Here is a 98,847-nt window from a genome sequence, read left to right as displayed (position 1 = left end):
CATCGAGGCTGGTTCGAATATAATCCCGAAAACCTTCGGCCGTAAGGCTTTGTGTTTGACTGGTTTCTGCCCGTTCGTTCTTCTTCATCTGGAACCCTCCGTAAGGGAATGTGGTGTTCGGCCCACTTTGGGCCAGGGTTCCGCCTTTTCAAACTCTAACTAAATTCGGGACATAATCCCTATCGTTACTGGATGGATCCGCAGCGGCTGAATAACCCGGAGAAGCCTGCGTGAACCCGGACGGTGACAGCTCCGCAGACCGCACGTCTCTCGAATTGCCCTACAGCTTCGCCTGGAGACATACGTGGTGCAAGATATCTCCAGGGCTTGAGCATCTGCTTCTGGGTGAAGGCAGTGCAGACGGAGTGGTTCTGGCCTTCGATGAGAAGCACGGGCCCTTTCGACTCACATATCGCCTGAGGTGGAATGCCGCCTGGCGCATTCAAGAAGCTCGCCTGCAGAGCAGAACACAGTCTGCGACTCACACGATGCATCTTTACTCTGATGGCCACGGGCAGTGGACGGATAACGATGGCAGAGGCCTCGCCGATCTTGACGGATGCACCGTCATCGATATCTGGCCGACACCTTTCACGAATACATTCCCGATACTGCAGATGGGCCCCGCTCTCAATGAGCGGCGGCCCGTTCAGGTCGCATGGATTCTCGCACCGGAATTGACTCTGAGCTCGCAGATGCAGGCCTATACAGGGCTTGACGAAGGCCGCTATCTTTTCGAGAGTCTCGACGAAAATGGAAGTAGTAGCTTCAGAGCAGAATTGTCCGTTGACGAACATGGTGTCGTGTTGGATTATCCGAATCTGTTCTATCGTATTTGAGTCGAAGCCCTCTTAAAACTGGCCTCAACTCGCTAAAGGAGCTTATTTATGAAAGGAAATGTCCAGCATCTCAATCCGGCGGGGCTACACAGGAATCCTGCCTTCACACAGGCTGTCGTCACAAGCGGGACCGTAAAGACGATCTATGTCGGCGGACAGAACGCCGTCGATGCTTCAGGCAATATCGTCGGCAAAGGCGACGTTCGAGCACAGACGAAGAAGGCATTACAGAATCTGGAGATCGCCCTTCGCGCCGGCGGAGGCGAGCTGCATCATGTCGTAAAGTGGAATGTGTATATTGTACACGGTCAGTCCGTACGCGAGGGCTTCGAAGCCTTTCAAGAGATATGGGGCGAGCGTAGTAACCCTCCGGCCATCACGGCCGTCTTTGTGCCTGCTCTTGCGCATCCCGATTTCTTTGTAGAGATCGATGCGATCGCCGTTGTGCCGAAAGAGTAAGAGTTATTAGAGTCATCTAAAGAAGGAGGCCTTCCATGCATCCCGATACTGTAAGGTATAACGCCGGTCGACCTGGAGGCCGTAAAGAGGTCTGCGATGTGCTGGCGGCCGAGATCGACAGACATCTATCCGGAGCCGAGAATAAGATCTGGCACGGACATCCTGTATGGTTTCTTGACGGGAATCCGACGGTCGGCTACAGCGAACAGAAACCGGGTATACGACTGATGTTCTGGAGCGGCGCGGATTTCGAAGAGCCCGGCCTGAACGTCGTGGGCCAGAAGTTCAAGGATGCATCGGTTTTTTATAACGACGTTAAAGAGATCCGGAAATCCGACCTACAACGCTGGCTGAAGAAGGCGAAGGTCATTCAATACAATTATCGAGACATCAGGCGCAACCGAGGACTTCAGCCGCTCAAACAAAAAGCCGGCGTCCGACAGACCCGAGCAAAAGAAGAGCGCCATTAGTCGAAAGAGCCCTTCATGAGAAAGCTGATCGTTCTTGAGTTCATCACACTTGACGGCGTTATCCAGGCGCCAGGCGGCGCCGGAGAAGATCCAAGCGGCGGCTTCCGTTTTGGCGGATGGATCGGCCCTTACTCCGACTCGGTCTCGCAAGAAATCATGCGAAGGCAGATGAATCTGCCCTTTGATCTACTGCTCGGTCGAAAGACGTTCGAAATATGGGCCCCCTACTGGCCGGAGCATGATGACATCTGGCCGGCCGTCAACAGAGCAACGAAGTATGTCGCCTCGCATACGATCAGTTCCAGCGAATGGCAGCCCACCGTTTTTCTGAACGGGGACGTGGCGAAAGAGGTCGCCGACCTCAAAGGTTCTCGAGGGCCTGATCTGCATCTGTATGGAAGCGCCGGTCTTGTTCAAACCCTTCTCAGCCATGACTTAGTGGATGAGCTCTGGCTGAAAATTCATCCGATCACGTTAGGCGCCGGCAAACGACTGTTCGTCGAAGGCACGATTCCGGCGGCCTTCACGCTAAAAGAGAGCACCGTAACGCCGGGCGGCGTGATTTTCGCGAACTATGAGCGAGCGGGAGCCGTCAGAACGGAGGACGTTTAGCGACAGTAGCGGCCGTGTAGCCGATAGATGAGAGGCCCTGACAGATGGTTCCCTTTGATACTACAACCCGGTTTAAGGTCCTGAATGACGGGCTGCTTTATGCATCCAGCGGAGTGCAGACAAACTGTGGTGGAATCGCTGCCATCCTTGCCCGGATTGAAGAAAGCGATTCCGATGCTATTGAATTTATCGCTGCTGAAAAAGAAGGCTGGCAGGGTAATCCAGATGCCGACTGCGATGTGCCCGGCGGCCGAGTGCCTGAATTATTCCGTAGCGCCGTATTCAAGGGCGCACTCTCTGCATTTCAGCAACACGGGATAACGCGCGGCGTTTGCTTTATTCTGATCGAGGCGCTTGTGCATGAGATTGATGCCAGGGAGAGCAAATTCTTCGAAGCTGGCAGCTGCCTTGCTGAAGGGTGGCTTTCTCTCAGGAGAGAAAACTGAGGCGGGAAAGGTGCGCCAGATGCATTGGAAACGAGGCCCAATCACAGTAGAAATGATCAACGAACCTCAGTATTCCTTCGGTTCGGCGGATAATACTCGGACTTATCACCAAGAATAACTGCTCGAAGAAAACTATCGCCCATCTTCAATGCATGGGCTCGAAGTCTATCTGAATGGCGCGCTCTGTAGTTCGGCCATTCTGGGGTCTTCTGGCGGCGGGACAGGAGTGCATCAACGCTCCTGTATCATCACTGAGACGCAATGCATCGTTGCCGTTGGAGACCGGATCGTAGCCCTCTCTTTACCGGGTTTGCTAATTCGCTGGCAAACCAAAGCCGACGAGGCAACTTGTTTTGGACTGCATCTCTCTCCTGACGGTTTGCACGTTATTGTGCATGGCGAGCTGGCGATCAGCATGTTCACATTGGATGGGGAGTTGCTGTGGGCCTTTTGCGGGAAAGATATCTTTACGGGGGCATGTGAAGTCGGCGGAGACACTATTACCGTGTGGGATTTCAATGGAGACAAATACTGTATTGATATCAAAACGGGCCGAAGAGCTTTTTGATGTCACGAAGATCACCGCGAGTGAATCTCCTTGACATCACTTTTCCTCTGCCTTATTACAAGTATGCCTCAGATATCGCTGTACATAGACGATGAGACCTTGCGCAAGGTTGAGCTGGCGGCAAGCAAGAACAACGTGTCCGTGTCGAAATGGATGACCGAACAGATACAGCTGAACATCGTAGCGGGCTATCCCGAGGGCTTTGAGTCTCTATTCGGGTCGGTAAAAGAAGGCGAGCTGGTACGGCCTGAACAGGACGATATCTCCCCGAGTTTCACCACTTGACAAAAAGGCCCCGGTCCCCTATATTTGCTTCATGAAAACGCTGCCCGCCGGAGAGCTGAAGGCACAATTTTCCAAAGTCCTTGAAGAAGTTCAGAAAGGCGAATCGTTCACAATCCTCCAGGGAAAGGATAAGAAACCCGTAGCGATGATCGTTCCCTTTCGTACGCCAGCAAAAGGTAGTCCTCGGCAAATCGGAATCCTTGAAGGCAAGGTAAAGCTCAAATTTGCCCCTGATTTCAAGATGACCGAAGAAGAACTGCTGGGTCTGAAGTGAAGTATCTGCTTGATACGCACACTTTCCTGTGGACTGTTTACAATACAGAGGCCCTGTCAAAACCAGCGCGAGAAGCCATCATACATCCAGAGAACGAAATCTACGTCAGTGCCGTTACTCTCTGGGAAATCTCAATTAAAACAAGGGTCAACAAACTCTCTCTGGCGCCTTTTGAAACGGAGGATCTAATCCCTGCCGCCGAACAGATGCAATTTGAACTGATTGAGTTGACGCCCGCTGAGGCTATATCATATCACCGCCTTGCCGAAACGGATCACAGCGATCCCTTCGACAGAATGCTGATCTGGCAAGCAATATCGAGAGGTATGGGTCTGATCAGCAAGGATCGTGCGTTTAAGAAGTTCGTTCCGACAGGGCTAAACCTTCTCTGGTAGCCCCCTACTTCTTCGGATACAGGAACCTCTTAATACTCTGCTTCGGCGTCTTTTCAAACGGCTCCTTCTGATGCTCGATATGCGACAGGCGCGAGAAGCCGGCTAACCGCGTATTCGTCTCTTTTCTGATGCTCTCAAGCAGATGAGCAATATGATGCTCGGCCGAGTGCAGGCTGACGGCAGCTTCCTGCGCCAGATGTCCGGCGGCGATTTCGGCCTGTTCGATTCCGTCTTTGATGCGTGACGTGATCTGCTCAAGCGCCTCGGGCTTCAGATGCACAAGAGCGGTGACGCCTTTCTCGCCGCCATACACAAGGGACTCAAGCACATAGGGCGATGCGTTTAAAAGCGCCTCGATCTCTTCGGGGTAGATGTTCTCGCCCGATGGTCCGAGGATCATCGTCTTCAGGCGTCCGCGCACCGTTACCCGACCGTCACGATCTATCGTGCCGAGATCGCCGGTGCGGAACCAGCCGTCTTCGGTGAAGGACTCGGCCGTGCGCTCCGCATCTTTATAATATCCAGGAAAGACGTTCGGTCCGCGGGCCTGGATCTCGCCTTCTCCCGTATCGAGCCTCTGATCGGCGATGCGCAGCTCGACTCCATGCGGAGGAACGCCCGTCGTATGAAGACGCACCTTACCGGCAACGTTGCCGGCAATCAGCGGAGCGGTTTCGGTTAAACCGTATCCGATCGAATACGGGAAGCGAGCGTTATGCAAGAAGCTCTCGACGTCGGCGGCAAGCGGAGCTCCTCCGATGCCGAAAAAACGCAGGTGTCCGCCGAAAACCTTCTTCAGCTTGCGTCCGGCCAGCCAGTCGAGCGCCGGGCGAACGGCCTTATATTTATACAGCGACATCTTCTCAAGCGCCGGCTTCACGCTGGAACGCACGACCTTCTCGATGATGAGCGGCACGGCAAGCATGATGGTCGGGCGGATGGCTGCAAGCGCCGGAAGCAGCGCCGTCGCCGACGGAGGTTTATCCAGATAATAGACGGCCGAGCCCTGCATCATCGGGATCAAGAATCCGATCGTGAATTCATAGGCATGGGCCAGAGGCAGCACGGAAAGCAGGCGATCGGTGCGGCGCAGAACGATGAACTTTCGCGCGGCGATGGCGTTAGAGACGAGATTACGATGTGTGAGCATCACACCCTTTGAGTTCCCCATCGTACCCGACGTATAAAGAATAGAAGCGAGATCGTCGCCGGCAACGGCAGGCGTGGCGAAATCGGCGACGGCCTTAGCATGCGCCTCGGGCGAAACGTCTGCGTAGATGCCGCGCTCCAGATCGTCGACGATCAACAATCGCACCGACGAGCCGGCCGGAGCCTTAGAGGCCAGTTTCTTTGAAGCAATCATAACGACGCTGCCTGAATGCTCGAGGATCGAGGCAATCTGTTCGTCGGTGAAGGCCGTCATGATCGGAACGGCGACCGCTCCGGCACGGGAGATGGCGAAATAACAGAGCCCCCAGCCGGGGCGATTCTCTGATAGAAGGGCGACACGATCCCCCTGCTTCACGCCAAGCAGCACAAGCAGGGCGGCGATGCCTCGCGAACGCTCTTCAAGCTGTCTGTAGCTCAGGCTCTCTTCGGTGTTGCGCAGATCGCTCGGTGCAAGGGCGGTTAAATCACCGTAATGGGCGGCGCTTTTCTCGATGACTTCAGGAATAGTAAAACGATCGACGTTATACACGATGGGACTCCTCTTTTATAGGGCACTTCTCAAAACCCGCCGTGGGTTCTGAGAGCGGCTCTTAACTGCCGGCGCTCTATATATGAAACGCCTTATTCCATCCGCAAAAACACTCTCCAAGCTATCTCAAAAACGGCTTCTACTACCGTTTTTTGAACGGTCGTTCCAAGGAAAAGCTGAAAAACTCATGCCCCTGCAGGCGGCCCCCAGGGCACAAGGCAAGGTAAACCACCGAAGCGAGCCGTATACGATGTCGCTTCTCGTTGACCGAATCTTCGCTGCCATTGCTTATGGTCGAATACCATGAATCAGGATGAACTCAGAGAGGTCTTCGATCGCCAGGCCTCGAGCTACGACGCACAGTGGGCAAGGATGTCGGCAATGAGCGGCGCCCTGCATTTTTTACTCGAATCCGTCTTTGCTGATCTACCAGCAGAGGCTCAGATCCTCTGTGTCGGCGCCGGAACAGGCGAAGAGCTTTTAGCCCTATCCCGGATTTCACCGCGCTGTCGATTCACCGTCGTCGAGCCCTCGGGCGCCATGCTGCAGGTCTGCCGCAAACGGGCGGACGAAGCAGGCCTGACGTCGCGATGCACGTTTCACGAAGGCTATGTCGATTCGCTTCCGGCCGTTCAGGTGTATAACGCGGCGACCTGCTTTCTTGTTTCGCAGTTTATACTCGAGATAGAGGCGCGCACGTCTTTCTTTAAAGAGATCGCCCTGCGGCTTCTGCCTTCGGGCATCCTTACAAGCTCCGATCTGTCATCTGATCCGGATCATTTTGACGCCCTGCTTGCGCTCTGGCAGAGGGTGATGTCGCCGGGTGATCACTCGCCCGAGAGTATCGCCCGCATGAAGGCGGCCTACGCGAAAGACGTGGCCATCCTTCCACCACAGGCGTTGGCCACGATTATAGAGTCCGCCGGTTTTAAGCGGCCCGTGCCGTTTTTCCAGGCCGGCTTGATCCACGCCTGGTATGCCAGGCGCATGTAAGGATCGTTACCTGAATAGCGGGAGGCGCGCCGTCTTTCTTTCAGTGATGTCCGCAGCAATCGCCTGCGATGGCATTGTCATGATTCGGATCCACCGCAACGCGTGTGATGCGAATCTGAAAATTACCGGGAGCCTTCTCGACGTAATCCCAGGTAAAGGCTCCGGGAAAGTTGATCTGAAACTGATGATGCAGCGGCTTCGGATCATGATCGTTTCTCAAAATAAACGATTCGTCTTCTTTAAGAGCCTTGAAACGATCAAAGATGATCGCATGTCTTTGAAAAGGGACGATCTGCGTTACGTCCAGAACTTCACTCATTGTATGTCTCCTCATGTTTGACCGAGATAGATCGGTCTCTGATTCACATTAATGAATGGAGGCGCAGGCGGCACGCAATTTTTTACTTCAGAGTATTAAATCGAGAAGGGCTGCACATCGACGCTTTTCTGATTCCGCTCGACCGAAGCGCCCTACTCTCCTGCGGCACACGGACAGGGGCCGTTACACTCGATCTTCGCGCCGACGCAGATGGCCAGACAGCTGTTCCGCATCGTTCCTCGCACGGTACAGACCTCGCCCGTCGGCAGCTCCAGGCATTCGCCGCATTGTGGCGGGATGTCGGCGCCTTCTTTCTGGCAGCCCCGACATCCGCCGGCGAAGGTCAGCGCCACAATCAGACCGACAACGGCAAGAACGGCAAGCCGCTTCATTTCATAGCCTCGGCCATTACGCCGTCCATAAACGGGCGGAAGCAGCCCGAAGCCATGTGACTGGCATCGAAGAAGAAGTCGCAATGCGGATCAAAGGCCGGGTCATAATTAAAGTCCATCCAGCTGGCGTCGGTATCTTCAGTTAACCTTTTCATGGCCGGCTCCCAGGCTGCGCGCACCGTGGTCGGCTCATGCGTAACGGGGTCGATCGCCACCTTCTCGGTATCTTTCAGATGTCGCAGTGGAGCGCTGACTCTCGGCCAGACAAGGCCCGTCTTCGCGCCGAGCTCTTTTGCTATTTTCAGCGATTCTTCGGTAAAATGCACCTGCCCTTCATGCAGCCGGAACGGTGTGAAGGCATCTTTCCAGATAGAGATGGCATTGGCCTGAATGGCCGCTTCATCCTGCGCCGGCTTCACGTCGAGATCGTAAGGTACCGATCCGCGATGTTTTGCGAGAGCCAGCTCGGTATTTTCAAGCATCTTGCGAAAGGCGTCGACAGGGCGGTCTTTCGTCTGCTCGTTATACGACATGCGCCACTCGATCGTCTTCAGTTTCGGACGGTATCTGTAAACAAGGAAGGCCTTCTTGGCAATGTAATTCGTAAGCTCGTCGAGACTGTAATAACGGAACTCCGTAGCAAGGAACGACGGCGGCAGCCCGAAAACCATCACCTCATCAAGAGCGACGGCCGGCGTTGCATTCATGCCCTGAGGAGTAACGGCGAAATAGATGGCCTCGGGTCGTATGTCGCGACGTCGGAATTCTTTCATGAAGTAATAGAAGTAGTCCGTCGTCCCGCCCGGCACCGAGAAGTTAAAAAGCGTCCATCCCGGATAACGCTCTTCGATATACTCGCGACTGAACGACATGGTGCGTGAGTTGCCGAAAAGCACAAGGGCCTTCAGATGATCGGGCTTTTTCAGATGGTCTTCAAGCTCGTCGAGCATCGCCTCTTTATGATCGAAGTTCAAGAAGGAGGCCGTCGTCAGGAAGTAGTCTTCGATTCTACCGATAAAGAAGGCCTTATCGACAAGAAAGGCCAGGGCAAAGACGAGAACCGGAAAAAGGAACAGCCTGAGCGGAGGGCGTTTACCCGAAGAAGATTCGTGTGCCTGTTCCTGGTTCTTCACAGATCCGGAATGCGCCCGTCAGAGCAGCGCACAACCATTTTTACGGCAGCACAAAGGTCACCGGGCCGTCGTTGATCAGAGCGACCTTCATATCGGCGCCAAAGCGCCCGGCGGCGACAGGGCCGTGTTTCGCTGCGGCCCGATCGAGCATACGCTCGTAAAGATGCCTGGCGATTTCGGGAGAGGCTGCCGGACCGAAAGACGGCCGGTTGCCTTTAGCCAGATCGGCAAGCAGGGTGAACTGCGAAACAAGAAGCAGGCCGCCGGCGACGTCGGCAAGGCTGCGATTCATACGTCCGGCCTCGTCTTCGAAGATGCGCAGCTTGAGAAGACGATCGAGAAAGGGATCGATGCCGGCCTCGGTATCGTCATGACCGAAACCGACGAAAACAAGCAGGCCCCGCCCGATAGAACCGACCGTCTCGCCGTCCACCTGCACGGACGCCGAGAGCACACGCTGCACGACGGCCTTCACGCGTCGGCCCGGTTCTGTAAAAGGCGATTCGCCTCGGGGTCGTCGACGCCTAACTCTTTTGCCGCTCGCAGCTCGGTGAGGGCGTCGTCCTTGCGGCCGAGACGCAGATAGAGCATGCCCAGATCAAAGAGCGCCTTGCCCAGATACGTGCGCGCACGCTGCAGCTGCTCGACCTCACGCCTTATGCGCACGACGAGCATCTCGCTCGTCAAACCCTCGGATCGTATGACGGCGTTCACCCTGTCGCGAATCTTATCAAGGGCCTGTTCGAGATGCTTGACATGGCTCTGATTCTCGAGCCGATTCGACAGCTCGATATTCTTGCTCACAAGCATATCGTACTTCTGCGAAAGAAGCTGATAATCGCGACGCAGGCTTTCGAGCTCATGCAGCTGTTCATTGCGCACGGACGGCGACGGGCCTTCTATGATCTGCTCGGTCAGGCGATGCACCTCGCTTTCGAGAAGATCGCTGCGCTTGCGCTCCCGGCGAAACTCTCTCTGCAGATCGTCAAACTCCTGCTGCTGCCTTTCGATGATGGCGCGATGCTCGGGATGAATGTAGTCGGGATTACGATAGCGCTCCAGTTCAAGAAGAAGCAGCGATCGATCGCTTTCGTCGACGACGAAGCGGCTCGACAGATCGTTCAGCTGCCTGGCCATCTCAAGCTGTAGCTGTTCGGGCGGAGCGGTACGCAGCTTCGGCGGAATATCAAGCTTCGCCTTGAACGACTGAATCATGCGATGCATCGCCTTCATCTCGCGCTGACGGTTCTCATGCTCCTTTTTAAGAGCGGTCTCGCGATCGATCAGCCAGTCGTCATCCGACACCTTCTTCGCGATGCTTCCTGTCGATTTCTTCGCCTTCTTCTTCGAGGCCTTCAGCCGGCTTTTCTTCGCCGCCCTTGCCTTCTTCTGTTCAATGACAAGGCGAGCCGCCTTCTCAACAGGCGAATCGACGATCTCTTCGTGAAGAAAGCGGGCCTGGAATCGGGCAAGATGATAGCAGATGGAAAGCGGATGCTCGTACGGACCGGCATCGTTCTGAATGCGGGCCTCAAGCCGCTCTCGCACTGCCTCCAGTCGGGCCTTCAGATCGGCCGGCGACGGCGCCTCGGGCTTTTTCGAGCGCGCACGATCGCCCGACGCCTCAGGAAACAGAAGCAGCTCGACGGGCGTGATGCGCGGGTCCAGCGACGGATCAGACAGTATTTCGGGCAGATCGCTCGTTTTCATCGGATTGCTTTCACTGTACAGGCCACTTTATCGAAGTCCGCAGCGGCCTGTTCCGTTTCTATATCGGCATGAGCGCCACAGGAGGCTGGATTTTTCTTGCCCGGCCGGGCCTCTGCTCTGCACTGCACCCGATGGCCGTTCTGCTCGTAATCCTGCTCAACCTTGTCGTAACCCTGCTCTTCTTCCAGAGAGAGGACAAGCATAATTTTCTTTTTTCCCCGTATGCAATTTCGCAGAACGAGGGCTATCGCGGATGGATCTACGCCCACTTCTCGCATGCGAACTGGATGCATCTGCTCTTTAACATGATCACGTTCTACTTCTTCGCTCCCGTTATCGTCGAGCAGATGGGACCGATCTTCATGCTGGCCCTCTACGGCGTCGCCGGACTTGCCTCAGACCTTGCCGTCTATGCCATGCGTCATAAAGATCCGCGCTACGCCTGCCTTGGCGCAAGCGGATCGGTGAGCGGCATCCTCTTCGCATCGATCATCCTCTATCCGCAGATGGAGTTGTATCTGATGTTTATTCCAATTGGCATACCCGGGCCCGTCTTTGCCATCGCCTACCTTGCCCTGTCGTTCTACATGGCCCGCCGCGGCGGCGACGGCGTCAGCCATGAGGCCCATATCGGCGGCGCCCTGGCCGGCCTGGCCGTAACTGCTGTCATGGCGCCGGCCGGATTGCAGCCGCTTTTTGCCGAGATCCAGCGACTGCTTACTTTTTAACAGCGACGGCCTCTGCGAGACAGAAAAGCGGTCGATCGGGATCGCAGACTGTAGCCAGATGAGCCGGGAAACGAATAGAAATAAGGCAACGCCCGCGGGTCTCGTGGGATGCCGTTCAGAATAAAGGATTTACGAATGTCAGGAATCAGAATCATCTCTCTACTCTCCACACTGCTTGCTGCGGTTTCGTGCAGCCGCTCTCAAGGCGTGCCCGAGCCGTCGCTTTCCGCTGCAATCGCAAACGGCAAGCTGAACGTCACCGTAACCGTGCCCGATCGCCATCATGCGTATCTCGACGGCGGACGCGAGGGCAACCTGATCCCCGTCACCTTCGACTGGAAGGCCTGGACGGCCGACGGCCTTGCCGAGCCGAAGCCTGCCGCTCAGCCCGAAGGCGTTATCGACGAGGAGTCGGGCGCACGGATTCTTCGCGGACAGGGCGTATTCGCCTTCGAGCTTCCTGCCGATGCAGCAGAGACGAAAAAGGCCGGGGATGCGAACTTTCGCGTGCGCGTGCAGATCTGCGACGAGGTGAAAGGCATCTGCTACCGGCCGGCATGGCATGACGTTTCTCCCGAGAGTTAACCATGCTTGAAACGATCACCGCCTCTCTTGACGGGCTGCTTTCCTCGCTTATGGATCAGCCCTCGGCCAGTCCGATCACATCGCTTGCCATCTATGTCGCCGCCGGGCTTGCCTCTTCGCTCTTTCCGTGCTATTATCCGCTGATTCCGATTACGGCGGGCTTCTTACGTCGTCGCGCACAGCCGGCCACCGGCCAGGGCAGCACGGCCTTCGCCACGGCGCAGAAGAACGATCCGCTCTGGCTGCATCCGCTTCTTTACTGGCTGGGCACCGTGCTGCTGTACCTGCTTTTCGGTCTTGTGGCCGCATCGGGCGGGCAGGCCCTTTCGCGCATCATGCAGAGCGGATGGGTGATCCTCGCCTTCGGTGTCGTCTTTCTGTATCTGACGCTGGCCATGCTTGATCTTGTGCCGCTCGGCCTCGATCGCGCCCGCACGCTCGTTGATAAGGCGGCGTCCCGGCGGGGGCTTTTCTTCACGCTTCTGATGGGCATGGCGGCGGGGTTAGCCGCCTCGGCCTGCGTCTCGCCGGCGCTCGTTACGATCCTGCTTTTTATCGCGAAGCAGAGCTCGTCGGGCGGCTCGGTGGGCTTCGGCATGGCCCTGGCAGTCGCTTATGGCGCCGGTCTCGGTATTCCGCTTTTTCTCTCGGGCGTGCTTGGAGCAAAACTACCGCAGTCGGGCCGATGGATGAATCCGGTGAAGTACGCCTTCGCCGCCGTCATCTATCTTGCCGCCTTTTTACAGCTTGAGAAGGGCTTTGTCGTGCTTGGCGTTCCTCCCGCACATGCCCTTTTGCTTCTCTCGTATTTTACGGGCTTCTCGTTGCTTTTTCTGTTCGCATTGCCGCGCATCTTTCGAAAGAAGATGCAGGCCGGACAGGTCGATCCCATGCGCTTTCGAACGCTACAGGCAGGCGCTATCTTCGTATTGCTCCTTGTATTCTCGCTGCCCTTTCTTCTTGTTAGAGAGGAGCGCAATCTCGACGATGCGGCGCTTGCCGGCGTAACCGAGCAGGTCGGCTCGGTCGTCTTTCACCGACATCCTAACGAGGCCTTTGCCCGCGCGGCGCAAGAAGGCCGGCCGGTTTTCATCGACTTCTATGCCGACTGGTGTACGAACTGCAAGGACTTCAGTCGCCTGATCGAAACCGATGAGACGCTTGCCTCGGGCATAAACGAGGCGGTGCCGCTCAAGATCTACGATACCGATGCGGCCTTTGAGCGCTTCGCAGAAAGTTATCCGGAGCTGAACGTCGGACTGCCCTTCTTTCTCGTTCTGCGTGCCGACCAGACGCTGATCTTCAAGACGACGAACTACAGAGACGGCGCCGGTATGATCCAGGCCATCCGTTCGCATGCAGAGTGACTTTCCCGTCCAATCCCTGATCGAACCGTTGCGGCGCCAGTTAACCGAGCGCCGCTTCGCCGTCTTGCAGGCTCCGCCCGGAGCGGGTAAGACGACGGTGCTACCGCAATCGCTTCTGCCTCTTTTATCGGCCGGTCAGTCCATCGTTATGCTGCAACCACGGCGCATCGCCGCCGTCCAGGCCGCCTCGCGCATCGCCTCGCTTCTCGGGGAGCAGGTGGGGCAGACCGTCGGCTACAGCATCCGCTTTGAGCGTCGCGTCAGCGCAAAAACGCGCATTGAGATCGTTACCGAGGGAATGCTCACGGCGCGACTGCAGCGTGATCCCGAGTTAACGGGAGTCGGCCTCGTCATCTTCGACGAGTTCCATGAACGATCGCTGCAATCAGACCTGGGCCTGGCCTTTGTGCTTGAGGCGGCGACGTTGCGCGACGATCTGCGTATCCTTGTCATGTCGGCGACGCTGGACGGAACGGCCGTTTCCAGACTTCTGGATAACGCCCCTGTTCTCAAAGTCGATGTGCGGCGCTTCGAGGTGCAGATCGAATACGAGGACGCCTGCCGTCTGTATCGCAGCCAGGGCCTTCGCGGTGCGGCGGACTTTATCGAGCGAGGCCAGTATCTGTCACAGGCCTTTTATAAGGCGCTTCTTTCGGCCGTGCGTCATACGCTCCAGAGAACGACGAAAGACATTCTCGTCTTTTTACCGGGTCAGGGAGAGATTCGCCGCGCCGCCACGATACTCGGCGAATCTCTGACCGATCTGCCCGTCGTGCCGCTTTACGGAGAGCTATCGCGCAAAGAGCAGGATGAGGCGCTGCGTTATGATCCGGGTCGCCGACGCCTGATTCTGGCCACAAACGTCGCTCAGACCAGTCTTACGATCGAAGGCGTGGACGCCGTCATCGATTCAGGCTTCGAACGGCGACAGCGTTATGATGCCGGCAGCGGCATGAGTCGTCTTGAGTTGATGCGTATTGCAAAAGATGCAGCGGAACAGCGCGCCGGTCGCGCCGGCCGACTTGCCGACGGGTATTGCCTGCGCATGTGCAGTCGCTCTGAGTTTGATGCACTCACAGAGCGAACGCCGCCAGAGATCGCCGAGGCCGATCTGGCCGGCTTTCTTCTTGAACTGCGCGAACGCGGCGCATCGCCCGACGAACTCTGCCTTCTCGATCGCCCTCCGGCTGCGGCCCTATCGAGAGCCAGCAAACTACTTCATGAACTCGGCGCATTAACGGATGACCGCATTACAGCAACTGGCCGCCAGATGGCAAGATTGCCTCTACATCCACGGCTCAGCCGCATGCTTGTCGCCTCGCTCGAAGCACCGAGAGGGCCGAGAGGACAGAAAGAATCGTCAGACTCTCAAAACGGTCTTCACGAAGCGGCCGACCTGGCCGCCCTTCTCTCGGAGCGTGATCCACTGCGCTTTCGCCCCGACGAGCCCTTCACGGCCGATCTGCAGAGACGGATTGACTGGATAACCTCACAGCGTGAGCGCAACGCAAGCGAAAGGCTTGTGCGCATCGCCGATTCGTTAGTCAGATCAGTGCGTGAAAGCGGGCGGACGACACGTGAACAGGCTGAGATACAGGTCGCCACTCCTGAAACTCCCGCCGGCATCGCCGCGCTACTTGCACTCGCCTTTCCCGATCGCATCGCGAAACGACGGACGTCACAGTCGTCGGAGTACCTGCTTGCAAACGGCACCGGTGCCATTTTGAACGAAGCCGATCCGCTGCGCGAAAGCGAATGGCTCGTCGTCGCCGATCTCGATACGCAGGCAAAGGCTCGCATCCGTCTGGCCCTGGCTGCCGATGCCACAGATGTCGTGCGCGAGGGCTCCGTCAGCATCCGGCGCGTTATGCGCCCGGTCGCTGCAGGCTTTCAGATCGTCGAAGAAGAGAGGATCGGAGCGATCACGCTTCGCAGCCGAGTACTGCGTAGTGACGAGGCCGATGCATCAATGATCATCGACGCTACTCTGAGTCGCATCTGCGAAGGCGAAGAATGGACGAACGACGCGAAGGCCCTGTCTCTGATTCAAAGGGTCGAATGCCTGCGCGAGGCCGGATTCGATGATCTGCCCGCCTGCGATACGACCACACTCATCGCCGAAGCCGATCGCTGGCTGCGTCCTTTTATTGGACCGACGGGCACGATCAGCGAATACAGCACGCCTCTATTCAGTCGCTTCAGCACGGAGCAACGTCGCCTCATCGAACGCCTTGCTCCGGAATCGATCGCCGTGCCTTCCGGATCGCTCATTCGCATCGACTACGCAATCAGGCCCCCCGTCCTCGCTGTGAAGCTTCAGGAGCTTTTCGGGTTGATCGAAACGCCTCGCATCGGCGACGGACGCATTCCTCTGACGCTGCATATGCTCTCGCCGGCAGGCCGACCGGTGCAGATCACAAACGACCTGCGCAGCTTCTGGACGAGTACCTATGCCGATGTGCGTAAAGAGCTGCGCGGGCGTTATCCGAAGCATCCGTGGCCAGAAGATCCGCTCAGCGCTGCTCCGACGAGGAAGACGAAGCGGCATACTGGATGATGCTTTCGAGCAACTTGCGCCGGCGCAGAGGCTTGACGACGACGCCGTCGCAACCCGCCTCGGTCGCATTTTCGGCGGCATCACTCATCGCATGCGCCGTGAAGGCCAGCACGGGCGTACGACGCCGATGATCGGCCTCTTCGATCTGTCGTATGCGACGGGTCGCCGTATAACCATCGACGCCCGGCATCTGTAAGTCCATGAGTACGAGATCGAAGGCCTGCTCTTCAAAACAGCGTACCGCCGCCTCTCCATCACAGGCAAAGGTCAGAAGTACGGGTTGATCTTTCAAGAAAGCGGCGACGATCTGGCGGTTCTCGGGCGAATCCTCGGCGACAAGCAGACGAATCGCAGGAAGCGTCAACGGCTGTTCTTCTGAGAGAGCCTTTACAGATGCTTCGAGAATGACAACGGGAATAGAAACCTCGAAGCGCGTGAAAAGTCCCGGCTCGCTTTTCAGTCGCATCGTGCCATCCATGCGGTCGACAAGCTCGCGAACGATAGCAAGGCCAAGGCCTGCTCTGCCGAAGCGTCGGGTAATAGAAGAGTCGCCCTGCATGAACGGCTGAAAGATACGCTCCATCTGCTCGGGCTCGATGCCGATGCCCGTATCCTGCACAACCATTACAAGTGCCGGTCTTCCGCCCTGATCGTTAACCTCAAACCGCAGAAGTACCTGTCCGTTCTCCGTGAATTTGAGGGCGTTGCCGCCCAGATTGAGCAGAATCTGACGCAGGCTTTTTTCGTCGCCTTCGAGAAGTGCAGGCACATCCGCCTCTTCAAGCAGAAGCAGAATGCCTTTACGCTCCGCCTCGGCCTTGAGGATACGACAGACGTCTTCGGCAAGATCATGCGGCGAAAACGGAGCCTTCGAAATCTCAAAGCGACCGGCCTCCATACGCGAGAGGTCGAGCAGATTGTCGATGAGTCCGAGCAGGCTTTCGCCGGCCCTTCGCGAAAAATCCAGATACTCACGCTGTGTGGCGTTCAGATCGGTGTCGGCAAGCAGCTCACCGGCGCCGAGAATGGCGTTCATCGGCGTGCGTATCTCGTGGCTGATGCGCGTCAGGAAATCCGTTCTTGCCCTTGTGGCGCGCTTCAGTTCGATCATCGCATCTTCAAGCTTCTCCTGAACGTGACGGCGCTCGTTGATCTCTTCACGAAGCTGCTTGATATTTCGGATGTCTCGAATGGCAAGAGAGCATCCCATATAATCGCCGGCGACGTTATGAAAGGCCGCCCCTTCCACTCTCACGGGGATGGGCCGATCGAGCTTGAGCGTCGACTCGAACTGAAATTGCTCGCCAACCGAGAGCGTCTCTTCAAGTACAGAAGGAGGCTCGATAAAAAGATCGCGCACATGACGGCCCGCTTCGATGGAAGACCCTACAAGATTACGAGCGCTTCGGTTAAAGCTCAGGATACGCCCATCTTCGTCAAAAAGCACGATGGCGTCGCTGATCTTTTCCAGGATCGTATCGGCGGCCATACCGGGCGTGAGCGCAAGCGTATCGTATTTGTGAAATGCCCACCAGATAATGCCGGCCGGTATCAGGTTGAGAACGATGGCGATCGACGGAAACGGACGCACGTGCAGGGCGGGCAGAACGACATTCACAAGATAGATCATCAAGGCCGACAGGGCGATCGTAATCGAAATGATCCAGGCCTGCCTTTTCTCCACACGGCGTTGAGACCTTCGCGCACGACGGAAGTGCAGCCAGGCTCCGAGAACGATCGTCCAGAACGAATTGAAGAGAAGCAGCCAGAACCACGGATCGGGGCTGATAATCACCTCTTCCCAGTAATAGTCGCGTTTGATAAAGTCAGCCGCCATAATCGGAGCGAACTGCATGCGCACGATCAGAGCGACGGCGACAATATAACCGCCTGCAAGGATGAGAAAGCGAAGAGGCCCCGACGGTGATTTCGCCAGCACCATATAAAAATGCAGATAGAACATCGGACTGAAAATCCAGCCAAGCGCCGATATGCGATACCAGAGCTTCACGCTTTCAACGTCATCGGCGGCGTACATCCACGTATAACAGAAGGCCCAGACGGACAGGCTGAAAAGAGCAAGCGCAAAAAGCCAGTTACGCGCCGAACGCGGGTTGCTGCGAATCGCACCTGCAGAAAAGAGCAGGTAGACGACGGCGGCAAAGAAGGTGAGTAAGAGGTATCCGATCATGCTCTTTCGCTTTATACTCTGCTTTTCTATTGACGGAATTCGTCTCTCTTCTCATACTCTTCATACTGCGCGAGCGTCGCAAAGTCTTTTTCTTTTTCAAATCGGACCTCATGCATCCCTCTGAACTCATAGAAATCGTTAATGGCCAGGACCGAAAGGTTCTGTCCGTCGTCGTTGCCGACATGCATGGCACCATCTTGCAGCGCTGCGGGCAAGCCGCATACCTCAAACAGGGTATACCGTCCCTTTTCTCGACGGAGCCCCCGAGTATCGGCGAACTATGGAAGAGAGCGATTGCTGACGGAAACGAACAGATGTCGCTTTTCTGGGCCATGTCGGGAGATATGCGACATGAGCTGCATCTGTGCCGCATCGCCGATTCCTGGGCAGTGATTGAAACACCCGCAACGTCGGCTGATACGGAACGCCTGTTAAAAGAGAGCGAGCAGCGATTGCAGCTGGTCGTACAGCAAACCGGCCAGATGGTCTATGACTACGATCTGCGAACGGGGACGATCACCTGGGCCGGCGCCACCTCAGAGATCACCGGCTACTGCGCCGAAGAGCTGGCCGCCATGAACATCAAGGAATGGGCGGAACATATTCACCCCGAGGATCGCGAAGAAGCGCTGAGCCTGCTCGATCAGGCTCGGAAATCCCGCGGGCGCTACAGCGTCGACTACCGCTTTCGCAGAAAAAACAATAGTTATATTCACATACGGGATAACGGCGCCTTTCTGCTCGATGAAGAGCAGATCCCCTTCCGCATGATCGGCAGTATGGCCGACATCACGGAACAGAAGATCGCCGAAGATATCATAAGACATCAGGCGCATCATGACGGACTGACCGGCCTGCCGAACCGGACGCTCGTTCTTGATCGCATCGATCTCGCCCTTGCTCATGCCCGTCGCGTCGGCGAGGGTTTCGCCGTGCTCTTCCTCGATCTCGACCGCTTCAAGCCCATCAACGACACTCTCGGCCATGCCGTCGGCGACGGATTGCTCATCGCCGTAGCGCAGCGTCTTGTCGGCGCTCTGCGTCCCGATGATACGGTTTCGCGGAACGGAGGCGACGAATTTATCGTTCTTTTACCTGGCGTTCCCGACGCTCCGGCAGCCGGCATCGTCGCTGAAAAGATCATCCATGAGTTAGGCAAACCCTTCTTTATCGACGGCTTCGAATTACACATCTCGGCCTCAATCGGTATCGCCGTTTTCCCGACCGACGGAAAAAACGCCGAAGAGATCATCCGCAACGCCGATGTTGCTCTCTACCGCAGCAAGGAGGCCGGACGTGATCGGTACGCCTTCTATTCCGACACACGCGGGTCGTTCGGTCGCGAGCGCATCACGCTGCAGCAGGAACTCAAAGCGGCCATTCCAGACGACCAGTTACGCCTCGTTTTTCTACCGACAATATCGTTAACCAGCAGCGCCGTGAGCAGCTATGAAGCCCTGCTTCGATGGCAACATCCCCGATTGGGCCTGCTGCTGCCCGAGGCCTTTCTGCCTATCGCCGAAGAGACGGGGCTCATGCTCGCCATCGGCGACTGGGTCATCGACGAAGGCCTGGCGAATTTGAAGCGCTGGTCGCTACGGGGAGATCCATCCCTGCTCCGTCTGAACATCTCGGCGCAGCAGTTCTTCCAGCCGCAGTTCGTGCGCCGGCTTGCCGACCGCGTCATCGCCTTTGACCTGCCGGCACAGAAGGTCCGGCTTGAGATCCATGAAGCCATCGCCCTTCAGCGCGGCGGCCATACCGAACAGATCCTGCGCGAACTCGACGCCATGGGCTTCTCTCTTTCCATCGACAATTTCGGAACGGGCTACGGTGCCCTGCGTTCGCTACAGGATTATCCGATTCGCGAAGTCAAGATCGACCGTTCGCTGATTCGTGATATGGGGGAGCGACGCAGCCAGTGGCTCATACAGGGTATGGTGCAGATGGCCAGAGCCCTCGGGCTTTCGACCGTCGCCGGCGGCGTCGAGCATGAAGGCCAGAAGACGCTTCTGCGCCAGTACGGATGCGATGAAGCACAGGGATGGCTTTTCGGCACGGCGCTGCAACCGATCGGCCGGAATCCGGCTCAATAACATTTTTCGCTTCCATCTGCATGGGAGCGGGCACAATCGTCCGCAATGGAAATGAAAACGGTACTCACATGGCATGAAGAGATGCATATGAGCGCATCAACCGATGTCGCGCGCGTCGAGATGGATGCAAAGCCAGATCATGGCGGCCAGGGAAAAGGACAGTCGCCTAAAGAGCTCGTCCTTTCGGGCCTGGCCGGTTGCACGGGCATGGACGTCATCGCCATCTTGAAAAAGATGCGCGCCCTTCCCGCCACCTTAAAAATCGAGGTCGAAGCCGATCAGACGACGGAACATCCCAGGGTTTTCTCGCGCATTCATCTGAGATATATCGCCACAGGCGCCGACCGGGAGAAACTCGAGAAGGCGGTGAACCTTTCGCAGAATCAGTACTGCGGAGTTTCTGCAATGCTTGCAAAGACGGCCGAGATCACGCACGAGATCATCGTCGATTGATGTGAACGACGCATCCGTTCTACCCGTTCTCGCCGCGCTTAACGATTTTGTCTGGGGATGGTTCCTGGTCGTTCTTCTTCTGGGAACGCACCTCTTCCTGACGTTTCGCCTCGGCTTTATTCAGCGTCGGTTGTTTCAGGGCATACGACTGAGCTTTTCGCGCGACGGCGGGCGTGGCCAGATCAGTCCTTTTGGAGCCTTCGCCACCGCTCTTGGAGGCACGGTCGGCACCGGCAACATCTCGGGCGTGGCGACGGCGCTTGTGGCAGGCGGACCCGGCGCCATCTTCTGGATGTGGATCGGCGGTTTTTTCGGCATCGCCTCGCGATATGCAGAGGCCGTGCTTGCCGTCCGCTACCGGCATGTAGACGAAGCAGGCGAACGAATCGGCGGTCCGATGTTCGTCTTGCGCAAAGGCCTGCACAGCCCCTTCCTTGCCATCGCCTTCGCCTTCTTCACCGTTCTCTCGGCCCTCGGAAGCGGTAACGCCGTCCAGGCTAACTCCATCGCCCTTCTTGCCGACGATACATTCGGTATACCGACCTATATCAGCGGACTCGTCGTTGCCGGCCTGACGGCAATCGTCATCTTTCGCGGCATCCGCGGAATTGCCGTCGTTTCGGAGCTCATTGTGCCGCTTATGTCTGCGGTGTATATCGCCGGCTGTCTTTATCTGCTGTGGATACTGCGCGATCATGTACCCGATGCCATACTGCGTATCGTGCAATCGGCCTTTCAGGGAGAGGCGGCGGCCGGCTGCTTTGCCGGCGCCGGAGTAAAAGAGGCGCTCCGGTACGGCTCAGCCCGGGGTCTTTTTTCAAACGAAGCCGGCCAGGGCAGCGCTCCGATGGCGGCGGCAGCGGCACGAACGCCTAACGCCGTTCATCAGGGACTCGTGCAGGCATCGACCGTTTTCTGGGATACGATCATTCTCTGCGCTCTGACCGGCATCGTCCTTGTCGCCGCCGGCGACTGGCTCAATCAATCCGACGGCATGCTGCTCAGCATGACAGCGTTCAAAAGAATCCCGCATTTCGGGCCCGAGCTGCTAAATCTCTGTCTGTATCCTTTTGCTTTTACGACGATCCTCGGCTGGAGTTATTACGGAGAGGTGGCCGCCGAGTTCCTCTGGGGCCGCGGCTCCATCTTCTGGTATCGCGTCGCCGCCGTGGCAACGGCCTGGATCGGCGCCGTCGTCACGCTTGATGCCGTCTGGATTGTTTCGGATCTTACGACGGGACTGATGGCCCTTCCCAATCTGCTGGCCATGCTCTTGCTTTCGAATCAGGTAAAAAGAGAAACCGATCGGTTCATCGACAGAGTGGAAGAAAGCGATGAAACGCTTCCGTGACGATCAATCCCGGCCACCGTTATTCTCAATCCCCGCTCATGGAAAGAGCGAGCAATGCCGGCGGAAGATCGATCTGTTTGATGAATTCGATGCCTGCAAAGCTTGCAGCTCCATCATCGCGAATCCAGAGGATACGACCGTCAAAACGAAGAGCATCATCGAGCACCGGTCCGTTCAGCATACCGGGTAACACGGCGCCAATCAGAGAATCAGACAGAGGCTCTTCTGTAGAGTCCGAACGATCGGCCGTCATCCACTGGAACTGTAGACCGGTTTCAGAGATATCGACAAGACGGCCTTCAAGGGGTTCTTCATTGTCGAGAAAGACCACGAAGTCGGCCATACCCTGCCCACGGATCCTTCCTTTTATCCGGCGTTCCATTCCCTCATTCAGTCCAGGCAGGAAGAACTGTCAATGGAAAACTGCAAAGAAAACCGCGAGAGAAGTCGCGACGTAAGCCGCGAAGACAACCGTCGGCGCATATCAGTAGAACACGTCATCGGGCACGGTCGCCTGGAACGCTCCGTAAAAAAGGCGGATGGCCCTTTCCCGCGCCGGCCTCCAGTGCGGCGGTTCATAGGGAACAAAGACGGTGACGACCTCTTTATGCCGTTTACCGGCGCAGAAGCCCGACATCCATGCCGATCCTCCCCAGGCGCCGCTTTTTGCATGAATACGACCGATCTCCCGGTCGCTCTTTGCGGCGATCAGACAACTGCCCGGCCACAGAAGAAAGTTATGCAGCTCTTCAGGTTTAGCCAGGTCGGCTTCCCCCGCCACCCGCGTCATAAAGCGATGAATGGAAAGCGGATCGGTCTTTTCATCCTCACCGCGATAGATCGAGTCGGAACGGCCGAATGACGCCGGCGGCGGTGCACGGAAGAATCGCATACGTATGGCTTCTTCTCTCAGAAGCCGTGCATCAAGGCGACGCGCCAGTTCCAGAAAGGCCTTGTTAGACGACCTGTAGGTCGCCTGCCGTATATCGACCGGAGACGTTGAGATATGATCTTCTACTTCAAAACGCTCCGCGCTATCCAGCTTTCCCTCACGTAGAAGGGCAACCAGGATAACTATTTTGAATAGAGACGCCGGATGGGCCCGTCGGTTCAGAAGAGTCGCATCGCCGATGATCTGATCGGGCCCGACATGACTGCCTGAAATGAGACTGCGCTGAAGGACATAGCCGCTCTCAGCCTGCGCTGTCGCCACAAACAGGCAATACATCATCGCAAAAATCGCCGCCTTACCGGTCCTGAAGCCGCAGATCCGTTTTACGACAGAATTCAGGTTTTTCATATTTACGAAAAACAGGCTTATCAAAGTTCTGTCCCTGTCGAAGATAAAAAGAGATCACCGAGGAGGTTGTATGAGTATGCATACACCGGTTCTTGATCCTGTCGTCACCGCACCCTATGGATTCCGCTCGGACAGCGGACAGAAGACCTTTCACAACGGTATCAATTTCATCAGCCGCAGCGGAGATACGCGAGTGTTCTCTATCGCCCGTGGCAGAGTCATCCAGGATATTGATCAATGCACTCCCGTAATGAGCCATGTTCAGCGTTCCCCCTGGTCGGGTAACGTCGTCGCCATCGAACATGAGATCGACGAGCGTCGCTACTACGCCCTGTATATCCACCTGCTTTCCACCGATATTCCCGACAATCTGACGGTGCAGCCCGGCTTCGAGCTCGGTCGTTATGCTGAGCAGTCGGCGGGTATGGTCGGGCCGCATCTGCATCTGACCATCTTGAACGAGCAAGGAGATGTCATCGACCCGACTCCGCTGCTTGTAAAAAGCGGCATACCGGCTCATCCGGCCGTTGCTTGATTGGAAGTGGCGCAGCGTTACGTTTGCGCCATGTCGGGCCCATCATAACGGCACCTCTATCAGTAGCAGGTGGCTGTTCTCTTCTACCTGAATAGATAGATCCCCTGCAATGCCTGCACCGTCGCGTCTGCGCAATACTTCGTCACCAAGAGCGACACTACCCTCGATCACGAAAAGATAAAAGCCATGACGCTCATCGGCTCTTGCAAGTGTAAGCTGGTGACCGCCGTCGAATTCACCCAGCAAGAATCGAGCACTCTGATTTATTGATAGAGGCTTTCCTGTCGCACCATCTGCATCATCGCCATCCGGTGAAACTACAACAGTCCATTCGTTCTTTTTGAAAGAAAAAGCACGCTGTGCATAACGCGGCGTAACATTCTGCTTCTCGGGCATGACCCAGATTTGAAGAAAAGATGCCTCTTCGGTCTGAGAGGCATTGTATTCGGAATGTGTGATGCCCGTTCCGGCCGACATCGCCTGAACCTCGCCGACCTTCAGGGTTTGCTCATGACCCATGCTATCTTTATGAGCGAGCGCTCCGCGCAGAGGGATGCTAACGATCTCCATGTTCTCATGCGGATGCGTTCCAAAGCCGGTACCCGGTTGAATCGTGTCGTCATTGAGCACACGCAGCGCTCCGAAATGAATGCGCTGCGGATCGAAATAGTGGCCGAAGCTGAACGTATGATACGTTTTGAGCCACCCGAAATCGAATCCGCCGCGCGTATCGGCTCTATAAATGATCCTTTCTCCTGTTTCTCTTTGCATGGCAGCCCTCCTGAGAGAAGACATGTAAGCAAAGAATCAGGAAAACGTCCGCCCTTTTTCTATTCTATTCCTGCAGCGCCTCTACCAGCTATCTCAAAAACCAACATACGTGTCGGTTTTTGAGAGGCGAGGCTACGTCAATAGAAGCCATTTTTGCGATGGCTTCTATTGAGAGAAACGGAAGCGCTGGTTATCCACTCCGGCGCACAACCACTGCACAATGGACGCGCCGTCTGCCATGGAGGCGCCGGACACATCGACGCAGCGATCGCTGTGTTGCGCCCGTATCTCGAAGAAACCGCCTCCCTGATCGACGAGTTGATAGCGCTGATTTGCTCCGCCTCCGCATGCGTATTGAATGAGAGCGGCGCCATCGGCCGTCGATGCACCTGATACGTCGAGACATCGACCGCTGTGACGCGCAACGATACGAAAAGAGCCATCGGGCATACGTTCAAAACCAAATGCCTGGTTATCACCGCCCGTATAACCGTACTGCTGAATCGCCACTCCGTTGCCCGTTCCGCCTCCGGTAACGTCAAGCAGCCGGGCGCTGTGCTTCGCCAGAATCGTCGAATACTCCGATCCGGCCGGATCATTGAGGAAAGGCATATTCGCTACAAGAGACGACTTATCGCATCCGTCCTTGCCGCATCCGCCAAGAGACGGCATCGAACCCGTCTGTTCGATCGGATGCCCGATGCCATCAAAACAGCTCGAACCCGTGCAATTCATCCAGTCCGGATAGGAGCTACCGCGGCCGAGCCTCACCAGATTGTTCCAGGCATCCATGCGATAATCGTTGCTGCCCGGATTGCGAAAATCCTCGAAATAAAGACATCCTCCTGATCCGCCGTCGTCATGATAGGTGCCATGAGCGTTCTTGCCGACGTAACCTATCGGATGTGTCCCGGTCGTCTCGAAAGAGCCGCGTTCTTTTGTGTACCATCCGCCATGCTGAAAATAGGCGACGCGCATCAGCTGCCCGTCGACGACGAGCACGGCCATCGACTCCCAGTCCGCCGCATGCGAACCGGCGCTGAGAAAACACGTGCTCTGCCAGGCATAAAAGTACCAGTAGCGGATCATGACGGCGTTTGTCCCGACGCGCTCCGCCATATAATAGACGGGAACTTCGTTATTCGCTATCGTCGAGTAATCCTGATTGCAGAGCGACTGCGGCGTATAACCCTGCGCCCGCAGAGCGTAATAGGCGCCCGCATCGGACGGAAAACACTTTCGCCCGTCGCCCGAGCCCGTTCCGAACTCCTGATCGAATCGCAGACGGGGTGCGAACTCTGCCGCCATCGCATCAAGATCGAACGAAGGCCCGCCCGAATCTGCCTGACAGATGTAGAGTCGTTTATTGTCGCAGTTGCTTCCAGAGCAGCTGATGCCGGCCACATACATCGATTGCGGGGCGATGAATTTACCTCCGCCTTCTTCGCTTAACGCCGCCGTCCAATAACAGCCCGTTCGCACTGCGTTATCAACCTGAGAGCAGCGCAGCGAGATATTGTCGCAGTAGCTACCCGAACAGCGGATGCCCGTTACAAACCCGTTATTCTCACAGATGCGAGAGTTGTTCCCTTCTTCTGAGAAATAATCCGTCCACCAGCTATTCGTTTCAGCATGGCCGGATTCCGAGGCGAACAGACTGACGTCGTCGCAATAGCGACCGCTGCAACGCACCCCGCGCGTCAGGAAGGTCGGGCCCATCGAAATAGCGGTCGCTCCGTCTGTCGTCCAGGGAAGCCAATGCCCCGGGAAGGCCTCGTCGTGAAAGTAGCTGCCCGGAGTGGTCAGATACGACAGCTCTGGGATCGAGCTGACGTTATCGGCAAGTGATGTGAGAGAGAGAAGCGCACTCTCATCCGTCTTTGATCGGTTACAGGCGCATAGAAGCACCATCAGCGGTAGAAACGCCCACCGCATGCATTTTTGATACAGTTTTCGCACAAAACACCTTCTTTCTGTTTTTTTCGGCTTGCAATCCGGCTACCGGAATTGCAAACTTTTGTCGATCAATAGACGAACAGCAGAATCTGTCAAGAAGGAGTTTTCAGGAGTCTGGCCGCACCTGCTCGCCAGGGTGCAGGCACCTGGCCGGATCTGTGGTCGGGGCATGTAGATCGGAGCACAATCAGAGACAGCGAGTCAACGATATTTCTCCCCTCTACTTCAACCATCCCTTGTAGCGCAGCCACAGGAACATACTGAGGCTGACCGATCCCATGGCCAGAAGCGTCGCCGGGTAGCCCCACTGAAGACGCAGCTCGGGCATGTAATCGAAGTTCATGCCATAGACGCCGACGATAAAGGTCAGAGGCAGAAAGAAGACCGAGAAGATCGTGAGAAGGCGCATCACCTCGTTCGTGCGATGCGATGCTATAGAAAGATGAAGCGAAATCAGCCCCGTCACGCTTTCGTGCAGGTCTTCGGCCTGGAAAAGCAGACCGGCAGCGTTATCCATCGTATCTTCAAGATGCGGATCATCCTTTGAATTGATATGCAGCTTTTCGAGGATCTCGCGGTGCAGCCAGATCATGCGCTTCAGAATATAGGCACGACGCTTGATGGCATACAGGGCCGGCATCAGATCTTTCTCGCTTCTCGACTTGAAGATGTTCTCTTCATAGCGATCCAGCTCGTCGATCAACGATTCGAGCGGCTCTCTGTATGTCGACAGAGCGGCGTTGATGATGTCGGCGAGCAGCCCGGTGCGCGGATCGCGCGCATCGGGCTGCCAGTGCTCGCGCAGAGCGGCGATGACACGCAGATCCTTCCGATGGATGCTCAATAAAAATTCGTCTGACACAAAGACGGCGACCTTCCGCGTAAGCGCCGTCACCGTATCGGCGCCCTCGGCAGCATGGCGATCCCAGGCTCGTAGAATAATGAACGTTTTATCGCCGAGACGCTCGAACTTCGGCAGATGCGCCGGATCCAGACAGTCTTCGACGGCCCGGCGATGCAGGCCGTACTGCTTTGCAAGGGCCGTCAGATCGGCATGCGCCGGACCGACCACGTCTTTCCAGTGGAAGGCCGGCGCCTCAAGCGTGCGCACGAATTCGCTCATACTTCAGTATCGGCCAGTCATCGCATGCAGACCGACGCTTATAGAATCGGCGATAGCCAGCGGGCGGCTTCTTCGATCGTCATGCCCTTGCGCTTCGCGTAATCTTCGAGCTGATCTTCGCCGATACGCCCGAGATGAAAGTAGGCGGCTTCAGGATGAGCGAAATAAAGCCCGCTTACAGACGCCGCCGGATACATGGCCAGCGATTCCGTGAGCTGCACATGCGCCCTCTGCGTCGCATCCAACAACCTGAAAAGCTCACGCTTCTCAGTATGATCGGGCTGCGACGGATAACCGGGCGCCGGCCGGATGCCGCTGTATTTCTCGCGAATCAGCTCTTCGTTACTCAGACGATCGCCGGTCTCATATCCCCAGAATTCACGGCGCACCTTATCATGCAGCCACTCGGCAAAGGCCTCGGCAAGGCGATCGGCAAGCGCCTTCGCCATAATCGAACGGTAGTCGTCATGATCGGCCTCAAACTTAGAGACAAGCTTCTCAAGACCGATGCCGGCCGTCACGACAAAGGCGCCCATCCAGTCGGGCACACCCGACGAGGCCGGAGCGATCAGATCAGAGAGGCTGCGATTCGGCTCGCCTTCGCGCTTCTTGCCCTGCTGACGCAGCCCCTCAAAGCGACCGGCGACCTCTTTGCGGCTTTCATCTTTATAGATGAGGATCGAATCGCCATCGGTCGATGCAGGAAAGAGTCCGTAGACGCCGCGCGCCTCGATCAACTTGCCCGTGATAATTTCATCAAGAAGGGTATTTGCATCGGCGAAGAGTTTCTTTGCTTCCTCTCCGAGATTGGGATCATCAAAGATAGCGGGGTATTTGCCGCGCATCTCCCACGTTAAGAAGAACGGAGTCCAGTCGATGAACGGACGCAGCTCTTCGAGAGACGGCCGGATGTCGAAAACGCCGGGCGACTTCGGAGCGACGGGACGATTTGCTCCGTCGAACGAAAGCTTCAGGGCGTTTTTGCGCGCCTCTTCAAGCGAGAGCAGCTCCTTCTCTTCATGACGGGAGGCATGTCGCTCTCGTAGCATGTCGTACTGTTCGCGAATCTTCGCCATATAACCCTCGCGCGTATCGGGCGAGATGAGCTGACCGGCGACCGGCACGCTGCGCGAGGCATCAAGCACGTGTACGACGGGACCGGAGTACTCGCGGTCGATTTTGACGGCCGTATGCATCTCGCTTGTCGTCGCCCCGCCGATAAGCAGCGGCACCTTCATGCCGCGTCGCTCCATCTCGCGCGCCACCTCGGCCATCTCTTCGAGAGACGGCGTGATCAGACCCGAAAGACCGATGACGTCGGCGTTTTCGCGCACGGCCTCATCGAGAATCTTTTCACGCGGAACCATCACGCCGAGATCGACGACGTCGTAGTTGTTACAGGCAAGGACGACACCGACGATATTCTTGCCGATGTCGTGAACGTCTCCCTTCACGGTCGCAAGCAGGATCTTCGCATTCCTGCGTCCGTCCTGATTGCGACGCTTCTCTTCTTCGAGATACGGAATCAGATAGGCTACGGATTTTTTCATGACGCGGGCCGATTTCACCACCTGGGGTAGAAACATCTTTCCGCTCCCGAAAAGGTCGCCGACGACGTTCATGCCGTCCATGAGCGGCCCTTCAATAACGGTTAAAGGCGATCCGTATTTCTGCCGCGCCTCTTCGGTATCTTCGTCTATAAAATCGACGATCCCGCGCACAAGGGCATGCTTCAGGCGTTCTTCAACCGGAGCCGATCTCCATGCCTGCTCCTCTTTTGCCGAGACCTCACCGCCCTGCCCTTTCAGCGATTCCGCTTTTGTGATCAGACGCTCCGTCGCATCGGGGCGCCGGTTCAGGATCACATCCTCGCACAGCTCGCGAAGCTCGGGCTCGATCTCGTCATAGACGTCGAGCTGACCGGCGTTTACGATACCCATATCCATGCCGGCCTTGATCGCATGATAGAGAAAGACGGAATGCATCGCCCGGCGCACCGGCTCGTTGCCGCGAAAAGAAAACGATATGTTCGAAACGCCGCCGCTCACCTTTGCATGTGGCAGGTTCTTCTTGATCCACTCCGTCGCCTGGATAAAATCAAGGGCATAGTTATTGTGTTCTTCAATGCCGGTCGCTATGGCGAAGATATTCGGATCAAAGATGACGTCTTCAGGAGGGAAGCCGACCTCGTTCACAAGCAGATCATAGGCCTGCTTGCAGATATTGATGCGCCGCTCATAGGTATCGGCCTGACCCTTCTCGTCGAAGGCCATAACGACGGCAGCCGCTCCATAGGCACGCACGCGACGGGCCTGTTCAAGAAAAGCATCGACGCCTTCTTTCATCGAGATGGAGTTCACGATGCATTTACCCTGCACGCATTTAAGCCCGGTCTCGATGACGTCGAATTTCGACGAATCGATCATGATCGGAACCTTTGAGATGTCGGGCTCGGCCGCGATCAGCTTCAGGAAGCGATCCATCGCCGCCTTTGAATCGAGCATACCCTCGTCCATATTCACGTCGATAACCTGGGCTCCGCTCTCCACCTGTTCGGCGGCGACGCTTAACGCCTCGTCGTAGTTGCCCTCAAGAATAAGCCGCGCGAATTTTTTCGAGCCCGTTACGTTTGTGCGTTCGCCGACGTTCAGGAAGTTTGTTTCGGCCGTAACGACAAGAGGCTCAAGGCCTGAAAGTTTCAGCAGATGATCGTCCACGGCGGGCTTTCGCGGCGTGATATCGCTCACAAGCTCGGCCATCGAGCGAATGTGGTCGGGCGTCGTTCCGCAGCATCCGCCGACGATGTTCAGCCATCCGTGCGCCGCATAGTCGCGAATCACCTCGGCCATCATACGCGGCGTCTCGTCGTAGCCGCCGAAGGCGTTCGGCAGGCCGGCATTGGGGTACAGGCTGATCGCACAGGTGGCGATACGCGCCATCTCGCTCACAAACGGACGCATCTGCTCCGATCCGAGAGCGCAGTTCAATCCTACCGACATGAGCAGCGGAACATGCGATACCGAAATCCAGAAGGCCGAAACCGTCTGTCCGGATAACGTGCGCCCGGACTGGTCGACGACGGTGCCTGAGATCATCACGGGACGATAGTTACCCGTCGCATCGAAGTACTTCTGGATGGCGAACAGGGCGGCCTTGCAGTTCAGCGTATCAAAGATCGTCTCAACAAGCAGGATGTCGGCTCCGCCGTCGACAAGGCCGGTGATCTGCTCATAATAGGCGTCGACCACCTCGTCAAAGCTGACGGCGCGATAGCCAGGATCGTTCACGTCGGGCGATAACGAAAGCGTCCGGTTCGTCGGACCGATCGCACCGGCAACAAAGCGAGGACGATCCGGCGTACTGTATTTATCGGCTGCCTCGCGGGCAAGGCGGGCCGAGGCGACGTTCAGTTCGTAGGCAAGCGGCTCCAATCCGTAATCCGCTTGAGCGATCGTCGTCGAGCTGAATGTATTCGTTTCAACAATATCAGATCCGGCCGCATAATAGGCCTCATGGATTCCGCGAATGATATCGGGTTGCGTTATGGAGAGCAGGTCGTTATTGCCCTTCAGCTCCTGCGTCGTATCTTTAAAACGCTCGCCGCGAAAATCGGCCTCGGTCAGCGTATGACGCTGGATCATCGTTCCCATAGCCCCGTCAAGAACGAGGATGCGCTTCTGCAGCTCTTTATAGACGGTAAAGTCTTCCAATCGGGGACGTTTTGTATATGTGACAGTCATAATGCGGTGCTCCAAACTCTACTACAGACAACATATCAAGATATCCTGATATGTCAATGTTTTTCGCCACCAGACTCCCCTGCCCTGTAGATTCTATTAAGAAAGAAACCCCGAACCGGTAAACCACGGCGACACGGAGAGAAGACCGGGAGACTGGACTGCAAGGGGCTTTCTCTCGCGGCCTTCTCGATTTTCTCGGTAAAACAAATCTCTCTGTCCACGAAATACACAAAAAGCGCGAAAACGATCCAAACCAGAATCGCCGACGTCAAAGAGCCCTTCTCTTCTTTTCCTCCTGGCTTCCCTCTGCGCGCTCAGGGGCCTCCGCGGTTCATCCCCCTTTTTGTGCTCAACCTTGCCGTCTTTCCAGGCCTCCTCCTGGTTTTCCTCCGCGTGCTCTGCGATCTCAGTGGTTCCCTTCCGCTGCGGCCCTACAGGGTGAGAGAAAGCTCCAGGCCGCGATTCAAAAAGCTCTGGCATCGAGCACCAGGCCAGAAAGATCGACGGATGCCCGAGAAACCCCTGCTCGACCGTCTTGCCGAGCTTTACCCGGAATCGAACCGCACCCGCTTCCGGCAGTGGATCAAGGCCGGACGTATCACCGTCGATGGCGCCATCATAACCGATCCGCGAAGCCCCGTTACCGAGAAAAGCGACGTCCGCCTGGGTAACGCTCAGGCAGCGGGGCGCGAGGCGATCCGCGGAGGTCGTATCGTCTATGAAGATAAAGACCTTATCGTCATAGACAAAGAGGCGGGTATTCTCACGGTTCCCGCTCCTGGCGTTCGTAAAGAACAATCGCTTCTTGGATCGCTGGAGCGTTACCTGCGCCGTCCGCCCTTCATCGTTCACCGTCTGGATCGCGATACGTCGGGGCTTGTCGTCTTTGCAAAGACGGAGCAGGCACAGCAAACGCTGCAGAAGGACTGGAATACAAACGTAGAAGAGCGCATCTATCTCGCTCTGGTAGAGGGGGAGCTTTCAGAGAGCCGCGGCACGCTACGCTCGTATCTCAAAGAGAACAGAGCGCAGAAGGTCTATGTTACCGAAGACGCAGACGGAGCGCTGGCCATCCTGCATTATACGGTTCTGCGATCTGGTCGGTTCAGTCTTGTGCAAATCGAACTTGAAACGGGCCGCAAGAATCAGATCCGCGCTCAGTTTGAGGATCTGGGGCATCCGGTGGCCGGCGACGCGAAATATGGAGCCACGACCGATCCTCTGCGACGCCTGGCCCTTCATGCACACACGATTCGGTTCCGTCATCCGATCACGGGCGCCACACTTGCGTTTGAGTCGCCCACTCCGCGTGGCTTCGAGACCGCCGAATGATTTAGAGGACATCTGTGCCGGGTTATCCCCCGCCGGGCCCTACCTCGCATACTTCTATTCAGACAGGGCCTTTTCGATCTCGTTCTTTCGACTCTCATCGACGAAGGCAGCGGAAACGGCGTTGCGCAGCAGCTGGCGTATCTCATCGCCGGTGCCGCGGAATTCCGAGACGAAGGCGCCGAATTCCTCTCTCAGATCGGTGCGAAACATCGTCGGATCATCGGAGTTCAGGGACACATTCAATCCCGCCTGCATGAGCTTGCGTATGGGATGATCGCCCAGATCGTCGATGACGCCGGTGGCCTCGTTCGACGTCATGCAGACCTCAAGGGCGGTACGGCGCCGCACGAGCTCCTCGACGAGACTCATCTCTTCAAAGCAACGGATGCCGTGCCCGATGCGCTCCGCCTGAAGATCGACTAACGCTCCGCGTATCGAATCGGCGCCGGCCGTTTCGCCTGCATGGGCGACGGTGCGAAATCCGCGCTTCCTTGCATGTGCGAAGGCTCTGGTGAATAACTCCGGTGGGAACTTTGCCTCATTGCCTCCAAGGCCGATAGCGACGAGCTCATCGCCCAGAAACGGAGCGATAGAATCGATGCGCTCGATTGCCGTCTCAGGCGGATGATTGCGCACGATGTCGGCGATCATGGCGCCGCTCATGCCAAACGCAGTCTTTGCACGCTTCATGCCGCTGCAGACTGCTTCGGCGATGGCCGGAGCCTTCAGGCGGCCGTCCACGTAGTCAAAGGGCGAAAAATGCAGCTCCGCATGCACGACGCCGATCTCATGAAGCGATTTCATCACGGCGAAAACGAGGCCTTCATAGTCCTCTTCGGTCTCGATCAGGGAGATGGTCCAGAGCCATTTCTGTATAAACTCGTAAAAATTGCGGTATCTCAAGAATCCGATCAGGTCGGCCTCTGATCTCAGGCGATCGGCCTGCTCTCCTCCGCGCTTCTCAACCAGCGTCAGCAGATGCGAAAGCGGAATCGATCCTTCCGTATGCAGATGCAGCTCCACAAGAGGAAGGCGACGGATCAACGAATAGGTATCTTCGCCGCACGGCAACACCTCGCCCTTCGACTGCGGCCTTCCGTCGAAATAAAAGATGGCAGCCTGGCCGAAGCGACGACCGATGGCGGCGGCCTGCTCCCGGCTCATTCGAAACAGAGCAAAGGACGGCTCGCTATGTGAACCGTCGACGGCATAGCCGACGGCATCATAATACTCGATGCCGCGACTCTGCAGATATTCTTCCAGTCGTCGCTGTGCTCGGCCATTTTCTTCGTCTGAAAGAAGGATCGGATGTTCAGAGCCGGCCGATGGGTTATACGATGTGATAATGGCGACGGGTTGTTCAAACAGAAGGGAAACGTTTCCCGATAGAACGCCTTCGGTTGATAGGGTGATGCGCTCCGCTCCGAGAATGATGTCGTAGCGTGCGTTTTCGTATAAAGCTTGTAACGATTGAGTGAGAGACATGATCTACCTCGGGTAAACTCGGCCCAACTCGCTCCAATTACCGTCGATCCTGAAGCCGGTCAGTCTGATTCCTTTTTTGATGCAAAACGGCAACAATCTCGATTTCATTGTCCTTTAATCGAAAGTAAACAGAGGACAGCAATCGAACCCCGAGACCGGGTATTCTGGATTCGTACCATCTGTAAGCCTCTACAAGGTCTTCTTCTGCCTGCCTCCGGAAGCGAACCAGGTAGGTCACTGATTGAGAATCCCCTTTTTGACGGATGCCCAGGGTTTGCCCGATGTCGCCTCTGAGGTATCGTCTGCAAGCCGACGACGAATCTCTTCAACATGCCAGTCAGGTACGGGCACAGCATCGCTCCGCACAAGCTCATCCCAGACATCAGAGACCAGTTCAAGTTGCTCGGAACTGCTAAGTCTGCGAATCTCAGAAAAAAGTTCAGCTGCTCCCATATCCATTGTTAGACCATCGGACGCAACCGGGTCAAGTCATTTCCCGATTCCGGCAAGATCCGCTGCAGGCCGGAATACCGGCCTGCAACGAGAGTCTATCAATAGCGATAGTGCTCGGGCTTGTAAGGGCCTTCGACAGGCACGCCGATATAGTCGGCCTGATCTTTCGAAAGGCTTGTGAGACGAACGCCGATCTTTTCGAGATGCAGACGGGCCACCTTTTCGTCCAGGTGCTTCGGAAGCATATACACTCCAAGAGGATAGTTCTTGTAGTTGTTATACAGCTCGATCTGAGCAAGCACCTGATTCGTGAAGCTATTCGACATCACGAACGAGGGGTGACCCGTGGCGCAGCCGAGATTCACCAGGCGACCTTCGGCAAGCAGAACGATGCTGCGTCCGTCGGGGAAGGTGAACTTGTCGACCTGCGGCTTGATCTCCGTGCGCTTGATGCCCGGGAATTTCTTCAGAGCATCGACCTGGATCTCTACGTCGAAGTGACCGATGTTACAGACGATCGAACCGTCTTTCATACGATTCATGTGATCGATGGTGATGATGTCGCGGTTACCCGTCGTCGTCACGAAGATGTCGGCTTTATCGGCCCATTCGTCCATCGTATCTACCTGATAGCCTTCCATGGCCGCCTGCAGAGCGCAGATCGGATCAATCTCGGTAACGATGACGCGGCAGCCATACGAGCGAAGGCTCTGAGCCGAACCTTTACCCACGTCTCCGTATCCGGCGACGACGGCGACCTTACCGGCCAGCATGATGTCGGTGGCGCGCTTGATGCCGTCGACGAGCGACTCGCGGCAACCGTAGAGGTTGTCAAACTTCGACTTCGTCACGGAGTCGTTCACGTTAATCGCCGAAACCTTCAGCGTGCCTTCTTTCAGGCGCTTCATCAGATAATGTACGCCTGTGGTCGTTTCTTCTGAGATGCCGCGAATCTCGGGAAGCATCTCAGGATGTTTGTCATGCACGTAGGCCGTCAGGTCATGGCCGTCGTCCAGGATCATGTTCGGGCCTTTGTCTCCGAAATGAAGCGTCTGCTCGATGCACCACCAGTATTCTTCTTCGGTCATACCCTTCCACGCGAAAACGGGAACTCCGGTTTCGGCGACGGCAGCGGCGGCATGGTCCTGTGTCGAGAAGATGTTGCAGCTCGACCAGCGCACTTCGGCGCCGAGATCGATCAACGTTTCGATCAGAACGGCCGTTTGAATCGTCATATGCAGCGATCCGGCGACGCGAGCGCCGGCAAGCGGTTTCTTGCCTGCGAATTCTTCGCGAATCGACATCAGACCCGGCATCTCTTTTTCTGCAAGGATGATCTCTTCACGACCCCAGCGAGCCAGAGAGATATCCTTTACTTTGTAGTCCTGCTTCAGTGTTGCAGTCATGTGTTCCTCCAGAAACTTTTCAGCTACAGGCTCGTGGCCTGCTAAATGATTACGTTACAGGTTATACGGCGGAGCTTTCTCCCGCTCTCACCCTGAGTATACGACTCCGACCTCGCGCTGGCTTTCGCGCCGAAACGAACAGACAATCGAGACGACCGTTTCCACGGCCTTCGCTCACGTCATGTCCTTCAAAGCCCGCTCGCTCTATCTCGCCGAGCAGAACGCCTTCGTCAAAGCCCAGCCAGAAATCCTCGAACAGGCGCCGCATATTCTCCTCTCCGTGCTGCTTGAGCTCGGCCACCACAAGCAGCCCGCCCGGACGCAATACGCGAAAGGCCTCTTTTAAAACGCTGCCAGGCTCGGCGCTGTGATGCAGAGCCATCGACAGGATCACCGTATCGACCTCTTCGTCGGCAAGTGGAAGATGTTCCATATAACCGACGCGGTATTCCGTCTTAACGTCCGATCCGACGGCGGCGATACGCTCGCGGGCCACGTCAAGCATCGTGCGACTCTGATCGACGAGAATGAGATGCGAGGCGCGGTCGGCAAGCATCGAGGCCAGCGCTCCGGCTCCGCAGCCTGGCTCAAGAACCTGCCCTGCATTGCCGGGCAGAAGCTCGATAATCTTCGAGCGATAGTAAGCGGCATCGACGTATTCGCGCTGATCTTCGTCCTGGCGCGCTCCGAAATCTTCGAAGTGCACAAGGCTTCGCTCTTTGCGCGATTCAAGGATACCCTGGAGTCGCTGCCGATCCTCTTCAAGAATACGCTGTAGGCTGCTATTCCAGGAAGCTGCCTCGTCGCCGAGCACCGACCAGAGAGAATGCGTGCGCAGCTCGGGATGTATGCCGTAGTAGATGCGAGATCCATCCCGTCGCCAGAGCAGCACGGCGGCATCGGAAAGGATGCGAAGATGCCTGGAGACGCGACTCTGGCCCATATCAAGCACTTCGAGCAATTCGCTAACATGCAGCGGCTCGCGCGATAGGGCCCTGATGATGCGAATTCGGCTTGGATCCGCCAGGGCCTTGAGCTGTTTCAGCAGATCGGGCATCCGCCACCAACATATCAAGATATCTTGATATGTCAATAGAAAAACCAATCCCCGACCCTGCTTCGTCTGACGACATCGCAAGATAAGCGCCCGGGCTCACCGCAGAGACTGGCTGCGCCCGATCGGCCAACCTGTAAGGCCCTTTTCTTCTCGTCGGTCAGGCCCGGTCAGGAAAACTGCCGCTCAAGATGAAGTTTGATGAATCTTCGCCTCGCGTCAGAGAAGCGATGGAGACCATTGACCGCACCATAGCGGAAGGGCGCACGATCAGCCTGGTAACCTGGATTCTGACCGACTACGGTGAATTTCTGCTTCATCATATCGCCGCCGGTATCTTACAGCGTTCCGGCCGATCAGAGCTGCTCGACATCGTCTACCCGGCCGTCAAGGAGCTTGTCATCAACGCCACAAAGGCGAATATGAAGCGCGTCTTCTTTGCCGAGCAGGGCATCGATGCGATGAACTCCGCCGACTACGATAAAGGCATGACGCTTTTTAAAGACAAGCTGACCGAGACGATGATCATGCATCATCGCAAAGACTTCAAAGACCGCGATTATAAAATCACGATCACCTTTTATTACACCGATAAGGTGATGAACATCAAGGTGAAGAATAACTTCCCTCTTCTGCCTCGAGAAGAAGAACGCATTCGCGAGAAGTTCGAGCGAGCGCAATCGTTCACCTCGCTGCTCGACTTCTACATGGCTCATGGCGACGATACGGAGGGAGCGGGCCTCGGCATCACGATGGTGGGCATCCTTCTTGACCAGAGCGGCATCGATCGTCATGCCTTCACCGTTTTCGAGAAGCCTGGATACTCTGAAACGGCGGCCCGCCTTGAGATCCCGCTACATGCGGAGTATATTCCAAGACGCCGACAGTTCGAACTCGAACTACAGCGAAGCGGGAAAACAATCGAAGACCTGAGACGAACGTTCCGCCCCTCCGTGCGCTGATTCAATGTCCGTGCCGTACGATCTCGGCGGCGATCGCCGAAAGCGGCAGGACCCTGTCGGCGGCGCCAAGGGCGATGGCCTCTTTAGGCATACCAAAGACGACGCAGCTTGATTCGTCCTGGGCAAGCGTGAAGGCGCCGGCCTTCTTCATATCAAGCAGGCCTCTGGCGCCGTCATCACCCATGCCCGTCATAATGATGCCTACGGCGTTAGGCCCCACCCTCTCGGCGACGGAGCGGAAGAGCACATCCACGGACGGCCGATGATGGTTAACAGGAGGTCCGTCTTTTATCTCGGCATAGAATCGGGCGCCGCTCATACGCACCTGCATATGCCGGTTCCCCGGAGCGATGACGGCAAGCCCCGGGCGAATCTCTTCGCCGTTCACCGCTTCTTTTACCTCGATCTGGCTGAGCGAATTCAGTCTCTGCGCGAACTGCGCCGTGAAGCGCTCGGGCATATGCTGCACGATAGCGATGGGCGGCGAAAGCGGCGGAAGATCCGTCAGAATCATCTCAAGGGCATTTGTTCCGCCTGTGGACGTTCCGATGGCCACAAGCTTGTAGGTCGTACCTGCAAGAGCGGGTCCGCGCGATACGATGTCGGGCGCAGAAGGCCGCTCCCTGCGCTTCGCCAGACGTGATACGTTCGAGATGGAGGCGGCGCGCACCGCATGCAAGAAACGATCGGCCGACTCTTCAAGAAAACCGCCTACGTTCAGCTTCGGCTTTGTGATGATATCGACGGCTCCGCTTGCCACCGCCTCCATCGTAAGAGCGGCGCCTTCTTCAGTTAAAGAAGAACAGATGATTACAGGCGTCGGGCGCTCCGCCATGATCTGCTTGAGAAAGGAGATGCCGTCCATACGCGGCATCTCCACATCAAGGATGATAACGTCGGGCCAGGCCACCGCCATCTTCTGCTGCGCGAAAACAGGATCTGATGCCGTCATGATCTCGCGCACCATCGGATCCTTTGAAAGGATGTTCGTGAGGTTCCGGCGCACGACAGCGGAGTCGTCGACAACAAGGACGGTGAATTGTTTCATCATACTCTGTCCGGATCGGGGTCGACCCAGTCCGGAGCCTTCTCCTGCTTCTGTAAATAAACGTGCCCGCTCCAGAGATCGAAGATGAGCTTGCGGTATCGGTATCCGCCCGTATCGGTGGCGACGATGCGAAAGCCGGCTGCATTCAGCAGGGTAAAAGCGGCATCGACGTTAGCCTGCCCCACATGTCCGGCCCGCTTGAACTTTTCGTCGATGCGCGAGAACATATGTCCTCCGCCGAATACCTTCGCGTGATACTCGGACGGACGCCCCGTCCCCTTTGAAATCTCATCAAGCATCATCTCGACGACGCTATCGGCATACTTCGGATGCCTCTGGCCTTTTCCCCCGGGCAGCATGAAGTGACACATGCCTCCTGTATGATGTACGGGATGCCATAACGCTACCGATACGCAGCTTCCAAGAAGCGTCCGGATGCGCGTATTCTCTCGCCCCCAGTAAAACTCTCCTGGATGCAAGAAAACGTCAAGAATCGAATCAGGCGGATCGATCGGTTTATATTCGCTCATACGATTTTCAAGAGATCCTTTCATACACTGCGGTCTGTACCAGTTTGAATCGTGTTTTCAACCCGTTCAGCGATTCGGAATGCCCGATCATGAGAATGCCCCCTTCGGGCATCACAGAGGCGACACGATCGACGACGCTCTGCTTCTCCTCCTGTCCAAAGTAGATCATGACGTTACGCAGAAAGACGATATCAGGCCGGAACCCTCCGGGAAGAGAAGAGAAATCCATGAGATTCATCGTATCCAGCTTCACCTGATCCCGTATCTCGCGGCTCAGCGTGAAGTAGCCTTCCATCGAATCCCTCCCCTTTAAGAGGAATCGAGATCGATAGTATTCGGGTATCTGGTCGATTCCCGTCATCGGATAAAGCGCCGTCCTCGCGCGGGCGACGCTCTCGGCGCTGATATCGGTGCCGAGCACCTGCCAGCGCGACGATCCGAGTCTGTCTTGCAGAACGAGGCCGATGCTGTAGGCCTCTTCGCCCGTAGAAACGGCGGCGCTCCAGACGTTAAGCGGATAGCGTTGCAGCGAATTCAGATGCCGGGCCAGGAACTTGAAATGCTCGGGTTCACGGAAGAAATGAGTCACATGCGTCGTTATCAAATCTACGAATATCTCGCGCTCTTCGCCCGACGAATCGGCGGTCAGATAGTCGATGTATTCGCTGTAGCTTGACAGACGTAACAGGCGCAACCGTCGCGCAAGGCGTCCGGCCATAAGCGGCACCTTGCGATCATCCATCTTGATGCCCGTGTACTGAAATACGAGATCGGCGAGCGTTTTGAACTCCTTCGCCGTCAACGCAGCATCGACGATGTTATTCGGCCTGTTCAGCGGCGCCTCCGTCTTCGTGCGATCTTGCCCCCGCAAGAGCCACCTCTTTCAGCTTTTCAGGATCGATCTCTTTCGCAAGCGCCGCTATCTCGTCAAAATCCAGCATGGACGCCGGATTGAGCAGAATAACGATGCGATCGTCAAAGCGACCCATGCCTCTGATAAAATCCGTTCGAATGCGCGCCCCGAAACTCGGCGGCGGATCGATATTCTCAGGCGGGATGGCGACGACCTCGTTCACCGTATCGACGAGAATACCGGCGACGAGATCTTCATCTTCGCGAGGTACCTCAAGAATCAGGATGCAGGTACGCCGCGTGATATCGATGGCGCGGCCCTGAAAGAGCCGGGCCAGATCGACGACGGGAATGACGTTGCCGCGCAAATTGATCACACCGGCGATGAAGCGCGAGGTGCGCGGCACGCGCGTCGGCTCACGATGCTCAAGAATCTCACGCACTTTTAGAATCTCGATTCCGAACTCGTCGCTACCGAGACGGAAGGTCAGATACTGATTCGCGTTTACTCGAAGTACAGCCATACATCCTCCTAACAGGCAGCTGAAAAAGTCCATCCGTGGACTTTTTCAGCTGACGGATTTTTGAGCTAAGCCCAAAAATCCTTACAAAATGGCCTTTTCCCAAAAAGGCCATTTTGGCAAAACATCCTATTTTGCCTTAGCAGGCTGCTTTTTCAGCAGCCTGCTAAAAACGATCGAATTTCGATTCGTCGATGGGTTCGGGTTTACCGGAGCGTCCCTCTTCATTCTTCATGCGCGCCACCTTCACGCCACGATGGGACGATTGGGCTGCCTGCTCGCCCTTTCGAACGACGGATTCCATGTTCTTCACGCGAAAGAACTGCACGAGCTTCTGCAGATCCTGCGCCTGCCCGGTCAGCTCTTCGGCCATGCTCGACAGCTCCTCAGAGGCCGATGCATTCTGCTGGGTAACGCGATCGAGCTGCCCCATCGCCGAGTTGATCTGATCGACGCCTTGCTTCTGTTCTTCGCTTGCCGCCGAGATCTCACGAATCAGATCAGAGATCTTTAAGATGCTCGGTATGATCTCAGAGATCAGCGTCCCGGCACGCTCGGCGACGTTTACCGAATTCTTCGCGAAGTTACTGATCTCACCGGCATACGACTGCGAACGCTCTGCAAGTTTACGCACCTCATTGGCCACAACGGCAAAGCCCATTCCGTGCTCGCCGGCCCGTGCGGCCTCGATTGCAGCATTCAGAGCCAGCAGATTCGTCTGGTAGGCGATATCTTCGACTGTGGCGATGCGCTCGGCAATATCCTTCATGGCCTGCACGGCCTGCTTCACGGCATCTCCGCCTTCGTTTGCATCCTTAACCATCTTGGTGGCCAGTTGCTCGGTCTGGCGCGAGTTGTCGGCGTTCTGCGTGATCGTGCCCGACATCTCTTCAAGCGACGAGCTTGTCTCTTCGACGCTGGCCGCCTGCTCGTTCGCACCCTGACTGAGCGTCTGCGATGTGGAGCTGACCTGCTCCGAGGCGCTGGCGATATTAGCCGTTCCCGAGAGCACGCCCGAGATCACCTCGCCGACGCGCGCCACCATATCAGAAAGCGAATGACCGAGAGCGTCCTTTTCAGAACGCACGAGCACATCGATCGTCATATCGCCCGCGGCCATTTTCTCGGCGTCATTTACAATACTGCGAGTCGCATCGATCATCTTTTTCATGGCCCGGGCCAGCATACCCGTCTCGTCGCGAGCACGATCCTCCAGCTCAATGTTCACATCACCGAGCGCCACCTGCTCGGCTGCCTTGACGACCATGCCTAACGGTCGCGTGATGCTGAACGTGAGCATCAGGCCGAGGCCCAGGCCAAGCGCGAGTGCCACACCGGCCGTCAAAATGATCGTATTGCGAGCATTCTCGTAGGTCTCATTAGCGTTTTTCAGGGCATCCTGGGCCTGGGTTTCGTTCATACCAACCAGTTCGACGACCTTTTTCTCCATGGCGAGGAGTGACTCGTGCATATTCTTATTGTAAAAATCCCAGGCCATCTCGTCGCCTTCATCGCCGTTCTTCTGCCGCAGAGAGATCATCGTTTCCAGATTCTTACGATAATCGGGCATCTGATTCATGATCTCGTCGTAGATACGATGCTCCTCCTCTTTAACGATCAACTTCTCATAGGCTTTGAGATTTTCTTCCATTTCGTCGAGCGCCTGTCGCATACGGCCAATATTGAAAGCCTGTCGGCTGGCATCATCTTCAATCAAAACTGCCCTTACCTGCCTCTGGCTGTCGTTCAGAGCGATATTAACCTGCTTCATCCTGGAAAGGCCGGCAAACTGAATATTAAAGATATCAACAGATACCTGATTGAGCGTGCTCGCCGCGTTGACGCCCACAAAGCCGACAAGGCCTGCTAATCCGACCACGATTAAAAAGCTTACGATCAGCCGGGGGCCGATCTTGATATTATTTAGCCATCTCACAGCATAGCCTCCTGCTATTACCCTTTTCTATTTCTTTTCCTATCTCAAAGATGTTCGCCCGGATATTTTTGCCCGAGACGCACATCGTCTTTTCTTCTGTATCTATAGAACGCCCTTGTTCAAAGAGAAGATTTCAGTCTACATAGACGTCGGCGAGCTCGCGCTCGATGTTCTCTTCGACCATACGGTCGTTCAGTCGACGTACCTCGGCAAGCAGCGTGCCCGTATCGAGGATCATCGCCACAGAGCCGTCGCCCATGACGGCAAAGCCGCTCAGTCCTTTCGTTTCTTCGAAAAGCTCGCCCAGCGGCTTGATCACCGAATGCATGCGCCCAAGAAGGTCATCAACAACAAGCCCCGCTTGCAGGCTACCGGCATGCACGATTACCAGGTTGCGCCGACTGCCCTTCTCTTCGGGTTCGCCGAAAAGCTCGTTCATGTTGATGAAAGGGATGACCTTGCCGCGCACACGGATGAAGTTCTGTTCTCCGACGACGAAGTCCTCCGCCCGAAACTCCATACATTCGTTCACCATATCAAGAGGTATGGCATACTGGTTGTTGCCCACGCGCAACAGGAAGCCGTCGATATTGGCAAGCGTAAGCGGTAGAATAATGCGAAACATCGTTCCTTTGCCGCGCTCCGATTCGACTTCGATCCTTCCGCGCAGCGATTCAACGTTCTTGCGCACAACGTCAAGACCCACGCCTCTGCCCGATAGCTCGGTCACCTCTTTCGCTGTGGAGAAGCCAGGTTCGAATATGAAACGGTAGATCTGATCCTCACGAATCGGATCGCCCTCGTTATACAGCCCTCGCTCTACAGCGCGCCGCAGGACGGCATCGGGATTGATCCCATGTCCGTCATCAGACACCTCGATGATGATCTCTCCGGCGCGATGCGAGGCCGACAGAGTGATCGTCGCCTCGCGCGGTTTGCCCGCTCGCTCTCTTTCCTCAGGGGACGATTCAATGCCGTGATCGATGGCATTGCGCACCATATGCGTAAGAGGATCGGCCAGGTGATCGATGAGGTTTTTATCAAGCTCCGTCTCGCCGCCGTGAAGCACAAGCTGCACCGGTTTGCCGAGCTGCAAACCCATCTCATAGACGACGCGCGAGAAGCGAGCGAATACGGTCTCGACGGGAACCATACGCAGCTTCAGGCTGTTTGTGCGTATCTCTGTGAGCAGCCTTGACATGCGGTGCGATAGCTCTTCAAGATATTCGTCTTTCAGATTGAGGGCCATCTGATGGATAGCCGAGGCGATGACGACGGCCTCACCGACGCGATCGACGACAAGATCGAGTTTGTCGGCATCAACACGCATAGAGCGCTTCGTCTTAGCCTTCGCCGCCTTCTGGTCCGCTGCAGCGGCCTTCGCTGCCGGAGCGGACTTCGCCGTCTTCTGCTCTCGGACCGCTTCTCCGCTCGCATGGCCGATTGCGATCAGAGGCTCGACGGTTAACTCAACATCGTGAGCGGCAAACTCAAAGGCGTCGACGATCTGCTTGTGATTCAACGTAGAGCGATAGACGATATCAAAGCTCAGATAGGCGCTCTGCGGGTCAAGGTCGGTCAGGACGGGCAGAAGCGAATCATCGACGGCAAGCTCTTCTATCTTTCCTTTTTCGGTAAGAAAACGCAAGAACGGATACGGATCGAGACCGTTTGCAAGCAAGTTCGGCTTGCAGCGCAGATGGATCTTCCATAGTTCAGAAGCCCTCTCGCCGGCGACGGCCTCCTGCTTCTTCTGCTGCTTCGGCGCCTCTTCACCGGCCGCCTCAAGCAGCAGAGCGACCGCCTCTTGCCCCTCAGCAAGAAGATCGTCTGATTCATAACGACCGTTTTCGTAGCTTCTCATGCGATCAAGAAGATGATCCTTGCATCGCAGCACGGCGGCGATCAGCGTATCGGTTAACTCGATCCGCCCTCCGCGCACGCCGTCGAGCACATTCTCGAGAGAATGCACGAATTCGGCGATGGCACCGAAATCATACATGCCCGATGTGCCCTTGATCGTATGTGCGGAGCGAAAAAGCGAGTTGAGAAGCTCCGGATCGCGCTCTCCCCGACCGATACGCACCAGATTGAGCTCCATGCTCTCAAGCATTTCCCGCGTTTCGACGGCGAAATCTTCAAACCCCTGTTTTTCTCTTGGATCAGCCATCTTCGCCTCCCGAGACGCTCTGCTGTGAAACCGACCCGGCTCCGGCATCAAAGACATCGCGCAGATTATAAAATGAGAGCAGCCTTTCTACGGGCTCCGACATCGCGACGCAGCGAAACGACTGCCCCTTCGCCTCACGTTCTTTCTTAAGAGAGAGTAATATCTGAACGCCGGCCGTATCAAACTCCGTTACACCGCCGAGATCGAGGACGAATGCATCGTGGGATCGCTCAAGCAACATGGAACGCACTGAGGCAGCGTTTCTTATTCGGAATTCCCCATCGATTCGTAGACGTTCCTCTATATTACCCTCAGGATTTATCTGATCTCCTGAATCGTTCATGAACACCCCTCTGTATTGTTAGAAGTGATCCCGTACCCCGGCAGCCTCCGGGTCGGGTCTTTAGAGCATCAGGCGCGCGACGGCATCAAGCAGCTGCTCCATACTGAAAGGCTTATTCAGCCAGGCGCGCACGCCGAGCTCCATGCCCTTCTCACGCATCGCTTCCTGCGATTCCGTTGTAAGCATGATGATGGGCAGGAATCTATACTGCTCATTCGCTTTGATCTGCGTTACAAACTCCAGCCCGTCCATGACCGGCATGTTTACGTCGCATACGACAAGATGAAGATCGGGATTGAGCTTCTGCAGAGCATCCTGTCCGTCTGTCGCCTCGAAGATCTGATATCCCTTGCTTTCAAGGGCAAGACGCACGACCTTGCGCTGCGCCGCCGAGTCATCAACGATAAGAATATTCTTTGCCATTCGTTCTCCTACCTCTTTCGCCCCAGAACGGGACGACGCCTGCCAGTAAAGGTCAAACGATTTTCAACTCATGAATAAAAAAACACCCAAAAAACGGTCCTTCCGTGACAGACCCTTTGATCGAGCAGCTCATTCAATCTATCTATTTTCGACAGCGTGAAAAGCGAATTCCAGCAATTTTGAAAAAACAGTGGACAATCCCTTCGGAGCATGGTCCAATCATGTAACGGTTATTTAAGGAGAACATTGATGAAACGTATCAACCTTCGCTCCCTTCTGCCAGTAGCAGTCGGAGCCATTCTTCTCGCCGGATCAGTTCTTCTCGCTCAAAACCCTGCCGGGCCGCAACGCGTCAAAAACGCATGTGCCGCCGACATCCAGAAGTTCTGCGCCGGAATCGAACACGGCCAGGGCCGCGTCTATCAATGCCTGAAACAGAATGAGGGCTCGCTTGAGGCGAACTGCAAGGCACAGCTGGACCGTGCCCGCGCTCGCATGCAGGACGGCGCTATGGTATGCCAGGATGACATCCTGAAATTCTGTGCCGACGTGCAGAGAGGCCAGGGTCGCATCTATCAGTGCCTGAAAGCAAACGAAGCTGATCTGACTGCGGCCTGCAAGGCCCATGTGCAAAGAGGTCCGGGCCAGCAGAGGCCGGGCAAATAATTCAACCGCCGGCCAGAGCATCGTCTCCAGCGGGCGGTCTATCGGGCGGTTAACGTCCTTCCAGGCAAAGACCGCTCCCCTCAAAATGACAGCTCAGAGGGGAGCGGTCACCTGAAGCTGATCAAACCTTCTTCAACATCTGCGACGGCGCAGCAACGTTGCGCCACATGCATAAAAGCATCGACCACGCGCGCCGAATACCCCTCAACGCGCATCAGTTCTTCGGTCTGGACGAGCTCATGCTTGAAATGATCGGGGTTTTGCAGACAGATGAATCGGCATCCCAGATATTCATACTCGCTAAAAAAGTGATAGTGCCCGTGAATATAGATCTCGGGTCGAGCAGCATTGAATAGCTCTTCAAGCCGCTCGCGATTCTGATCGGCGAAGATCCAGTTCGGCCGCTTTATAAGCCGGAATGCTTCGCGGATCGTTTCATGCGCCACCATGATGCGGATCTTCTGCCCTTCACAATTCCGAATGCCGCGACGGATCTCTTCATCGGTGATGTTTTCTTCGGGGAACCAGTCCAGTCCTTCTGTGCGGTAGGCACGATCGTAGGATGTAGCCCCGCCGCAATAAACGAAGCCATCGCCGACAAACCCGCGGGGGATATACGTGGCATCGTAATGCTCGCTTACTTTTGTAGCGTCATTAGAAGCAGCTCGCCTGAGAGCTACATGGTCTTCGTGGTTGCCGTCGATAAAGGAAACGGGCACGGGCAGCTTCGACTTCGGATACCAGAGCCAGGAGGCCTGCAACGGCCAGAATCCGAAATCGCCGACCTGCACGACCCGGCTTATACCAGAAACGCGATGCAGCATGAAACGCACAAGAATCTCGAGGCTTTCAAAATCCGAATGGATGTCGCCGATGAAAAGGGTGCGTCCCATGTCGCTCCTATGAAGCGGCGATGACCGCTCTCCGTCAAGCGTGAATTGAACTTGCCCGCATAGCAGGTCCCGGGCTGCATACCGATATGTCTTCGCGCAGGCTCTATGCTCGCTTCTTCGCCATGATCTATGATCCTTTCATGCACAGCATTGAAAGACGCGTTCTATCACATCATCGCAAAGAGCTGTTACAAGGCCTGCACGGGCGTATCGTTGAAATAGGAGCCGGCTCCGGCGCGAATCTCTCGTTCTACGTCACATCTACCGTTAACGAAATCATCGCCGTCGAGCCGAACCGCCATCTGTGGCAGAGAGCAGAAGAGAAACTGAAACACCTGGCCGATGCTCTGCATATACGTCCGCTACATGCGGGCATTGAAGAGCCGTCGGTCAGCGAAGCGATCGGCGACGAAAGCGTCGATGCCGTCGTATGCACGCTTGTCCTCTGTACCATCCCGCATCCGAAGCAGGCCATTGAGAAGATCTACAGATGGCTGAAACCTGGAGGCCACCTTGTCGTGCTCGAACATATCCGCTCACACCAAAGAAACACGGCCTTCTTCCAGGATCTTTTCACGCCGGCCTGGAGGCTGGCCGCAGATGGATGTCATCTGAACCGCGCTACCGATGTAGCCCTTCGCGAATCCGGCCTGCTCTTAAAAGAAGAGGCTTATTTCAAGTATATGCTTCCTTTTTACAGAGCGGTCTACACGAAAGGGCCGACTCCCTCGAAGACCGGCCCCTGAAAACGACGGCCGGCCGGCGAGACGTCACCGACCGTAGATCTCTCCTTTAAAATCCGAGGGCGTCTCTACCTCGAAGGCCAGTCGTATCTTGCGCTTTTCTCCCGATGCAAGGCTCATACTCCAGCGCAAGATGCCCGACTTCTCCACCTCTTCCGTAAAACCGGGCGTCGTCTCGGGCAGGATGCGAACCTTTACCGACTCCAGCTCTGAAACGGGGATGCGCTCGAATACCTGAATGGATCGCGCCTCTCCGCCTTCGTTACCGACTTCAAGATCGATGATCGTGCGGAAGACCTTGCCCGAGAAAAGACCGCTCTCTCTGTATGTCTGCACCTCGCGACGCAGCCTGACGTTGCGATCCACGCCAAAGCCGACGACAAGATTGGCGCCCGACGGCGTATAACCGATTTCTCCGCGGCCGGTAAAGCCCGAATTACGATAAGAATCCACGGGACCGGCGAGCAGCGGGAAGGGACGATCGTTCTTTAACGTGACGGCAAGATGCGCCGAACGCTGCTGCGCTCCGACGATGCGATAGGATTCCTGGACGGGCTTCAACGTGAACCGGGCGATCGTTAACCGGAAGGCGCGCTCCGCCGACGGAATATCGGCCCGACCGGGAATCAGGAAAACGGGCGAACCCGTGTTCTCCTCGACCGAGGCGTAGCCGCCCGTATCGCCGTCCGACCCCGGGCCGCTCTCTTCAACATCTGGCCGCTCCACCTCTGCCTCTGCCTGCTGAATCTGCTCGCGCACCTTCGCCTCACGGGCCGAAACGGATAACGATCTGAGCCCGGGTCGTTGCGCTCCGTAGGACGGCCTGGATGTCGAGAGGCGGACCTGAACGTTGGTCCAGTCTTCGCCCGTCTGCTGTTTTACGTTACCGTAATACTCGACAAGGGCGCCGCCGTCTTCCTGGTGATGGATGCCATACGAAACGCTCCACGAGGCGCCGCGTATATGATACGAAAAGCCTACGGAAGCGATTCCCTGCTTCGCCACCTGGACGGTAATCTCTACCGTGCGCTTCGATCGCTGCCCCTCGCTGCGCAAGCGATCGATATCTTTCTGCAATATGGAAAGTTCCTCGGCAATACGCTCGATGCGTTCGACGCCTTTCAGCTCCTGATTCTTGGCCTCAAGCGCTCTTTTCGCCACAAAGTCCATGGCATCGGACCAGCCCGTGGGGCTGCCCGTTTTTTCGACGGACTCCTTTGAGATGGTTTCGGTCAGATACTGACGATAACGATCGAGCCCCTGTTGATCGAGTCGCGCCCGCTCAACGGCCGCCTCTTCGCGAGAGCGTTCCTGTTCGAGGGCCTTTTTGCGTTCATCGAGGGCTCGCAGTTCGTCGCTGCGGATCTCTTTCTGACGCTCCACATACGTCGACACGCTCTGCACGACGACGCCGTCATCATCTGAAAACCCGCGCAGACTCGACGGATCAAGGGCCGAGCTTGCATCGGCAAAGACGAGGATCTGACGACCCTCTTCGAGCATGATCTTCGCCTCTCTGCTGACGAGAACGCGGTCCGGATACACGATGACGGATTGCACAGGCGGAGCAAATCGCTTTCTCTCATTGCCGTATTTTGCCTCTTCTCTCGCCTCGGCACCTCCCTGGGCGAACGTCGAAGCCGTGATGAGAGCGATCAGAGCGGCACCAAAACGCGCCGCTTGACGCAACAAAGCATGTGATGTTGAGTATGGGCTTTTCATATCAGTTCTCCACTCCCGTTTCGTTCATCACAGGCAGAACGTCGGCCCCGTGTGTCAGGTCATAGACGAGACGGATCTTTCGAATCTCGCCAGGCTTCAGCGTCAGCCGGAATCTATAGATCCCTCTTTCTGATTTCTCAAGCGGCGAAGGCTCCACCGAGACGACGTCGACGCTGACGCGCTCATCGGCCGATACGGGAATACGTTCGAGCAGATCCAGCTGCACCGTCGAACGACGCTGATTGCGTACCGTAATGTTTACCTCGGTGCGATTGCTGTAGCTGCGACTGATCAAACCCTCGGTCTTGCGAAAGGTCCGCTCGCTACGCTGGATGCCGACCTCTTCGTTGGCGCCAAGATGTAATGCGAAGCTCTCGCCTCCTGAAACGGTGGGCAGCGTCGCCTCGCCCGTATAATCCATGTTGTGAAAGACCGAAACCGGCCCCGAAAGCAGCGGAACCTTATCGGCATACCTCGCCCGCCCGACAAGATAGGCAAGGCGCGCCCTGGCCGGAGCCGATTCATAAAGCAGGCTGACGGGTAACTCTTTTTCAAACAGAAAGATACGACGGAAGGCGCCATCGGAGCGAATCGTCTCTGATCTCTCAGATGTATAACGATAATCGAATCCTCTCGAAGAACGCACGGGAGGAATGAGATTTGACGTGAATCGTTTCGCATCGATCATCTCAAGCGCCTGCCGGCGGATGCGCAGGGATTTCTGCTCTTCTTCGGCGAAGAGACCCTGATGAGCGGGAGACAGGCTGCGGATATTCTGAATCACGCTATCGCTGTATTCAAGGGCGCGATCGTACTGGCCGGCCGAAAGGCTGCGATCCCGGTTGAGTATATTCGTGCGGAACTCGCCGAGAAGCGCCTCTACCTGCTCCGTGCGATTGCGCGCTCGTTTATCCTGGACGATCTCGTTATTCTTCTGGAAGTATTCCTGCGATTTTCCGGTCTGAATATTGAGCTTCTGTCGCACGACCTCGTCTTTTGGCTTGAGATCGGGCTCGCCGTCATCGACGACCTGCTCGCGGGCGACCTCTTCCTGAGCGACCTGAACGGCCGGCGAATCCCTGCGCTGCTGACTCGGCGAGGGCGCCGGCTTTCGCGACTCTTTACTATAGAGATCTATTTTCTTGCTTTCTTCAAGGACCGATCGAATCGCCCATGTGGATAACACAGGCAACCTGGAGGACTCGGCCGGATCGGCCGCCGAGAAAACCGGCCTGATATTTTTCCAGTCCTCGCCCGTTTCATTCCTGACCAGGGCATACACCGAAAGTCGAACGCGCGCCGACTCTTCGGCCGATTTGCTGATCACGCGAGCCTGGTACACCGGAAACCAGGACGCTCCACCGATACGATATTCGAGCGTGAGGTCACGCCGTTCTTTCTGCCTGCCGTCGAAAGCAAAACGCACGGCTACCGTCTTGCGACTCTGCGCTATACCGCTGCGAAAGCGTTCGGCAACGGCGATGGCGACGGCAAGGTCCTCTCGCGCACCGTCGATCTGCTCAAGAAGCCGCTCCGTTTCGCTCTGATTCTTGAGAAGCTGCGACTGCATGAAATTCAGCGTATCCTTCCAGCGATCCGGATCAAGGGGCCGCCCTGCTTTCGGATCAGCAGGCGCCGCGCCGACATGGATCTTGCGAATCGCCGCCTCTTCATCGCGCAGCATCACATAGCGATTGCTCAGAAGGCGAAGACGATTCTCGGCATTACGCAAGCGCTCCTCGGATTGTCGGGCCTCCTGCGATCGGTAGAGCTTCTGATATTCCGTATCTACGCGAATCTCTTCGATCTTCACGCCCGCGCCCGAGAACGATACTCTGACGGAGTCTTCGTTCAGAGATCCAGGCAGATCGTCGATTCGCAATGACTGCATCCCTGGTTCGAGAGTTAAAGAAGCGGTGCGACGAATCAACGCCTGGTCGGAATAAAGCTGCACCGACGTTATCGGCGGCTGAAGCCGATGCTCCGTCGGAGTGGCGCCGACCAGCATCTGACTGCCATGAAGAAAGATGCCCGAGAAAAGGACGAAAAAAGCGGCAGCGCCCAACCCTGCCCGATTTCTGGAACGCCTGTTTTTCATACACTCTCCTGAGTCGATTGGACGACGCCGGCCCGACAACGTTCGTTCTTTCTATATTCCACCGAGCCTCTACTCTTCAAGAAAAAGGATTGCAGCAGAAGGAGCGGCACGGACAGCTACTTGATGCTTCCCGTTCAGCGTATCGTTCATCTTGCCCTGTGCGCAAGCCCTCTTTTTGCAGGCGTGGCCTTTTATTTTTTACGTTCGGCCAATCCGATGGCAGTATCGACCGAGCCGTCTCTAACCGAGATCTTCAGAATGGTCGGAGCCGTCTCTGCCCTTGGAGGCGCCGCGGCCGCACTCTTTCTTCCGCGCCTGCTTGCAAAGGCAGCCGAGCAGGATTTTCAAATCCGCCTGCTCTCGTGGGCCCTTGCCGAAGGGGCGTCGCTCATCAATCTCGTCTTCTTCTATTTAACGGGCAACGGCGAACATATCGTTGCCGCCGCCGTCAGCTGGATCTTCCTTATCTTCTCAGGACCAAAAACGAAAGGATAGGATTTTGTAATCGGCGAAAGTCTAATAACAGATAAACATGAAAGCACCCGACATATTCTTAACACATTCCGGAACCGGGCATGCCGACGATCTGCTTGCCTTCAGCCTGGCAAGGCTTTTATGGCCCGACATCCGCCTGATTCGCACAAGAGACTTTCGCATTACCGATGAAGGTATCGACGTTCTCGCAGGCGAAGGCAAGGGGATGCATCGAGACGGAACGTTTGTCGTCGCCGACGTGGGCGGCATCTACGCCCCTGAGCGACGCATCTATGATCATCATCAACCCGGTTCACCCGTAAGACCGGACGGGCATCCGTACTCCGCTGCCGGTCTTTTCTTCAAACATCATGGCCGCGACATCTTGCGCAACCTGAACGCCGACGCCTCTGACGAAGTGATCAACGATGCCTTTCGAGATATCGACGAGGCCATCCTGCTTCCCGTCGATCTATCGGATAACACCGGTTGCAGCTTCTACGAGCCCGATACGGACGTGAAAGGCTTTATGTTCAGCGACTACATCGCCCTTGCTCGACCCGGACTGATCGCCGACTTCGAAGAGACGGCGATGGGCTGTGCGGCCATCCTTCGTATCGGCATGCAGCAATACCTCGACGCCAACTATCGCGGCCGGCAGCTGAAGAAGCTCGGCGAACGATGCGGCGAAGAGGTGCTTGCCGTCGATGCCTTCTATCCTTCGGCGCGCCGGTATCTTGAAACGACGCCCGTGCGCATCCTCGTGCATCCGAATCCCGAAGGACGATGGAATGCACGCTGGGTGAAGGACGGTCTCTTCCCGCACGCATGGCGCGGTCGTATCGACGGCGAACTCGAAAAGGCATCAGGCATCAGCGGCGCCGTCTTCTGCCACAGAAGCGGACATCTTGCCGTCGCGAAAAGCCGCGACGAGGCCGTCTTACTTGCAGAGCTGGCCTTACGATCGGGCTAATTTCAAAAGGCCGCTACGCTCAGAAGCCACTCTTGCGCTTTCTGAGTCTGTATAACAGATAGGCCGTTGCAAGCGTGCCGACGATCAACGGGGTCAGAAATACCGACACGAGCTGAGCGCCTCCGCTCACGCCATCAATCGTCAGCGAGAAGGCGGTCGCAACAAAAACAAAGATAAGAGCAAGAAGCCCGGTCCGGAGCCAGCGCAGTGCGGCAGCGAGGGCTAAAAGCAGTCCGAACACTGCGAAGAGCAGACGTCCGACGGTGCCCTCTATCCATCCCGTAAAAAAAGGCCAGGGCAAAGCAAGCACAGCTGCCACGACGGCAAAGACGGCCGTGAGAGAAAGAAGCAGCGGGACAAGAGCGGGCCGATCCAGCATCTTCTCAGAGATCTGGCCTGCGAGCCTGTAAAAAAGCCAGCCCGGTATCGCCATACCGATCACAAAACAGGTGGCGATGGCCGCCGTCCGTGCCGGCTCGATCAGTCGTTCATCGCTCACAAAAACAGGCACAAGATCGTACAGAGCGGCAACCCAGGACAGGGCGAAAAGAATATGAAGAAGCGCCGTCGAAAGCGCCAGGTCCCTTGCCCTATCGAATCCAAGCAGAAGCCCGCCGCCTGAGATAATCCATACGAGGATTAGCCCGACGTAGGCCGCTGCCACCGGAACAAACACCGGCAGCGCATCAGAAAAAAGCAGAGCCAGGCCTGCTACAGAGAGCAGCAGTCCGTAAATAAAGAAGGAAAACAGAGTAACTCTCGACGGGGTTCCAGTCATAAGCCGATTTCGTCCACGCCGCCACTCTGGCATCTCAAAAAAGGGATGTACTTTCTTCCCTGTTCTACGTCTCTTCTGTTATAGAAGCTATAGAAGCCTTTTTTAAGGCAGTTTGAAGAAAGATGCCTTCTTTTCTGGGGGATGTCTCAAAAACCCGTTCAGCGTGGAGCGTTTGTCATTGCAGAGAACAGAAGAAGAAACACCGCATCAGAAAATGGAAGCGACGCTGCTTCCCGAGATCAACCGACGGGTGCTCGCAGGAGAGCCTCTAAAGCGCATTCTGCAGTTCATCTGCGAGCAATCGGTTGAGATCTTTGATGCCGGCTTTGTGTGGATCGGGCAGAAAGAGCGCGATGGTCGCATCCGGATGCTTGGCGCCGCAGGCAGCGCCGGGCATTACCGGGACGAGCTGGAGCGGATCGGCATCCGCTGGGATGACGACGCCCTCGCTGCCGGCCCCGGAGGCCAGGCCATTCGAACCGGCCGGACCGTTCACACCGCCGTGCTCGACCCGGACTTTGAGCCCTGGAGGGAGCAGGCACTGGCCGCGGGACTGCATTCTGTTATCAGCGTACCGATCACCGTCGGCGATCGCGTGCTCGGCTGCTTCTCTCTCTACTTCCGCCATGGCCAGGACCTCATCGGCTCGAAAACGATGCTACGCATCGAGCAGATCGGCGAACGCATCTGCCTGGCGGTGGAGCGCATGCTCGATCGTCAGCGCATCCATGCCCTCTCTGCAGCGCTTGAGAAGGCCGACGACGCCGTCTTCATCACGGACCCTTCCGGTACGATTCAATGGGCCAACGAGGCGCTTGCCATTCAAAGCGGATACGCCCTCGAAGAACTGATCGGCCAATCGCCGAATATCTTAAAGTCCGGAAAACACGACAGGCCTTATTACGATCGGCTCTGGCAGACCGTTCTCAAAGGCGAGATGTGGATCGACGAAACCATTGAGAGAAACGTGCGCGGCGAGAACTATATCGTGCGGCAGACCATCACGCCCATCCTTGACGAAGCGGGAGAGATCGCCTGCTTTGTCGCGATCCATCACGACATCACCGAGCGCAAACAGACAGAAGAGAAGATTCGCCGGCTCGCCCACTACGACTCGTTAACCGGCATCCCCAATCGCGCCCTTTTCTATGACCGGCTGCACCAGGCCATCTCTCTCGGCGAACGTCATCACAGGCGCTTTGCTCTGCTCTATCTCGACCTCGACGGCTTCAAGCCCGTCAACGATCTTTACGGACATCGCTGCGGCGATGCCGTATTGCGTATCTCTGCCGGTCGCATCGCCGGCCAGGTGCGATCGAGCGATACGGTTGCCCGTCTGGGCGGCGATGAGTTTGCGATTCTGCTTCACGATGTGACCGAAGAGCATGCCGCTCATAGGATCGCAGAAAACGTAATCGAAGCCGTCTCCGCTCCCATGAATGCCGAGGGACAACAGATCGAGATTGCAGTCTCTATCGGCATCGCCTTCTTTCCGCATTCGGGGCGCGACGCCGATGCGCTCATTCATGAGGCCGACAGGGCCATGTACGAGGCAAAGCGCGCAGGAAAAAAGACAATCCGCACGGCGGCCTTTCAGAATCGTTGATCTTGCGATGCGCTACCGCACACGCCCCGAAATACGCTGCCCCGACTGCTATCTGCTCAAAGAAAGCTGCCTCTGCGACTCCGCTCCGCAGATAACGATTCGAAGCGCTCTAACGGTCGTTCATCACAGCGCCGAGCTTTTTAAAACGACTTCCACCATTCGATTGCTACAACTCGCGATTCGTGATTGCACGCTGCATCTTCGCGCCGGCAGCATACCACACGAGCGGCCGGCGCCGATCATAAAGCGTCGCCCCGTTCGCATCGCCCTCTTCCCGCGTGAAGACGCCGTCGAGTTAAGCGAGCTTGCGCTGCGGCATCGCCCCGACGAGATCGAGCTCATCGTTCCTGACGGAACCTGGAACCAGGCCTCTCGCATCACGCGGCGCGATCCGCATTTCAAAGATGCCGTCTTCGCGCATCTGCACATCAAGGAGCCGTCGATCTTCGTCTTACGAGACCAGGCCGAGAAAGGCCGCACCAGCACCTTCGAGGCCGTCGCCGCCGCTCTGGCCATCATCGAAGGGCCCGAAGTTCAAAAACAGATGATGGATTTCTTTCGTGAGGCCGTGTATCGCATCCTGCGCTCAAAGGGCCTGCACCGTGATTCGCTGCGCGACGCGTGATTGTGCTTTTCGAAACGATTCACAGGAGCTCAAGCGAGCGACGGTCCCAGTTCAGTACGGCCGTGCGCCGTATCATCTTTGCCGCAAGCTCCGGATGCTCCGTTCGCAGAACGTCGGCGGCAAAATCAGAAAGGAATCTTGATTTCAGCTCGGCGCGGGCGCGGTCCATACCCTGCTCTGAATACGGCGACGAAGCAAGCAAAAGAAAGCCATCGTCTGCGATGCGCCCGCTTCGCATGTTCTCGGCAAGGATCGCACCGGCCTTCGCAATAGGGCCCGACAGATCGGGACTGTAAGGGCCCACGATGAGAGCGACGTTCGGCACATGCAAGAAATCAAACCCGCGACCGATACAGAGCGCCCATTCGCGATGCTCGGGCTCCTGAAAGCCTTCGCGATTCACCGTCGTCCCGACATGTTTCAGATTCCCGCGCACCAGCGGCAGAAGATCGCGCAGTATCGAAGAAGGCATATCGGGAAAAAGCGATCGAAAACGATCGGGTAGATCCGCCGCCTCTATTTTCTCATTCAGAGGATCAAAGACGCCATCGCCGTGAAAGAGGAGCGCCTCGCGATCCGTTTCAAATCCGCAGACGACGGGATACACGACGTCTTTGCCGAAAAGATGTATCGCCTGATTGCGTATCTGCTGCCCGTGCTCGAAGGCCTTCTCGCGATCATAGTGAAAGCCGGCGCATCCCCATTCATGACAGCTTGCAGAATAATGGTACGTAATAAGAAGTAGAGTGCGATTGCCGGCCGCCATGGCCTTCTGCACCGTATCCATGAGGATCTCGCCGAGATACGGCCATCCCAGATCAAACATCCCGCCGAGGTTACGAAACGGACGGATAATACCCATCGGCATCCTGGTAGCCCAGGGAATATGCACGCGGCCATCCATGCACTTCAGAACAAGGACCGATGTCGGATGTCTGGCCAGATACAGGCGCCGCTTCATCTGCTCGTCGGCCGAACAAAAGCGCTCAGAATGCTCCTGGCCGAGCCGGAGCAGCCGCTCAATGCGCTCCTCTATCGGCCCGTGAAACAGCATGCCCTACAGCCTTACCACCATAACGGTGGCGTCGTCCATCTGCTCGGCGCCTTCGATGAAATCGTTTACGTCGGCAAAGATTGCCTTAACGATCTCTGTCGGCTCAAGATGGCCGAGCCGGCGAATCAGGTCAAAGAGGCGATCCTCGCCGTACTGTTCGAAATTCTGCTTCTGCGCCTCAGAGATGCCGTCGGTATACAGCACGAGAAGATCTCCCTTGTCATAGTGGTAGATCTTCTCGCGATACTCCGCCCCTTCAAACGTTCCAAGCGGCGGGCCCTGCCCTGAGAGGGATTCAATGGTGCCTGTTCTTGCCCGATACAGAATCTGATGATTGTGCCCGGCCGATGCAAGGCGCAGACGATCCATGTCGCGCTCCACCTGCACAAGCATGACCGTCACAAAGAGGCCCATACGCGAATTGCGTATCAGTTCGGCGTTCACCTCTGTCAGCGATTTTACCGGATGTATGAGCCGGGGGATGTGCGCTGCAAGCAACGTCTTCGAATATTCCATGAAAAGGGCGGCCGGCACGCCTTTGCCCGAAACATCGGCCATGACAAACGACATCAGGTTTTCAGAATGATAGTGGAAGTCGTAGAAATCGCCGCCCACGTCGCGACAGGCCTCATAACCGGCCGCCATCTTAACGCCGGCAATCTCGGCAGGGATCTCGGGTAACGAATTGCGCTGAATGTTCGCCGCCGTCTCAAGATCTTTGCGGTACATCCGAATCTCGATCTCGCGGGACCGGGCATCGAGCCTCTGAATGGCCGATGAAAGCTGCGCGGCGATGGTCGTGAGTACTTTGAGCTCGAATTGATCGAACGGGTTGCCGTTCTTTTTATCCGCCGCGTTCAGAAGCCCTTTGACGTGGTCACCGACAAGGATGGGCACCGATATAAAAGAAGACGTTCGATACCGGCCTGCATTCTCCGTTGTGAAACCGAGATCGCGAACAAGGTCGCGCACAAGAAGCGGCTCTCCCGATTTCAGGACCATCGAGGCCACCCCGCGCTCGGGATCGATGCGCAGATCGTTCTCTTCAAGACTGAATCCGCGCGTGCGGTGAATCTTGAAGTCGCCCGATGCTCTCTCGCGAAGAGCGAGCGAAAGACGCTCGACGTCGAGCACCTCTTCGATGGCCGTCAGGATAGCGTCAAGCATGGGCTCAAGATCGTCATGCTCGTGCAGAGAGCGCGAAATCTCATGGATACAGTTCAGCTCCTCCATGCGATCCATAAGATTCGCATACAGTCGCCGGTTATAGATGGCCAGGCCGGCCATTGCCGAAAGAAAGGTTAACAGTCTGACGTCGCGGCTCGTAAAATCCCGGCCATCCATCGTATTGACCGCTTCAAGCACGCCGATAAGCTCTCCGCGCGCCTCCATCGGAACGGCGATCAATTTTCGCGTAACAAATCCGCTTGCCTGGTCGATCGTGCGCAGCAGCCGCGGATCGCTCTGCGCGTCGTTTACGATGATAGCCTTTCGCGTGCGGGCGCATTCTCCGGCAATCCCCTGCCCTTTTGGAATTCTCTTGCGAGCGAGGATGCCGCTTCGCTCGCCGCGGGCGATATCAAAGATCAGTTCTTCGGAGTCCCTGTCATAAAGAAGCAACGACGCTCCCTGCGTATCAAGCAGCTCGCGCGCCGTATCCATGATGACGGTAAGCAGAATAGGAAGATCAAGCTCGGAATTGATCCGCGTCGTGATCCCGCTGATCTGCTTCAGGGTAAGAACATCCTTCATCGGCGCTCCGCAGAGACGCTGCGACGCAGCCGATCAAGGATGATCGCCGTGGCACGGCTCTGGTTAAGAGTATAAAAGTGAATCCCCGGAGCTCCCTTCGAAAGCAGCTCTTCACACTGACGCAGCGTAAACTCCAGACTCAGATTGAGCAGAGCCTCAGCATCATCCTGGACGCCGGCAAGCGACTTAACAAGAGAATCGGGAATGGCGCATCCGGCCATGGCCGTGAAGCGCTCGATCTGCTTGAAGGCCGTGATCGGCATGATGCCGGGGACGACAGGCACCTCAATGCCGGCCGCTCTAACCTGATCCACAAAGGAGAAATACTTTTCGTTATCGAAGAAAAGCTGCGTTACGAGGAAATCCGCCCCGGCATCGACCTTGCGTTTTAGGTTGCGCAAGTCTTCTGCTGCAGACGGCGCCTCTCCATGCACCTCGGGATAGGCGGCCGCTCCAAGACAGAAATCAAGGCCCGTCGAGCGAATAAACGAGATCAGCTCGTTTGCATAACGAAATCCGTCGGCCGGAGCCACAAAGGCCGTCTCACCCTTCGGCGGATCGCCGCGAAGGGCCATGATATTGCGAATGCCATCAGAATACAGGTCTTCAAGGATGCTGCGGATCTCTTCGCGTCCCGAGCCCACACAGGTCAGATGCGCCATGGCCGGGATCGCATAACGATCCTGGATACTGCGAACCCATTCCCGGGTCTTCGCCCGAGTCGAGCCGCCTGCGCCGTAGGTGACTGACACAAAATCAGGTTCCAAGGCCTTCAGATCTTCGATGGTCTGCATCAGCAGACGCTCTCCATCATCATTCTTGGGAGGGAAAAATTCAAAGGAAAAAACCGGTTGTTTTTTCTTCAGTCTGTCCGAAATTCTATGCATAAAAGGATCAACCGCGAAGCGACACGAGCAGAATCCTATCTTCCCTATGTTTCATCCACTCATTTTTGTAAAAAAACTGCCTTTAAGCCCGGTTTTCAACCTGCTCTCACTCGGCATCATCCTGTTTGGAGCGGCGCCGCTCTTTGCCGGTTCTCTCTTTGACCTCTCGCTTTCAACGCAATCCCTGCTGGGGGTGCTTGATCGCTTCATTTTGCTGTTCTTCCTGATAGAAAGCGCGCTGCGTGTCGCACGCTTCCCTTCTATAAAAGAATACCTTACAAGCAGCCTCTTCTGGATCGATATCTTCTCACTTCTGCCACCGGCCGCCCTGCTGATTATCAACCCTGACGATCCACTCCCTGGAGATCTTATCTTACGAGGAGGCCGCCTGCTCCGCCTCGTTCCTCTCTACCAGTTTTTTAGCCAGGAGCGATCAATGGGATTGCGACCGAGCGGCTCGCGCATGGAATTCCGGCTGCTCAGCTCGTCGGCGCTACTCCTGTACCTTTTTCTTCTTTTTGGTGGAGTGGCCATGAGCGCCATCCATGACAGATTGAGCAACGAGGAGCGCAGCTCCAGGCTTCTGCGGATCAAGAGGTACATGGATACGCAGGGCCTGCAGGGCATTCAGGAGCTATTTCCCGATCGCATATTAAAAATTGAAAAACGCACCCCTGGCGAATCCTATGAGCTCTATCTTACCGACCAGACCTACATTCAGACCCACATGCGGCATCAGCGGGATTTCGTGTACGTGGAAGGGGCAAGCCCTGAAGAGGCAGTCTTAATCAGCTTCTTCGATCTGAACCGGCGCCAGATACAGTTCGAGGCCTCGCTACTGGCCACGGGTTTACTGATGATCGGCGCACTTGCGGTTCTCTTCCATCGATACTTCCGGGACCGCATTCTCTCGCCCGTAGAACGAGCGCGTCGCGTTATGGAGCTTCGCATCCTCGGTGAAGAGATTGAAGCATGCGAGATCCCGCCAGGAGTGGATAACGAAATCACCGAGCTGATCGACCGCATGGACCAGTTCTATCTTACCATGCGTGAACCCGCCGAAAAATGATTCCGCCCGGAATCAGGAGCGCAGAACGACCGGGATCAGCGCCTCACCCTTTTTAACCGTCCCCAGCGACCTTGCCACTATGCGGCCCGGTTCGCTCCCACCATCGCGCCCTGAGATCTTCTCAAGACATCCGGGCTGAAACGAACTGACAAGAAGGTCTCCGGGCTCGACAGGGCCTCCCTCGGCGCTTACACGCGCAGGCACGACTCCGGCAACGGCGACAAGGACACGTCCTTCCGGTCGCGAAAACGGCTCTGCAAGGGAAGAAAAGCTTTCGTCGGGCATCCCCAGCACAACGGCGGCACTCTCGACGGCGATGCCGACAACCTTCGGCGAACCGCGATGCTGGCATTTCTGCACCATGCCATCCACAACAGAGGCGATCAGCGCATCTCCAGGAAGGATCACATCAGAGGCATTCAGCGGTAGTGAGACGGCAAGGGCAGAGCCGATGGCCTGAGCCCCCGCATACAGAGCGCCTTCAAGACGACCGAAGCCACCGACAAAAAGGCCCGGAGCATCCTCTCCCTGCGAGGCGGCAACGACGTCGTACGAGCGCGCCGAGCTGAAGTAGCCCCCTGCTCCGCTGAAAGATTGTCCGACAGAACCCGAGCCTTTATCGGATATTCCGCGCACTCCATGGCGATGACCAAACCCGATCACGCCTTCGGCCTGCCCTCTACCGGCAACACCGGCTCCATCTCCTGAGTTTACTCCCGTAACGGGGGCATGATCCACAGGCGGAGGCACATGCCCTTCATAGGCCTTTCCTGTCGCGCGCTCAAGCCGGATCATCCCCGGATGACTGTTGAAGTCGTGATCGAGAGCGGCATATTCGTGGCTGTGCGGAAGAGGGGGCCGCGCATCCGAAAGTCGCGGATCTGAGGCCTGGACGGCAAGGCCGGCCTGCTCTGATCCGCCTGGAGCGAGACGTACGATTCCGGGCATATCTTCGGAGGCCGGCCGCAGACGACGATCGTTACCCTGAACGACTACGCCTTCGCGATCCTCCCCATCCTTTGCAAGCTCCACGATCCCCTTTCGCTCCGCCGTTGCATCGTGAAGCCTTGGATCTGAGCCCTGGACGGCAGCGAAGTCCGCCTGCTCGCCGGCTCTTGCAAAGCGCAGGATGCCCACCGCTTCTGTCGTCGCAAGCCGCAGCCTGTGGTCAGATGCCTGCACGGCAAGACCTGGCTCAACTGCGCCGTCGCCGGCAAGCTGCACAATGCCTGGCGACTTCTCTGTCGAGTACTTCAAACGGGGGTCGTTACCCTGAACGGCAACGCCGCCGCGCTCCTCGCCTGGCTCGGCCAGCTCCACAACACCCTCAGAATCAACCGTGGCCTTCTTGAGGCGATCATCACTGGACTGAACGGCATGCCCGGCGCGCTGTTCTCTGTTGCGCGCAAGCCGGACGATGCCCGGCATATCCTCAGAGGCCGGCTTCAGGCGGCGATCATGTCCCTGAACGACAACGCCTTCGCGATCTTCGCCATCCTGGGCGAGCTCTACGATTCCGCGCGCATCCGTCGTGGCCGCACGCAGACGTCGATCATGCCCCTGCACGACAACGCCTTCTTTCACCTCGCCGTCCATGGCCAGGCGAACGATACCTGAACGCAGAACAGAAGAATGAGGCACCGGCTCTGGCAACCCCCTCTCCTGCCGCTCAACAGGATCCGCCGTTGCATAAAGCTCCACTTCAACGATCTGTGAAATGAACTTGCCTTCTCGGGTTCTTGCGTTCTCGCGAATCTGAATGATCAGATAGCGAATGTTTAGAGGGAGGAATCTCCAGCGATACCATGTGGCCGGCTCTGCAAAAAAACCGTTTTCTTCTATAAGGTGGTGCCAGGTGATATGGTCGTCACTGTAGAGAACACGAAACGATGAAGGGAAGAAAGTTTCTGCATCGTTTTTCGACAGAAGCCGCAGCTCGCTGACTCTGTTCACCGAGCCAAGATCAAGCTCAATCGATTCTTCCTGGTTGCGAGAACGCAGAGCCGACGACCATCCATACTCCGCTCTGCCATCGATAAGATTCTCTTTTACCCAGAGCCTGTCGAGCTCACTTGACGTCTTGATGTCGATTACACCGGCAACAAGAACCTCAAAACGTCCTGTGGCGATCAGCTCTTTTCCCTGATCGCCAGTTACGACAAGCTTGATATAACGGGCCTTAATAAGCGGGAAGATCCACTGCGGAGCGACAGGTCCGACGACGAAACCCGTTTCTTTAAGGATCGGCTCCCAGATCTTTCCGTCCATCGATATCTCGAAGCGAAAAGTAGCAGGAAAAACAGAAGGATCAATTCCAGGCAATAGTCTGATCTGATTGAAATAGATGTCGCTTCCAAACAGGCCGGTCAGAGAAAGCACGCCCCCACCGGTCGCCCCTTCCCACGACTCCAGGACGCCATCAGAAAATTGCACCCTGCCTTCCGAACGAACCTCAAGAAACGGATAGACCGAGGGGTGTGAAATACGAATACTCATCCGTTATTACCTGCCTGATACCATATTTCTCTTCGCAGCGAACCCATTCCTGGCTCGAAGCATACATGCGGAGCAACCCTTCCGAGCAGATGCTTCAGATGCTCGGGCAGCGTGCTCTTGAAAACAAGCACACCCTCCCCTTCGCGTAGAAGAGCTCGGTCAAGTTGCTCCAGGCTCATGGGCGATATTCTCTCGCTGAGGAAATCTCGGAGGCTCTGCCACGATTCGCCAGATGACATACCGGCAGAGGCAGAGCTGCCGGACAGTATTTTTTGTACATCGTCTGGACCCGATGAAAGGCCGGCAAGATCCAGCTCGTTGCGTACGCGCTGGACGGTGTCACCGCCGTACCTCTCGTTCAAGGGCTGCCACACATTTGTTGCGGTATCTTTAAGGCTGCCCGTAGCAAGAATCTCTGGTTTATTGTTTATGGATATATGGATCTGGTTGTACGGCGAAGCACCCGGGGATGCCTCCGGGGGGTCATCTGTCGCCCCTCTGGGCGGTGATTCGGGCGCCCCAGGGGGGCGCTCCTGCACCTCTCTGGGGGATGCCCAGTCGAACCGGAAGTGGTATACTGTATTACTCCTCCCCGTTCCTGGCGTTGTACTTATCAGGCCGAGAGAGATCAGCTCCTCGCGGGCCTTCCGCAAAGAAGATTTCTGCTTAAATCCGGTCAGCTGCAGGAGCCGGTTGGAGCCCGGATACACCGCCGAGAAGTGTCTGTCTGAAAAGCGAAGCAATACAGGATACAGAGTACGGGCGGCTGAAGACATTTTTGCCCACAATCCTGCATCGATTAATGCTTGAACGAACTTAAAATATGGCAGGTCCTGAGCGGACATAATAGCCCTCCAAAAAAGTCAGCAGAAGGGCTCCTTTTTGGTTGACATGCCCGTACAGGGCGGTATTATGTCGCCAACCATTCATTCCCAATGGAAGCCCCGACCCCTCCTGAAGAGGGGTATTTTTTTTTCCCGGAATTCTTTTTATTGTTTTTCGGATCCTGGATGCCGGGATGTGACATAAGAAGATTATGTCGTCTAAATATCCGTCAAGTACTTTTGGGTACTTGACGGATGTGCAGCATATGTAGTAGCCGCCGCCCGACGGCGAAACGCATGTTTAGTCCCGGGGGGGCCGGGATAGCACTTTTCGGATAACCTTTTCTATCTGCTCTGCACTGGATGCATCTGCAGTAGTGATGATGATCTGCTCCCCTCTTCTCTCAATCCTTAAAGGCGGATTTGCGGCCGGGTTAGTTGCGGGGCTTTTCCTTTCATGAGAGCGAACAGTGGTCGTTCGCTCCTGGTTAAAGTCCTTTGCATCTCTTACAGTGCGGATCTCTCCGCCTTCGAATGCGGAGAGGAATTCTTCATGTCGCCCTTTCCGGAAGGCCTGAACGGCCTGGATGAGAAAATTCTTCTGAGTCAGTCCGCGGCTTCGGCATTCTTCAAGATACTCCGGCGGCAGGGTGGCAATACTGAGGATTTCCGTTACATAGTTTCGGGATTTGCCTACGAGCTTTGCCAGCTCCTGGTCGCTCAGGTCCTCTTGCTTTTTCAGCTTAATTAGGGCATCGGCTTCTTCTTCTGCGTTCAGGTTCTCTCGCTGGAGATTCTCGATCAGGGCAATGCGAAAATAGTCGCGCTGCTCTCTTGAGATGATCCGGCATTCAACGTCTTTCCACCCGAGACGACTGACAGCGTGGAATCTACGCTCGCCGGCGATGACCCTGTAGGTATCTCCTTCCTTGGTCACTACGATAGGAGACAGGAGCCCGTCCCGACGAATACTCTCGCTCAGTTCGTCGACGGCATGTGTTCTGTCCCGACGCGGTTGATCTTCTGATGGACGTATCCGGGCGATGGGAAGCTTTGTGATTGCTCCATCCAGGGACTCTGACTGGAAGATATCGGCCAGCCCGCCCAATTTTTTATGCTTCGAGCTCACCGATCAACTCCTCTGTGAATGTGAGATATTCCTTTGCCTGTCTGGATTCCGGGGCATACATAAAGATATTCTTCCGGGCGAGATGACTTTCTCCAATCGCAACACCCTCTGAGATTGAGGTTTTGAAGACAGGGAAGAAATCCGAGATGACCGGCATGATCGTTTTCGACAGGACTGTGTTAGGCTTCAGCTGTGTGAGCAGCGCCCCGGCAATAGCGAGATCGGGATTGATACGCCGTTTAATGGAGTTGATTGTATTGCGCAACCCGGTCATCCCATCGATTGAGAATTTCTCTGCCTGTGCAGGGATGACAACGTGTGTGGCCGCCACCAGTGCGTTGATGGTGAAAATGGAAAGGCTTGGCGGGCAATCCATAATGATGAAATCGTATTCGGGGACTGACTGAAAGGCGTCTCGAATCACATAGGGGGCATCGACGTTTACCCCGGCGCTTTCAATTTCGGCAAGGGTAATCTTCGAGGGGGCAAGATCCAGGTTCTCAACCTCCGTGCCGACAATGATCTCCTTGAGCGTGCTTGTTCCGCTGAAAACATTATAAAGGCTCAGCTCCAGTCGGTCCGGGTTGGCGAAGATGCCGCTCGAGTTGGCCTGTGGGTCAAGGTCGGCGAGCAGGGTCTTGTGTCCCATTCCGGCCAGGGCACAGGAAAGGTTGATGGCGGTCGTGGTTTTCCCTTCCCCGCCTTTCTGGTTGGTGATGGCAATGCAGTATCTCTTTTTCACGTCTGTTCGAGCAGATTGACGCAAGTGGAGAGCTCAAGCCTTTTTTGAAAAATGACCGAAATTCTCGTTTTCGCGCTCAAAAAGTCGGATGTCCGACATGTGAGAGTCTTTCGTGTGGCGGCCGATGTGTCGGATGTCCGACATGCGGGGAAATCGGGATGACGGATCATTTTTGCTGGTCTGATCGCCGATAATGAAGGCGGCCTATGTCGGATTTGATCGATTCCTTTTTCCACGGAGTGGACGCAGAACGAACCGGGGGATTCTCTCTATTGCCGGAGGGCTCTCTCTGTCATTTTTTCACTCTCGATCAAGGTGTGTTTCGCCCGCTCTTCAGTCGCGGGTTCTTTACGGATTACCGTTACGAATTCCTCGAAAAAGAGCCGGAGCTCTGGACCCCTCTCTTTGAAAACGGGTATATCCAGATTCCTTCAGAACACGCCTCCAGGCCGGGCTGCGGACTGTGGCTCTTCCTCGACAGTGTTGAGCGGCCCTCCGTAGTGATGCTCCTGGAGCTGCCGCCGGGCTTCGCCCCCTCTGAGGATTTTTTGCGTCTGCTTGTCGTCCCCGATCTGCGTCAGCTTAGGCGAGATCTGGATAGTCTGCCTCTCTGGCTTGGTCGCATGTTGCCCGGCATTCTCCGCAGTTCGTCTCCGCTGCTAATCGTGTCAGAGGAAGGCAGTGGGCGGCAGCAGGTCCTTTCGTTTATCGAGAAGTATCGCTTTGGCGGCTCGACCGCTCACTTCCGTCCCGGCCGCATCGCCGAGGAGGTCCAGCTGCGAGAGTTTTTCGGCGATGCCGTTGGGGAAAGATTGCGGTCGAGCCAGGCTACACCGGTCATTGAGCGCAGTGGAACCATTATTATTGAAGAAGTTGCCAATCTTGCTCCGGCTATGCAGCTGCGCATTCTTTCTGCCATTTCGGGAGATGGTCGCTTCTGGCTCTTTGATACTTCGCGAAACCTTGATGCCATGATAGCGGCCGGACAGTTTGACCCGGCTCTCGGCCAGCGAATCAGTCAGAACAGGATTGTTTTGCCGCCCTTGCGACAGCAACGTGAACTTCTCGCTCTTGAAGCGCAACGATATCTGGATCGACTTGTTACTGCTAACAGGCGGCATATCCAGATATCGGAGGCTTCGCTGAAAGCCATTGCCAGCTACGACTGGCCTGGGAACCTCCAGGAGTTTTATGAAACAATTGAGGCCGCATATTTTCTTACGAGAACGGAATGGATTGAACCGTCCGATCTGCATTTCGGGCTATGGTACCGTAGCGAGGAAGACGCTTTGAATCTGCGACGGCGAACAGAGGAGCTCGAAAGGAAACTGCTGTTGCAGGCACATGCCATCCATGGCGGGAATCAGGTTCACATGGCGCGGGCGCTTGGTATCTCAAGAGGCTCGCTCCAGTATCGCTGGAGCCGCCTTGGTTTACAGGAGGAGGCGCGGTGAGCCAGCTGCGTGAATTCAAAACCCCGGGCGGCTATTTTCTCGTTGTGGACGAGCAGAGCCTGGCCTGCGGTGTTTACAGAGGGAAGATGGATGTAGTCACGCCCGAGCAGATCCGTATCTCGGGAGTGAAGGTTACTGGCGTGGTTTTCCTCGGCGCCGGTGTGCAGCCACTCGTTGGAGAAGAGGGGCTGTCGCTTTTGCCCGTGCGTTCAAGATCGATCGCCGTTCCTTACCGAGCCGGCGGGGACAGCGATCGGAAGCTGCTTCAGCTCAACGTTCGCGTGATAACGGATCAGTTTCCCGTTTATGTAAGACATTTCTCTGATGTTCGCGGATTCTTGAGGGATCTCAGCGATCTTGATCGAAAAAACTTCCGAATCGTAATCCTCGGTCCAGATGTGCCGCGTATTGATAGCATGGGGGTCCGGGTGGCTTTCCCTCATGCACGGATCTTTCAAGCAAAGTCCGGCAGCGAACAGGCTCCGCCTGTGCCGGCGCGAGTCCGGGCAGCAGATCTGATCGACCGTCCAGGAATGGATCATGTGAGCCGGAATCCCGTCTATATGGCCCGGGTCTTCTTGAGACGACTGGACTATGCCGGCATGGAGCGTCTTCCCGTAGACTATGACCTGAGCAGCCAGGACGTAGAGTTCATCAGGGCATTTATAGACGTGATGTTCAAAAACGACACGAAAAATCCGGAGTTGTCGCGTCAGCATGAGAGAATAGGGCGCCTGTCGGCTTTTTTCCGCATGATTGATCTTGTGATCAGGAAGGATCGCGAGGGCATTGACCGGGAGGTCGAGACAGGCATCGGGAATGATGTTGCAAGCAGGCTTCTCCCTTTTCTTCGCAAGCAGAGGGAAAGGGCCAGGGGGCGAGAGGAGGAGATCGCCCTCTGGGAGCTGGAGTACAGACTGGGAGGAGGGGGGTGAAAAATGCTTGCAATGCAGGCAGGCTGCCCTATTATGTCGCATATGAGCTGGTCCGGACTGTTCCTTGCCGCTGCTATGACCGTCGCCTCGCCTGAAAAGGAGGCGGCTTCGACTGTTTCCGTCATGCCGCCGGCTCCGGTTGTGGCCTCTGCGCGCACGTTCGGTCCTGAGGAAGGCGTGGCGGATGGAAGCCAGGTTAGCGATAATCCAGACTTTTCATACCGGAAAACAATGGTTTTCAAATCCTCCCAGCCTTCAGACTCTACAGCCCGGGAGGCTCGTAGCTGGCTGAGCACGGCATTTCGTGGAGCACTTGCAGGGTCATTCGAGTTATGGGATTTTCCAGAGCCTTCTGAAGAGCAGACAGAAGGGCCGTGGCTGAGTCTGCAGTTCATGGAATGCAGAGAGCACAGGGACCGGGCTCGCATGCGCGAGTCTTTCGCCGGGCATCCAGGGAGTTCGGCCTGTGCAGTTGCGTCTCTTTATGGAAGAGGCGTGAATAGTTTTGCAGTCAGCCTGACGCCGACGAAGGGAAGGGAAGAGGAGCAGGCGACCGAGCGCTGCATCTCAGGGGCTTTACCAGCGTCTCTTCAAGAAGAGGAGCCGGTAAAACAGCGGGCATGCCTGTTGGATCGGGCTTCAACCTGCGCTGTCGCAATCGTTAGAATGGAAAGACCTGTGAGTATGGCCGCAGGCATGGGCCGTGCAGCACTGAGCTACTTGCCTTTCTCCCGTAAGGATCGTTCTCCAGCGAGCTCTTTTGTTTCGGTTTCGGTGAGCCATCGTTCAGAACGGTTTCTGGAATGGTCGGCGTTACCTGGTGTTTCTTCTGTCGATCTTCTGAGCGGCACCTCTCAATATGAAGAGGCCCATCAGGGGAGGGGGGAGGCCGGTGTAAGCGAGCCCCTGGCTCAGGGTTTGCGCTTGCTTCGCAGTGCTCCGGGGATTTTATGGAACTTGCCGGAGCAGCAGTCATGTCTAAAGGAAATCCAGGTGTAAGCAAGCTTCTCAACTCAATGAAGAAGCTTATCCGCGAAGTCAACGATAAGGAAATCTGCAACCGGCTGGAGATCCTTATGGGCGTGGAACGAGAAGATATTCCACCACACCTGATTCGCGCCCTGTTCGATGATCCGCTCGGCTTTGACGCCGATCAGATCCCTGAGCCATTCTCGCAATACGCGAAACACTTTCTTTACATGCTAAAGCGTGATCAACGCATACAGCATCGGGAGCGGATCGAAAAAGAGAAGAGAAAGAGCGCACGCTCCAAGACTGCCACTACATCTAAGAAGGCGTCACGATCGCGCAAAACGTCTTCACGTCCCGCTTAACCGACATTCTGCATGGCCTCGCCGAGTCTCTCTGGCCGCCTCTCCTGGCGATCCACATCAATTGGGTAGCGTTTCTGCCACTGCGCTTTCAAATTAGAAACGGATATCTCAGAAAGGGGGATGGCAGGGCATTAGCCTGCCGGTGCGCTTAAAATTGATCACTTATGAAGCAGCAGCGCTAACTATAGAACAGTTAGGGTGGAGCTGCCAGCGGCAACTGTCTATTTTTAATCCATTACTTGGATCCAAGATAGGGCCTCCGCTATGTGTTCCGTATTCGTCCGATTCGTCCTTGACCAACGAGAGCGAAAGGGCAGGAAGGGGACACATGATATTCCAGTGTAAGTGTTCATGTTCTGGCTGTTGCAGGGTGCCTGCGCTTTAAAGCCGCCCGGAGGGCGTGTAGACGATCGTTTTGATCCCTTTTGACCCCCGGTATGGGGCATTTTCACGTGTTCGATGGCGCGCGCTGTCCGGTAATCAACGATTGAGTGATCGGCTACGGCTCAAAAACCGGGGTTCCTCCTTCACCCAGGTGTGACCGGGCAAAGAGGAGCGCATGCAGAGCTGCCCTCCTGACAGGATGGCATAAGTATGTCGGACACAGTACTTACGACGAATTGACAGCGCCTCACCGCAGGCAGGAATAGAAAGCAAAAGGATGCCGCAGCTTCCGAAAAGCGGTGATTGCTTACGGATAGGGGGCAGGAGCGGGAGCCTCTTGAAGAGAAGGCAGAAATGATTAAAAATAATCGAGGGTGGGGGCTGTGTGGCTGAATCGATACGCTTAACAGTGAAATGTCATGCTTGCGGGTTTGAAATGAAAGGAAGTGCCCGATATGGAGCAGGACACTACGTACAAGAAGGTATATCTTTTGATTTTACGGCAACTGGAAAGATTAAAACTGATAAGGGGTCAAGGGTGAAAGGCGAAGTCACCTGCATATGCCCAAAATGCACCGTCAGAAACAAGTACGAGATTTAGGCAGGGCGGGAATAGGGCGAATGTCTCGCCTTCTTGGCTGAAAGTGGGCATAAATATTTATTAAAAATGGCATCCTCGTCTGCTGCCTTTGCCCTGCTTCTTCGTGTATCCCCTAATTTTAGAAAGAATTGCTGTCAGCATCGAGATTATTTAATTGGAAGCTATAATCGGCAGCAGGTCTAAATGGAATGAACGTGAAGCAAGACTCTATTTCTCAAAGTGAAACTCCTGAACGGGGAAAAGAGCGAATCCCACTGTCTACACGCAGGCACAGCGCTGCTCATGTTCTGGCACAGGCCGTGCGAGAAAAGTGGCCAGATGCAAAGCTTGCCATCGGCCCGGATACAGAGAATGGCTTTTTTTATGATATTGAGGCGAATCCTCCATTGAAAGAAGAGGATTTAAAGGAAATTGAAAAGCGAATGAAGAAGATCGCCGGCGCGCGGCAGCGATTCGAAAGGTTTTTTCTGCCCGCTGATGAGGCGGTCGCTTTTCTGACTGATAGATCTGAAACATATAAGCTCGAAATGGCCGAGGAGCTGATTCGGTCCGGAGAAAAAGAGATTTCCTTCTATAGAAACGTTTCGGCTGACGGAAAAAAAGAGATCTTTGTCGATATGTGTAGCGGGCCTCATGTGGCCAATACGGGAGAACTGGGTGCGTTTCGTCTGTCAGCGGTTTCGGGCGCCTACTGGAAGGGACAGGAAGATAGGCCCATGCTTCAACGCGTGGTCGGTCTTCTCTTTGAAACTCAGGAAGAACTCGATAGCTATGAAAAGCGTATGGAAGAGGCCAGGAAACGCGATCACCGTCGTCTTGGCATCGATCTCGAGCTTTTTGCCACCTCGGAGCGTGTTGGTCCGGGGTTGATCTTCTGGCTGCCGCGCGGCAATATTGTCAAAGAAGAGCTTGAGTCCTGGGCAAAGGATACAGAGGCGGCGCACGGCTACCAGCGAGTTACGACACCTCTGATTACGAAAGAGGGTCTCTTCCATACAAGTGAGCATCTTCCGCATTATAGCGAATCCATGTTCCCACCCATGCAGATGGATAATGAGAATTACTATCTGAAGCCGATGAACTGTCCGTTCCATCATACTATCTATGGTATTCGTCCTCGCAGTTATCGTGAATTGCCGATCAGGCTTGCCGAGTATGGCACCTGTCATCGCTACGAAGACTCCGGTGCGCTTTTCGGTCTGATGCGGGTGCGGGCGATGAGCATGAACGATGCCCATATCTACTGCACAGAGGATCAGGCCGTTGAAGAGTTCTTAAGCGTGATGAAGCTTCATAAATACTATTATGATCTTCTTGATATCAAGGATTACTGGATGGTGCTTGCTCTTCGAAATCCGAAGAACAAGAAATATCACGGCGACGAAGCGATGTGGCAGAAGGCGGAACGGATCACGCGCCAGGCCATGGAGGTTTCTGGAATCGACTATGTGGTGGAAGAAGACGGAGCGGCTTTCTACGGCCCGAAGGTGGATTTTCAGATCAAGAGTTCGATCGGCCGGGAATTCACGGCAAGCACCTGTCAGCTCGATCTTTTTATGCCCGAGAAGTTCGATTTAAAATACGTGGATCGAGAGGGTCAGTTCCAGCGTCCGGCCTGTATTCATCGCAGCCCGCTTGGAACGCATGAGCGCTTCATCGGATTTCTGATCGAGCACTTCGCCGGCGCTTTTCCGCTCTGGCTCGCCCCCGAGCAGGTGAGAATCCTTCCGGTCGGCGAGGCCTTCCATGCCTATGCCTTCGAGGTGCAGGAGCATCTGCGGAAGGAAGGGCTGCGGGTCAGCGTGGAGACCGAGGAGACGCTCGGGAAAAGAATCCGGCAGGCAGAAAAGATGAAGATTCCATATATGCTTGTTGTCGGCGAGAAAGAGCAGCAGGCTCGACGCATTAACGCGCGGAACTATTTCACGGGTGAGCAGCTGGAGTGGGATCTTGCACAGTTCGTCAGTGCCTTAAAAGAAGAGATCGCCACCAGGCGGATTCAGAAGCGGACACGAGAATAAAACTTGAAATAATACTCGACCTGCAGGTCCGGATGCGCAGCCTGCGATGGATGCGCTCTGGAAACCGTCTGTTTTCGCTTTCTTTTTCGGGAAACCTGGTTCGACTTTCTCTTTTTTGCCTGCTATTACTGCCGGGGCTTTTACCGGCCGACAACGGCGGGATCGGCAACGTTCCGGTCGAGAGGTCCGTTGTCAGCATCCGGGTCGACTCATTCAGCTACGATTACGGGATGCCCTGGAATGATCCCTCAGTGGAGCGTTCGGGCGGCACCGGCTTTATTATAGAGGGAAATCGCATTCTGACGAACGCCCACGTGGTCAGCGGCGCGGTGAATATCAACGTGAAGCGGCCCGACCAGAAAAAAGAGTTCCGGGCAAAGCTACTGCATATCGCCCATGATTGCGACCTGGCAATGCTTCAGGTTGAGGATCCGAATTTCTTCCAGGGGGCGCAGCCTCTTGTCATCGGCGAGCTGCCGGCACTGAGCAGCCCCGTCGTCGTTGTCGGTTTCCCGATCGGTGGGAATCGGCTTTCGATTACGCGGGGCGTGGTTTCGCGAATCGATATGGATACCTATGCTCATAGCGGTATCGATTCCCATCTGACGATTCAGGTGGATGCGGCGATCAACCCCGGGAATTCGGGCGGGCCGGCCATTCAAAACGGTCGGGTGATCGGCGTGGCCTTCCAGGCCCTGCGCGGCGGCGAGAACCTCGGCTACCTGATACCGCCCGTCGTCATCCGACGCTTTTTGCGAGAGGTGGAAAAAAACGGCGTCTATCGAGGATATGTGGAGCTCGGCATTCACTCCACTTCGACTGAGAATCCGGTCATGCGCCGCGCTTTGAAGCTTCCGGCAGAGCTTGAGGATACGGGCGTCTTTGTGACGCGTGTTCTGCCCGGAACGAGCGCCGAGGGTAAGATCCGCGCCGGCGACGTGCTGCTTGAGATCATGGACCATCCGATTTCTGAATCGGGCGAGGTGATGATCGATAATACTCTCTATTCCTATGTGGAGCTTGTCGACCATCTGAACGAGGGCGAGGTTGTGAAGGCCCGCATCTTCAGGGACGGCCAGCTGCTTACCGTGGAGTTCCCGGCCCGGCGAACGAATATATATGATTACCAGCGAAGAGAATATGAACAGCCGCCTCAATACTATGTGCAGGCCGGCCTTGTCTTTCAACCTCTTGATGCGAATCTCATGAGAACCTATTCGCAGGAGTGGTTGAATAACGATCGCTCTGAAATCTTCTATCGTTATTTCTACAGAATCGTATCAAAGGCCTTTCAGGAAAAAGAGGAAGAGGTCGTTTTAACGGGTAGGTTGAACGATTCCGTAAACCTGTATACAAGCAGCTACGGTTACCGTCTCGTTCGTAGCGTAAACGGTCAGAAGGTGCGCAACTTTCGCGAGTTCGTGATACGATTCGATCGTGCCGTAACGTCCGAAGAAAGCGTCGTCGTGGAGTTCGAAGACGTGAACAGGCCGCTCGTTCTGCGATCGCTTGATGTGAGGGCGGCCAATGAAAGAATACGGAAGTCATACTCTCTTCGCGAAGATCGCCGTGTGAGAATGGAGAAAGCTCAGTGAAATCGTTTCAGACGTTATCAGTCTCTCTGCTCCTTGTTGCCTTTGTGGCGACGCTTGAGGGTGCTCCGATTAAGGTTACGGAATCAAAGCCGGTGCGCGTACCCCTGAAGGCGGACAGAACCGACGCAACGAACCGACCCGACGGCGTGCGCCGGGATCAGACGGCGAAGGGCGATCCGATCCGGCGTTCGGTCGTGCGTGTGAGCGTTTCGCCGGTGCGCACCGACCCGGTGCGTCCGTGGATTCGCAGGCCCGGTGAGGCCTACACCGTCGTTGGCCTGGCGCTCGGCGACGGCTTGATTCTGATACAGGCCGATGATATTCGCAATGCCGTGCTCGTCGAAGTGAGTCGCGCCGATTCCTATGCTCGAGAGAAGGCAAGGCCCGTGCTCGTCGATATGGAGACGAATCTTGCCATTCTACGGATGGAAAACCCCCGCTTTCTGTCGGACCTCGCTCCGTTTGAATTCGGTGACGATCCTGTGCAGGGCGATGAGATCATTGCCGCGCGCACGGACGGACTCTTTCGCGTCTACCGTGAAACGGTGAAGGTGATCGAGTACAGTATCACGTCTGACTACGGCTTTACCAGGCTGCCCATCTTTGTCTTCTCGGCTCGCGAAAGTTATCAGAACGGCGATATACTGCTGAAAGGAGGAAAGCTGACCGGAATCGTCGCTTTTCTGGGGCAGCAGGGCAAAGGCGTGGCCGTGCCTGTTTCGCGCATTGAAGCATTCCGTGACCGAGCTCTGGCTTCTATCCAGAAAGAGGCTCACTATAGAGGGTTCGTCGTTCAGGGAATCGAGCTCGAGGATCTCGTCGATCCGCAGTTGCGCGCATACCTTGGCCTGGATGGTAAAGGACTGCGCGCCGGTGGCGCCTTCGTCGGCTCCGTTCTGCCTGAAACTCCCGCTGCATCGGTTCTGAAGTCGGGCGATGTGTTGCTCGCTCTTGACGGCCAGGCCGTTGATGAGAAGGGGCTCTATCGTGATCCTCTTCTCGGATTACAGCGAGCCGAGCTTCTATTAACAAGGGATGTGCGCGGGCAGTACCGGAATCCCGGCGATCGAATTAAAATGACGATATTACGTGATCGCAAACAGCAGGACGTGGAACTCAGCCTGCGCGAATATCGCGGCACCGCCGAGCGGATTCCCTGGCTTCTTCCCGACGAACAGCCTCCGTATCTTGTTGAAACGGGTCTTGTCTTTCTTGAGCTGAGCGTGCCCTATCTGCAGAGCCGGTTCGGCAAGGACTGGCGTCGTCGCGCCCTTGAGCTTGCTTACATCTATGATACGAAGAAGAACTACGCTGCCGGCGATGAGAAGGATCGCATTCTCATTCTTTCTGAGGTGCTGCCCGATCAAGCGAATCAGGGATACCAGGGATTCGGAGGAGAGATCATTGAATCGGTGAACGGCCAGAAGGTTCGTGATCTGAAAGAGCTGATCGATCGCGTTAACAGCGCCCGGCAGACTCCGAATGCCGTGATAGAGATTCTCTTCACGGATGGAAGTCGCGTATATCTTGACCCGACGGCGCGCGAGGATAATGAGAGGATCAGGCGCACATACCGATTGCCTGCCCTGTACAGAGACCGCTGAGAATCAGCGCCGGTAGCGGATGCCGATGTTCGCCCGAACGTCATGCGGCATGATAAACTCGGAGTACTTTGTTCTCTGGTCGTACGCGTAGATGGGCATTTCAAGAAAGGTTTCGACGATGACCGATCGGCTCCGCAGTTGAAGCCCCGGCGTGAGGAAAACCTTACCGTAATCGATGACCAGACTGCTTGCGCGCAGCGGATCGACCGAACCCGTCGTTTTGACTCCGAGCATGAAGGCGAAAAAGGGCGAGATATTGTGGCCGTAAGAAAGCGCCGTTCCCAGCTGTAGATCGTCCGGCGCTCCAGGAATGCGGCGCGCATCCTGACGGATGTCGAATGAAAAAAAGGAATCGCGGCTGAGATAGGTGAGGTTCAGAAGCGAACTCTGGACGGCGGCCGATCCGCTCCAGCCTGTGCCTGGAACAAGCCATCCTGTGGCCGGCAGATTGGATTCGCGAGATTGAACGGCGGAGAGCTGCAAAAATAGATCTTCGCTACCCAGGCGCAGGCTACCGCCGGATTCCTCAAGGTGCTTCTGTGAGGCAGACTGAAGATAGTATTCGCCCAGCTTGATCTCAAGAGGCAGAATGTAGCGCACCGTCGTGAACGGCCTGTCCGCGGCGAGAGGCGTGGCCGACCAGAGCATCGTGATAATTGGGAATAATTTTTTCATACAAAGCTCAGACATCTGGCTCAGAAACGCACCGATCGATTCAAAGAAATCAACCGGTGAGGGCCCCAGAATGATACCGTGCGTCACTATTCCGTCCGGTCTTCCATAATAAGAGACAGTCTTTTCAGTGAAATTGTCGGGTTTTTTCGACGTCAATCCTGAAAAAATAATGACTGCGACGCCTATCTATGAGATCGTCCGGCCGATGTCTGATTCCACAATTCTGAACTATCTGCTTTTCCTGCCCGGTTTCTTCCTCCTGCTTAAAGGAGCGGACTGGCTTGTTCAGGGTGCTATCAGCCTGGCCCGCCGCATGCAGATCTCTGATCTGGTGATCGGTCTCACGCTCGTCTCGATGGGGACGTCGGCGCCGGAGCTTGCCGTCAATATTTCGGCGAGCTATCAGGGCAGTCCCGATCTTGCCATCGGGAACGTTCTTGGAAGCAATGCCGCCAATATTCTTCTCATTCTCGGCGTCTGCGCCGTGATCCGTCCGCTGACCGTCACCGATAGCACCGTATGGAAGGAGATCCCTTTCAGCCTGCTCGCTGCGGGCCTTGTCGTTATCCTGGCCAACGACCTTTATCTCAATGGAGAAGGGCGTAATGTGATCGCGCGTAACGACGGCCTTGTGCTCTGGGGATTCTTTATTATATTCTTCTATTATATATTCAGTCTTGCGCGAAACGGACACTATGCACCCGACGATGATATGCCCGAATCCGGCCTTTCTATTCCGCGGAGCGTGATCTACGTTATCGTCGGGTTGATCGCTCTGCCTGTCGGAGGGCACTGGATCGTGAATGGAGCCGTTGAGATCGCCCGGGCATTTCAGATCAGCGAATCCTTTATCGGCGTGACCGTGCTCGCCATCGGCACCTCACTGCCCGAGCTGGCGGCCTCGGGCATGGCGACCTATCGCGGGAACTCCGAGCTGGCTATCGGTAACGTTGTCGGCTCGAATATCTTCAACATCCTTTTTGTCCTTGCAACAAGCGCCGTGCTTCTGCCTCTTCCTTTTTCTCTCGACAGTAACATCGATGCCCTGGTCGTCGTTCTCGCGAGCCTGATGCTTTTCAGTTTTCTCTTTATCGGTCGTCGGAATGTTCTCGATCGCGGGCAGGGGGTGGTCTTTCTTGTCTTTTATATAGTATATATAGGTTTTCGGTATTCTGGAGGTTGACCCATGCATGAAGCGGCTATGCCGGCCTACTGGTCGGTGATCCCTTTTGTTCTTATTCTGCTTGCCATCGCCGTGCTGCCCATCGCAGCGGAGCACTGGTGGCATAAGAACAGGAATAAACTTATCGTCTCTCTTGTTCTCGGTATTCCCGTAGCCATTTATCTGATCATGCTCGGTCGCTTTCACGATCTTGAACATCAGATACTTCTGGATTATATACCGTTTGTTTCGTTGCTTGGAGCTCTGTTCTATATCAGCGGCGGCATCGTTCTTCGCGGCGATATTCGTGCCACGCCGCGAAACAACGTCTTCTTCCTGGCGACGGGCGGCCTTCTCGCTTCTTTTATCGGAACGACAGGCGCTTCGATGGTGCTCATTCGCCCGCTTCTGCGATCCAATTCAGAGCGAAAGCATGTCGTTCACACGGTCATCTTCTTCATCTTTATCGTTTCAAATATCGGAGGCCTGCTGACGCCGCTTGGCGATCCGCCGCTCTTCCTCGGTTATCTGCGCGGAGTTCCGTTTACCTGGACGTTCCAGCTCTTCCCTGAGTGGCTTTTTACGAACGCCGTGCTGCTGCTCGTCTACTTCCTGTGGGACAGACGGGCCTATGCTCAGGAAAGCCTTAAAGATATTCGTTCTGACGTCACGCATATCGAACCGATCTCCATCAAAGGCACGATTAATATCGTCTGGCTGATCGGCGTCGTGCTCGTCGTCGCCTTTGTGAACGAGAACTATGAACCGTTCCGTTCGCTCATTCAGGAGAACCAGTTTTACAAGCTGATGCAGGTTCCCTTTCTGCTCGGCCTGATCATCCTGTCTAAGTGGACGACTCGAGAGGAGTTTCGCAAGGCGAACGATTTCAATCTTGAGCCGATCATTGAAGTGGCGGTGCTCTTTATCGGTATCTTCGTTACGATGATTCCTGCTCTGATTTTACTGAAAGTGCACGGGCCCGAGCTCGGTCTCGATACTCCGGTGAAGTTCTTCTTCGCTACGGGACTTTTTTCGAGCTTCCTGGATAACGCTCCGACCTACCTCGTTTTCCTGACGACGGCGCAGGGCGATATGACGATCGCTCAGTTTATTGCGAAAGACGCCCTGCTGCTTGCCGCTATTTCGCTTGGAGCCGTCTTTATGGGAGCGAATACGTATATCGGCAACGCTCCGAATTTCATGGTGAAGTCGATTGCCGAGCAAACGGGCGTGAAGATGCCTTCGTTCGGCGGCTACATGCTATATTCGATCGGCATCCTGATGCCGGTGTTTATCGTCGTCGCTCTGCTCTTCCTCGCCTGATCTTGAAGGGCCGGTCCCGGGGCCGGCCCTTAATCAAGGACGAGACCGACGGCCTTTTCGCGAAGTAACGCGAAGGCCGCCTTTCCTTTTTCTCGGGGGGTGCGCGAATAATCGGTCACATAGAGATCGATATGCGATCGTATCGCCGTATCCTCAAGGGCCTGTGCATGAGACTTGATAAAAGGCCAGGCTTCTTCAAGATGCGCCTTCGCATGATCGATGCTCTCACAGATCGCCCGGTCGAGGGCGTCAAAGAGATCGAGATGATCTCGCCGCACGAGAATGCAACCGAGCGGAATAGGCAATCCGGTCTGCGATTCCCACCACTGTCCGAGATCGACCGGCGCATCAACGCCGTAAGAAGGATACGTAAATCTCTCCTCGTGAATGATCAGGCCGAAATCGGCATCGGCTCGTTTCAGCGACGGCAGAATATCGCTGTACAGCGCCTCTTCGATGAGCGGATGCTCGATGCCGTGTTCTTTCAGGAAAAGCCTGAGAAGCAGATGCGCCGTCGTCGTTTTGCCGGGGATGAGGATGCGAGAGCAGCGCAGTCTATCCAGAAGCTCATCCTGCGAAGAGAGCTTCTGCCTGCTGACAAGAAGAGGCCCGCAGTTATGGCCGAGCGCTCCACCGGAGGGCAGGATCTCGTAGTGCTCTGATGCCAGAGCGGCGGCAAAGCATGAGACCTTTGTGACGGGCAACTCGGAGCCGTTTAACGCCCGCCGGTTCAGTTCCTCAACATCGGCAAAAAAGGGATTTACCGTGATGCGATTCACGGCTGTGCCGCTCGTAGCGCTGCTTTCGGCGAAACCCTCTTTTATAAGATGATGGAATATGTAGGTGTCGTTCGGGCAGGGAGAGAGCCCGAGCGTGATGTTTCTTTTCACGTATCTTTCCTGTATCGTATGCCATTTAATAAAAGAACAAAGCCGACGGCTGCGAAAAAGAGCGAAAGCATCAGGGTCGCGTAGTCCGGCTTTTCACTTTCGTTGCGAGCAAGGCGCAGGTCATGCGCCGATCGAACGAGCACCTCGACGTTGTCGCCGACTTTCCTTAAATGAAAGAGATCGGAGTCGACGGCGGTTACAAAGCGCACGTCTTCGTCGCCCGATCTGTAAAGCAGCGTGAAATAATAGCGATGATAGCCGAAATAGCTTTTATCCTCGGCGCGGATCAGCCTGGCAAAGCCCGTCTGCTCGGGTTGCACTTTCGACCGGCGATGATAGAGATCTGGAGCGAAAGTGACGAGCGAACAGACGCTGAATACAGAAAGAAGCATCCAGCCGTTTACGCGGCTATACGACTTCATCTCCGACATGGTAGACGGTTCCTTCGCGTGCCAGGTATATGCGCGGACGGTCCTGCTTCAGAATACGTCTGTGCTCGATGGCGTTCTCATAGTTTTCGTAGATACGGCGGTCGTTATAGGCGGGTTCGTGATGCGTGAGAACGAGGTTCTTCACTTTCCAGTGTACGGCGCAGTTCACGGCCATGCTGAAGCTTGTATGGCCCCAGTCGATTTTCATGAACGACTCATCAAGCGTGTATTGAGCATCGAGGATGAGCAGATCGGCCTCTGAGAAGAAATTCAGATGATCGTTACGATCGAGAAGGTCGTCGCCGTTGAACTCCACATCGGTGGCGAAGACGAATTTACGACCGGCCTCGCGGAAGCGGTAGGCAAAGGACCCACCGGGATGCTTGAGCGGATACGTATCGATTAGAAGGCCGGGGCGGATCTCAAGTTCTCCGTCAAGCCTGTGGAAGAATTTCGTACTGGCCGTGCGATGAAACGGCATGGGAAAGAATCGCTCATCGGTCTGGTAGGCCAGTCGCTCTTCGAGGTCTGGCAGCGGGGAATAGAAATGGATCTCGTTGCCGGGAATATAAAGCGGCTTGAAAAACGGAAGTCCGTGTATATGATCCCAGTGGGTGTGCGTGAAGAATATATGCAGAACGGCCTTGCCCTGGCCGGCAGGGCCCGGCAGGAGCTCGTCGCCAAGTACCCGAAGACCGGTTCCTGCGTCGACGACGAAAAGCTCTTCGTTGCGGCGCACGGTGATGCAGGTCGTATCGCCGCCCGTCGTAAAGCCGAGGTAATCGGGCAGATCATCGAGGAAGGGATCGATACGATCTACGGAGTTCAGCTGACGCTCGACGGCAAGCCGGAGGATCTCCCTCAGGCGGGAGCGCAGATCTCTGTTTAAGAGCGGAGCCGGCAGTGAGCCCCGAACACCGTAAAGCTTGATGATCATGGTAAAGCCTGATCAGATTCGCTGCCAGGCGATGGATGTCAATTGATTCCCTAATTCAAAAAAGGGCGACGGCTACTGTCGTATGAAGAGAAAAACTGGTCGGGATGATTGGACTTGAACCAACGACCCCCACGTCCCGAACGTGGTGCGCTACCACTGCGCTACATCCCGTGGCGTCCAGATTTTGTGCCCCTGCCAGGCGGGGAAGCAAATTTCAGTTTACCGCTGGGGGCCTCAAAAAAAAATGGCACAGGCGTTCGTCGCCGCAGATTCAAGCAGGAGTGCCGAAATGACTGTCGATACCCTGAGTGCTAAGAAAGGCTCTCGCAGATCCTCTGAGAAGATGACCGTTGTCGATTCTCTGGCGGCTGCCTATGAGAAACAGGATCTTACACCCGAAGAGTGGGATTTTGCCCGATCGTTTTTTGATGAAGACTTTGATATTCAGACCCTCAGCCGCGAATCGCTTGAGCGATTCTTTGCCGTGTTGCGTGACATTACCGATCGCATCGCGCTGATGAATTCGCCGTATCCATCCGATCTGGAAAAGGCCTTCTCGCAACTCGAAGAGTTCATGGCCGGATGCGGCCGCCTGAGTATAGAAAGGATGAACGAGGCCGTTCGTCTCTTCCATATCAGCCACCTTACCTTCCACCGGGAAATCATTGCCGACATTATTGCAGAGGCGCGAAACCTTCTGCTTGATGATCGTCGCCCCTTTCTCCAGCGACTTGTGACCTATCATCGTGATTACACGCGCTGGCTGGGAAAGCTCGAAAAACGTTTCATATGAATACTTGACAGAGTCGACACGTTTATCAATCTTCTTCCAGAAGCGCCGCTTCTGGAGGTCTGACTTGTCGTTCTTTTCGTATGCACGTGCTCTTTATAAGGCCGTCTTCCGCCGCCCGCTTTTGATCGTTCCTGTGTTCCTTTCTTTTTGCGCAGGGCCTGTTCGAGAGACGGCTCCGGGGCCGGATTTACCGGCCATTGCTCCGTATGATCTTACGGAGGCCCTCATTCCTCATCCTATAGATGAGAGAAAGGACATTCGCGTACACCTGCACTTTGATGCAGGTATCGATGAAGGGCTCAAGTTACGCATCATTGCATTCCTCAGTCAGCGGCAAAATACATCGGGACCTCTCTCTCCGTGGCCTGCGGTCTTTTCAGAGACGGAGGGGCCTTCGTTCAGCCACCGGCTTCTGTTCCGGCCGGCTGAAGGCGGCGTTGCGGTAACGGCCTTTGAACTTGTCGCAGGCAAGGAAAAAGAGCTACAGTCTATTCAGCTGAGTCTGGCAGAGCCCGCGAAAGACGACGGCGGCGTGCATATCGAACAATCAGGTCGGGCTGTCGTCGTAGCACATGGTTATCCGGACCTTGCCGACGATTCGCGAAAGATGCTGCTTGCACTGGCGGAGAGACTTGGTACCGGCACGTTGCGCATCACTTCGCCTTCTCGCTCCGACGTCTTTCTTAAAGAAAACGGCGCTCTGCTTCCTCTGGGAGCGACGCCCGTCGACGTACAGATAAGATCGGGCATTCGTGAGATCGTTATTCGACGTCAGGGACAGCCCGAGCAGAGAAAAAGCGTTCGTGTGCCTGACGGCGGCGAGCGGATGCTGATGGCCGCCTGGAGCGATGACTCCGATCCAGGAAGCGCCTTGATCTTTACGTCGCCCGACGGGTATCGCCTCGCTCTTGATGGGGAGGTGATCGGCGAAGCGCCGGTGGCCCGTCCCGGCGTACTTGCCGGAGTGTATGAGCTTGAGATCGCCGAAAAATCCGGCGAGCAGGATTTTAGAGTCGTTACAGTCGATCGTTTACAGGTAAGCGGCGGTCGGCGGGTCGATCGCTTTTATCCGTTTGAATATTATCTGGCGTTTCGCGGCGCTTCTTTGAAATCGGCGCTCGAATCCGGACTCTGGAGTTATACATCCTCCGATCAGCGCTTTTATATCGCCGACTTCGACAGACCGGCTCTGTCGGCCCGCTCGGGCCTTTCCAGCATACCGATCGGCGCCGAGAGGTTGCAGCTTGAAGCCATTCTTCCCGATCAGGCGGCGTCGTTCGGCATGTATTCCGAGGGAGATCGTTTCCTGATCGAACCTTCGGCCGACGACATACGCCTGCGGCTGGAGATTCAGGGCAAGGTGCAGGTTTATACGTTTAAGAGAGAGCAGGGAAGGCAGATCTATATTTTCGCCGATCTTGATCGTACTGCCGGGACTCTCGCTCTGCGCATCAACGGGAAGTCCTTTTATGACGGAGCATTCACGGTTCCCTCCGCCGTGCGGTTGATCACGATCGGATCTCAGGCCGGATCAAAACCGCCCGAGGAGATTCTATTACGCAGCGGTTCTCGTACAGGCGGGATGTTCTTTCGCGCAGGCCGCTTCTTCTGGTATGAATTCAAATCAATGAGTGGTTCTCCGCTTCGTCTTCGCGAGGACGATAAGAGTAAGGGCGATCGATGAAAGAACGATCGAGAAAAGGCAGACTGATGAAACGACTGATAGTTATTACTACGTTAACAATTCTGGCATCCTGCGCCACGCAGGAAGTCCGACGATCCGAGGCAAAGGACACGGCCATCGCCGGCGATCCCGTGCAATCCGCTCGTATTCGATCTCTTCTCGATCAGGGCAATCTTGCTCTGGTGCGACGCGATTTCAGAACGGCAGAAAAGAAGGCAGAGGAATCGCTGCAGGTTCTGCCGACCTTTCAGGGGCATTATCTGCTGGGGATGGTCTATAAAGAAGAAGGCAAAACCGATGAGGCGTTACAGTCCCTTTTAAGAGCGGAGGAACTTGCTCCCGATCAGGAGCAGATCCTTCTTTCTCTCGGGTTGATCTATGGCTCAAGAGGCGATCTTGACCTGTCGCTGAAAAGATTCCAGCGACTGCTGGAGCTGCATCCCGATGATCCGGCGTATAACTATCGTGCCGGAGTCCTTAATAAGGAAAAAAAGAGCTACGAACGCTCTCTATCTCTTTTAAAAAAGGCCGACGTCGACGGCTTTGAGTATCGCGACCAGGCTCTGTTGCAACTTGGAGACGTTTGCCTTGAGCTGCGACGTTTCGACGAAGCCGATGAATACTTCCGTCGGGCGCAGCGGGCCAATCCGAAGATGCAGGATGCTCTGAAGGGGAGCGATGCCAGTCAGACGGCCCGGTTACTTGAGCAGGGGAACCTTTTCTTCCGTAAAAAGGATTATGCGCGCGCCGAGGCATCTTTTCGCGAGGCGATGCAGCTCAGCCCCCGTTCGCCGGGACCGCGTTTGCAGCTGGGCTCGGTGTTCCTGGCCCGCGGGAACGTTGCTGGAGCGCGCAAGGAGTTCGAAGAGGCACTGCGTGTCAGTCCTGAAAGCAGAGAGGCGCGCATCCTGATCGCCTCGACGGCAAGAAGACAGGCCGATTATGATCGCTCTCTTAAAGTAATCGAAGAGGGACTGCGTCGAAATCCCGACGATGCCGAGCTTCTCAATCAGCTCGGGCTGCATTATGCGGCGCAGGGCGATCGCGAGAAGGCCGTGATGATCTTCGAACGGATTCTTACAAAGGACGAAAGGTTTATTCCCGCGCGCAAAAACGCTCTCTTTCAGTACATCGAGCTCGGCCGTTTTGCCGATGCGCGTCGTCACCTTGCGGTGATTCAAAAGACCGAATCCGGCCCGGAATGGAAAGAGACGGCAGAGCGCATTCAGATTCACGAGATGCTTGAACGCGGCCATGCCTTGTTCGGCAGAGGTCAGTACAGACGCGCCGAGACGGAATACACGAAGGCGCTGCGTCTGAAGAAGGACTATGCTCCGACGCTGATCGCCATCGGCAGGGCCCGGCTGCTCAACAATAACTTCAAAGGCGCCGAGGCGGCCTTTCGCACCGTGAGAGCCTCTGAGCCGGCTAACCCCGAGGCCCTTGAAGGTCTGCTTTCCCTGTATCAGAAAACGGGCAATACGCGCGCACGATCGGCGCTTCAGCGTGAGATCCAGCAGATGTCGGCCACGAACCCAGAGGTGCTTCTTGCCTTTGCCCGTATGAAAGAGGACGAGGGTCGCCGTGATGAGGCATATCAGGAATATCGCTCTCTGCTTGCCCGGCTTCCGGGGAACGCCTATGTAAAAAGGCGCATGGCCGGCATTCAGATCGAGTACGCCATCGAGAAGAACGCGCGCAACCGCTTCGATGAGGCCGCATCTCATCTGAAAGAGGCGGAGCGCCTTGATCCGGCGCATCCGGCGCTTGCGCGAAATCGTCAGATTATTGAAGAGAACCGCAAATTCCGACATCTTATTCCCGAGATCGAAAGGGCTGAAGAGTCCTTCCGTCGAGCTGAGTATAAAAAGGCGGAGGATCAGTTCTCACGCCTCTATCGCCAGTGGCAGCGGCCTTCTTTTCTCGTGCGACTTGCCGAGATCCGCTTTGAAACGGGACGCGAGGCAGCCGGACAGGCCATGCTGATCGAAGCCCTGAAAAAAGACCCGGCAGGCATCGAGTATCGCGAGGCCCTGTATTCAAGGTTGCTTGATCGCAGGCAGCTCGATGAGGCCGAGCAGGGCTTCAAGAAGATCCTTGCAGAAGACGAGTCGGCCTTCTTCTCTTCGTATAAGTTAGGCGTCATCGAGATGCTCCGCGAGAGATATGATCGAGCGCTTGAGCACATGCAACAGGCCCTGCTCTACAGGCCCGACTTTTTACCCGCCCGTATCGCTCGCGGCGTGATCTACTACGAACAGGAAAAGAAAGCGGAGGCCAGGCGAGAGTTTGAAGAGGCGCGCAAGATTGAAAGGCACGGGCAGGAGCTTGCTCTGCTCAACCTCGCTCTGATGGAATGGAACGACGGCAGCCAGCGAACGGAGCGCGCCCTCACCGAACTGACGCGCATCTATCCGGACTTTGCCGATCCGCACTATCATCTGGCCTATCTGCACTATTCGAAGGGAAACCAGCGAGCGGCCCTTCAGAGCATCGATAGGGCGCTTGCCATTCAGAAGACGCCGGAGTTCCTCTTTGCCCGTATCGAGATCCTCGATAAGATGAAGTCCCGCGAGCTTGAGGCTTCGGGTCGACAGTTCCTGAAAGAGTATCCGGGGGACGATCGGGCCGGTAAGGTGCGACGGTTGCTTGCCAGCGCCGGCGGACAGAAGGACTTTCTCGAACCCGCCATGCGCTATCCTGCAGGCAATGATCCCGTCTATGCCTTCGCCGAGTCTTTTCTTATCGTGCGCAAGGACATGGTCCTCGGCGTGGAGCGCGGCACGGACAGAGTTCTCTTTCAGGTCGATGTTAAGCCTGTAGCCCATCATCTCGATGGATTCCTGTTAGTGCTTGAAAAGGGTCGCCTGCGCAGCTTTGATCCGATAACGGGCGAGGAGCTTCTGCCTGTTGCCGTGCCGGCCACCGCCTGTGACGTTTCGGGGACCGGGGCTGATCCCATCGTGCAGCTGCAATGCGGGAACAGGCCGGCGGTCTTTCGAAAGGCGCGCACGACGGCCGAATACACCGCTCCAGTCGGTGCGAAGATGATTGCGCTTAACTCGGGGGCAGATGCAAAGACGAGCTATGCCGTCTACGTTGCAAATAAGATTACCTTGCTTGATTCTGAGCTGAAGGCAAAGGCTGATTTTACAGCGCCTTCACGAATCGAAGATCTTCGTGTTGCCGATGATGGTTCAAGGATCATCTTGCAGACGGCCTCAGAGCTAATCTTTTTAAGCGCAGATTCTCTTTCAAAAGAAAGAGGCATCGCCCTGAAGGGGCGTAAGGCGGTGCTTGCTTCGCAACCGATTCTTGTTTCTGGGAATACGGTGGATCTTTTTTCTCATGATGGGAAGGAAATCGGCTCATTTAAGCTGCCAGAAAATCCGATCAGTCTTGAAACGATTTCCGTCGTCTCATCTGATAGAATCAGCTTTATAGGTCGCAACCGGCAATTGCTGCTTGTGAATAAAGAGGGACAGGTTCTTCTCAGAGAGAATCTGAGCGGCGCCTCTATCTACAGCGTTCGTATAGGGAAATGAGCGAGAATTTTTTGCATCAGGACAGTATTGCAGATAGAAAAACGGAGTTGCGGTCCAGCTCCGTTGTCTGTTTGTAGAGGAAAAGCCCGCCGGGCAGGAGTTTTGCATGACCGATCTCCATACAGAAAAAGATGAAAAGAAACAGCTACGCTGGCGTTATTATATCGACCGGAAGTTCCAGAATGTATTTATTCTGCGGTTCTCAGCCATAGTGCTTCTTGTCGTAGCCTTTACACTTGGAATACTCTGGATGATACGCGAGAATCCGTATCCGCTTCTTTCAGAAGAAGGCGGCGTTCTGATTTCTATGAGTACCGAACAAACGTTGAGCTGTCAGAGCGCCGACGGAGCCATCGTTCAGATGGGCGTTCCGGGCCGCATCTTCAACGCCTTTGATCTGTACTGGGTGCCTATCGTCTTTGTAAGTAGCATTAATCTCGTGCTGCTCGTCGTCTTCGGCCTTTTCTATTCGCATTCGATGGCCGGGCCTGTGCATAACATGCGCAAGACCCTGCAGGAGATGGCGGAGGGCGGCCCGGTTCGTCCGATCCGCATTCGCAGAGGGGATCAGTTCCAGGAGCTTGTGGACGACATCAACACGCTGATCGAAAAGAGGGTGAAATAAATGAAATACTGGATGATGCTCGTTCTTTTTTGCCTCTTCGCTCCGGCCGCCCTCCTGGCGCAGGAGACCGCACCTATCTTCAACCGCATACCGGCTAACGAGAAGGGCGTCGAAGAGCTCACTCGGTTGCTCTCTGATCCAAGCGTGCGTATTGAAGAGAAATCCAACGCCGTAGATCGTCTCGGCGTGCTTGCCCGTCAGCTGTATAACTCTGACTTCCCGCCCGAGAAGCTGTATAACCCGATGCTCGGCGCTCTGACTCCGCGATCCGAGGAGCCGTATCATCACGTGCTTCGCATCCATATCTGTCAGGCCCTGGGTAACTTCTGGAATCTGAAAGGCGGCCAGGATCTGATCCCCGCTCTCGGACGTCGTCTACAGGATTTACAGGAGCATGAAGAGGTGCGCATCGCCGCCGCTCTGTCGCTCGGCAAGTTCCGCAATCAATCCGAGATGGCGGCTCAGGAGCTGCTTGGCGCCCTTGATAAAGAGGTGGAACGCGGCCCGCAATCCGACAACATCACCGTCGTCACGGCCGTCGTTCAGGGCCTGGGTACGCTCGGCGATAAGCGGGCCTTTGTTCCGCTCATGAAGATCATCAAGTCGCGCTTCCCGGCCGGCGTGAAAAAAGAAGCCCAGCGCTCTCTCGAAAGCATCCGCTGGGATTGATAGCGTTGTACCGGCCGGATGAGAAGTCCGGTCGGAGCCTGGTGGCGGAGTAACGGCGAATTCCAATTCCGGACCTGTTTCGTTGCAGGAACGAAGGTGAAAACGCCCTCCGGCTACCGCAATATCGAGGATATTCGCGCCGGGGATAAGGTTCTCTCATATAACGAGACGACAAAACGCATTGAGGTGCAGACGGTAAAGCAGACGTTCATCCGTAAAACCGACCGTATCTACACGCTGGTCTATGACACCGGCACAAAACTGCAAACGACGGCCACCCACCCCTTCTACATAGAAGGCAAAGGCTGGGTGAAGGCGGCCGACCTGCATGTCGGTGACGACTCGCTGCTTGCCGGTGAAGTGTCGCAGCTCGATGTATACGGCGGAGCTCGCCTACAGAACGTCTCCTACAGGCAATCGAAGCAGGGCGTGATCGTGGGGATTACGGTCGAGGACCGAGCCGAGACGGTGTATAACTTCGAGGTGAACGAGACGCATACCTATCTGGTGGGTGAGAGCGATGTGGTTGTGCATAATGCGCAGGGGTATTCACCTGAAGAGGTAAAAGAGCTTATAGAAAAGGCTACTGGTCCCTACTATCAGCATGGTGGCGAATTACAGGAAAAAATTCGCGATGCCATTCAGAGGGAAATAGATGAGGCCAACATTGACGACCCAGCATTGAAGCGTTCTTTTGAAACGCAGTATGTACCTCATACTGCAACGCAGAGTTGCTTTATGAATAGTCTATACCTATTCGTATCTGAATTGAATCCGGGCTCTGTACCGTCTTATGAAAAATTCATAATAGATGGGGCAAGCGACGGGATGATTATAAAGGACAGGAACGACGGTGGATTTGCCCGGGTTGAAAAACCGTATGAACTGATGACAAAATATCTCAGCCCGGATCAAAAATTGAAAGTGGTAGATGGAGCAGATGGTGCAGGGCTTCAATCCTTCATGAAATCATCAGCCAATATTGCTCTTATGAGAAATGACGTACATACTTGGCTTGTAGTGAAACAAAAAGAAGCGGATGGGAAAACATCTGTTCGGTATGTTGATACTTACTATAAAGATAGAAATGGGAAGACAGACTACAAATATAAGCCCCATACTGTGATTTATGCGGAGTCAGCGAAATGAGCAAGCGAGCTGGAGCGGTTACTCTTTTCGGGGCGTTCGTCGCTCTATCATTGCTAATGACTATCTCTTGCAACGCTCCCCCGTATTCGATAAGAAAGCAGCAGCCAACAGATCATTGGCTTTTGCTTCTAAGCTCAAAAGAGCTTTATTCTGAACCTCTGGAATTTGGTGCAGAGAAAAGCGTAATAGGTGTTTGTCCTGTCGGCACTATCGTTCGTGAGAAGCAAGAGGTGATTTTACAGCCGCAGAAGAAGTTCGCTCGGTTAGAGATTCTTTCTGAGGTGGATTGCGGGAGCATTCATGGTTTTCTGAGATATGCCGACGATGTCATCCTTCGCCCAGTAGATGGGTATGATAGTCTGCTTACAAAACGCGAACAGTACTTGGCTGCATTTAAAGCATATCAACTTCTGTCAGGGGAATACTTTTGTGGTGACTTGAGTCTTGAACTTTGGCGTCCTTTAAAGGAGCCAGAATTCATTGAGATTTCTTTGAAACAGGCCAAGGGAAATTTTCTTGTGAAAGGGCTGCCTCTTTTTAAGAGTGTCGAACCAGTAGTGATTACTATAAAAAACATTACAGTTTCCGCCCCTTTGGCGGAAGATGGAACCTATAGTATTGAAGGCCTGCAACCGACTCAGTTAATAACCTGCGACGGACGCTGGACGAGGAAACCACCCGTTTCACCAGACGATTAAGAGAAGTCTGTCTCTCCAGTTAACCCCTATCTCGCAGCGGCCGTCATGGCGCTGATCTTGGCGTTATTCACGTAGAGGCGCACAAACTTCTTGATGGCCTTCTTGTCTTCGTCGGTTAGAGTCTGCACTTCCTGAAACAGCTCGAGCATCTCCACGTCGTCGAAGTTGGCGCGTGCTGCGCCTTCCTCTGCTCCGTCGAGTAGGTAGTCTTTGGAAACGCCGAGGGCATCACAGAGCTTCTTGATTTTGTCAGCCGTAGGCTGTGAGTCGCCCCGTTCGTAACGACCGATCTGGTTCTGGTGTATGCCTATGGCGCGTGCAAGATCGCCCTGCGACATGCCTTTTTCGATTCGGCGCCTCTGGAGCCGTTCTCCAAAACTTCCGACATCAGCCTTTCTTTTCTGAACGTTTACCGACATACCTGTAACATTTTTGCATCCTGCTTTTCTTCTGTCGACCATTTGGCCTTCACTTTAGGGTATTTGTGCTACAGAAAGTGCTTGCATAAAAACAACATATCCTGTATTGGTTCTACAGTTTAGTGTTCAAATCGTCTTTCGCGAAATTTTCCCGCCCCGGAGGCCTGCCATGCCGCTTACCCCGCCGTCTGTGCTAGAACAGCTTAAGAAAGAGACCGATCTTGCCCGGCTTGTGGCCTCTTATGGGATTTCGCTTAAACGGGCCGGGAAGGATCTTGTGGGGCGGTGTCCTTTCCATAAGGACGATACGCCGTCCTTTGTAGTCACGCCGGGCAAGAACCTCTGGCACTGCTTCGGCTGTGGAGCGGGTGGCGATGCGATCGAGTTTTTGATGCAGAAGGAGGGTCTGGACTTCCCGGCGGCCGTAGAACGGTTGCAGCGGTTTACGGGCAACGCGAGCAATGCAGGCGACGCCGATGCGTCTCATCCGTCCAACCCTGCCGACAACGTGCCTGCTTCCCTTACGGGAGCTATGGCCGCCGACCTTCTTACGTCTGTTGTGGAACACTATCATAAGACGCTCAAGAATGATTCCGGGGCGTTGCGGTATCTGGAATCCCGTGGCCTTGCATCAGCAGAGGCCGGGGCTGAGGCTATCGTTAGATTCGGCGTGGGTTATGCAGACGGTAGCCTGTCGGGCATCCTGCCAACCCCTCAGTCTAAAGAAGGCGAGTTGATCCGGGGCCTACTCAAGAAGATGGGGCTTATGCGGTCGGGAACGGGGCATGAGCACTTCGAGGGCTGTATAACCTTTCCCGTCTTTGATGAGCGAGGCGTTCTGTGCGGGATGTATGGCCGACGTCTCAGTAACAAGCATCGGGTGAAGCATCTGTATCTACCGGGTCCGCATCGTGGCATCTGGAATCGGGATGCGTATAACCAGCCCGATCTGATTCTCTGCGAGTCGATCATCGATGCGATGAGCTTCTACGTGCATGGTCTCAGGAACGTGAGCTGCGCCTATGGCATCGAGGGCTTTACCGATGAGATGATGCAGGCGCTGCGGACTGGAAACGTGAAGCGGCTGTATATTGCCTTTGATGCGGATCGTCCGGGAAACGATGCGTCCATAAGGCTTGCAAAGAGGCTCGCCGCAGAGCTGCCCGGTCTGGAATGCCTGCGAATTCTTTTGCCGATGGGGCTTGATGCAAACGATTACATTCTGCGATTGATGGATCCTGCCGGCGGACTCCGTGAGCTGGTGGCCATAGCCCGTCCCGTTCTGGAATCACCCGATCTGGCGAAGACCCCGGTCCTGCCGGTGCACATAGAAGAGATCCCCGCGAAGATGGTGCGTAAGGCTCCCCCGGAGCCGGAATGCACGGTAAACGGCGATGAGGTGCGGCTTGCGTATGGTGAGAGACGCTACCGGGTGCGTGGGTTATACAAGAACACAACCGACCACCTCATGAAGATCAACCTCCGCGTATCCCTCGGCGACGTCTATCATGTCGATACGTTTGATCTTCTTTCAGCGAAATCCCGCCTGTCCTTTATCGAGCAGGCAGCGGGCGAGCTTGCCGTCGACCATGAGATACTCAAGCATGACCTCGGGCGCATCCTCTCCACGCTGGAAGAGCTACAGGAGAAGCGCCTTCGCGAGACGCTCAGGCCCGAGCAGGATGTCGTCGAGATTCCGGAGGACAGACGCAAGAAGGCGATCGCTTATCTTAAAGATCCGGCTCTTGTACGTAACATCGTCGCCGACTTTGAGCGATGCGGCCTTGTGGGCGAGCGCATCAATTCCCTGATCGGCTATCTGGGCACTGTGTCGAGAAAGACAGAGGCTCCCCTTGCCATCATTATACAGTCGAGTTCCTCGGCTGGTAAGTCCACCCTCATGGACGCCCTGCTTGCCTTTGTGCCAGAAGAGGACCGGATCAAGTTCTCGATGATGACGGGGCAATCCCTCTATTACATGCAGTCGCGAAGCCTCAAACACCGGATTCTTGCCATAGCAGAAGAGGAAGGCGTGGAGCGTGCGAAGTATGCCATCAAGATCTTACAGAGCGAGGGCCGTATAACGATCGCAACGACGATCCGTGATCCGGCAACGGGGCTTCCCGATACGAAGGAATTCGAGGTGGAGGGTCCGGTGATGATTCTACTCACAACGACAAACACCGAGATCGACGAGGAGCTCTTAAACCGCTGCCTTGTGATCACCATCAACGAAGACCGGGAACAGACAAGACGCATCCAGTCGTTACAGAGACACAGGCGCACCGCTGCGGGGCTTACCGCCGGGCGGCATGATGCCGTGCATCTGCGAGAGCTGCATGCCGATGCACAGAGGCTTCTTAGAACGTTACCCGTCGTGATTCCTGACGTTGAGCTTCTTGACTTTCCCGATACACAACTGCGCATGCGACGGGATCATGAGAAGTTCCTGACGCTGATTGAGACGGTTGCGTTTCTGCATCAGTATCAACGAGAGATCCGCAAAGAGGGCGACATGGAATACATCGTCGCCACAGAAGAGGACGTCGCCCTTGCAGCATTCCTTGCCGGTGAAGTCTTTGGCATCTCGCTTGATGATCTTGCTCCGCAGACGAAGAGGCTTCTTACGCTTATAGAAGAGCTGGTGACGGAAGGAGCGGCACGGCATAGCGTTGAGAAGCGCATGTTCCGCTTTACGCGAAGAGACGTGCGTGAGTATACGAACTGGGGCGACTCAAGGCTGAAGAAACATATTGCCCGCCTTGAAGATCTGGAATATCTGCTTGTACATGGCGGCGGTCGCGGGCAGTTCATCGAGTATGAGCTGGCCTATAATGGAGAAGGCGACGACGGCTCTCCTTTTGTTCCGGGTCTAACGGCGGGTCGTTATGCTCCTTTAGGAGAGGAATTAGTAAACTTTCTAAAGGAGAAGTCACGCTTTTTTGATGAGAAGTCACGGCAAAACGAGCAGAAGTCACCCCCAAGTCACCCTCAAGTTACGGCCAAGTCACCCCTGAGTCACGGTCCAAAAAGCGCAGAAAAGGCCTTAAATCAGGGAACTTTTGCAGAAAAACGGGAAAAACGCTTAGAAAAAGGAATTGGGGGGTCATTTGCAAATCCCCGAACTCCTCCACAAAGTCATGCACGTGAGGCCGGTCTGTGAATGCGCCGGCTCGCAGGGGGAAAGCCGGCAGGCCTTCTGTAACGGCAAGGCGCCTTGCCACAATCCCGGGCAGACTGGCAGAGTTAGTACCGGCCTATCTCGACGACCTCTTGCAGCGGAACTTCTCGGTCGAGACGATCAAGGGCCGCCGCCGTGAGTTAACCGGCTTTGTGTTTTACTGTGCGGACCGGTCGGTGACGGATCCGTCCTCTCTTACGGTGTCGTTTATGGAGCGTTACCGCAAGCATGTAACGGGCCGGGTCTCTGAGAAGACGGGACGGCGCACGTCTGTCGTGACACAGATCCATCTTCTTTCCAGCGTGCGGGACTATCTGCGTTTTCTTGTGCGTAAGGGGTATATGCTCTTTAATCCGGCGCTTGAGGTGGAGCTTCCGCGTATGGGGCACAGGCTACCGCGTAACGTGCTCACCTCTGACGAGGCAGAACGAATTCTGATGATGCCCGACCTTACCGATCCTGTGGGGCTGCGCAATCGTGTGATTCTTGAGGTGCTCTATTCCTGTGCGGTGCGTCGGTCTGAGTTATGCGGCATCCGCACGAACGACATCGACTTTGCAGCGGGAACGGTCTTTATCCGTGAGGGTAAAGGCAAGACGGACCGTGTGGTGCCTGTGGGCGAGCGTGCCCTTCTCTGGATCGAGAAGTATCTCACGGAGGTCAGGCCTGCTTTTCTGAGTAAGGCGGTGCAGGATGACGGTCATCTCTTTTTAGGGGTCAAAGGGGAACGGCTCAAGAAAGACATGATTACCGACATTGTCACGAAGGCACGGCGTGCGGCAGGAGTTGAGAAGAACGGCTCATCGCATATGTTCCGGCATACGACGGCAACGCTGATGCTTGAGAACGGGGCGGACGTGCGTTATGTGCAGCAGATGCTCGGGCATAAGGAATTATCGAGCACGCAGATCTATACGCATGTAGCCATCCGCAAGCTCAAAGAGGTGCATGAGAAGACGCATCCGGCGAAGTTCCGGGAAGGCACGGTGAGGGGCGACACGGGTAACGCTGTGGCCGACAACGGTGCAACCGGTAGCAAAGCCGGCAACAAGACCGATGACCGTGCAGCTAACGATAAGAGCGGCAAAACAGGAGGCCGACCGTGAAGCGCATCGCCGTCGCCTCTCTTAAAGGCGGGGTCGGCAAGACGGCCGTCTCAGCGCTACTCTCACGGGCTCTTGCACGGTTAACCGGAAAGCCGGTCCTTGCGGTAGATCTGGATCACAACAACAACCTGACAGATTACTTCCTGAGAAACGTCGATGCCGATGTGATTGAATCGGCGAACGTCTATCATGTTCTAACGGGCAGAAGAAAGCTACATGACTGTATCTATGAGACAGGCAAGGCAGGCGAAACAGGTGGTGATGCAGCATGTAACGATGCTTGTGTTTCTGTGCTGCCGGCGACGCCGTATCTCTCCCGTTGTGGCGTCGAGCTGGTCCGAGATCCGGGTGCGGTGCTGCGTTTTGCGAGAATGATCAAAGATAGTGGTTATGAAACGGTGGTTCTTGATACTCCTCCGGCTTTATCCTTTGAGCTTACTTGTGCTCTTTATTCTTCCTGTACTGTACTTTCTCCTTTCTCTTTTAGCCGCTGGACGGTGCAGGGTTATCAGTTGCTGCGTGACGAGATTGCCGGCGTGGCCGAGGCAACATGGCACCGTCCGGCCCTGCGTGCGTTACCCGTGCAGGTAAACGACACGCAGGCGAAGAAGCTGCGTATGACGGGCATCGAGGGAATGCTGTCCTCTGTGATTCACCGCTCCGCTGCCATCAAGTCGGCCTGTGATTCCGGTAAGCCGCTGAAAGAAGGCAGTCGCAGCTACGAGGAGTTTCTATCCCTTGCAGAGGAGCTTGTATGATGAGTGATGAGAAATCGATAGATAAAGAGAAGGCCCGCGAAGAACGTCTGCGTCGTGATGCAGAACGCTTCCGTGAGAACATCAGCATTCCCCGACCCGGCACGAAGGCACCCGTTGACGTGCCTGTGCTTGAGCGTCACGGCATCGAGCTCTCCGATGTGCTGTATGTGCCGACGTCCACGCTTGTAGCGAATCCTCTCAATGACTATCCTCCTTTAGCTGCTCCAGAGATGGCCGAGCTCGTCACCGACATCAAAGAGAAAGGGATTCTGGTTCCTCTGATCAGCCGCCCCGATGGCGTGATCGTCTGTGGCCATAACCGGCATCGTGCCGCCCTTACAGCCGGGCTTGAACGTGTGCCTGTGCAGCGGATCCTCTCTCCCCTGACCGATGATCTTGAGCGAGAGATCATGAAATCCGAGAACGACCGGCGGCGTGGAGGCAACTGGTCCAGAGCGGAGAAGGAGAAGTTTATACGCGAGAACTTCGGGGAGGCGATTGCAGAAGACCGGCGTGGCGGCGACCACGGGAACCAGTATACGGGTGGCAAAAGTTCACTGAACTTTCGCCAGTCTGAGACTCTCGCAAAGTCGATCGAGAAGAAATCGAAAGGCCGTATTCCGGAAGGGACGGCGAAACGTCTTGTGGCGAAGATCCGTAAAGAGGCTCCTGTGACGGCCACCGTTCCGAAACTCACAGAAAAAGAACGGAAACGGGGCGAGAAGCTGGCCCTCCAGTTGAAGACCATCCGACAGACGCGGGCGATGCTTGAGAAGAAGCTTGCGACAACGAAGGAAGAGGAATCCCGCATCGTGAAGGAGCTGAAAACGATTGGACAGCCGGAGTTGTTTTTGAAGACACTGAATGCCGGAGCCGATTCTTGAATTCTCCCGCGAAACTTCCATATGGTGATAGAGCCCGCATCGACGATTCCAAGATCACAGATTATCTGCTTTCTTTGAGTCATCCGGTTGGATCGGGAAAAGCCCGCTTCTTTCTTGCGCTGGGCTACGATACCGAAAGCCTGAAGGCATCGCTTCTTTCTCTTGCCATAGCGGGCGAAGTTGTGCATCATGAAGTGAGTCCTTATGGCGAGAAATATGTGGTTGATGGAACGATTGTGAGTCCCCGGTCAAAGGAGGCTTACATCCGGACCGTGTGGATTATTGACAGGGGCGAGAAATGGCCGAGACTTGTAACGGCGCATCCGCAGGAGGCAAAATGAGAGAGCACGAACCTGTAGTTATTCTTGCAGACCGTCGGGAGCACGGTCTCCAGAAAGGCGATATCGGCGCCGTTGTCCATGTGTATGGTGACGGTGAGGCTTATGAAGTGGAGTTTGTGTCTGGAAACGGCCAGACAGTGGCGGTGCTTACTCTTGCCGCTTCTGAAATACGCTCACTCGCAAAAACCGAGATCCTTCACGTGAGAGAACTTGCATCTGCATAACCCCCGCCGCCCCGGCCTGCATAACGAGCCTCTTCTTCCGGGCTCGCAACCGCTGCGCTCTTTTCTTTAGTCGCTTCTTTTAACGGGAAGCATGCGCAGCGGAGAGCCCGGGTTCCTCCCGACTTTTCTACGTGCAGCAGGCGTCATGATTTGCGCCCCCTTTTTTCCTGGCCGCCCCCGCACCCCCGGCTAACCTTTTTTCCCCCCGGCCTCCGCTACGCTCCGGCCAAAATAGGAAGTTGATAGTAGCGGGGCGCTCATCAGGACAAAAGGGGGGCTTTGCACGGCTCCGTTTGCGCTGCCATGAGTCGCAGAGATCTTATGGGAATCCATAGCAAACGTCGCCGGCAAAAATCCCGCCGCCTGCCTTTAGAAAGAGCCTGCAAGGGCTAGGTCGGGCGGCGGCAACAGGCAGGACGGGGCGGCGGGGGAGCCTGCTACAGGCAGACGTGAGCGGCGGCTTCTCCCTCTTAGCTGCCCTGTCTTCGCGGCCTTCTTGCAGCTAAAGGAGGAAGCTGGCAGACGGAAAACGCTTGCGCTGGATGCTCTTGCATACTCTCCTGATCACACCTGTGATGCCTGTTTCTCTGGAAAAACGCCTGTATGGAAAATCTTCCGGCACCGGAAACGGCGCTAGGCGAATGCGTCGCGGGCGCAGAAAGGCGTTGAGAGAAACGAACATTGACGCAGTCCGGGCGGTCGGTTCCTGTAAGTGTTTCGTTGCAGGAACGAAGGTGAAAACGCCCTCCGGCTACCGCAATATCGAGGATATTCGCGCCGGGGATAAGGTTCTCTCATATAACGAGACGACAAAACGCATTGAGGTGCAGACGGTAAAGCAGACGTTCATCCGTAAAACCGACCGTATCTACACGCTGGTCTATGACACCGGCACAAAACTGCAAACGACGGCCACCCACCCCTTCTACATAGAAGGCAAAGGCTGGGTGAAGGCGGCCGACCTGCATGTCGGTGACGACTCGCTGCTTGCCGGTGAAGTGTCGCAGCTCGATGTATACGGCGGAGCTCGCC

Annotated in this window: 93 protein-coding genes, 1 tRNA gene and 2 pseudogenes; 52 read left to right on the top strand and 44 right to left on the bottom strand. The window is 55.7% G+C overall.

What is annotated here, in order from left to right; all coding sequences use genetic code 11:
* Positions 1-230: 230 nt before the first annotated feature.
* From LEPIL_RS21365 to LEPIL_RS21325, 9 genes are all read left to right on the top strand, one after another.
* Positions 231-839 carry a putative glycolipid-binding domain-containing protein gene (locus LEPIL_RS21365; RefSeq protein ID WP_002775996.1) on the top strand — a complete coding sequence of 203 codons (609 nt, stop codon included), beginning with the start codon at positions 231-233 and terminating at the stop codon, positions 837-839.
* A 48-nt stretch (positions 840-887) separates the two neighbouring features.
* Entirely contained in the window at positions 888-1,298 is a 411-nt protein-coding gene (locus LEPIL_RS21360) for a RidA family protein (protein WP_002775995.1), read from the top strand.
* 35 nt (positions 1,299-1,333) lie between these two features.
* Positions 1,334-1,768: a DUF1801 domain-containing protein gene (locus LEPIL_RS21355; RefSeq protein WP_002775994.1), complete on the top strand. Its 435-nt coding sequence runs from the start codon at positions 1,334-1,336 to the stop codon at positions 1,766-1,768.
* A 15-nt stretch (positions 1,769-1,783) separates the two neighbouring features.
* Positions 1,784-2,380, top strand: a complete 597-nt coding sequence (locus LEPIL_RS21350; RefSeq protein ID WP_002775993.1) for a dihydrofolate reductase family protein — start codon at positions 1,784-1,786, stop codon at positions 2,378-2,380.
* Between the two features lie 44 nt (positions 2,381-2,424).
* Complete coding sequence (locus LEPIL_RS21345) at positions 2,425-2,826, top strand: hypothetical protein (protein WP_002775991.1); 402 nt, start codon at positions 2,425-2,427, stop codon at positions 2,824-2,826.
* Positions 2,827-2,974: 148 nt separating this feature from the next.
* Positions 2,975-3,394, top strand: a complete 420-nt coding sequence (locus tag LEPIL_RS21340; RefSeq protein ID WP_002775988.1) for a hypothetical protein — start codon at positions 2,975-2,977, stop codon at positions 3,392-3,394.
* A gap of 63 nt (positions 3,395-3,457) precedes the next feature.
* Positions 3,458-3,679, top strand: a complete 222-nt coding sequence (locus tag LEPIL_RS21335; protein WP_002775987.1) for a hypothetical protein — start codon at positions 3,458-3,460, stop codon at positions 3,677-3,679.
* Between the two features lie 31 nt (positions 3,680-3,710).
* Positions 3,711-3,953 (top strand): type II toxin-antitoxin system Phd/YefM family antitoxin, encoded by a 243-nt coding sequence (locus tag LEPIL_RS21330; protein WP_002775986.1) that lies wholly within the window; start codon positions 3,711-3,713, stop codon positions 3,951-3,953.
* A complete protein-coding gene (locus tag LEPIL_RS21325) occupies positions 3,950-4,348 on the top strand; it encodes a type II toxin-antitoxin system VapC family toxin (RefSeq protein ID WP_002775985.1) in 399 nt (132 codons plus the stop codon). The genes LEPIL_RS21330 and LEPIL_RS21325 overlap by 4 nt, the downstream gene beginning before the upstream one ends.
* Before the next feature lie 4 nt (positions 4,349-4,352).
* Here LEPIL_RS21325 and LEPIL_RS21320 read toward each other — a convergent pair whose 3' ends face one another.
* Positions 4,353-6,047: an AMP-binding protein gene (locus LEPIL_RS21320; protein WP_002775973.1), complete on the bottom strand. Its 1,695-nt coding sequence runs from the start codon at positions 6,045-6,047 to the stop codon at positions 4,353-4,355.
* 82 nt (positions 6,048-6,129) lie between these two features.
* Here LEPIL_RS21320 and LEPIL_RS21315 point away from each other — a divergent pair, with 82 nt between their 5' ends.
* Both LEPIL_RS21315 and LEPIL_RS21310 read left to right on the top strand, forming a co-directional pair.
* Entirely contained in the window at positions 6,130-6,354 is a 225-nt protein-coding gene (locus LEPIL_RS21315) for a hypothetical protein (protein ID WP_040920865.1), read from the top strand.
* Positions 6,351-7,040: a class I SAM-dependent methyltransferase gene (locus LEPIL_RS21310; RefSeq protein WP_002775971.1), complete on the top strand. Its 690-nt coding sequence runs from the start codon at positions 6,351-6,353 to the stop codon at positions 7,038-7,040. The genes LEPIL_RS21315 and LEPIL_RS21310 overlap by 4 nt, the downstream gene beginning before the upstream one ends.
* A gap of 40 nt (positions 7,041-7,080) precedes the next feature.
* Here LEPIL_RS21310 and LEPIL_RS21305 read toward each other — a convergent pair whose 3' ends face one another.
* The 5 genes from LEPIL_RS21305 to LEPIL_RS21285 all read right to left on the bottom strand — a co-directional run bounded on the left by LEPIL_RS21305 (position 7,081) and on the right by LEPIL_RS21285 (position 10,594).
* On the bottom strand, positions 7,081-7,359 hold the full coding sequence (locus LEPIL_RS21305; protein ID WP_002775969.1) for a DUF2249 domain-containing protein: 279 nt from the start codon (positions 7,357-7,359) through the stop codon (positions 7,081-7,083).
* Positions 7,360-7,511: 152 nt separating this feature from the next.
* Positions 7,512-7,751, bottom strand: coding sequence for a hypothetical protein (locus LEPIL_RS21300; RefSeq protein WP_002775967.1), 240 nt, complete (start codon positions 7,749-7,751; stop codon positions 7,512-7,514).
* Positions 7,748-8,884: a DUF1574 family protein gene (locus LEPIL_RS21295; protein ID WP_002775965.1), complete on the bottom strand. Its 1,137-nt coding sequence runs from the start codon at positions 8,882-8,884 to the stop codon at positions 7,748-7,750. Before LEPIL_RS21295 ends, LEPIL_RS21300 begins: the two co-directional genes overlap by 4 nt.
* A gap of 40 nt (positions 8,885-8,924) precedes the next feature.
* On the bottom strand, positions 8,925-9,347 hold the full coding sequence (gene dtd, locus LEPIL_RS21290; RefSeq protein WP_245826919.1) for a D-aminoacyl-tRNA deacylase: 423 nt from the start codon (positions 9,345-9,347) through the stop codon (positions 8,925-8,927).
* 8 nt (positions 9,348-9,355) lie between these two features.
* Positions 9,356-10,594 (bottom strand): hypothetical protein, encoded by a 1,239-nt coding sequence (locus LEPIL_RS21285; protein WP_002775962.1) that lies wholly within the window; start codon positions 10,592-10,594, stop codon positions 9,356-9,358.
* Positions 10,595-10,725: 131 nt separating this feature from the next.
* Between LEPIL_RS21285 and LEPIL_RS21280 the strand changes: the two genes are divergently transcribed.
* From LEPIL_RS21280 to hrpB, 4 genes are all read left to right on the top strand, one after another.
* A complete protein-coding gene (locus LEPIL_RS21280; protein ID WP_157135134.1) occupies positions 10,726-11,322 on the top strand; it encodes a rhomboid family intramembrane serine protease in 597 nt (198 codons plus the stop codon).
* A gap of 135 nt (positions 11,323-11,457) precedes the next feature.
* Positions 11,458-11,907, top strand: a complete 450-nt coding sequence (locus LEPIL_RS21275) for a protein-disulfide reductase DsbD family protein (RefSeq protein WP_002775960.1) — start codon at positions 11,458-11,460, stop codon at positions 11,905-11,907.
* A gap of 2 nt (positions 11,908-11,909) precedes the next feature.
* Entirely contained in the window at positions 11,910-13,274 is a 1,365-nt protein-coding gene (locus LEPIL_RS21270; protein ID WP_002775959.1) for a cytochrome c biogenesis protein CcdA, read from the top strand.
* Positions 13,264-15,831 carry an ATP-dependent helicase HrpB gene (gene hrpB / locus LEPIL_RS21265; protein ID WP_002775958.1) on the top strand — a complete coding sequence of 856 codons (2,568 nt, stop codon included), beginning with the start codon at positions 13,264-13,266 and terminating at the stop codon, positions 15,829-15,831. The genes LEPIL_RS21270 and hrpB overlap by 11 nt, the downstream gene beginning before the upstream one ends.
* Here the strand turns inward: hrpB and LEPIL_RS22725 are convergent.
* Positions 15,788-18,022, bottom strand: coding sequence for a hybrid sensor histidine kinase/response regulator (locus LEPIL_RS22725; RefSeq protein ID WP_002775957.1), 2,235 nt, complete (start codon positions 18,020-18,022; stop codon positions 15,788-15,790). The genes hrpB and LEPIL_RS22725 overlap by 44 nt on opposite strands.
* A 26-nt stretch (positions 18,023-18,048) precedes the next feature.
* Positions 18,049-18,237 (bottom strand): hypothetical protein, encoded by a 189-nt coding sequence (locus LEPIL_RS23730; RefSeq protein WP_211208709.1) that lies wholly within the window; start codon positions 18,235-18,237, stop codon positions 18,049-18,051.
* A gap of 99 nt (positions 18,238-18,336) precedes the next feature.
* Here LEPIL_RS23730 and LEPIL_RS21255 point away from each other — a divergent pair, with 99 nt between their 5' ends.
* Genes LEPIL_RS21255 through LEPIL_RS21245 form a run of 3 tightly spaced genes read left to right on the top strand, consistent with a single transcriptional unit; the run spans position 18,337 to position 21,922 of the window.
* Positions 18,337-20,118, top strand: coding sequence for a putative bifunctional diguanylate cyclase/phosphodiesterase (locus tag LEPIL_RS21255; protein WP_169314847.1), 1,782 nt, complete (start codon positions 18,337-18,339; stop codon positions 20,116-20,118).
* 51 nt (positions 20,119-20,169) lie between these two features.
* Positions 20,170-20,571, top strand: coding sequence for an OsmC family protein (locus LEPIL_RS21250; RefSeq protein ID WP_040920942.1), 402 nt, complete (start codon positions 20,170-20,172; stop codon positions 20,569-20,571).
* Position 20,572: 1 nt separating this feature from the next.
* Complete coding sequence (locus tag LEPIL_RS21245) at positions 20,573-21,922, top strand: alanine/glycine:cation symporter family protein (protein ID WP_002775952.1); 1,350 nt, start codon at positions 20,573-20,575, stop codon at positions 21,920-21,922.
* A gap of 25 nt (positions 21,923-21,947) precedes the next feature.
* Here the strand turns inward: LEPIL_RS21245 and LEPIL_RS21240 are convergent, their stop codons facing one another.
* Together LEPIL_RS21240 and LEPIL_RS21235 are read right to left on the bottom strand one after the other, a co-directional pair.
* Complete coding sequence (locus LEPIL_RS21240) at positions 21,948-22,304, bottom strand: PilZ domain-containing protein (protein ID WP_078123535.1); 357 nt, start codon at positions 22,302-22,304, stop codon at positions 21,948-21,950.
* 102 nt (positions 22,305-22,406) lie between these two features.
* Complete coding sequence (locus tag LEPIL_RS21235; RefSeq protein ID WP_078123534.1) at positions 22,407-23,222, bottom strand: hypothetical protein; 816 nt, start codon at positions 23,220-23,222, stop codon at positions 22,407-22,409.
* A 70-nt stretch (positions 23,223-23,292) separates the two neighbouring features.
* On the opposite strand from LEPIL_RS21235, the gene LEPIL_RS21230 reads away from it, so the two are divergent.
* Positions 23,293-23,757 (top strand): M23 family metallopeptidase, encoded by a 465-nt coding sequence (locus LEPIL_RS21230; protein WP_002775946.1) that lies wholly within the window; start codon positions 23,293-23,295, stop codon positions 23,755-23,757.
* Between the two features lie 42 nt (positions 23,758-23,799).
* Here LEPIL_RS21230 and LEPIL_RS21225 read toward each other — a convergent pair whose 3' ends face one another.
* The 4 genes from LEPIL_RS21225 to metH form a co-directional block, all read right to left on the bottom strand.
* Complete coding sequence (locus LEPIL_RS21225; RefSeq protein WP_002775944.1) at positions 23,800-24,528, bottom strand: pirin family protein; 729 nt, start codon at positions 24,526-24,528, stop codon at positions 23,800-23,802.
* A gap of 165 nt (positions 24,529-24,693) precedes the next feature.
* Positions 24,694-26,487, bottom strand: a complete 1,794-nt coding sequence (locus LEPIL_RS21220) for an RICIN domain-containing protein (RefSeq protein ID WP_002775942.1) — start codon at positions 26,485-26,487, stop codon at positions 24,694-24,696.
* A gap of 217 nt (positions 26,488-26,704) precedes the next feature.
* Positions 26,705-27,607 (bottom strand): magnesium transporter CorA family protein, encoded by a 903-nt coding sequence (locus LEPIL_RS21215; RefSeq protein ID WP_002775940.1) that lies wholly within the window; start codon positions 27,605-27,607, stop codon positions 26,705-26,707.
* Positions 27,608-27,645: 38 nt separating this feature from the next.
* The gene (metH, locus tag LEPIL_RS21210; RefSeq protein WP_002775938.1) at positions 27,646-31,347 is read right to left on the bottom strand and encodes a methionine synthase; all 3,702 of its coding nucleotides are present in this window, start codon (positions 31,345-31,347) and stop codon (positions 27,646-27,648) included.
* 507 nt (positions 31,348-31,854) lie between these two features.
* Between metH and LEPIL_RS21200 the strand changes: the two genes are divergently transcribed.
* Positions 31,855-32,679: an RluA family pseudouridine synthase gene (locus LEPIL_RS21200; protein ID WP_052608559.1), complete on the top strand. Its 825-nt coding sequence runs from the start codon at positions 31,855-31,857 to the stop codon at positions 32,677-32,679.
* Positions 32,680-32,733: 54 nt separating this feature from the next.
* Here the strand turns inward: LEPIL_RS21200 and add are convergent, their stop codons facing one another.
* The 4 genes from add to LEPIL_RS21180 form a co-directional block, all read right to left on the bottom strand.
* Positions 32,734-34,164, bottom strand: coding sequence for an adenosine deaminase (add, locus tag LEPIL_RS21195; RefSeq protein WP_002775934.1), 1,431 nt, complete (start codon positions 34,162-34,164; stop codon positions 32,734-32,736).
* A gap of 234 nt (positions 34,165-34,398) precedes the next feature.
* On the bottom strand, positions 34,399-34,617 hold the full coding sequence (locus tag LEPIL_RS21190) for an addiction module protein (protein WP_157135133.1): 219 nt from the start codon (positions 34,615-34,617) through the stop codon (positions 34,399-34,401).
* A 98-nt stretch (positions 34,618-34,715) separates the two neighbouring features.
* Positions 34,716-36,023, bottom strand: a complete 1,308-nt coding sequence (gene ahcY, locus LEPIL_RS21185) for an adenosylhomocysteinase (protein ID WP_002775930.1) — start codon at positions 36,021-36,023, stop codon at positions 34,716-34,718.
* Positions 36,024-36,084: 61 nt separating this feature from the next.
* Positions 36,085-37,080 (bottom strand): ArsR/SmtB family transcription factor, encoded by a 996-nt coding sequence (locus tag LEPIL_RS21180; protein ID WP_002775928.1) that lies wholly within the window; start codon positions 37,078-37,080, stop codon positions 36,085-36,087.
* A 188-nt stretch (positions 37,081-37,268) separates the two neighbouring features.
* On the opposite strand from LEPIL_RS21180, the gene LEPIL_RS21175 reads away from it, so the two are divergent.
* The gene (locus LEPIL_RS21175; RefSeq protein ID WP_052608557.1) at positions 37,269-38,039 is read left to right on the top strand and encodes a hypothetical protein; all 771 of its coding nucleotides are present in this window, start codon (positions 37,269-37,271) and stop codon (positions 38,037-38,039) included.
* 1 nt (position 38,040) lies between these two features.
* Here the strand turns inward: LEPIL_RS21175 and LEPIL_RS21170 are convergent, their stop codons facing one another.
* The 9 genes and pseudogenes from LEPIL_RS21170 to LEPIL_RS21135 form a co-directional block, all read right to left on the bottom strand.
* Entirely contained in the window at positions 38,041-39,090 is a 1,050-nt protein-coding gene (locus LEPIL_RS21170) for a protein-glutamate methylesterase/protein-glutamine glutaminase (RefSeq protein WP_002775925.1), read from the bottom strand.
* On the bottom strand, positions 39,087-39,641 hold the full coding sequence (locus LEPIL_RS21165) for a chemotaxis protein CheD (RefSeq protein WP_002775924.1): 555 nt from the start codon (positions 39,639-39,641) through the stop codon (positions 39,087-39,089). Before LEPIL_RS21165 ends, LEPIL_RS21170 begins: the two co-directional genes overlap by 4 nt.
* Positions 39,625-40,488 carry a CheR family methyltransferase gene (locus LEPIL_RS21160; protein WP_002775923.1) on the bottom strand — a complete coding sequence of 288 codons (864 nt, stop codon included), beginning with the start codon at positions 40,486-40,488 and terminating at the stop codon, positions 39,625-39,627. Before LEPIL_RS21160 ends, LEPIL_RS21165 begins: the two co-directional genes overlap by 17 nt.
* Positions 40,436-40,993: a chemotaxis protein CheW gene (locus LEPIL_RS21155; RefSeq protein WP_002775922.1), complete on the bottom strand. Its 558-nt coding sequence runs from the start codon at positions 40,991-40,993 to the stop codon at positions 40,436-40,438. The genes LEPIL_RS21160 and LEPIL_RS21155 overlap by 53 nt, the downstream gene beginning before the upstream one ends.
* 366 nt (positions 40,994-41,359) lie before the next feature.
* Positions 41,360-41,963 (bottom strand): annotated as a pseudogene (locus LEPIL_RS24225) (methyl-accepting chemotaxis protein); the annotation flags it as partial.
* 183 nt (positions 41,964-42,146) lie between these two features.
* A pseudogene (locus LEPIL_RS24220) lies at positions 42,147-42,926 on the bottom strand (MCP four helix bundle domain-containing protein); the annotation flags it as partial.
* A gap of 133 nt (positions 42,927-43,059) precedes the next feature.
* Positions 43,060-45,096, bottom strand: a complete 2,037-nt coding sequence (locus tag LEPIL_RS21145) for a chemotaxis protein CheA (protein WP_002775920.1) — start codon at positions 45,094-45,096, stop codon at positions 43,060-43,062.
* A complete protein-coding gene (locus LEPIL_RS21140) occupies positions 45,089-45,439 on the bottom strand; it encodes an STAS domain-containing protein (RefSeq protein WP_002775919.1) in 351 nt (116 codons plus the stop codon). Before LEPIL_RS21140 ends, LEPIL_RS21145 begins: the two co-directional genes overlap by 8 nt.
* Before the next feature lie 60 nt (positions 45,440-45,499).
* Positions 45,500-45,862 carry a response regulator gene (locus tag LEPIL_RS21135; RefSeq protein WP_002775918.1) on the bottom strand — a complete coding sequence of 121 codons (363 nt, stop codon included), beginning with the start codon at positions 45,860-45,862 and terminating at the stop codon, positions 45,500-45,502.
* Positions 45,863-46,111: 249 nt separating this feature from the next.
* Between LEPIL_RS21135 and LEPIL_RS21130 the strand changes: the two genes are divergently transcribed.
* The gene (locus LEPIL_RS21130; protein WP_002775917.1) at positions 46,112-46,528 is read left to right on the top strand and encodes a cysteine rich repeat-containing protein; all 417 of its coding nucleotides are present in this window, start codon (positions 46,112-46,114) and stop codon (positions 46,526-46,528) included.
* A gap of 107 nt (positions 46,529-46,635) precedes the next feature.
* Here the strand turns inward: LEPIL_RS21130 and LEPIL_RS21125 are convergent, their stop codons facing one another.
* Positions 46,636-47,421, bottom strand: coding sequence for a metallophosphoesterase family protein (locus LEPIL_RS21125; protein ID WP_002775916.1), 786 nt, complete (start codon positions 47,419-47,421; stop codon positions 46,636-46,638).
* Between the two features lie 86 nt (positions 47,422-47,507).
* On the opposite strand from LEPIL_RS21125, the gene LEPIL_RS21120 reads away from it, so the two are divergent.
* The gene (locus LEPIL_RS21120; RefSeq protein WP_002775914.1) at positions 47,508-48,167 is read left to right on the top strand and encodes a class I SAM-dependent methyltransferase; all 660 of its coding nucleotides are present in this window, start codon (positions 47,508-47,510) and stop codon (positions 48,165-48,167) included.
* A 24-nt stretch (positions 48,168-48,191) separates the two neighbouring features.
* Here the strand turns inward: LEPIL_RS21120 and LEPIL_RS21115 are convergent, their stop codons facing one another.
* Both LEPIL_RS21115 and LEPIL_RS21110 read right to left on the bottom strand, forming a co-directional pair.
* Positions 48,192-49,886: a mucoidy inhibitor MuiA family protein gene (locus tag LEPIL_RS21115; RefSeq protein WP_002775907.1), complete on the bottom strand. Its 1,695-nt coding sequence runs from the start codon at positions 49,884-49,886 to the stop codon at positions 48,192-48,194.
* 1 nt (position 49,887) lies between these two features.
* A complete protein-coding gene (locus tag LEPIL_RS21110; RefSeq protein WP_002775905.1) occupies positions 49,888-51,984 on the bottom strand; it encodes a mucoidy inhibitor MuiA family protein in 2,097 nt (698 codons plus the stop codon).
* 123 nt (positions 51,985-52,107) lie between these two features.
* On the opposite strand from LEPIL_RS21110, the gene LEPIL_RS21105 reads away from it, so the two are divergent.
* Together LEPIL_RS21105 and LEPIL_RS21100 are read left to right on the top strand one after the other, a co-directional pair.
* Positions 52,108-52,479, top strand: a complete 372-nt coding sequence (locus tag LEPIL_RS21105) for a hypothetical protein (protein ID WP_002775898.1) — start codon at positions 52,108-52,110, stop codon at positions 52,477-52,479.
* Positions 52,480-52,516: 37 nt separating this feature from the next.
* Positions 52,517-53,431: an MYG1 family protein gene (locus LEPIL_RS21100; RefSeq protein ID WP_002775896.1), complete on the top strand. Its 915-nt coding sequence runs from the start codon at positions 52,517-52,519 to the stop codon at positions 53,429-53,431.
* Positions 53,432-53,450: 19 nt separating this feature from the next.
* Here LEPIL_RS21100 and LEPIL_RS21095 read toward each other — a convergent pair whose 3' ends face one another.
* Positions 53,451-54,209, bottom strand: coding sequence for a hypothetical protein (locus tag LEPIL_RS21095; protein ID WP_002775895.1), 759 nt, complete (start codon positions 54,207-54,209; stop codon positions 53,451-53,453).
* Between the two features lie 214 nt (positions 54,210-54,423).
* Between LEPIL_RS21095 and LEPIL_RS22715 the strand changes: the two genes are divergently transcribed.
* On the top strand, positions 54,424-55,815 hold the full coding sequence (locus tag LEPIL_RS22715) for a diguanylate cyclase domain-containing protein (protein WP_002775893.1): 1,392 nt from the start codon (positions 54,424-54,426) through the stop codon (positions 55,813-55,815).
* A 7-nt stretch (positions 55,816-55,822) separates the two neighbouring features.
* Positions 55,823-56,440: a DTW domain-containing protein gene (locus LEPIL_RS22710; RefSeq protein ID WP_002775891.1), complete on the top strand. Its 618-nt coding sequence runs from the start codon at positions 55,823-55,825 to the stop codon at positions 56,438-56,440.
* Positions 56,441-56,459: 19 nt separating this feature from the next.
* Here the strand turns inward: LEPIL_RS22710 and LEPIL_RS21080 are convergent, their stop codons facing one another.
* Genes LEPIL_RS21080 through metF form a run of 3 tightly spaced genes read right to left on the bottom strand, consistent with a single transcriptional unit; the run spans position 56,460 to position 60,133 of the window.
* Complete coding sequence (locus LEPIL_RS21080; protein WP_002775889.1) at positions 56,460-57,494, bottom strand: hypothetical protein; 1,035 nt, start codon at positions 57,492-57,494, stop codon at positions 56,460-56,462.
* A 3-nt stretch (positions 57,495-57,497) separates the two neighbouring features.
* The gene (locus LEPIL_RS21075) at positions 57,498-59,246 is read right to left on the bottom strand and encodes a GAF domain-containing SpoIIE family protein phosphatase (RefSeq protein ID WP_002775888.1); all 1,749 of its coding nucleotides are present in this window, start codon (positions 59,244-59,246) and stop codon (positions 57,498-57,500) included.
* Positions 59,243-60,133 (bottom strand): methylenetetrahydrofolate reductase [NAD(P)H], encoded by an 891-nt coding sequence (gene metF / locus LEPIL_RS21070; protein ID WP_002775887.1) that lies wholly within the window; start codon positions 60,131-60,133, stop codon positions 59,243-59,245. Before metF ends, LEPIL_RS21075 begins: the two co-directional genes overlap by 4 nt.
* Positions 60,134-60,179: 46 nt before the next feature.
* Between metF and LEPIL_RS21065 the strand changes: the two genes are divergently transcribed.
* The gene (locus tag LEPIL_RS21065) at positions 60,180-61,202 is read left to right on the top strand and encodes an ion transporter (protein ID WP_002775886.1); all 1,023 of its coding nucleotides are present in this window, start codon (positions 60,180-60,182) and stop codon (positions 61,200-61,202) included.
* 12 nt (positions 61,203-61,214) lie between these two features.
* On the opposite strand, the gene LEPIL_RS21060 is transcribed toward LEPIL_RS21065, so the two are convergent.
* From LEPIL_RS21060 to LEPIL_RS21045, 4 genes are all read right to left on the bottom strand, one after another.
* Entirely contained in the window at positions 61,215-63,635 is a 2,421-nt protein-coding gene (locus tag LEPIL_RS21060; RefSeq protein WP_157135132.1) for a discoidin domain-containing protein, read from the bottom strand.
* Between the two features lie 59 nt (positions 63,636-63,694).
* The gene (locus LEPIL_RS23630; RefSeq protein WP_143464824.1) at positions 63,695-63,877 is read right to left on the bottom strand and encodes a hypothetical protein; all 183 of its coding nucleotides are present in this window, start codon (positions 63,875-63,877) and stop codon (positions 63,695-63,697) included.
* A 946-nt stretch (positions 63,878-64,823) separates the two neighbouring features.
* Positions 64,824-65,651: a ParB/RepB/Spo0J family partition protein gene (locus tag LEPIL_RS21050; RefSeq protein WP_002775878.1), complete on the bottom strand. Its 828-nt coding sequence runs from the start codon at positions 65,649-65,651 to the stop codon at positions 64,824-64,826.
* Positions 65,635-66,393, bottom strand: coding sequence for a ParA family protein (locus LEPIL_RS21045; protein ID WP_002775877.1), 759 nt, complete (start codon positions 66,391-66,393; stop codon positions 65,635-65,637). The genes LEPIL_RS21050 and LEPIL_RS21045 overlap by 17 nt, the downstream gene beginning before the upstream one ends.
* A gap of 206 nt (positions 66,394-66,599) precedes the next feature.
* On the opposite strand from LEPIL_RS21045, the gene LEPIL_RS23990 reads away from it, so the two are divergent.
* The 8 genes from LEPIL_RS23990 to LEPIL_RS21010 all read left to right on the top strand — a co-directional run bounded on the left by LEPIL_RS23990 (position 66,600) and on the right by LEPIL_RS21010 (position 76,321).
* Positions 66,600-67,847 carry an AAA-type ATPase lid domain-containing protein gene (locus tag LEPIL_RS23990; protein ID WP_002775875.1) on the top strand — a complete coding sequence of 416 codons (1,248 nt, stop codon included), beginning with the start codon at positions 66,600-66,602 and terminating at the stop codon, positions 67,845-67,847.
* A complete protein-coding gene (locus LEPIL_RS21035) occupies positions 67,844-68,782 on the top strand; it encodes a hypothetical protein (RefSeq protein WP_002775873.1) in 939 nt (312 codons plus the stop codon). The genes LEPIL_RS23990 and LEPIL_RS21035 overlap by 4 nt, the downstream gene beginning before the upstream one ends.
* Before the next feature lie 495 nt (positions 68,783-69,277).
* Positions 69,278-69,781, top strand: a complete 504-nt coding sequence (locus LEPIL_RS23625; protein ID WP_157135131.1) for a hypothetical protein — start codon at positions 69,278-69,280, stop codon at positions 69,779-69,781.
* A 17-nt stretch (positions 69,782-69,798) separates the two neighbouring features.
* The gene (locus LEPIL_RS21025) at positions 69,799-70,116 is read left to right on the top strand and encodes a hypothetical protein (RefSeq protein ID WP_040920852.1); all 318 of its coding nucleotides are present in this window, start codon (positions 69,799-69,801) and stop codon (positions 70,114-70,116) included.
* Between the two features lie 769 nt (positions 70,117-70,885).
* The gene (locus LEPIL_RS23725; RefSeq protein ID WP_078123530.1) at positions 70,886-71,101 is read left to right on the top strand and encodes a hypothetical protein; all 216 of its coding nucleotides are present in this window, start codon (positions 70,886-70,888) and stop codon (positions 71,099-71,101) included.
* 188 nt (positions 71,102-71,289) lie between these two features.
* Positions 71,290-73,122, top strand: a complete 1,833-nt coding sequence (gene thrS, locus LEPIL_RS21020; protein ID WP_002775868.1) for a threonine--tRNA ligase — start codon at positions 71,290-71,292, stop codon at positions 73,120-73,122.
* 32 nt (positions 73,123-73,154) lie between these two features.
* Positions 73,155-74,717 carry a S1C family serine protease gene (locus tag LEPIL_RS21015; protein WP_002775866.1) on the top strand — a complete coding sequence of 521 codons (1,563 nt, stop codon included), beginning with the start codon at positions 73,155-73,157 and terminating at the stop codon, positions 74,715-74,717.
* On the top strand, positions 74,714-76,321 hold the full coding sequence (locus tag LEPIL_RS21010) for a PDZ domain-containing protein (protein WP_002775864.1): 1,608 nt from the start codon (positions 74,714-74,716) through the stop codon (positions 76,319-76,321). Before LEPIL_RS21015 ends, LEPIL_RS21010 begins: the two co-directional genes overlap by 4 nt.
* A gap of 3 nt (positions 76,322-76,324) precedes the next feature.
* Here LEPIL_RS21010 and LEPIL_RS21005 read toward each other — a convergent pair whose 3' ends face one another.
* Positions 76,325-76,996 carry a hypothetical protein gene (locus LEPIL_RS21005; protein WP_143464821.1) on the bottom strand — a complete coding sequence of 224 codons (672 nt, stop codon included), beginning with the start codon at positions 76,994-76,996 and terminating at the stop codon, positions 76,325-76,327.
* Positions 76,997-77,201: 205 nt separating this feature from the next.
* On the opposite strand from LEPIL_RS21005, the gene LEPIL_RS21000 reads away from it, so the two are divergent.
* Both LEPIL_RS21000 and LEPIL_RS20995 read left to right on the top strand, forming a co-directional pair.
* Positions 77,202-78,179: a calcium/sodium antiporter gene (locus LEPIL_RS21000; protein WP_143464820.1), complete on the top strand. Its 978-nt coding sequence runs from the start codon at positions 77,202-77,204 to the stop codon at positions 78,177-78,179.
* A gap of 3 nt (positions 78,180-78,182) precedes the next feature.
* The gene (locus LEPIL_RS20995; protein WP_002775859.1) at positions 78,183-79,481 is read left to right on the top strand and encodes a sodium:proton antiporter; all 1,299 of its coding nucleotides are present in this window, start codon (positions 78,183-78,185) and stop codon (positions 79,479-79,481) included.
* Between the two features lie 29 nt (positions 79,482-79,510).
* Here the strand turns inward: LEPIL_RS20995 and LEPIL_RS20990 are convergent, their stop codons facing one another.
* From LEPIL_RS20990 to LEPIL_RS20975, 4 genes are all read right to left on the bottom strand, one after another.
* Positions 79,511-80,371 carry a 1,4-dihydroxy-6-naphtoate synthase gene (locus tag LEPIL_RS20990; protein ID WP_002775857.1) on the bottom strand — a complete coding sequence of 287 codons (861 nt, stop codon included), beginning with the start codon at positions 80,369-80,371 and terminating at the stop codon, positions 79,511-79,513.
* Positions 80,368-80,793, bottom strand: coding sequence for a hypothetical protein (locus LEPIL_RS20985; protein ID WP_143464819.1), 426 nt, complete (start codon positions 80,791-80,793; stop codon positions 80,368-80,370). The genes LEPIL_RS20990 and LEPIL_RS20985 overlap by 4 nt, the downstream gene beginning before the upstream one ends.
* Positions 80,780-81,739, bottom strand: a complete 960-nt coding sequence (locus LEPIL_RS20980) for an MBL fold metallo-hydrolase (protein ID WP_002775853.1) — start codon at positions 81,737-81,739, stop codon at positions 80,780-80,782. The genes LEPIL_RS20985 and LEPIL_RS20980 overlap by 14 nt, the downstream gene beginning before the upstream one ends.
* A gap of 96 nt (positions 81,740-81,835) precedes the next feature.
* Positions 81,836-81,910: transfer RNA gene (locus LEPIL_RS20975), tRNA-Pro, on the bottom strand.
* A gap of 118 nt (positions 81,911-82,028) precedes the next feature.
* On the opposite strand from LEPIL_RS20975, the gene LEPIL_RS22700 reads away from it, so the two are divergent.
* From LEPIL_RS22700 to LEPIL_RS20940, 7 genes are all read left to right on the top strand, one after another.
* On the top strand, positions 82,029-82,532 hold the full coding sequence (locus LEPIL_RS22700) for a hypothetical protein (protein WP_002775851.1): 504 nt from the start codon (positions 82,029-82,031) through the stop codon (positions 82,530-82,532).
* A gap of 64 nt (positions 82,533-82,596) precedes the next feature.
* Positions 82,597-84,216 (top strand): peptidase associated/transthyretin-like domain-containing protein, encoded by a 1,620-nt coding sequence (locus tag LEPIL_RS20965; RefSeq protein ID WP_002775850.1) that lies wholly within the window; start codon positions 82,597-82,599, stop codon positions 84,214-84,216.
* Positions 84,217-84,242: 26 nt separating this feature from the next.
* The gene (locus LEPIL_RS20960) at positions 84,243-87,761 is read left to right on the top strand and encodes a tetratricopeptide repeat protein (protein WP_002775849.1); all 3,519 of its coding nucleotides are present in this window, start codon (positions 84,243-84,245) and stop codon (positions 87,759-87,761) included.
* Positions 87,762-87,867: 106 nt separating this feature from the next.
* Entirely contained in the window at positions 87,868-88,386 is a 519-nt protein-coding gene (locus LEPIL_RS20955) for a HAMP domain-containing protein (protein WP_002775848.1), read from the top strand.
* On the top strand, positions 88,387-89,055 hold the full coding sequence (locus LEPIL_RS20950; RefSeq protein WP_002775847.1) for a HEAT repeat domain-containing protein: 669 nt from the start codon (positions 88,387-88,389) through the stop codon (positions 89,053-89,055). It begins immediately after the preceding gene.
* Positions 89,056-89,073: 18 nt separating this feature from the next.
* Positions 89,074-90,204 (top strand): polymorphic toxin-type HINT domain-containing protein, encoded by a 1,131-nt coding sequence (locus LEPIL_RS20945; protein ID WP_002775846.1) that lies wholly within the window; start codon positions 89,074-89,076, stop codon positions 90,202-90,204.
* Positions 90,201-90,902 (top strand): hypothetical protein, encoded by a 702-nt coding sequence (locus LEPIL_RS20940; protein WP_002775845.1) that lies wholly within the window; start codon positions 90,201-90,203, stop codon positions 90,900-90,902. Before LEPIL_RS20945 ends, LEPIL_RS20940 begins: the two co-directional genes overlap by 4 nt.
* Positions 90,903-90,928: 26 nt before the next feature.
* On the opposite strand, the gene LEPIL_RS20935 is transcribed toward LEPIL_RS20940, so the two are convergent.
* Positions 90,929-91,321: a helix-turn-helix domain-containing protein gene (locus LEPIL_RS20935; protein ID WP_002775844.1), complete on the bottom strand. Its 393-nt coding sequence runs from the start codon at positions 91,319-91,321 to the stop codon at positions 90,929-90,931.
* A 190-nt stretch (positions 91,322-91,511) separates the two neighbouring features.
* Between LEPIL_RS20935 and LEPIL_RS20930 the strand changes: the two genes are divergently transcribed.
* The 7 genes from LEPIL_RS20930 to LEPIL_RS23720 form a co-directional block, all read left to right on the top strand.
* Positions 91,512-94,484 (top strand): CHC2 zinc finger domain-containing protein, encoded by a 2,973-nt coding sequence (locus LEPIL_RS20930; RefSeq protein WP_169314846.1) that lies wholly within the window; start codon positions 91,512-91,514, stop codon positions 94,482-94,484.
* A complete protein-coding gene (locus LEPIL_RS20925) occupies positions 94,481-95,608 on the top strand; it encodes a tyrosine-type recombinase/integrase (RefSeq protein ID WP_002775842.1) in 1,128 nt (375 codons plus the stop codon). The genes LEPIL_RS20930 and LEPIL_RS20925 overlap by 4 nt, the downstream gene beginning before the upstream one ends.
* Positions 95,605-96,366, top strand: coding sequence for a ParA family protein (locus tag LEPIL_RS20920; protein WP_002775841.1), 762 nt, complete (start codon positions 95,605-95,607; stop codon positions 96,364-96,366). The genes LEPIL_RS20925 and LEPIL_RS20920 overlap by 4 nt, the downstream gene beginning before the upstream one ends.
* Positions 96,366-97,250 (top strand): ParB/RepB/Spo0J family partition protein, encoded by an 885-nt coding sequence (locus LEPIL_RS20915; protein ID WP_157135130.1) that lies wholly within the window; start codon positions 96,366-96,368, stop codon positions 97,248-97,250. The genes LEPIL_RS20920 and LEPIL_RS20915 overlap by 1 nt, the downstream gene beginning before the upstream one ends.
* On the top strand, positions 97,247-97,591 hold the full coding sequence (locus LEPIL_RS20910; RefSeq protein ID WP_002775839.1) for a DUF6883 domain-containing protein: 345 nt from the start codon (positions 97,247-97,249) through the stop codon (positions 97,589-97,591). The genes LEPIL_RS20915 and LEPIL_RS20910 overlap by 4 nt, the downstream gene beginning before the upstream one ends.
* Positions 97,588-97,815, top strand: coding sequence for a DUF4926 domain-containing protein (locus tag LEPIL_RS20905; protein WP_002775838.1), 228 nt, complete (start codon positions 97,588-97,590; stop codon positions 97,813-97,815). Before LEPIL_RS20910 ends, LEPIL_RS20905 begins: the two co-directional genes overlap by 4 nt.
* Before the next feature lie 734 nt (positions 97,816-98,549).
* On the top strand, positions 98,550-98,847 hold a 298-nt coding region (locus tag LEPIL_RS23720; RefSeq protein WP_246811976.1), incomplete at its 3' end, for a polymorphic toxin-type HINT domain-containing protein.

Source organism: Leptonema illini DSM 21528, from assembly GCF_000243335.1.
Lineage (GTDB): Bacteria > Spirochaetota > Leptospiria > Leptospirales > Leptonemataceae > Leptonema > Leptonema illini.
This window is presented reverse-complemented; position numbering and strand designations above follow the sequence as displayed.

Excerpts from the sequence above, each read along its gene's own strand:
- LEPIL_RS21360 (WP_002775995.1), top strand. The coding sequence starts at position 888 with ATGAAAGGAAATGTCCAGCATCTCAATCCGGCGGGGCTACACAGGAAT.
- LEPIL_RS21355 (WP_002775994.1), top strand. The coding sequence starts at position 1,334 with ATGCATCCCGATACTGTAAGGTATAACGCCGGTCGACCTGGAGGCCGT.
- LEPIL_RS21350 (WP_002775993.1), top strand. The coding sequence starts at position 1,784 with ATGAGAAAGCTGATCGTTCTTGAGTTCATCACACTTGACGGCGTTATC.
- LEPIL_RS21345 (WP_002775991.1), top strand. The coding sequence starts at position 2,425 with ATGGTTCCCTTTGATACTACAACCCGGTTTAAGGTCCTGAATGACGGG.
- LEPIL_RS21340 (WP_002775988.1), top strand. The coding sequence starts at position 2,975 with ATGCATGGGCTCGAAGTCTATCTGAATGGCGCGCTCTGTAGTTCGGCC.
- LEPIL_RS21335 (WP_002775987.1), top strand. The coding sequence starts at position 3,458 with ATGCCTCAGATATCGCTGTACATAGACGATGAGACCTTGCGCAAGGTT.
- LEPIL_RS21330 (WP_002775986.1), top strand. The coding sequence starts at position 3,711 with ATGAAAACGCTGCCCGCCGGAGAGCTGAAGGCACAATTTTCCAAAGTC.
- LEPIL_RS21315 (WP_040920865.1), top strand. The coding sequence starts at position 6,130 with ATGAAACGCCTTATTCCATCCGCAAAAACACTCTCCAAGCTATCTCAA.
- LEPIL_RS21310 (WP_002775971.1), top strand. The coding sequence starts at position 6,351 with ATGAATCAGGATGAACTCAGAGAGGTCTTCGATCGCCAGGCCTCGAGC.
- LEPIL_RS21305 (WP_002775969.1), bottom strand. The coding sequence starts at position 7,359 with ATGAGTGAAGTTCTGGACGTAACGCAGATCGTCCCTTTTCAAAGACAT.
- LEPIL_RS21300 (WP_002775967.1), bottom strand. The coding sequence starts at position 7,751 with ATGAAGCGGCTTGCCGTTCTTGCCGTTGTCGGTCTGATTGTGGCGCTG.
- LEPIL_RS21285 (WP_002775962.1), bottom strand. The coding sequence starts at position 10,594 with ATGAAAACGAGCGATCTGCCCGAAATACTGTCTGATCCGTCGCTGGAC.
- LEPIL_RS21280 (WP_157135134.1), top strand. The coding sequence starts at position 10,726 with ATGGCCGTTCTGCTCGTAATCCTGCTCAACCTTGTCGTAACCCTGCTC.
- LEPIL_RS21275 (WP_002775960.1), top strand. The coding sequence starts at position 11,458 with ATGTCAGGAATCAGAATCATCTCTCTACTCTCCACACTGCTTGCTGCG.
- LEPIL_RS21270 (WP_002775959.1), top strand. The coding sequence starts at position 11,910 with ATGCTTGAAACGATCACCGCCTCTCTTGACGGGCTGCTTTCCTCGCTT.
- hrpB (WP_002775958.1), top strand. The coding sequence starts at position 13,264 with ATGCAGAGTGACTTTCCCGTCCAATCCCTGATCGAACCGTTGCGGCGC.
- LEPIL_RS22725 (WP_002775957.1), bottom strand. The coding sequence starts at position 18,022 with ATGATCGGATACCTCTTACTCACCTTCTTTGCCGCCGTCGTCTACCTG.
- LEPIL_RS21255 (WP_169314847.1), top strand. The coding sequence starts at position 18,337 with ATGTCGCTTTTCTGGGCCATGTCGGGAGATATGCGACATGAGCTGCAT.
- LEPIL_RS21250 (WP_040920942.1), top strand. The coding sequence starts at position 20,170 with ATGAAAACGGTACTCACATGGCATGAAGAGATGCATATGAGCGCATCA.
- LEPIL_RS21240 (WP_078123535.1), bottom strand. The coding sequence starts at position 22,304 with ATGGAACGCCGGATAAAAGGAAGGATCCGTGGGCAGGGTATGGCCGAC.
- LEPIL_RS21235 (WP_078123534.1), bottom strand. The coding sequence starts at position 23,222 with ATGAAAAACCTGAATTCTGTCGTAAAACGGATCTGCGGCTTCAGGACC.
- LEPIL_RS21230 (WP_002775946.1), top strand. The coding sequence starts at position 23,293 with ATGAGTATGCATACACCGGTTCTTGATCCTGTCGTCACCGCACCCTAT.
- LEPIL_RS21225 (WP_002775944.1), bottom strand. The coding sequence starts at position 24,528 with ATGCAAAGAGAAACAGGAGAAAGGATCATTTATAGAGCCGATACGCGC.
- LEPIL_RS21215 (WP_002775940.1), bottom strand. The coding sequence starts at position 27,607 with ATGAGCGAATTCGTGCGCACGCTTGAGGCGCCGGCCTTCCACTGGAAA.
- metH (WP_002775938.1), bottom strand. The coding sequence starts at position 31,347 with ATGACTGTCACATATACAAAACGTCCCCGATTGGAAGACTTTACCGTC.
- LEPIL_RS21200 (WP_052608559.1), top strand. The coding sequence starts at position 31,855 with ATGCCCGAGAAACCCCTGCTCGACCGTCTTGCCGAGCTTTACCCGGAA.
- add (WP_002775934.1), bottom strand. The coding sequence starts at position 34,164 with ATGTCTCTCACTCAATCGTTACAAGCTTTATACGAAAACGCACGCTAC.
- LEPIL_RS21190 (WP_157135133.1), bottom strand. The coding sequence starts at position 34,617 with ATGGGAGCAGCTGAACTTTTTTCTGAGATTCGCAGACTTAGCAGTTCC.
- ahcY (WP_002775930.1), bottom strand. The coding sequence starts at position 36,023 with ATGACTGCAACACTGAAGCAGGACTACAAAGTAAAGGATATCTCTCTG.
- LEPIL_RS21180 (WP_002775928.1), bottom strand. The coding sequence starts at position 37,080 with ATGCCCGATCTGCTGAAACAGCTCAAGGCCCTGGCGGATCCAAGCCGA.
- LEPIL_RS21175 (WP_052608557.1), top strand. The coding sequence starts at position 37,269 with ATGAAGTTTGATGAATCTTCGCCTCGCGTCAGAGAAGCGATGGAGACC.
- LEPIL_RS21170 (WP_002775925.1), bottom strand. The coding sequence starts at position 39,090 with ATGATGAAACAATTCACCGTCCTTGTTGTCGACGACTCCGCTGTCGTG.
- LEPIL_RS21165 (WP_002775924.1), bottom strand. The coding sequence starts at position 39,641 with ATGAAAGGATCTCTTGAAAATCGTATGAGCGAATATAAACCGATCGAT.
- LEPIL_RS21155 (WP_002775922.1), bottom strand. The coding sequence starts at position 40,993 with ATGGCTGTACTTCGAGTAAACGCGAATCAGTATCTGACCTTCCGTCTC.
- LEPIL_RS21145 (WP_002775920.1), bottom strand. The coding sequence starts at position 45,096 with ATGGCTGATCCAAGAGAAAAACAGGGGTTTGAAGATTTCGCCGTCGAA.
- LEPIL_RS21140 (WP_002775919.1), bottom strand. The coding sequence starts at position 45,439 with ATGAACGATTCAGGAGATCAGATAAATCCTGAGGGTAATATAGAGGAA.
- LEPIL_RS21135 (WP_002775918.1), bottom strand. The coding sequence starts at position 45,862 with ATGGCAAAGAATATTCTTATCGTTGATGACTCGGCGGCGCAGCGCAAG.
- LEPIL_RS21130 (WP_002775917.1), top strand. The coding sequence starts at position 46,112 with ATGAAACGTATCAACCTTCGCTCCCTTCTGCCAGTAGCAGTCGGAGCC.
- LEPIL_RS21125 (WP_002775916.1), bottom strand. The coding sequence starts at position 47,421 with ATGGGACGCACCCTTTTCATCGGCGACATCCATTCGGATTTTGAAAGC.
- LEPIL_RS21120 (WP_002775914.1), top strand. The coding sequence starts at position 47,508 with ATGTCTTCGCGCAGGCTCTATGCTCGCTTCTTCGCCATGATCTATGAT.
- LEPIL_RS21115 (WP_002775907.1), bottom strand. The coding sequence starts at position 49,886 with ATGAAAAGCCCATACTCAACATCACATGCTTTGTTGCGTCAAGCGGCG.
- LEPIL_RS21110 (WP_002775905.1), bottom strand. The coding sequence starts at position 51,984 with ATGAAAAACAGGCGTTCCAGAAATCGGGCAGGGTTGGGCGCTGCCGCT.
- LEPIL_RS21105 (WP_002775898.1), top strand. The coding sequence starts at position 52,108 with ATGCTTCCCGTTCAGCGTATCGTTCATCTTGCCCTGTGCGCAAGCCCT.
- LEPIL_RS21100 (WP_002775896.1), top strand. The coding sequence starts at position 52,517 with ATGAAAGCACCCGACATATTCTTAACACATTCCGGAACCGGGCATGCC.
- LEPIL_RS21095 (WP_002775895.1), bottom strand. The coding sequence starts at position 54,209 with ATGACTGGAACCCCGTCGAGAGTTACTCTGTTTTCCTTCTTTATTTAC.
- LEPIL_RS22715 (WP_002775893.1), top strand. The coding sequence starts at position 54,424 with ATGGAAGCGACGCTGCTTCCCGAGATCAACCGACGGGTGCTCGCAGGA.
- LEPIL_RS22710 (WP_002775891.1), top strand. The coding sequence starts at position 55,823 with ATGCGCTACCGCACACGCCCCGAAATACGCTGCCCCGACTGCTATCTG.
- LEPIL_RS21080 (WP_002775889.1), bottom strand. The coding sequence starts at position 57,494 with ATGCTGTTTCACGGGCCGATAGAGGAGCGCATTGAGCGGCTGCTCCGG.
- LEPIL_RS21075 (WP_002775888.1), bottom strand. The coding sequence starts at position 59,246 with ATGAAGGATGTTCTTACCCTGAAGCAGATCAGCGGGATCACGACGCGG.
- metF (WP_002775887.1), bottom strand. The coding sequence starts at position 60,133 with ATGCATAGAATTTCGGACAGACTGAAGAAAAAACAACCGGTTTTTTCC.
- LEPIL_RS21065 (WP_002775886.1), top strand. The coding sequence starts at position 60,180 with ATGTTTCATCCACTCATTTTTGTAAAAAAACTGCCTTTAAGCCCGGTT.
- LEPIL_RS23630 (WP_143464824.1), bottom strand. The coding sequence starts at position 63,877 with ATGAGCCTGGAGCAACTTGACCGAGCTCTTCTACGCGAAGGGGAGGGT.
- LEPIL_RS23990 (WP_002775875.1), top strand. The coding sequence starts at position 66,600 with ATGTCGGATTTGATCGATTCCTTTTTCCACGGAGTGGACGCAGAACGA.
- LEPIL_RS21025 (WP_040920852.1), top strand. The coding sequence starts at position 69,799 with ATGAAGAAGCTTATCCGCGAAGTCAACGATAAGGAAATCTGCAACCGG.
- thrS (WP_002775868.1), top strand. The coding sequence starts at position 71,290 with ATGAACGTGAAGCAAGACTCTATTTCTCAAAGTGAAACTCCTGAACGG.
- LEPIL_RS21015 (WP_002775866.1), top strand. The coding sequence starts at position 73,155 with ATGCGCAGCCTGCGATGGATGCGCTCTGGAAACCGTCTGTTTTCGCTT.
- LEPIL_RS21005 (WP_143464821.1), bottom strand. The coding sequence starts at position 76,996 with ATGAAAAAATTATTCCCAATTATCACGATGCTCTGGTCGGCCACGCCT.
- LEPIL_RS21000 (WP_143464820.1), top strand. The coding sequence starts at position 77,202 with ATGTCTGATTCCACAATTCTGAACTATCTGCTTTTCCTGCCCGGTTTC.
- LEPIL_RS20995 (WP_002775859.1), top strand. The coding sequence starts at position 78,183 with ATGCATGAAGCGGCTATGCCGGCCTACTGGTCGGTGATCCCTTTTGTT.
- LEPIL_RS20985 (WP_143464819.1), bottom strand. The coding sequence starts at position 80,793 with ATGAAGTCGTATAGCCGCGTAAACGGCTGGATGCTTCTTTCTGTATTC.
- LEPIL_RS20980 (WP_002775853.1), bottom strand. The coding sequence starts at position 81,739 with ATGATCATCAAGCTTTACGGTGTTCGGGGCTCACTGCCGGCTCCGCTC.
- LEPIL_RS22700 (WP_002775851.1), top strand. The coding sequence starts at position 82,029 with ATGACTGTCGATACCCTGAGTGCTAAGAAAGGCTCTCGCAGATCCTCT.
- LEPIL_RS20960 (WP_002775849.1), top strand. The coding sequence starts at position 84,243 with ATGAAACGACTGATAGTTATTACTACGTTAACAATTCTGGCATCCTGC.
- LEPIL_RS20955 (WP_002775848.1), top strand. The coding sequence starts at position 87,868 with ATGACCGATCTCCATACAGAAAAAGATGAAAAGAAACAGCTACGCTGG.
- LEPIL_RS20950 (WP_002775847.1), top strand. The coding sequence starts at position 88,387 with ATGAAATACTGGATGATGCTCGTTCTTTTTTGCCTCTTCGCTCCGGCC.
- LEPIL_RS20945 (WP_002775846.1), top strand. The coding sequence starts at position 89,074 with ATGAGAAGTCCGGTCGGAGCCTGGTGGCGGAGTAACGGCGAATTCCAA.
- LEPIL_RS20940 (WP_002775845.1), top strand. The coding sequence starts at position 90,201 with ATGAGCAAGCGAGCTGGAGCGGTTACTCTTTTCGGGGCGTTCGTCGCT.
- LEPIL_RS20935 (WP_002775844.1), bottom strand. The coding sequence starts at position 91,321 with ATGTCGGTAAACGTTCAGAAAAGAAAGGCTGATGTCGGAAGTTTTGGA.
- LEPIL_RS20915 (WP_157135130.1), top strand. The coding sequence starts at position 96,366 with ATGAGTGATGAGAAATCGATAGATAAAGAGAAGGCCCGCGAAGAACGT.
- LEPIL_RS20905 (WP_002775838.1), top strand. The coding sequence starts at position 97,588 with ATGAGAGAGCACGAACCTGTAGTTATTCTTGCAGACCGTCGGGAGCAC.